Consider the following 114866-nt stretch of genomic DNA (forward strand, 5'->3'; position numbering starts at 1 on the left):
GACTCGTTCGTCGGCCAGTCTTAATGTTCTGGCATCCGTCCCATCGTTTCAATCTTTTTTCTATTCGCCATCAAGCTCCGCTCGATAGCTCCCATTCCGTTTGGGACTGCAAAGGTAGGAAACTTTTCAAAACCTGCAAACTTTTTTTTATTTTTTTTCTGTTTCTTCTTCAAGTTCCAGAAACACCTGCAAATCTGTTTCCCATCATTTCAAAATCAACCTCTCCGTCCTTCCTTCCGTCTTTTCCGTTCTTTCCGAAGCGGGTTGCAAAGGTAGCAATCTTTGTTCAATCTGCAAGAAAAAAAATAACTTTTTTTTCGAGTACCTCCTTCACTTTCCTAACCGCTATTCCTTCAATTCAACCACTTTAATCTCTCTATCTTTTCCCCTTCCTTCCGAAGCGGAGTGCAAAGGTAGGAATTGTTTCCGACCCTGCAATACCACATTCAATAATTATTGAAAAAAGGAACACAAAACACTGGAATACAGGAATAAAAAATCACGAAAAACATCAACCGAAACCCGAGATGGCACAAAACAAGAGAAATGAAGCGCTTTTTGGGACAACCTAAGGGTAGACAATGGGCAATGAGACGACCTAACATCATATTATAAAATAGGACTACAACAATCCTATATTTATATATACTCATATACTATTACATATAACATGGCATGTCGCCATTCATACCTAATTATATTATATATAGTACATGCGGTGAAACTTTCATATTGGAGAATACCGACAATTGACTCGAAATATAAGCAGCACTAAAATGACTTGCCAAACCATTTTCTATTCGGCAATAAAATAATTAGTTCATTATAATATAAAGAAGTGACCCTATTACTATATTATACATACACCAATAACTAGGTTGGCCTTGCCATTTAAACCCGATGGAAATGGAAATACTTTTTGTTTTGCTATACAGAGCATATCCGTATCGCCAAATATGTAAACAAGAGATTCCTCGGAATAACAAAACAAACCCAAACAAAAGGATTGCAATGGACTTTCTATTTTGACGTACCTAATATATATATACATACATCAACAATTAAGCTGACCTCGCCATTTAAACCCGACGGGAATGGAAATACTTTTTGTTTTGATTATATACAGAGCACATCTGTACCGACGGGTAAATAAAAAAGAGATTCCTCCCCGAAGCATCGGGGCAGGCTATTCCTCGGAATGACAGCAAGACAACAAAACAAAAAGATTGTAATGGACTGCGGGGCTAGCTCACATCCATGTGGTACATTTGCTTTTCAAAAAGAATATTCCTGGATGCTTTGTTAAAAATTGTTAAGTATTTTAAAGCTGCGAAGGGTTTAACTAGCTTAGCTCTTATTATTTAATTGACGTTGTCGTATTATTACCTTATCTTTGCAAAATGTTTAAAATTAAACACCTTATTATTTGTGGCATTGCCGTTCTGCTTATGGGCTTGGGGGCATGCAAAAGTCGTTTCGAAAAATTACGTCTGAGTAATGACGTTGCCAAGAAATATCAGGAAGGGATTAGGCTTTATAATAAAAAGGATTATAACAAGGCATTGATTTTATTTGAGGGTCTGGTTCAAAAGTACCGTGGTACGGCTGAAGCGGAAGACTTAAACTATTATTATGCTTATACATTATATCGTTTAAAGGATTACACTACGGCTCGTTATAAATTTAAGGAGTTTGCAGACACTTATCCTGCAAGTAAAAATGCAGAGGAGTGTAGATACATGGGAGCTTATTGCTATTATTTGGATTCTCCTAAATCATCATTAGATCAAGAAAATACTTATAAAGCTATTGATGCGTTACAGTTATTTATTAACCTTTACCCTAAAAGCGACAGGGCTACGCAAGCAGCACAGTATATTGCCAACTTGAGGGACAAATTAGAAACCAAGGCATTTGATAATGCTAAGCTTTACTATGATTTGGGTGGTTATGACATTACCAATTACAAATCGGCCGTGGTAGCGTTAAAAAATGCGCAAATTGAGTTTCCGGATATTAAGTATGCAGAGGAAATGAACTTGCTTATTGTTAAGGCTCAATTTATGTATGCTAAAAATAGTTTCGCCAATAGACAGGAAGAGCGTTTTGGGCAGGCGATTGAGTATTATAACGAGTTTATAGAAGCCTACCCCGAAAGCAAATATGCCAAAGAGGCTAAGCAGTTAAAACAAGATAGCGAAACTGGTATCCTTAACGCCAAGAAACAGCTTGCAGAAGATGCTGCTATGGTAGCTAAATACAAAGCGCTAGAAGAAAGCGATAAAAAGAAAAAAGACACTACTAATAACAAGAATTTAGATAATAAAACACAAAAATAAAATGAGTACTCCAAAACCAGCTATACCAAACACTACGGTTACTAGAAATGTTCATGATTTGGATAGAACAACCGACAATATCTATGAGTCTTTAGTGGTTATTGCTAAGAGAGCTAATCAGATTTCGAACAACATGAAAGAAGAACTTCATGGCAAGTTAGCAGAGTTTGCTTCGTCTAACGATAATTTGGAAGAAGTTTTTGAAAACAGAGAACAGATTGAAATCAGCAAGCACTACGAGCGTTTGCCTAAACCTAGCTTAATTGCTATCGACGAGTTCTTAAATGGTAAGGTTTACCACAGAAACCCTAGCAAAGAGCAAAAATAGTATTATTGCTTAGGCAATATTTATGATAATTGGCCACAGGTGTGCAGATGATCTTAAATCTGCACATCTGTGGCTAAATGCTTTTTAAGCTATTGATTTTCTATCTATATTTGCTTTCAGATGCTGAAAAATAAAAACATTATCCTTGGCGTTTGTGGCAGTATTGCCGCCTACAAATCTGCTTTACTGACTAGACTGCTGGTAAAAACCGGTGCAAATGTTAAGGTAATCTTGACCCAAGATGCGAGTAATTTTATTACTCCGCTTACTTTGGCCACTCTTTCCAAAAACCCTGTTTACACGCAATATTTTGAAGCAGAGACTGGTGTCTGGAGTAACCATGTAGAGCTTGGTCTTTGGGCCGACTATATTTTAATTGCCCCCGCCAGTGCTAACACGCTTGGTAAAATGGCCAATGGTCTTTGCGACAACTTACTTACGGCAGTTTATCTTTCGGCCAAGTGTCCAGTTTTGTTTGCCCCTGCAATGGACTTGGATATGTGGAAACACGAAAGCACCCAAGATAATGTTGCGAAACTGAAACAGATGGGCAATGTAATGATTCCCCCTGGTAAAGGTGAACTGGCAAGTGGTTTATATGGCGAAGGCAGAATGGCAGAACCTGAAGAAATTTTAGCCTTTTTGGAAAGCGAAATTAAAAAAGGTCTTCCTTTATTGGGCAAAAAAGTACTGGTAACGGCAGGCCCAACTTATGAGGCCATCGACCCTGTTCGATTTATTGGCAATCATTCTTCTGGCAAAATGGGTTTTGCTTTGGCCGAAACGCTATATCAGCTTGGTGCCGAAGTAACCTTAATTGCTGGTCCTACTTCCCTAAAGAGTGGCAATGGAATTAAAAGAATTGATGTAACCAGTGCTGCTGAGATGCTTAACGCTTGTATTGCTCAATTTAGTAAAACTGATATTACGGTGATGAGTGCTGCCGTTGCAGATTACACACCTGTTGAAGTGGCCCAACAAAAGATTAAAAAGAAAGAAGACCATTTTAACATCGAGCTTAAAAAAACCACCGATATTTTAGCCACCTTGGGCAAGCAAAAATCTGACAGACAATTGCTGGTAGGTTTTGCCCTTGAAACAACTGATGAAGAGAACTACGCCAAAGAAAAACTGAAAAAGAAAAATCTGGACTTGATTGTGCTTAATTCACTAAATGATAAAGGAGCAGGTTTTAAATCGGAAACGAACAAAATTACTATCTTTAATAAAGCTTTAGAGAAAACTGCCTTCGAAACAAAATCGAAAGCGGAAGTTGCCAAGGATATTTGTGCTGAGATACTAAAGCTGATGAATATTAATAACGCTAATCTCTAAAAATAGATGAAAAAAACCATTGGCATATTCTTTTTAACCTTGGCCAGCTTATTTGCTAATGCACAGGAATTGAATACACGTGTTCAAATTTTGGCCCCAACCGTTAACAATGCCAATAAAAGAAACTTAGATGTTCTGCAGAATACCATCAGGGATTTCATGAACAACAACAAGTGGACTACTGAAACGTATTTGCCACAAGAAAGGATTGAATGTAATTTGGTGATTAATATTACCGCTTGGGATGGCAATTCCAATTACACTGCCGAAGCCCAAATTCAATCGAGTAGACCTGTTTATGGTAGCTCCTACTCTACTACCCTGTTAAACATGAGCGACAAAGATTTTAGCTTTAATTTCACCGAAGGACAGGCTCTTGATTTTTCAGATCAAAACTTTTTGAGCAATTTAAGTTCCCTTTTAGGCTTTTATGCTTATACCATTATTGGGCTAGATAAAGACAGTTTTGTAAAGCAGGGAGGTACTCCCTATTATCAAAAAGCTCTAAATTTAGTCAACGTTGCACAAACTGCTGGCGCAAAAGGCTGGCGACCTGTAGATGGCTTGCGTAACCGATATTGGTTAAACGAAAACCTACTTAGTAATTCATTCAAAGGACTTAGAACTTTTATTTATGAATACCATTTGAATGGGCTTGATAAGCTGCAAGAAAATACCAGTGCGGGCACCAAAAACATCTTGTCGTCTTTATCTGATCTAAAACAAACTGACAAACAGAAGTTAGGTTCTATTTTTCCAAATGTATATTTCGCTGCAAAAGCTGAAGAGATTACTAATGTACTGTCGCTTGCAAATCCTCAAGATAAAATGAAAGCTTACAACCTGCTGATTGAAATTGACCCTCCTAACAGCGGAAAATACGATGGATTAACCAAAAGGAATTAAAAAATTCTACATCCATTTCCATTTAAAATGCATTTTCAGCTAATTAACCAGTACTAGCTGCAACATTTCATATCTCCTTGCGTCTTATTTAAAAATCAAAATCGTTAAAATTTTGTTAAAACATTTTGATTATACGAATTTGTTCGTACATTTGAATACGAAAAAATTCGTACAACAGATGAGCAACACAACTTTGAAGCCTACGGAAGGCGAAATGGAAATTTTACAGGTGCTTTGGGAAAAGGGTAACTGTACGGTTAGGGAAGTACACGAAGCATTGGACAAAAAGGATTCGGGTTATACTACCACACTTAAATTGATGCAGATCATGCATGAAAAAGGTTTGGTAGATAGGGATACGAGTTCAAAAACACACATCTACAAAGCATTGGTGAACAAAGAGACCACCCAACAACATTTGGTCAAAAAAATGATTGACAATGTGTTTAACGGATCGGCAGCGAGATTAGTGATGCAGGCCTTAGGCAACAAAAGTGCAAGCAAGGAGGAGATAGATTTAATTAAAGAATATCTAGACAAACTTGAAAACAAATAATCATGGAAGCCATTATCAACAACCTTATTAAAGCTATTGGATGGAGTATTTTACATTCTTTATGGCAAGGTGCCATTGTTTTTGCGATATTATTTATCGCACTGTCCGTAAGGCCTAAAATGAGTGCCAGGCTGAAGCACAACCTGGCTATGGGTGCGCTTTTTCTTATTTTTATCAGCTTTTGCCTAACCTTTGCCTCATTATTTAACCTACCATCAAAAACAGCCGCCGTTGGTAATACCGAACTTAATGAAACTACACTTCAACAGCTTTATAACCTTACCCACAGCTGGAGTTTTAAAACAGAAAGCTATTTTCCCTATATCGTAAGCTTATATGTTTTAGGGATCAGTTTCCAATTGATAGTGCTCATCTCTGGCTATCTAAGACTTAAACAACTGAAAAACAACAACATTTCCAACTTCCCTTTAGAGTGGCTGACTGTTGCTCAAACCATGTTGCAAAAACTCAACATCAACAAAAAGGTCCAATTTCACTTATCCGAAAAAGTAAATATTCCGTTAACAATAGGCTTTTTAAAACCTGTAGTCCTTTTCCCAGTCGCGCTAGTTGCCCATCTCGACATTAAACAGGTAGAAGCTATATTGATTCACGAACTTTCTCATATCCGTAGAAACGACTATGTGCTAAACCTTATTAAAACTGGCATTGAAACCCTTTTGTTCTTCAATCCATTTGTATGGCTTAGCTCTAGGTTTATTCATATAGAAAGAGAGCATGCTTGTGATGATTTGGTAGTGAAATTTACTGGTGCGCCAGTTGCCTACGCCCACGCGCTGTTAAAGTTGGAACTCATCAAAGACAAAACACAACCTGCCCTTAGCCTAGCTGCTACTGGCAATAACCAACATTTGTATCAACGTATTAAAAGAATTACCGATATGAAAACTAACTATATGAATGCGAAGCAAAAAATATTGGCCCTTTGCTTAACGCTTGCCACCATGGTTTCATTGGCCTGGATCAATCCAGCTAAAAAAGAAGATGCTCCCAAAAAACAGAAAAAATTTGTTTCCGTTAGCACCTTAATTAATACCCCTCCTTCTCAAAATGAGTTAACTTGTTTAAAAGCAGATACAGACACCGTAAAACGTAAAAAGGGTTTCAAAGCTATCATTAAAGATAAAAATGGCAACAACGTAGTTTACCATTCATTAGAAGAAATGCCAGACAGTGTTAGAGCGAAACTAGCAGATCTCGATAAGTACTTTAATTCAAAAGAATGGAAAGACAAGATGGCGAAAATCGAATTCAATAGTAAAGAGTTAGAGAAAAAGTTCGAATCCAAAGAATGGAAAGACAAAATGGCCAAAATTGAATTCAATAGCAAAGAGTTAGAGAAAAAGTTCGAATCCAAAGAGTGGAAAGACAAGATGGCCAAAATTGAGTTTGACAGCAAAGAATTAGATAAAGTGTTTAACTCAAAGGAGTGGAAAGATAAAATAGCTAAAATTGACTTTGATAGCAAAGAGCTAGAGAAAATCTTCAATTCCAAAGAATGGAAAGACAAAATGGCTAAAATTGAATTCAATAGCGTAGAACTTAGCAAAAAATTTGAGTCGGAAGAGTGGAAAAAACATATGGAGGCCATTGAAAAAATGGGTAGAGACATGTCTGAAAAATTCAATTCCCCGGAGTGGAAAAAGAAAATGAAAGAAATGGATGAGCTTAAAAATTCTCCTGAATACAAAAAACTTCGTGAAAAATATGAGAAGGATTTAGAGGAATTGAAAAAGAAAAAAGGCATCAACACGGACAAAGCCTTTTTAATTTATGACGGTTCGAACCCAATGCAAATTGCCTCATTGCCACTTACCGCAATAGAAAATATCCAAAAAGTTTTGATCAGCCCAAAAAACTTGATTAAAATTGAAAAAACTGCCGAACCTATAGCACCAAAATCAGCTAACGAAACGGCTGTAAACTAAACAAACATCGAATGAAACCTTAAAAGGGCAAGATTAAATTCTTGTCCTTTTTTATTTTGCAAGGAACAAACAAAATATCTTAAGTACAAAACTTCCTTTGAAAAAAAGAAAGCAAAACCCATTCGTATTTGTTCTTTGTAAAAAAATCTGCTTACCAAGCTATTTCTCAAATTAAAATTACATTTTTGCAAAAATTTTTGAACAATGCAGAGTTACTCCGAATTTCTTGATCTTAGTGTGGGCTTTCCGCAAGATGGCTTTAGCATCATAGATGATGAGCTATATTTCCATGATCTTAATTTGATGGAAATGATTGAAACGTACGGCACTCCCCTACGCTTTACCTACTTGCCCATGGTTAGCAAGAAAATCCAGCAAGCAAAATTGCTGTTTCAAACCGCTATTTTAAAGAACAACTATCGAGGTGACTATAAATACTGTTATTGTACCAAAAGTTCGCACTTTAAGCACATCGTAGAAGAAGCTTTGAAAAACGATATCCACCTGGAAACCTCTTCGGCATTTGATATGCCTATGATTGATGCCCTAGAAAAAAAGGGGGTTGTTTCCAAAGATATCACAGTAATCTGTAACGGCTTTAAAACCTATCAGTACAAGCAGTACATTATTGACATGCTACATGATGGATTTAAGAACATCATTCCTGTTTTAGATAACAAGGAAGAGTTTAACCTTTACGATGATGAAATTGAAATGGATACCCCTTGCAACCTAGGTATCCGTATCGCAGCAGAGGAGCAACCAGATTCTCAATTTTACACCTCTCGTTTAGGTGTTCGTTTAGAAGATGTTATTGATTTCTACAACAGTAAAATTGCTGCAAACCCAAATTTCAGGGTAAAATTGCTACATTTCTTTATCAATTCGGGTATTTCTGATACACCTTATTATTGGAATGAGCTAGAGAAATATGTAACACTTTATTGCAAGTTCAAAAAAATCAATCCTGATTTAGACACCTTGGATATTGGCGGCGGTATGCCATTTAAAGATAGTTTGGTTTTCGATTTTGACTATGAATACATGGTGAACGAAATTGTAAAACGTATCAAAGAAATTTGCGCCGAACATGATGTAGTTGAACCAGATATCATTACTGAATTTGGTAAATATACCGTTGCAGAAGCTTCAGGCATTTTATATAAAGTGTTAGGCCGTAAGCAACAAAACGACCGTGAAAAATGGTTGATGTTAGATGGTTCGTTCATTACCAACTTACCTGATGTTTGGGCCTTAAACCAAAAGTATATTTTATTGCCTATTAACAACTGGGATGCAGAATATGAACGTGTAAACCTTGGTGGTATTACTTGCGATGGCCAAGATTATTATAACCAAGAAGCGCACATGAACAGTGTATTTATGCCTCGTACCCGTAAAGTTCAGTATCTAGGTTTTTTCCATACCGGAGCATACCAAGAAGTATTAAGTGGCTATGGTGGTATTCATCATTGCTTATTGCCAAGTCCTAAACATGTAATTATCCGCCGCAACAGAGATGAAACTTTCAACTTTGAGGTTTTTGGTGAAGAGCAAAACAGTAAACAAGTACTTAAAATATTAGGTTATACCTAGTATTAAGTCAACTTATAAATGCCAAGTTATATCAATCCTTTCCATTTGGAAGGGATTTTTTGTTTTTAAGCCATTAAGGTTTTACCATCTAAGACATCTCAGAACATTTTAGCTTTTGCCAATAACGACTTAATTATCCTCATTTCTTGATGTTTATTTTTTTGAACCACCTTAGACATCTAAGTACATTTTAGTCTTTTTTTGACAGCTTAGATCTTTTTTCCTTGCTCTTTATTCTTTTTTACCACCTTAGACACCTAAGTGCATTTTAGCCATTTTTGGCAGCTTTGATCTTTGTTCCTTGTTCCTTTTTTTAACCACCTAAGGCACCTTAGAGCATTTTAGTTCAAGGGATGTGAGGGCTGATTAGATGTAGTTCAGGGAAAAACAGTAAATTGGATATCTAAAGTACCCCTATGCTAAAACACCTCAAACTCAATAATATCTTTCTTTTAGATATTGAAACAGTGCCTCAATATGAGAATTTTGATGAATTACCTGGTCATCTCCAAATATTATGGGAACAAAAAAGCCAATATCAGTGTAAGTCTGGGCAGACTGCTGCAGAGTTTTATGAAAGTGCTGGAATTTGGTCTGAGTTTGGTAAAATTGTTTGTATCAGTATCGGTTTTTTCCATCTCGAAGAAAACCATATCCACTTGAGGGTGCGTTCTTTTACGGCGCACGATGAGGAACTACTGTTACTGCAATTCATCAATCTGCTGAACGCCCAATCGAGTAATTTGCAGTTATGTGCACACAATGGAAAAGAATTTGACTTCCCTTATCTGTGTAGAAGAATGCTGATCAACGGACTGCAAATTCCAAAAGTTTTACAATTATCAGGAAAGAAACCTTGGGAGATCAACCATATTGACACCCTCGAATTATGGAAATTTGGTGACCATAAACATTTTACTTCGCTTAACTTATTGGCTGCAATTTTTAATTTGCCCACTCCAAAAAATGATATCGATGGCAGTAAAGTTCGACAAGTTTATTATCAAGAAAAAAATTTAAAGCGAATAGCAAATTATTGTGAAAAAGATGTCATTACTTTAGCCCAAGTTTTATTACGTTTCAAAGGATTACCGATAATTCCGCCAGAAAATATTACTTTAGTAGAGTAATGCTTAACGTAAAAGATCTTGCCGTAAAATTCTACAACCAAGAAGACAAAATCTGGTTGGAAACTGTCCACAAAGTGAGCTTTAATCTTGAAAAAGGAAAAGTACTGGGCATTGTAGGCGAATCTGGGTCGGGAAAATCAGTTACCTCTTTCTCGATTATGCGTTTGCACGATGGTAAAAACACCCAAATTGATGGGGAGATAAAATTAGACACCATCAATCTGCTTCAACTTGATGACAAGGAAATCAGGAAATATCGGGGCAACAGAATTTCGATGATTTTTCAGGAGCCAATGACTTCTCTCAACCCGGTTTTCACCTGTGGCGAACAAGTAAGAGAAGCTATTATGCTCCACCAGCATGTAGATAAAGAAACAGCAAAGGAACAAACTATCAACCTTTTTAAGGAAGTGCAGCTGCCGCGACCGGAAAACATTTTCGAAAGCTATCCTCACCAACTTTCTGGTGGGCAAAAACAGCGGGTAATGATTGCTATGGCTTTAAGCTGCAACCCTGAATTACTGATTGCCGATGAACCTACCACAGCGTTGGATGTAACTGTTCAGAAAACCATTTTGCAGTTATTGCTGCGCTTAAAGACTGAGCGCAACATGGCCATGATTTTCATTTCGCACGACCTTGGCTTAATGAATGAGATAGCCGATGAGCTTTTGGTAATGTACAAAGGCAACATTGTTGAACAGGGCACTGCTAAAACCTTGTTTGAAAACCCTCAGCACCCTTATACTAAAGGCTTGCTAGCTTGTCGTCCCTCTCCCAAAAGATTATTAAAAAAGCTGCCTACCGTTGCCGATTTCCTTAACGAAAACAAAAACGTTGGCTTAAAGCATTTGTTAAACGAGAATGCTTATACAACAGAAGAGATTACCCAAAGAAGGACAAAACTATATCAACAGGAACCGCTTTTAAAAGTACAAGAATTATGTACGTGGTATCCCATCAAAAAAGGCTTATTTGGAAAAACAAAAGACTTTGTAAAAGCTGTTGACCGAGTTTCTTTTGAAGTTTTTCCCGGGGAAACCTTGGGTTTAGTGGGCGAATCTGGCTGTGGCAAAACTACTCTTGGTCGCACCATTTTAAGGTTGGTAGAACCAAGTTCTGGTCAATTGATTTTTGAGGGAAAAGACATTACCCATATTGGCAAAAAAGAATTAAGGAGCCTAAGGAGAGATATACAGATTATTTTTCAAGACCCTTATTCTTCTTTAAATCCAAAAATTACAGTCGGCCAATCCATCATGGAACCCCTGATCGTCCATGGTGTTTTCCGCGATGATGCAGAAAGAAAAGCTCATGTAATACAGCTTCTTGAAAAAGTGAATTTGGGTGCCGAGCATTTTAATCGCTATCCTCATGAATTTTCGGGCGGACAACGCCAAAGAATTGTTATTGCTAGAGCGCTGGCATTGAAACCCAAATTTATCATCTGCGACGAATCGGTGTCAGCACTTGATGTATCGGTGCAAGCTCAGGTTTTAAACCTCCTTAGGGATTTACAAGAGGAATTTGGCTTGACCTATATCTTCATTTCCCATGACTTAGCTGTAGTTAAACATATTTCCGATAGAATGATCATTATGAACAAGGGAAAAATTGAAGAACAAGGTTTTCCTGAAGAAATATATGAGCATCCTAAGGCTGCCTACACCCAAAAACTTATTGAGGCAATACCTGGAAATTTCTAAACAAAAAACATGGGGAATGTGTTACTCAAAAACAAAATAATTCCCCAAATTCAATCCACAGTTCCCCAATCACGACTATACAAAAACCTGCTCCAAGTGCATTTAATGGCTTTTTCTTAAGTTTTTAAGAGTTTGGTACTATTTTTTCATATAGGTTTCCAGATTATATCAATTTAAAACTAAAAAGAAATGTCAAAAAACAAGTACTTATTAGTTGCTTCGCTCTTATTAACTGCAACTATTTACTCTTGTAAAAAAGAAACGCAAGAAGTAGTGTCAGACGAAGATGGAGCATCAAAAATCATCAAAATCAATAGCACCCCTTCAAATCGTGTTGATTTGAGTAATGAAGGTATAACTTTAGATTTTCAAGCAGCAACCGAAAGTAATGGAAAAGTAGCAACAGCTGCTACTACTGCATCTGAATTCCCTTATCAATTGGTTTTCAAAGGAAAAATCAATCCACAAATTGGAGCTAATAACAATGCACTTAGCGCATTAGAAGTTTCTGCTTATGGCAATTATTATGCAATTGCATATCAAACGCCAGGTGCTGCTTATGGTGGCGGTGTGGATGTTATTCAAATCCAATCAGGTGCACCTCAATTAATTTCTTCGGTAAGCACTCCGGAAGCTGATGTAACCTGCATTAATAACGGCGGTGGTCGTCTTTACCTAGGTATGGACCTTAAAACTTTCGAAAGCTTTAAATACCCTGCACCTGCTGTAGTTGGTATCGTTAAAACTAATGGTGGCAGCTTAGAAGATCCTCAAGTAGTAGGCTTAGAAGGTTACTCAACCAAAGACGTTAAATACAATACTCAAAATGGCAAATTATATGCAGCTTCTTCAACTAACGGTGGTGTAAGCATCATTTCATTTGCTGGACAAAAAGCTAGTAGAACTGCATTCCAGTCTTATGGTGGCGCTAGATCTATTACTTTCTCGAACAACGATATCATTGCAACCAACGGTTATAGCTACACTACTTTAGATGCCAATACAGCGGCGCAATCTACCTATCAATGGTGGCCTATCCAAAGCAATGAAGTAAACATCGGTAGCGTTGCTTCTTTAACTAACGGAAACTTCCTTTTTGGAAATAACTACTATCTTATCCACGTTGACAAATCAAGTGGTCAGCTTTTAGATCAAATAGATCTTGGTGGATGGGTAAACTCAATCTCAATTGTTTCCGACAAAATCTATGTTTCTGCCGGAAACAGCTTAGTAGTAGCGCAAATTGAAAACAACAAAATCAAAGTTCTTGCTAAAACACACTTCTCAAGTACTTTTGGTGGCGACTTTAATGTAATCAGCTCTAGAGTTGCAGGCAACTACGTATTTGTAGCTTGTGGCAATAGAGGAACTTATGTGTTCAATCTTAAAAAATCCTAGTTGATATAATTGTTAATTTTTTTGAAAAGGCCCGAGTAATATCGGGCCTTTTTCATTAAGCATCTACCCTAAATCAATTATTATTAGATTTAAAAAACCATTCCTACGGTTACATTTGTTATCTTCGGTACAATTGAAAAACGATTATGGCTAAAAATAAGAATGCTCAATTCAAACTTGTTCTCACTCAGCTAATCAGCGATATTTTTGAAAAAAACAGAAACATTGCTCTTAACCATAAGCAAGTAGCGGCACGTTTAAATCTCAGCGATAAAACATCTATCGACACTATCTTAGAAGTTTTAATTGAACAAACAGAAAAGGGATTATTTGTAAGACCCGAAAGAGGAAAGTTCAAACTTAAAGACCTTAAAACTTTTGTTACGGGAACCGTGGATATGACTGCTGATGGCTCTGCCTTTATTGTACCCGACGATGAGTTTGAAAAAGACATCTTTGTAGCCCCAAGGAAATTGAGAAATGCCCTTCACGGTGACAAGGTTAAAGTATATGTTTTTGCCAAGAAAAGTGGTGGTAGAAGAAATGAAGGTGAAATCATTGAAATCATTAAACGTGCCAAAACCGAATTTATTGGTGTGGCCAAGGTATCAGATCGTTTTGCTTTTGTGATACCCGATGATAGAAAAATGCTCCACGATATTTTTGTCCCATTAGGAGATTTGAATGGCGCCAAAAATGGACAAAAGGTACAAGTAGCCTTGACAGATTGGCCTGAAGGCGCCAAAAATCCAATGGGTAAAATCATCCATATTTTAGGAGATCAAGGTGAGAACAATACCGAGATGAATGCGATCTTGGCTGAATATGGATTTCCGTTAAGCTTTCCTTCCGAAGTAGAGAAAGAAGCAAATGCCATTCCTGAACAAGTTAGCGAAGCCGATGTTAAAGGAAGACGAGATTTCAGAGATACAGTTACTTTTACCATTGACCCCATTGATGCCAAAGATTTTGATGATGCCATTTCTTTCAAAAAGCTTGACAATGGGCATTACGAAATTGGCGTACATATTGCCGATGTTTCTCACTATGTACAACCTAATTCTAATTTAGATAAAGAAGCTTACCACAGAGCTACTTCTGTTTATTTGGTAGACAGGGTAATCCCAATGCTCCCCGAACGGTTGAGTAATGGTGTTTGTTCACTGCGACCTAATGAAGATAAACTTTGCTTTGCCGCTGTGTTTGAGCTTGATGATAAAGCAAATATCCACGACCAGTGGTTTGGCCGCACAGTAATCCATTCAAACAGACGTTTTACTTACGAAGAAGCTCAAGAGGTCATTGAAACTAAACAAGGTGACTATGTAGAAGAAATCCTGAAACTGAATGAATTGGCCTATGTACTTAGAGATGCTAAATTCAAAAATGGCGCCATCAGTTTTGAAAGCACCGAAGTGAAGTTCAAGTTAGATGATTTTGGCAAACCTATTGGTGTCTATGTAAAAGAACGTAAGGATGCCCATAAGCTCATTGAAGATTTTATGTTGCTGGCCAATAAAAAAGTGGCAGAGTTCATTGCTAAAAAAGGAAAAGGAAAGCAAAAATATACTTTCGTTTATCGTACGCACGATTCACCGAATATGGAAAGCTTAACCAATTTCGCTTCCTTTGCTGCTAGGTTCGGCTATAAAATCAACACAAAATCTGATAAGGAAATCGCCAAATCTCTTAACTACCTTATGGAAGATGTAGAGGGTAAAAAGGAACAGAATATTTTAACCTCATTGGCTATCCGATCTATGGCAAAAGCCATTTACACGACCAAAAAAACCAGTCACTATGGTTTAGCTTTTGATTATTATACCCATTTTACCTCTCCTATCCGTAGATACCCCGATGTGATGGTGCACAGATTACTTGCGCTATATCTGGATGGAGGAAAATCGGCCAATGCCGAAGAATACGAAGCTGCTAGCGTGCACTCTTCAGCAATGGAAAAACGTGCGGCAGATGCAGAACGCGCTTCTGTAAAATACAAACAGGCTGAATACCTAGAAAACAACATTGGATCTGTATATACCGGTATTATTTCGGGCGTTACCGAATGGGGAATGTATGTGGAGATTGAAGAAAATAAGTGCGAAGGTATGATCCGATTACGTGATATTAGTGATGATTTTTATGTGCTGGATGAGAAAAACTATTGCATCATAGGGCAGCGCAAAAAACGTAAATATCAACTGGGTGACGAAGTGCAGATTAGGGTGAAAAAAGTAGACCTTTCTAAACGACAAATAGATTTTTCATTGGTACAGGATTAAATCAGAGCTAATTTCATTTCTGCAGTCTGATTTTTTACCTTTGGCCTTTCACACACTTTAATGCGTAGCTGCCTTTTAACTGTTTTTTTATTGTTTGTGGTCGCCACAATCAAAGCCCAAATCATTCAGGGGAAACTGATTGATGAAATAACCGGCGAAGCGATTCCCTTTGTTTCCATTGGCGTGATGGGGACAAATAACACTACCGTAACCAACGATGCTGGAGAGTTTATTCTGAAAGGCATCAGCTTTCCAGTTAAATTAAGATACAGTCACGTGAGCTACTTTATATTGGAGCAGGAACTCAATGGAGCTATAGCCAATCTGGTCGTTAAATTAAAGCCTGCAGCAATTAACTTAAAGCCCGTGGTAGTTGATCCCTATCGTGGATTAAAATTGGTTAAGGCAGCACTGGAAAAAGCCGCCGGATTTAACGCCCAGAATTTTTACGGCAACGCGTTTTATCGTCAATTGACTTCATTAAATGGCAGACCTAGTCAAATTTACGAGCTGTTTTACGACTTAGAATTTAACGTTTCGAAAGTAAAAGGATGGATTGCTAAACAAAGTAGATTTGCCGAAACCAATGACGGTATCGCTTTTTCCATGAGCAACCAATCATATCTTACTTTTTCGTTAGCGGGCTATCTGTTTGAAGAAAAAAAGACCGGAAAAACAGTTACCCTAAAAAGTTTAAATGATTTCGAATTCTCCATAGACAAATACATCGAACAAAAAGACCAAGATGTAGCTGTAGTTTCCTGCAAATACAAGGGCAATAAAAAGCAATTCTACATCAACTCAACTTATTATATCGGCGTAGAAGACCTTAAAATCTATCGATTAGAGAATAGCATTTTTAATCTACCCATTAAACTTAGCGGTTCATCTAGCAAAATACCTCCTATAGCAACCACTATTGCTACTTTTAATGGAGAGAAAACACCCATCCCTGTGATTGAGAATATCTCCACCAAGCTATATCTAAATTTAGTGGCTGGCGGCCGAACACTAACTCCAATTATCAGTTCGATGTTGACCGTATATCAGTTGGACAAAACACTCAACACACAAAAATTTACTGAATTAACCAAAAACGTCAAAGATAAAGCCATCATAGAATCGATTCTTTATAACCCTAATTTTTGGAAAGACAATCCCATTGTGAAACAAACCACTTTAGAGGAATCTTTCATCAAAATGATGGAAAGCAAATCGGCATTTGGCACCATGATAGATCCATAACAATGCACAGTCCTACAGAATTACAAAAAATCATTGAAGACGCGATACTTAAATTAGCCCATCCATCAAAACCGGCAGATTTATATGAGCCTATTAAATACATTATGAGTTTAGGCGGCAAACGCATTAGACCCGTTATTGTATTGATGGCTACAGAGCTGTTTACCGACGACCCGTTAAAGGCAATTGACGTTGCCTTGGCCATTGAAACCTTTCATAATTTTACATTGGTACACGACGATATCATGGACAATGCCCCACTAAGACGAGGCAAACAAACCGTACATGAAAAATGGGGTGTAAACAATGCTATTTTAAGCGGCGATGTCATGATGGTGGAATCCAACAAACACTTATCCAAAGTTGATGTGAACGTGCTTAAACCCGTGCTTGACACCTTTAACCAAACCGCCCAAGGTGTTTGCGAAGGCCAACAGCTGGATATGGAGTTTGAAACCCGTGACAATGTAAGCATTGCAGAGTACATTGAAATGATCAGGTTAAAAACAGCTGTTTTATTAGGTGGAGCAATGAAGCTAGGTGCCATTGTAGGTGGTGCCAATGAAAAAAATTCAGATTTACTGTATCAATTTGGAGAAAACCTAGGTGTAGCCTTCCAATTACAGGATGATATTTTAGATGTTTACGGCGACCCTGAGAAGTTTGGCAAGCAAGTGGGTGGTGATATCATCTCCAACAAGAAAACTTTCCTACATCTCACTGCAAAGGCGCTAGTGAAACCGGATGAGCTCCCTACCCTTTTAGGCAACCATGAAAACACCGAAATTAAAGTGAAAGCGGTTACTCAATTATACAATAACTATAAGGTAAAAGAACAGGCCAATTTAGAAATGGAAAAATATTTGGATAAAGCTTATCAGGCCCTTGATCAAATTACCGTTTCTGAAGATAGAAAAGGCCATTTAAGACAATTGGCAAAGCAAATTATGGAAAGAGAAAGCTAAGTTTGATGATGCTTTAGATATGGCCATAGAAGTACATCAATGGCATTTCGATAAGCTTTCAAGGCTTTCTCGTCTTGATATTGGTCAGTAAGCTCATTATGAGAAAGCCAAAAATCATTAGTAATAAAAAACTGCTTTACTAGGCCCTGTTTATTGGAACTTGGAATATCATCTCTAAAAATGCCTTTAGCGATCAAGTCATCGAACAAGTTTAAAAATTGCTGTTCTCGCTTCCGGGTAAGCTGATCATAAGCTTCTCTTATTTCTGGTATCCATTTTCCTATCTCCACAAAGTTGATGAATATAAACCTATATTTATTGACCAGCTTAAAAGAAGTTTCTGTTAAAAAAGCCATTGCATCCAAATCAAGTAGAGCACTATGTACATCAATCATTAATCCATCATAAGCCAAAGCAAGCTCATTAAACAAAGCCTTTATAATGTCTTCAGTATGCTTAAAGTGGTAATGTAAATTTCCTCCGCTCATCCCAATACTCGCTGCAATATGCCGAGTAGTAATATTCCTTATCCCCTGCTCATTATAAAGCAATAATGCGGCATTCAATATTTTTTCTTTAGCGTTCATACTCAAATTTAGAACAAATGTTCTAAATTTGAAAAAATATAAAAAATAACCATCATGCAAGAAAATAAACAGGACAATTGGCTTCTCAGAAATTTACAGGAAATAAGAAATACTATTTTCCCAGAAGATGCCAACGACACGGTGTTTAAAAAAACGGGAAAAAGAATTGGGTGGTCGATGTTTTTAATGCTTGTTTTATGCGCAGCCATAGGTGTTTTAACTGCAGCGTCTTTCGCTCATTAATTTTCATCATCCTAGACAGGTATTTTGTATTTTATTGTTGTTCTTGGTTATTGATTAGATACACCCGAAAACTACAAATCCCCATTTCTTTTCTTAATAGTTGGCTTACAGATTTTGTTTTTGTACCATTAATTACCCATATTTCATTTGTATTAGGTTCACTAATCTTTATGCCAGATGGAACTTTCAAATATCCACTTTACCAAATTTTAAGCATTTCATTATTCATTTCACTGGTTTTTGAAGGTACATTACCCTACTATACCCACTACAACACTGCAGATTTTTATGACGTATTAGCTTATTTTGCTGGTGGAATGTTTTATTATTTCGTTCATCAAAACCATACTTCCAAGAAAATCAGGAAGGTTTTTGAGAAAGCTATTGCATGATATAAGTTAACCTAAAAGCAAAAAAGCCGAACAATTGATGTTCGGCTTTTCATGTATTTTGTATTACAAATATTATTCAGCAGACTCAGCGGCTGGAGCTTCTTCAGCTTTAGCTGCTTTCTTTGCTGGAGCTTTCTCCGCTTTAGGAGCAGCAGCTTTTTTAGGAGCAGCTGTTTTTTTAGCTTCAGCTTTAGGAGCAGCTTCCTTTTTTGCAACAGGAGCAGCATCCTCAACTTTAGGAACTACTGATACATAAGATTTGTTATCAAATTTCTTTTTGAAAACAACAATACCTGGTACCAAAGCAAATAAAGTATGATCTTTACCAATACCAACACCTTTATCTGGGTGGTGTTTTGTACCACGCTGACGAACGATGATGTTACCAGCGATAGCTTCTTGACCACCGAAAATTTTGATACCTAAACGCTTACTGTGCGATTCACGACCGTTTTTTGAACTACCGGCTCCCTTCTTATGTGCCATTTTTTATCTTTTTTATAATTAGCTAATTAGCCAACTAATGAATTTACAAATAAATTAACTACAGAGTGATGCTCTCAATCTGGATTTTGGTGAATGACTGGCGGTGACCATTTTTCTTTTTGTAACCTTTTCTACGTTTCTTTTTGAAAACGATTACTTTATCACCTTTTAAATGAGACACGATTTTAGCTGAAACCTTAGCTCCTTTAACTGCAGGTGCTCCTACAGAAATTTTCCCACCATTGTCAACCAACAATACATTGTCAAATTCAATACTAGCGCCTTCATCTCCTTGTAAGCGGTGTACAAAGATGTGCTGGTCTTTTACAACTTTAAATTGCTGTCCTGCTATATTTACTATTGCGTACATTGTTAAATAATTATTTTATTTCTATTTATTTTTTAATCGAGGTGCAAATATAGAACAATTCTTTTTCAAACACAAGAGCCGATGGAAAATATTTGTTTATTAGCCGATTGATTCACTGGTTCATTAGTTTATTTCTTGTTAAAAGCCATATTATTTTCTTAAATTACGAAATATTCGTAGATTAACGAATTAGTAATAAAATCTACCAACCTACTTCGAAGCAGTTTGTATACTACAAATAACAGCATTATAAACCTTTAAAACCCATAGGCATGAAAACCACATTAACTATTTTATTTTCCCTAGCAATAAGCACTATGGCTATTGCACAACAGCCAGAAAAGGCACTCATTAGAGTAAAATATGATTTCTCGCACATGACCGACACCAACAAAAGGGAAAACTTCCATAAGGAAACCATGATGTTAATTGCAGGCAAAAACGCATCCGTGTTCTTAAGTTATGACAACCTACTGTACGATTTGCAGGTGATGTCAACCACAGAGCAACAAAATAGAGAACAGGAAGGAGTAGATGTAAAAACCTTCAGAATGCCCCAACGAAACAAGATAACAAGCAGATCGGAGTTTTACTACTACGCTAATGAGCAGAAAACTTTTATCCAGGAACAATTGGGTGCTATTTACCTGATAGAAAGAGAAGCGGATAAAATTGACTGGAAAATAACATCCGAAACTCGAGATATTGAAACTATTTCTTGTAAAAAAGCAACAGCTAATTACAGAGGCAGAAATTGGACAGTCTGGTTCTCCGAAGACATCCCCTTTTCTACCGGGCCATGGATGCTGGTAGGCCTGCCAGGTCTAATTATCCAAGCCAACGACGATAAAAACGAAGTCATATTTGAATTTGCTGGCATAGAGAAAGTGGATAAAAATGAAAAAAAACAAGCAAAAGGTATTACCGATGGAAACTCAATTAGATATTTTGGCAGCACAAAAATCTTTATTGAAGATATTATAGAACTACCAAACAAAGCAATTAAGGCTACACCAAACGAAATCAAACGTTTAAAAGAAGTGATGAAAAATGACCCAGAAGGCTTTATGAAAACACAATTGGCAGCCATGGGGTTAGGCGGTTTGAAGCCTGTTGCTAGGCAGCCCAAATCAAACACACCAACCGTTCCAGCGATGAATAATCCAATAGATAAATCAAAACCATAATTCAACCAATTTGCTAATGCCATGCGTCTATAGTTCTTAAGAAACACGAAAATATCAAGACTTGCTTTTATCTTGATATTTCTAAATAACGCTAAAGTCATCTATCGTTCTTCTTATTACGAACATTTCGTGGTTTTAAGAAAAAAAGGTAGTCATGAAAACGCTAATTTTACTCGCATTTGGCTTTTGTAGCACTACATTGCTTTTTGCACAAACTTCGGAATGGGCCCTAGCCAAAGCAAAATACAACTTTCTCCACATTAGGGACACGAATAATCGCAGCAATCCATATCAAGAAGAAATGATTTTGCTAATTGGTAAAAATTCATCTAGATACACTAGTCATGTAAAGATGAAACAGCGGTTAGAATTTTATCAGCATGTGAATGAACAGATTAAAAATAACGGCGGCACTTTAAACGGTGCACACATTAAATCTAATAGGAAAAGTATGACCATTCCCGAAGACTATTACTTCTTTCACACTGAAAATCAGCTCATCCGATCCGAACACTTAGTTAGCACTTATTTTATTCCCGAAGCCATTCCTCAAATTGATTGGAAAATTACCACAGATACCATCAACCTTTCCGGAGTGAAATGTCAAAAAGCAACGGCATTTTTTAGAGGAAGAAACTGGACTGCCTGGTTTGCCTCTGACATGCCCTTCCAAAGTGGTCCATGGAAATTACATGGTTTACCAGGGCTTATTTTAGAAGCCTATGATTCAAAAAAGGAAATTCAATTCCTTTTTGCGGGGTTTGAGGTTGTAGAAAAAAAGCCAAACATTAGTAAGGAGCCCTTTATAGGTGAAATGGTCAATCTAGATTTAATGGAGAATGAAATCAAGATTCCCAATCAGGCGATAAAGACCAGCAAAGAAGAATTCCTGAAACTAAAAAAGGCCCAAGCCGAAGATCCGGTAGGTTTTGCAAAAACTCAATTAGCAGGAAGTGGTATGGCAGGCTTAGCACAAATGATCAAACAACCTTCTGGAGTAAGACCCCCTGCTAAGGTAAATGCCTACAATAACCCCATAGAATTGCCCTAAAAAACTTGTGCCGTTAAAAAGTGTTAAATTAATTTAATATCTACGATAATTTCGTAGTTTTACGAAAACTTAATTATTAAACAAATGAAAATTTTAAAAGTAACCTTAATTGCTTCGCTTATTGGATCAGCCGCCTTCGCTCAAAGCGCAGATAAAGCATTAGCCAGAGTGAGATATACTTTCTCGCATATGCGAGATACTACCCAAAGAGATAATTTTTATACGGAAAACATGCTATTGGTCATTGGCAAAAACGCCTCTGTTTATACCAGTTATGATAAAATCAACAGAGATGAGGAATTGAAAAAGCAACTTGAGGAGCAGATCAAGAACCAAGCTGGAAGTTCGGGAAGCATCAACATCAACAGAACTTCTTCTAAACCTGTTACTCCTATCGACTACTTCTATTTTGCTAACGAAAACAAATTTTTCACCAAAGAGCGAATCATTACCAGCTATTTAATTGAAGAGAATGCTCCCAAAATCAACTGGAAAATAAGCAAGGATACGGCTAGCTTTTCTGGCGTGAAATGCCAAAAAGCAACTGCCTATTTCAAAGGCCGCAATTGGATCGCTTGGTTTGCTCCCGAATTGCCATTCCAGTCGGGCCCCTGGAAGCTCAATGGTTTACCTGGTTTAATTATTGAAGCTCACGATGAAAAGAACGAAGTAAAATTTCAGTTTGCAGGCATTGATAAAGTAACCGAAACTGTACCAACTAAAGAAACGGAACAAGCGGTTGTAATGGCTAACGGTTCTACAGGTGTCATCAAATTTGCAGGTATGGACGGCTCAGCATCTTACTTGGGCAGCGAAATTAAACTACCTACAGATGCAATAAAAACTACCCAAAAAGAATTAGACAAATTGAAGGAAGCCAGAGATAAAGACCCTCAAGGTTTTCTTAATGCACAATTGGCCAGCAGAAATACAGGTGGCAGTTTTGGGGTTACCAATACTACTACTCGAATATCAGTTCCAGGTGGAGGTAAGAAAACACTCATCAACAACCCGATTGAGCTCCCTGAAAAAAAATAAACCGAACCAACAAACTATTTTATGGTGGCCATTGGCTCTGATGGCCACTCCCTAAACACACAAAACATGAAAAAGGTACTGTTTCTGCTAATTGCTGTTGCATGCATGGCTACTTCAACAGCTTTTGCTCAAAAGCAAATAAAGGGCAATGTGAAAGATGAAAAAGCTAAGCCAATTCCTTCGGTAATGGTCAGTTTAAAGGATAAAGAAGGAAACACCTTTGCTTTTTCCCGGTCCAATGATAAAGGTGATTTTGTAATCAATACAGATCCTGCAGGAACAGACCTTACCTTAGAGTTCAGTGTTTTGGGATTTGAGAAGAAATCCATTGCCATTACAGACTTTAACAAAACTTATCAAGTGGTTTTAGCCGAAAGCGAAATTGCCTTGAAAACAGTGGAGGTAAAAAACCGTCCAAGGTTAAGTTCAAATGGCGACACCTTAAATTACAAGACTTCTGATTTTTCAGACAAACAAGACCGCAGCATTGGCGATGTCCTTAAAAAAATGCCTGGTATTGAAGTAGCCGAAAATGGCAAAATCAGCTACAATGGCAAGAGCATCTCAAATTTATATGTAGATGGCGACAATTTGCTAGAAGACAAATATGGCATAGGTACCAAAAGTATTCCTCATGGTGCAGTTGATAAAGTGCAGGTGATTGAAAATGACCAGCCCGTGAAAATGCTGCGTAAAAACAACACCAGCGAAGATGTAGCACTAAACCTAGTGATTAAAGACGAGGCCAAATTAAAGGTAATGGGCGATATCAAAGCAGGATTGGGAACTCCTGAAAGGTTTGATGGCAATATTAACGCCATGATGTTTAACAAGAAAGTGAAGTTTTTGAACAACTTAAAGGGCAACAACATCGGTATCGACCCTGGAATTGACCTTACTTCGTTTAACCCTCAAGCTACCGACAATAGCAAACCTTCCAATTTGCTTACCGCAGGCGCAGCTGGTGTACCTACCCTACCACAAAGCAGAACCCTGTTCAATAAAGCTGGACAGGCCAACCTCAACAATCTTTTCAAGTTCAACAATGATTTGCAGCTAAGGGCAAATGTTTCCTATTTGTATGATGAGCGCAAGCAAGTATATAACAAATCTTCTGAAACCAGATTGGCTGGTCAAACTATCAGTTATCAGGAAAACCAAGACAATTTCTTAAATCCTCAAAAACTAAGAGGTCAATTCACTTTAAACGGAAATACAGATGGCTACTTTTTTAATAATGCTCTTGTGGTTGAATATAATCCTACTCGTACAAATTCTAATGTTTTTATTAATGGTGTAGGTGCATTCCAGTCGCTTAGTCAGGACATGTTCACTTTATCAAATGATTTAGGTTATCGTAAAAAGCTAAAATCGGGCAATATTTTACATATTTCTTCTAATCTAAGTCGTACTTCACAACCTGAAACGCTTAGTATCAAACCAGGGCTTAATGAAGATATCCTTAATAATGGTATGCCTTACAATAGCCTAAACCAATATTTAGAATTACCAACATGGTATGCTAACAACGCGGTATCTATGGCTTTCCCAAAAGGCAAGTTTGTACAAACTTATCGAGCAGGTTTCTTGCTCCAGCAACAGAACCTGGAAACCAACCTTACCAAAATTCAAAATAACGGCAGTAGCGAATTGGCTATGAATGGTTCTTTGAACGATTTAAACTGGCTACGTTCAAGAGCTTATGTAGAGAACACCTACGAATATACCTCAGACAAAATTACCACCACTGTTCGCATACCGCTAAGTTATAACACCATCAGTTACGATGACGTCAATCATGCAATCGATAAAAAGCTAGAGCGTTTCTTTATCAATCCGTCGGTGTATTTCAAATACCAAACTAGCCCTGAAAATTATGTTAGCGCCAATTATGGCTATAGAAACACCTTAGGTACTATTGATGATGTTTATTATGGTGCTGTTTTGCGCAACTACCGTTCGCTATTTGCCAATAATGCTCCTATTTCAGAAAGCACTACACATACCATTGCTGGTTCATTCAATTTTCGCAAGGCCATACAAATGATATTTGGAAACATTGGGATGGTTTATAGCACCACTAATTTAAATACCATTTCTTCCTTTACCTTGACTAACAACACACAACAACGTATTGTACTTCCCTTGGAAAACCAAATGAAAAGCTTATCACTAAACAGCGGTTTAAGTAAGTATCTATTTGCACTTAGAAGCACTGTAAACGCAGGATTCATCTATAGCCATAACCAATACGAGCAACTACAAAACAATGAATTGTTGCCTTTTAAAAGCGATACCTACACTTACAAAGCTGGTGTCGAAGCAAAGCTTACTAAATTCATGAACTTTAGTTACAATGGCACTTTTTCTAATAACAAAAACAAGACGGCCAGTAATGGTATTTCCACCAATTATCAACAGCTAAGGCAACAAGCAGGTTTAACTGTAACCATGCTTAAATCGGTATTCTTGAATTTTTCGGCAGAACACATCTTCACCCAACAGTCAAGTCAACCAGATTTGAAATATTTGTTTGCTGATTTCAACATTAGATATAAGCTGCTGAAACTTAAAACCGACCTTGAATTTGGCATTACCAATTTGGCCAATGTAAAAAGATTTGAAGCCATCAACGTTTCTGCCAACTCCTTAACTGTGGGCACTTATGAAATCCCAGGAAGAGTAGCCATGTTTAGGGCAACTTTTAATTATTGATTGTAATTAGTTATTCATTAAATGAAAATGTATGGATAACGATGCAATAAAATCTCGATAGGTTAGTTATATACTCGAGAGCGTTAATTTAATAAAGCGGAAGTAGGTTGGATTGACCACTTCCGCTTTTCCTTTACAAGGAACTTCATCCCTCAAAGCCAAAAGAAAGTCTATAAAAACTAAAAATGAGCGACATCAACATTCTATCTACCGAAATCTTAAGCGATAATTGGTATGTTTTAAATAAGGTTACCTATGAAATTACACAGAGCGATGGCTCTAAGCAGGTACAAAATCGAGAAGCTTATGATCGGGGCAATGGTGCGGCCATCCTCCTATATAATGTGGCACAACGAACTATCATTCTGACCAGACAATTTCGTTTACCCACTTTTTTAAACGGTAATCCATCAGGAATGCTGATAGAAGCCTGTGCTGGTCTACTTGATCAAGACAATCCCGAAGATTGTATTAAACGAGAGACCGAGGAAGAAACGGGCTATCAAATTAACGAGGTAACCAAAGTATTTGAAGCCTATATGTCGCCAGGTTCCGTAACAGAGATTATTCATTTCTTTATTGCTGCATATGATAAATCGATGAAGATGCACCATGGCGGTGGATTAGCACATGAAGAAGAACATATTGAGGTGCTAGAATTTCAGTTTGAAACTGCACTGAAAATGGTTGATAGTGGCCAAATCAAAGATGCCAAAACCATCATGCTTATTCAGCACCTGAGGCTAAAAGGCATTCTATAAAAAAAGAGAACCGATTAAAGTTCGGTTCTCTTTTTAGTTTCTATACGGATTTGAGGAGCGGTATCTCCAGCTCCTTTAATGACCTGCACATGCTGAATGTCGTCGCCCTTAAGGTTATTAAAATCTACAGGACGGGATATTTTACCATTAATTACATAATCCACTTTACCGGAAATACCGGCAGTATCTTTTCTGAATGCTCGAACCATTACGATCTTGCCAACATCTTCAAGTGGTAAATCGGCTACTTTACCAGCTTCCTTAAATCTAATAGATACATTTTTAATGCTTGGCATTTTATCCGTTACAGCACTATCTGTTTTCATAAAAAACACCTCTTTGGTTACTTTACCCTGCATCAATTTAGCATTTTCAGGCAAGTTGAACTTAGACTTTAGCATTGCAAATACATCCTCAGGATTAAGCCCCCCCTTAGATGTACTGTCTCTTTTAATAAGGATATTACTCACAAAAACATCCAATTTAGAAATGCTATCTGCCGCTGTTGTCTTTTCCAATCCTTCCTTTTTAACTAAAGGCTTTCGTTGAGCAACTTTCGTATGCACAACCGCTTTAGTTGGTGCTGATACTTCTTCTTCGGCAATAGTTACCATTTTTGAAAGTATCGGCAAATGCTGTTTCAGCTCTTTTTTTGAAATTGTAAATGCCAAAGTGGTCATTAATAAAACAGGAAGTGCAAAAAGATACCTGCTCAGTGTTAGCTTCGATGAACGCTTGGCATTCATCATTTGGATACGTTTTTTTAAATCAGAAAGGTTAAAATTGTTCACAATAGCTGTAGATGGCGTTAACTGTCCTACGCCCAATAAACTATATTGGTAAACTTTTCGGTCCATTCCCTTTTTAAGGATATTCTGGTCGGTAATAAACTCCAGGTTTTCTTTTACAGCTTTTTTCATCAACCACACTCCTGGGTTGAACCAATAAAATACCACACTCAGTTCGGCCAAAATGATATCCAACGAGTGCCACTGTTTTACATGCACCATTTCATGTGCCAAAATAGTATCCAACTCACAATCGCTATGTAAAGTGGGGTTAACATACACCGTTTGCCAGAACGAAAATGGGCTTACACTTTCGTTTAGCAAGCGTACATTATAATTGGCTACAGTACCTGGTTTAGATTTGCGATGAATTTTGTAAAGGGAAAAAAATTGCACCCCCAACCTAATGGTCATTAACAATACGCCTAAGTAAAAAAGTGTGCTTAATATGGGCCAGTTATTAATAAAAAATCCAGTAGGCACGAGTTCAGACGCCGTTTGGTTAAGTTGCGGTAAATAAGTAACTACATTACTCTGTATTTCCTGTCTATGAAAAAACTCCGTTAGATCAATAAATGGATAAGCGGTTGAAAAAACAATACCCAAAACCAAGAAACAACGGTTCAACATGTAGAAAGTTAGCTTCCGTAAAATTAGATAATAGGTAGCCGCAAATAAAAGCAGCACCAAATTTATCTTTAAAAGGATAATGAAAAGATGTGGCATCTCTATTGATTTTCTGGTTTCTCAATCAGGTCAATTATCTCTTTAAGTTCGGCTGCACTAATTTTTTTGTCCTTTGCAAAAAAGGCAACCAGCTCTTTATAGGAGTTCTGAAAATAGTCGTTCACAAAACCATTCATAAAGCGCTTTTTATAGTCGGTTTCCTTCACTTTAGCACTATAGCGTATAGCATTTGCATAACGTTCGCCCTTTAGAAAACCTTTACGCTCCAAATTTTTGATGGTTGAGGCCAACGTTGTATATGGTGCTTTTGGCTCTGGCATCGCATCCATAAAATCTTTAATGAAGCCTGCTCCTACCTGCCAAACGGCAAGCATTGCCTCTTCCTCTTGCTGTGTTAGTTTCTCCATCAGTTAATTACGAAATAATCGTAAATATACGAAAGTAATAAACATAAATGCAAGGGTTTAGGTGTTAATTTGTGTTAAGGTGTTTTAGTTAGGCTAAAGCGTGAATTGTTTTTTTGGAGCGCAGCTTTTGTGCAGAAATTAATGGAAAGTCCCGCCATTCGTTTTACTCATTTGGTAAGCTACGCTTATCAACTCGTGCCCACTACTGTCGGGGCTAAGGGGCAGTTTAAAACAATGTCACCACTTCGTTGTTCTTTTTTGCATCTCGAAAGATTTCTCCGCTACGGTCGAAATGATGTGAAAGATAGCACAAGACACTCCGTCATTTCGAGTAGCCTGCTCCGACTATTCGGAGAGGAATGACGAGATGGACGAGTAGAAATAACGGCTAAGGATATTACTTAAAAATAAAACTTCGATTGTCTTTTTTCCATTCAGGACCAACAGCTGTTTCCAACCAAAAAGGCTTTTTCAGTTCCGTTTTCTTTTGCCAAACCCCATCTGATAATTGCAAATCGTTACCCATTTTCACAAAACCTGTAGCAATATTAGCTCCCTCTACCTGATTGTTTTGCATTTTCAGATTTTTCGGCTCATCTTGGGTAACCAATAAAGTCACTGGATTGATGATATAGTTGTTGCTGATGTTAACTCCATCAGGAGCCAATGTTCTGTCGTTATCCTTGCCCGAACCTAGTACGAAAGCTTCTCTAGCGCCTACAATAACATTGTTTTGGATATCTGCATTTTTAACCTGCCAGTATTCATTTAGTGCTGGTTTTTCGTAGGCATTCATTACAGAAATTGCTGAGCGTAAAGTTCTTCCTGCCACTTTATACAGGTAATTGCCATGCACTTTTTGGTTTTCACCAATAAGGCGTATTCCCCCACTGTTGGTAATATTATTGGCAATAAAGTAGTTATTACTTACTTCAGAATTGTTCCCATGTCTAAAAGTGACCGTACCTACACATTCATAAAATAGGTTATTCATAATTTTATTGAAGCCAGATTTGATAGAGATGATTTCTATCTCGCCATCGCACTTATCAAAAATATTGTACTGCACCGTAGCATAAGAATCGTTCATAGAATAAGTACTTGTTCCTATGCGGATGGTTTCGCCACCATTCGCTCCCAACTCTGGTCTGGGGCCAAAGTAATTATGGTCTATCTGATGATAGTTTGGCTTATCATCCAACCATACGACCAAGGTAGTTCCCTGATGTGTTTTTCCTGTAATAGCGCAATGGTCAACTCGATTATGATACCCATAAAGAGATACCCATTTATAATCTAAGGTTTTATCACTAGGATTATAATTTTCGATGCTGGTATTGGTTAAACGACTGTTAGAAGTTGTTTTAGTAAAAATCACCACATCTTCTTTTAAAGAAAAACCATTTTTAAAAGAAAGTCCGTCTACCACTAACCATTCACCATCAATTTTAAGGTTAGAATTGCCCGATAACACAACGCCTCCCTTAACTTCTGCTACAAGTGTAATCGGTTTTTCTGCCGTTCCCTTTCCTTTAAAATTAATGAATTGACTCTTCCACTCTCCAGATTTCATGATGACCTTATCACCTGGCATCAACTTTAACGCTTCGAGCTCTACTGCACTGCTAATGGTATATGTTTTCTCACTAATGGTTGCTTGTTCTTCTACTTTTTTAGTAAGCGAATCTGCTTCTATTGCTTTTGCGCAACTGCTGTAATGGAGCCCACATAAAAGCACTAAACCAGCATAAAAATTCAATTTCATTTCAAATATTTTTAATATAAATCATCATAAAAAACGAGCGCTTCATCGTAAGTAGTAGCTAATCCGGTTGAGCTTACCGCGGAACTAATACTCACTACACCAGTCCAAGGTGCTGTAGCTCCATAGGCTTCCCAACATCTATAAACCACATGTGTAGATAAGTTCACGTTATTATTTCCACCGTATAAAATCTTAGTACCATCTAAACCTAATTTACTAGACATGATAGCTCTTTTTTCAGCAACTGTCCCACTTCCCAAAGTCGTAGCATCAGCTACACTGATCAAGTGCGTACGACCAGTTGGATTAAAGCCGCTGTGATGAAAAGCCAAAGCATATCTTGTACTTTGGTTCCCTATTGTAGCATAATTAAAATTATTTTTCGTCACCATAAAACTGGTTCCAAAGGTTTCATCTCCCGGATTTACATCATTAAAAACGGGCACTTCCACAAAAATTGGATTTACACCTGTTCCATTTACCATATAGGTTCCTGTTGAATTGAACGTATTACCATAAACTACGCCATGGGTAGAATTATCACCCCTAAACCTAATGAATGAGCCAGAGCAATCTGTAAAGGTATTTTCAAGAATTTTCAATCGTTTAACGCCAAAAGCACCATAAATCATATGTGCTGTGGAGCCTACTCCAATGTTAGAGAATTGGTTTTGTCTGATGATGATATTGTTGGAAGTTGGATAATGTGCTCCAACGGCTCCGTAATACAAATTAGGCATGTTCTCGAAACGGCAATAAGCCACCGTAATATTTGGACTACGTTGTATTACCAAAGCATATTCTGATACGGCACCAGTAAACTTTAATCGATGAATTAAGATGTTTTGGCAGTTGTTTAGCGACATCAATTTGGCGATTGAACCAGTAAGCACCGCAGCACCTACGGTATTTGCTTTTAACTGGAGCCGTTTGGTGGCACTTCCAATGTTAGACAAAGTAATGGTGGAAGCAATATTATACGTTCCATCGGCAAAAACCACATCCACATGGTTAGTTTGTAACATAGTCTGTATGCCCGACCAAAATGAGGCATCGAGTACAGTTGAAGGAGTTACGTTTACCACTGTAGCAGTTGCTTCTGTTTGAGCTTCTTTTTGTATTTCAACTACAATTTTCTCATCTTTTTCTTCTGCTACGACATCTTTCTTACACGAAAAAAGAGACATTAACAACATAAACATTAAAGCATAATTTTTCATTGTATGGAATATTTAAGGTTAACCTATAAACTTGCACCCACACCTCCGGCGGCTTTCGATTTTGAAGAAAGCTCGGACCCGTCCTTCAAATTAAAATTGAAATCTTTGATATTGATAAACTCAGGCTTGATGTCGAAAATATGCTTTCCAAGGGCCTTGTTATAATACGTATCCACTTTTCCTGATTGATAGAAATTGCAATTTTCTACCAAGATATCATCCCAGCGAAACTCTCTAAACTCTACAGACCTACCTCCTTGACCGCTATTCACGAAATTACAATTCAACAACCTTGCGTACTGGGCACCTAGCAAGCGAAGTGCAGAGCCTTGTTCTCTGTTATCCACCTCGTTAATGGTACAGTTCTCAATAGTTACAAATGGCCCCAAGGTACTCTCATCGTTTCCGCCACGATACACATTGATGGCACTTCCTAAAATATTGGTAAATACACAGTTCTTCACTATCGTATATTCCGCTCCATAAATACCTTTATCGTCTCTTTCTTCCGCCAAATTAATTCCCGTTCCCGAAATATTCCTGAACAATGAATTGGTAATGACCAAACTATCTGCCAAGGTTGATTTACTTCCTTTAAATCCTGCAAAAGAGCCTTCGTTATAATCGTAAAACTCACATCTGTCGATAAAAGCTTTGTATGGTTTGTTCATTGGCAGTTCGGTAGAACGAATCCCACAACGTACGTCGCCCCCACTACCATAAGCGCCTTTAAAGGCAAGACCGCTTACTTTTACCATCGCTCCGTGATCAATAGTGATGAAAGCTGGTAGGGTTTTACTGCTTCCGTTCACCAAAACAGGTTTGCTTTTTAGTTCTTTTGCTGCTCTGATAGTGATTGACTTGTCTACAATAATTTCATCGTCAATACTATAAAAACCTGTATCGGTTAGTTCTATGATATCGCCATCGTTTAATTTGGCAATTACTTGCTGGATGCTATTGATTTCTTTGGCGCCCATTTTTACAATTTTAGGTTGTGTATTGATTGTCTTTACTTCTTGTTGATACCAAGATGCGCCTACATCTTTCTTTTGTATAAACTTCATTTTCTTTAGTGGTGCACCATAATCGGCTAAGTAAGGGAACGAGATACCGTTAATGGTTACATTGGTGGTTTTCTTATTTACAAAACCGCTTTGCGATGGCAAATCACCTTGTAGAGCGTTGTCTTTAATGGTAATACCACCATCCTTATTTTCGTCGACATAAAGTGCTTTAACTGGCTGAACCAATAAATTTTTAGAAAAAATTACGTTTTGGGGAGATAAAGTACGCTCGGAATCTTTACCTGTACCAAACAATGATGGTTCGCAATTGATGAAAGTGTTTCGTTCAATTTTGGCATCCACTACCTGATAGTAGCGATTGATGAGCGAATTTGGCACACCGTTCATCACTGCCAATGGCGAACGGAATGCAGTGCCTCTTAAATCTTTAAATACATTATCAAAAACTTGATGTCCCGGATTAATGACCCTTACTCCACCAGTGAAAGGTTTGTTATTTCCTAAGAAAAGATTGCCTTGTACTATATTTTTAGAACCGTGCCTTAATACCAAACTTCCTTCACATTCTACGAATGTATTAAAGCTGATATTGTTTTCTCCTGATTTGATAGAAACGATTTCTACCTCTCCATTACATTTTTCGAAAAGATTATGTACTATTTGGGTTTTGGATGCAGTAAGTGAATATCTTGAAACACCTATACGGATGGTTTCGCCGCCATTAGAACCAAAACGTTGACGGCCATTGAAATAGTTGGAATCGATGCTGTGATAATTTTGTTGGCTACGCTCATCGTTAAGTTCTGCAATGATTACCGGCCCAGCGTTAAGCTTATTAGTAAAAGTACAATGGTCAACGCGGTTGTTTTTACCCCATAAGGTCACCCAAGAGTCACCTTTGAAACGTTCTGGTTGACTAAAGTCTTCGATTGCAAATTGGGTGATTCGACAGTTGTTAGCCAAATTATCATTATCTACCCTAAACGTAACCACATGCTCTTTAGGACTATAGCCACCTTTGAAATGAAAACCTTTGATGATAGTATATTCGCCACCAATTTTAAGGTTAGACTTTCCTGAAATCTGTACTTTATCACCATTTTCTGGCTTTACCCAAATTGGCTTTTCTTTAGTTCCCTTACCTGAAACCACCAATTGCACATCGGTCCAAACTTTATTTTTAAGCAGAATTACATCACCAGGTTTTGCTTTGGCTACCGCTGATTTTAATTCTTGCGGAGTACTTACCAAAACATCGGCTGCTTTCGTAAACGAAGTGATTAGAAAAAGAGCTAAAAAAGAGATACGGAACTTTGTCATGAAGGAAGGTTTAGTTGGTTAGGTTATTTTCCAGCGGATTTCGCTAATTCAATCGCAGATTCAAAGATTGTTTTTTGGGATTTGACCATTGATTATTTTATTCACCCGGTATTTTTGATTAAAATGTTGCCGTTCCAATCGGAGGTTCCGACTGAAACAGCAATCATTTTACATATAAACCAAAAAAGATTTTATTTCTGAATATAGATATCGAATTTTATGGTGGAGTTGCCTATTGGGTTGGCAAAGGCGGCTTCTTTCACATGGATAATTCCATTTTTCACTACCGAAGTGCTAGGATCTGTAATCTTAATGAAAATCACCCTGGCTGTAGTAGCATTGAAAACAGAGGTAGTTGGTGCTGCCACAGCATCAAATCGTGGATTATTAGATGAAGGATTAGAAATACTGTTTGCACTAAAGAAAGTATTACTCAAATCGTCTATTTCTCCATTTTCCAATAAGTCGTAAATGGCCGATTGACCTGTACTTGCACCATCAATAAGTACTCTAAACTTGGTATCGTTAATCACTGAAGTGTTTGCTGGGCTCCAACCTACGTTGTTACATTTTAAGTTTGTTGCTATTGAACCTGTGGCTGCCGTTGCCGGATTAAATAATGTCGGACCAGAGCTTTGTGCACCAAATATCAGATACATATTGGCTTCGTTAGCATTTAGCTCACAGTTTCCAATGGTACTACCGTTTTTCAAGAACCCTGTTTTTGTACCAATTGATTGCGCATTCATCTCCACATCTCTGTAAAGCACACTTTGATAGGTATAGTTTAACGGAATAATCAATTCAGTTTGCAAATCATCATTATCTATGGCAATGATTTTCAAATGTTCAGCACGTTTTTTGAATTGATAGTTCTCGGTATAATTGTAGCTGGTTTGTCCTGCTAAAGTTTTGGTAGAAAGCAATGCATAGCTTCCATTTCGATCATCGTAAAGCTCTACTTTTTTCAATCCAGTGATAGAAGTAATTTGTCCACTTACAGGAGTTACTCCACCGACTATTGGGGTGATGCTTGCTGCAAAACTTTTAAATTGAGGCTTGAATATAGATACATCCACTGGCATATTAATAATTAACTCGTTGGTTTGATTATAAATATCGGTAGCGATGATTTTAATATGCTGCGCTGCTTTACGATAGGTATAAGCATAATTTAAAGCATATTGTTTAGCATTATTGGTATTAGTGATGCTGTTCACCAAAACATAGGTATTTTCTAATTGATAATCATCATAAACATCTACCTGCTTAATTCCATATTCCGATTGTATATTGCCAGCAATTGTAGTTGCACCGCCACTGAGGTCTGCATTGATAGTAGGCGGAAAAGCACTGAATTGAGGTAAAGCCGGGTCAAAGTATTTAATGTTAACAAAACCTTCCAAAGAACTGTTGTTTCCTTGTTTTACCATGATTTTCACCCCTTTTACTTTACTCATGTTATTTACAGGGAAAGCGGTGATAGGGATAGAAAGCTCATAAGTTGGAGTAATGGCTCCTTTATTGTCTGTTACATGGATAAGCGAATCGGTTCCTGTAGTACGCACCAAATAGCAATATACAAATTTTACTCCTTCGGCTGCTGAAATACTGCTCTTTAACTCGTTACCTAAATCGAATGTTTTGGTTGCTCGATTAAAGATATATTCTTTGGCAGTTATCGTGCCATCGCCAACGTCAGAAAAATCATCTTTTTTACAGCCAGCTATTATTGCTAGTGCCAAACAGCAATACAATAATGGGATTAGGATTTTCTTCATTTGTTTAATTTTATTTTTTTTAAAAAAACCACCTTAGACACCTGAGTTCATTTTAGTCATTTTTGGCGGCTTAATCTTTGTTCTTTATTCTCTTTTATTTAACCACCTAAGACACCTTAGAACATTTTAGTATTTTGAAACATTAAGGAGTTAAGGGGCATTAAGTTTTGTATCATTCGGTCTTAATTATCTTAATTCCTTAATGTTTAATTCTTTAAACCTTTATTTATCAGTAACCCGGGTTTTGTGGAATTTTTATATCGGTATTGGTATCTATTTCCCTTTGTGGAATAGGTAACAACAACTTATCGTTATTAATATTTGCTTGTAATGTGGCCAAAGGAATAGTAGGGCTAAACCTGCTGTAGTAGGTACTGTACTCTGCGGCGTAGTGGTTCTGCATGTTAATTACTGCTTGTCCAAAACGCATCAAATCAAACAAACGTTGGTTTTCAAAGGCAAATTCTAAACGCCTTTCTTTCAATAAGGCCGCTTGAAAATCAGCACTGCTGGCAATTGAACTTGTACCCGAAGCTGGATATTTATAAAATGCTGAGGTGAAATTTCCAGTGGTATAGTTACCCGCACCTGCTCTTTCTCTCACTTGGTTAATTAATCCGACTGAACTTCCCGAAGCACCGTCATAACCTTGAGCTTCGGCTTTCATTAATAATACATCTGAAAAGCGAAGCACGGTGAAATCATTTTCAGCATCGCCGGCCACTATTACTTTCGAAAAGAATTTGTTTACGTAAAGTGGCGTAGTACTGTTGGCATAACTTGCAATGGTCACATCTTTACGAGCATCGGAAAAACTGGTGGCACTAGTGGTAAATGCGGTACTGATACTGGTTGTTGGATAATTAAAACCGCCTCCATCACCATTAATTACGGCATCGCCACTACTTGCTGGCGCAAACATATTGGCCATTGGATTACCCAAACCAACCAAGCCTGCTTTGTATCTCACCGCAAATAAAATTTCCTTGTTCATCTCATTGTTGATGGCAAATACGCGAGCAAAGCTATTTTCTAAGCCATATCCACTATTAGCGATGACATCGTTCAATAAAGTTAAGGCATCTGCTGCACGAGGCACTGGCAGGGTTAGGTAAACTTTAGCCAAAAGCGCCTTCGCCGACCATGCGTTTGCTCTTCCCAAATCTGTAGAAGTGATTTGATTATAAGGTTTTGCACTAGATTTTGCGACTGCGGCTTCTAAATCTTTAACTATTAGATTATAGCAATCATTTACCGATGAACGATTAACTTTTCTAGCTTGTGCAGCTTCCAATGGCTCGGTTACAATAAACACTCCCCCGTATAAACGCACTAAGTTGAAATAGTGATAAGCTCTAATGAATAGGGCTTGACCAGCTAATTCATCGCGTTGGGCTTCAGTAATGGTAGCAGTAGGCGTACCAAACACCAACTGACCGTTTTGATAGGTTACGCCTAAACTTCTTAATACGTAATTAACATTACGGATGTTCTTGTACATGGCCAACCAGTAGTTATAAACCTGCTGATGTGATGGTCCTGCAGTGTACAGGTTTAACACATTAAGCTCCATATTAACATTGGTGGTACTGTTTACCGAACGTTGACGGGCATTATCACTCCTCAACTCCGTAAACTGCCACTCGTTAATCAAAGGCTCTTGCATGCCATTATAACATCCCGATAGGGCAACACTAACTTCTTTATAGTTTTTATAATAGTTGTTAACTGCTTCATTGGAGATAGGGTCTACATCGACCACCTTTTTACATGAGGTAACGGCCGATACCAATGATACCACAATGATGAAGCGAGCTGATATTTTTCTGATTTGTTTCATGACGTGTAGGTATTAGAAGTTAAAATCAAGGCCAAATGTATAGGTACGGTTCACCGGGAAACCTCCCCTTTGATAACCCACAATTACTGGAGAAGCATAAGAAGCTGATGTTACCCTAGCTTCTGGGTTAATTCCCCTGTATGAACTTCCCGTAATGAAAAACACATTATCTACCGATGCATACAACCTTAAGCTACTTACCTTTAACTTTTTAGCCGTAGCTGCCGGCAAGGTATAACCTACAATAACGTTTCTTAAATAAGCGTAAGAAGCACTTTCTACACCGTAATCTGTTAACAGTAAATCTGCTGCAATACCATTGGTGAAATAAGGCGTTTTCCCATCACCTGGATTGGCTGGACTTACCCATCTATTTTTAATGTAGTTTTCGTTCTGTCTCTTTGATTCGTTATAATACAAGTCACCATTAATCAATTGACCACCTTGTGAACCTTGCATCAGGATATTTAAATCGAATTTTTTATATCTGAAAGTATTGGTGATCCCCCAAGTAAAGTCAGGAAATGGCGAACCCATGATTACCCTATCGTTTAAATCAATTTTATTATCGCCGTTAATGTCTTTCAACTTCACACCCCCAGCAGCAAAATAACTTTGTAAAACAGAAGTTTGTCCAGCAGCTACAGCAGCATTAGCTTCGTCTTGCGACTTCCAAACACCATCCGTTTTGTAACCGTAGAACTGTACATAAGGTTGACCTACGATAGAAGCATAAATTTCGCTACGCTCACCATAGTTGAATAAATAAGGCTCGTCGCCACCTAGTTTTAATAGTTTGTTTCTGTTGGCTGAAATGTTAACGGAAGTAGTCCAATTGAAGTTTTTGGTTCCGATATTGTTAGAAGTTAACTCCACTTCAATGCCCTGATTTCTGATTTTTCCATTGTTGGTCCAAAAAGAGGCCGAACCTGTAATGGCCTGCTGTGATTGTTGTAATAATAAGTTGTTGGTAATAGAGCGATAGAACTCTAAGCTTAATTGCAATTTGTTCCTAAACAAACCAACATCTAAACCAATATTTGTTGATTTTGTAGTTTCCCAAGTGATATCTCTACCATAGGTTACTACGTTATTAGGCGATTGACCCGCTGCTAATTGACCAGTACCTTCTCCAAATACATAGTTGGATCTGAACAACAAATCCAAATAAGAGAAAGGTGTAATTCGGTTATTACCTGTTTCACCATAACTAGCTCTCAATTTTAAATTTTCCAACCATTTTTTGCTGCCTTTCATGAAAGATTCGCTGGCAATGTTCCAACCTGCTGAAAATGCAGGAAACCAACCTCTTCTATTACCTGGGCCAAAAATCGAACTTTCATCGGTACGTAAACTTGCGGTAGCAATGTATTTTCCTTGGTAATCGTAGTTTACACGACCCAAATAAGAAATTAAGCCTGTTTTTACGTTAACTGGGATATTAGGTGCCTGATCAAAATAAGCCGCTTGGTTAAGCGTGGTAAAATCATCAGACGGGAAATTGTAACCCGTTTGCTCTGTGCCTTTCACCTTATTACTTTGCACAGTAAAACCTAATAATCCTTTAAAGTTATGGTTGCCAAAGCTTTTGGTATAGTTCATGGTATTTTCCCACAAAATATCTACCGTAGTGCCGTTGGTTATGGTCGCCATATTTACATCACCATCTTTACGGGCTTCACTTCTGATCAGCGTTTTATCTTCTCTCGATAGATAATAAGCACCTAAAGAGGTTTTAAATGAAAGACTTTTGCTTGGATTATAGGTTAAATCTGTTCCTCCTTGGAAACGATAACTTTCTGAAAATCTATCTTCTCTTTCTGCATGCGACAATGGGGTATTATTGGTTGACGAGAAAGGAGAAACTGTTCCAGTACTTTGCCAAAAAGAACCATCAGGCATAGTACCTGCATAAGTAAGGTTCGTAAAATGACGAGCTTGCGCCCAGTCACCTGCCCTTAAATTAGCCCATTGTGAGTTTTGATTAACAAATGCCGCCGTAAATGCCGAGTGGTAAACAGGCAAAAAAGATGGGAAACGGTAATAATTGGTAAAATTTTCTGCAGGACGTTGAATTTTGGTATATGTTGGGTTAATATTTACATTTAATGCCAGTTTTGGCGAAAGATTAACATCTAATTTCACACGAATATTTCCGCGGTTATTCTCACTATCTTTCATGATGCCCTGGTCTTGTTGCAAGTTACCAGATACGTAGTATCTTAAGTCTTTTTTACCACCAGCTACATTGAGCTGTAAATTGTAGATACCTGCGTTTCGCAAAGCTTCATCCTGCCAATCGGTAGGTGAACCACTAATTTGATTCTCAATGATATAAGCAGCACGCTCGTTATTGTTGATGATGTTTTTAGCATTAGCGGGCACACTAGGGTCATTTTGCCTTAACGCAGCTTCTGCAAACAACAGTTTTGTATAATCAGTAGTTGATAAAATTGGATATACCTTATAAGCCTCTTTTAAGCCATAGTATGATTTTACGGAGAACTTAGGCTTATCAGCTATCCCTTTTTTGGTGGTTACTAAAATAACTCCGTTAGCACCTCTTGAACCATAAATAGCGGATGAAGCCGCATCTTTCAAAACCTCAATTGACTCTACGTCATAAGGATTGATGAAGGCCAAACCATCTGCAATGGGGTGCCCATCTACTACTACTAAGGGATCGGCGTTGGCGTTAATGGAACTGGCTCCCCTAATTCTTAACGTTGGGTCTGAGCCCACTTCTGAGCTGTTATTTTGTACGGTTAAACCCGCAATTTTACCAATCAAAGCATTATCTAACCTCGAGGTAGGAATTTCATCCAAATTTTTATTTTCGAGCTTACTTACTGCCGAACTAATGGTCGATTTTTTTTGAGTACCGTATCCTACTACCAATACTTCACTCATGGAATTTACATCTTCTGCTAAAGTAACATTAATGGTAGTGCTGTTCGCTACAGCCTGTAAATGTATTTTGTAGCCAAGCGATTTGAATTCGAGGATTTTACCTTTTTGAACGGAGATCTCATATTCTCCTTTTTCATTGGTAGAAACGCCTTTATTAGTATCCTTAATGGTTACCGACACGCCAGGAATGCCTTGTCCGTCTTCAGATTTAACAACGCCTTTGATTTTCACCGTTTGTGCACTTAGCCCCAAGGACAGCAAACACAACAGTAAAAAAATGACGCCGCCAACGCGATTTTTTAATGTCATAGCAAATCAGGTTTTATATATGGTTAGTTTGTGGCGATTCTGTGAAAATTGCCAATTTAAATTGGTTTACCAAAAATTGGTTTACCAAATATATCATTATTATTTATATTCAAAAAAAATACGAGGAAAACTTTTTCAGCTGATTAGCTTTTTCCTCAGAGCGAAGGGAATTTTGATTGATAAATCTATACTTATTCCTACTTTTTGTTGGTTCCTGCAGGCAATAAATAGTTTGTTTGGTTTTTGTTGGTTTGTTATTTGGTTCATTTTAAAAAGGGATGGTCTTTTGCAAACCCAAAAATCCACCCCTTTTTGGAGTATATAAGTTCAGTACCTTAAATATGAACGGAAGTATCTCTTCAATTAAGAAAATGCTAAACCACCGTTGATATCAATGTTGTTTCCTGTAAGGAAGCTCGACTCATCTGAAGCCAAATAAGCTACTAAATCTGCTACTTCCTGAGCATTACCTTCTCTTTTTAAAGCGGTGGCATTGGCTACATTGGTTCTTACTTCGGGTTTGCTAAAGGTATCGTGAAAAGTAGTCGCAATCATTCCTGGTGCCAAAGCATTTACACGGATATTTTTAGGACCAAATTCTTTTGCCAAAGCTCTAGTATAAGTCATTACGGCACCTTTTGAAGTTGCATAAGCACTTGCACCCGGACCACCACCATCTCTAGCTGCTAACGACGAGAAGTTTACAATTGAAGAACCTGCTGGCATGTAAGGTGAAACCGCTTTAACTGCCAAGAAAACAGATTTCAAGTTCACGTTCATTACAAAATCCCAGAAATTTTCGTCCATTTCTGCAGTTGTTTTACGAGCAACCAAGCCCCCAACTACATTTACCAGAACATTGATTTCTTCACCAAAAGCTTCTTTAGCTTTAGCTACCAAAGTGTCAACCTCAGCAGCTTTGGTCATATCCGCTTGTACAATAATGGCTTCACCGCCTAAATCTTGTATCATTTTCAAGGTTTCTTCAGCCAAATCTTTATTGTCAAAGTAATTTACCACCACTTTGGCTCCTTCCTTTGCCAACTGCAAGGAAACTGCTCTACCTATGTCCCTAGAGCCCCCAGAAACTATCGCAACTTTGTTTTTTAAACGCATACTATTATTATTTAATTCTTTATTTTTTTGATGAAATATATTTAATACACAACCATGAAACCGGCACTAATACTGCCGCCAACACGAAGAACGACACATAGCTGGTTTGGGTAATTACCGGAACTGCCCAAGTGGTCAGCAAAGTACCCGCTACTGCTGCTGTACCGCCCATACCCGCTACCGTGCCTACGTTTTTACCATGAAAATAATCACTAGGTAGTGTTTGAATGTTTCCGATGAGATATTGAAAGCCAAACAAGGTAAAACCAATCAGTATCATTGCTAAAGTTGGGGTATCTTTTAAGCTACCTAACTGATAAACGATGATTACCAAAGAAGCCAACATAATGACACTACCTACTGCAATAGCATTTTTACGAGCTTTTTGAGGTTCAGTACCTTTTTTAATTTGAACAGACGCATGATAACCGCCTACCAAACTTCCAATGGCTGCAAATAAATAGGGCACCCAAGTAAATGCTCCAATTTGCTTGATATCGAACATAAATTGTTCTTTAAGGAAAGTTGGCAACCAGGTTACGAACAACCACCAAACAGGATCGATAAAAAACCTCCCTGTGATGATTCCCCAAGTATTTCTGAATTTTAGAAGTTCTTTCCAAGTGAGCACTGGCGCTTCTTGTATTTCTACGGCATCCTTAACCTCTGGCTTTGCCAAAATATAATTGCGTTCTTCTTCGGTAATCCAAGGGTGCTTATCAGGCGTTGCTTTGTTTACATAAAGCCACGGGATGATCCAAATTAACCCTAGTACCGCAATTAATACGAAAGTCATTTTCCAGCCAAAAATCACATATAAAATGGCAATTACTGGAGCAGCAACTACCGAACCTAATGATGCTCCTGCGCCAAAAATCCCTTGTGCAATGCCTCTTTCTCGAGCTGGGAACCATTCCGCATTATTTTTGGTAGCTCCCGGCCAGTTACCCGCTTCGCTAAACCCCAGCATAAATCTAAAGATATTGAAGGAAAGCAACGATTTGGCAAAGGCATGCAACGCGATCGAAATGCTCCATCCCAAGATGGACAATGTCATGCCCATACGGGTACCGATGGCATCCATCATTTTACCTGTAAAGGTTTGACCTAAAGCATAAGCAATCATAAAGAAAGTAGTGATTAATGCTAATGCGCTTTTGTTATCTACATCGGCAATGCCAAATTCTTTATAGATATAAGGCCAAAGAATATTAATCGCGCTTCTATCGATGTAGTTGATTACCGTTGCCAAAGCAATTAGCGAGATAATCCACCATCTTAATCCTTTTACTTTCATCTGTTTCTTTTTTAGTTTTTGATAGCCTTGAATATTAATGGCCCTGGCTTATCTTTTATTTGTTAGTCAGTTGAATATTTGTAATGCCTTTAGCATTAATCACTTTGTTGTCTGCATAAACTTCATTTCCTACTGCTTCTCCTTTTGCACTTTTTAAACGGACGTTGATTCCATAACCATCGGTATTTAAATGGCTGATATTACCTTTAAACTTATTGTAAGAACCCCATCCTTCATAAGCACAATTAACCTGATAACCATCCAGTAAAACCGAAGGCTGAGTATTATATCCTGTATTGCCCTCAATTAAATAATGGTTGCCTTTTACATCAATCCAACTATCCGCACTATTTGCCCCCGTAATTCCTTGGGCTTCAAAAATGTTTCCTCTGATAATTCCCCCTGTTGTGCCTTCTTTAATATCAATGCACTCGGCAGCTACATAAGGACCTAGTTTATTATTCAGCACTTGGTTCGAATCGCATTGATCTGGCTTTCCATCACTATGCTTGGCCCAGTTGCTATAGGCAGAACCAATATAAATGGCTTCACCATAACCAGGACTTTTCTTTCCTGTATGGGTAACTTCTGAGTTTTTAACGATGTTATGTTTGCTAAAGGCACGGAAATGAATTCCTTCTTCACCCAATTGCGTTACCAAAACACCATCAATAATATTATGGCTTGCGCCATCGGTCACAATACCTTTCAATCCATTTTGCAGGGTAAAACCTTTCAGTTTCCAATAGCTAGCTTTGAGATGCAAGATGTAACCTGTTTGATTATTCCCAGCGTCAAGGATAGCATTTCTACTTCCTGTTAGCACAATAGGCTGCTTTAGTGTACCACTGGCCGAGGCTTCAATCACGAACTTGCCTTCATAGATCCCATCTCTTAAAATGATGGAATCTCCAGGTTTTGCAGTAGCTAGTGCTCGTTTAAGTTGGCTGCTGCTTTCCACAATAATTGGTTTAGATATTGTTCGAAAAAAAGGCCGTATTGCATACCCCACCCCACTTACACAAGTCGAGATAGCAATAGCGGCCATAACCAAATATATATTGAAGATCTTTTGCATTGATGCCAGTTTATATTCTATCATTTCGGCGATAGGAAAAATCTTTAGGTGTTGAGATCATCAAATCCAAAGATTTCCATAGTTCGCTTTACTCCAATCGAAATGATGGGATATTTCCGATTATTTATGGATGCCCAACTCTTTTAAGAAATCGATAATTGCTTTATTTACTTCTGAGTTTTTTTCCGCTGGGAATTTTCCGTGTTCGCCACCTTCAACAGTGATGAATTTGTTTTTCACACCCAATTCATCTAACCTCTTTTTCAAGTCTACCGATTGTTGGTAAGGCACTACTGGATCAGCATCGCCATGCACAATAAATACTGGTGGACTGTTTTTCTTAACCTGGTATAAAGGAGAAACTGATTGAACGAAGGCTTGGTCATTCGCTTTATCACCTAACCACTTTTTTGCCGAGCTACTAGGCCAGTTACCTACATGTGTAATGCCATATTTATCGATAATAGCTGCCACTTTCACATCTTTTACTCCTGGGCAGTTACCATCAAATTTGGTATCATTACCTAATAAACCACCCATTAAAGCTAAATGGCCACCTGCTGAACCGCCCATGATCACAATTCGATTAGGATCGATATTCAATGCTTTGGCATTTTTGATCAAATAGATCAAAGCACAACGAGTATCCTCTACCGCAGCAGGAGCTGGTGCTACCTGTACCAAACGATAGGCAATGTTAGCCACGGCATAACCGTTTTTAAAGAAGCTGTTAAAGCCAGTTTGCGACTCTTTATTTCCTTTGTTAAAGCCACCACCATGAATGTTGATGACAATAGGTGTTGGTCCCTTGTCTGCTGGTGGCAAATACAAATCCATTTTACCTTCCCAATCGCCAACTTTGGCATAAACCACATTTAACTGCTCAGAAAAACCTGTTGGATAGGTTACTTTTTTAACTTCTGCGGTTTCTTGTGCTTGTGTAAAACTTGCCGACACTATTAGTAGGCAGCTTATTATTAATTTTTTCATGTTGTTATTTATTTTATTTCCTCCCCCTGCCCCCTCAAAGAGGGGGATAAACAAAATGCCTAGGCGCAATGTATCTCCCTTTGAAGGGAGAATTAAAGAGGGAGAAAAAACCTACTTAATAAAATCTTCTCTATGAGGAGCGAAAACATCAATTAAAATTCCTGGTTCAACACATACACAACCATGTACTGCGTGAGGTGGTACATAATAACCATCGCCTTTTCTGATGATTTTTTTCTCATCGCCAATGGTCATCTCAAAAACGCCACTTTCTACGTAGGTCACCTGTACGTGATAATGCTCGTGCAAGGGACCAATGGCTCCTGCTTCGAATTTAGCTTTCACCAACATGATTTTGTCGTCATAACCGTAGATTTTACGTTGAACGCCGTTCCCTAAATCTTCCCAGTTAGTTTCTGTTTCTATTTGAAATAATTCGCTTTGCATTTTCTAGTTTTTTTGTTTTTTGGATGTTTTGTTGTTTAGAGGAATTACCAATACCTAGCCACTAATCCCTATCCCCTATTTAAAATTTATATAATTCTGTTTCTCTGTATAGTTGATCTGATAGGTATAAGTCTTATCGTTCAATTTAAAGCTGATGATGGTTTGTTGCGCATCTGATTTAACCAACTTCAGTTCACTTACTGATGGCAAAGCCGATGAAACCGTTTCATTGATTGGATCTGTGCCACCATGGGTTTCGGTAATGCTCACAAAGGTTTGGTTTTGGCCACTGCTCGATAACATAAACGCTTTACCATCTACCAAGTTCATTTCTGGATCATTAGCGCCGATAGAAAGCAACTTTACTTCCAGTGGATTATCGGAAACAAAGTGAGTAGTATAGAAACGATTTTTGTTCAATAGACCTACCATTCCAGATTTACCCTCTAATTTATTGCTGGCATTTAGCCAAATGTGCTGATAGCCATTTTTATCTCCAAGTGCGGTCAACTGATTGGCTTTTGCGGTAACAGGAAAAGAAGTATTCACCAATTGTCCTTTGTACCAAAACGGTAAGTCATATTGGTGATTTTTGGCTGATTGTGCCTGCATCACATCAATTAATAAAGGCTTGTCCAATCCCTCCACTTTTACCAAAGCAGCCGTTCTTAGCATGGTTACGCCAGCATAGGCTTTAGCTTCTTTAGCGCTCACTACTTTTAAGGTGGGCTGGTTAGAAAAGTATAGCAAGGTTGGGCTGGCTTTATCTGCTGGACCTAATTTAGCATCGAAATGTGAAGTTTGATCTACCACCAATGCATTATGGGCTACCGTTTGTTTTGCCCAAGTATTATTTTCGGGCAAATAACCGCCGCCGTTTTTAGTATCGATATTTAAAAACCTAGCGGCACCGTAATCAGGGAAAATTTCAGCGGTGTTATCGTAAAATAATAAGTTTAGTCGATCAAAGTGTCCGTGGCCCATTCCTTGTGAAGCCGCTTTTAGCACTACACATTGTTGGTCGGTATTTGGTCCATTGCGCAAAATACCCAAACCACCTTCGTCGCCCTTGCCACCATCTTTGATCCATAATGATTGGTATTTAAAAGGAATTGCTTTTCCTGCAGCCAAATCTGCCGCTACTTTTAAACCAGCATCAGAAACAATCACACGATTTTGCTGCTTGGCAATGTCCAGCAAATCAACTTCTGCCTTAATATCAGCATAAGCCAAATCTACGCCATACACTAGTTCTACCGACTCATAGGTTTTATCCTTAATGGCATCGTTTAACGGAAAAAAGGTTTTATCGGTATAAGAAGTTTGTAATGAGGTATGGATGGCTTTTGAAAGCAATTTATCTCTGTATTCAAAGATCTTACGTGAGGGTTCATAATTGTTGATTGCTTTGGCAAACAATACGAAAGGCAATAGTGCATAACGTTGGTAATATGGTCCCTCCATATAATAACCATCAGGTGAGAACAATTGGTCTATTTGTGCCAAATAGCCTGTTTTACCGTCTTTATTTGAGCCTTTAATTGCCTTTTCTACGTATTCACGCTTATTAAGTACATAACCAGTAATGCCAACCGCTGCCAAATTCCAAGTGCCATGATTATGGATTTTGTTGAAGACATCGTACCTATCTTCAGTAAAAAACTTTAGGATAGGTACGAACAATTTCTCTTCAATGGTCTTCCTGTCAGTTGCAGGAATGCCGTCATAAACCAAATCATATGCTTGTATGGTATATAGCTGCCATACAAAGTCGTTTAAGCTTTGCCAAAAAATACGTCCTCCATCTTCCTCACTTTTTCTCTTTGGATGAAGGGGCCATTTTTCATATTGCGAAGCATAGTTGAGCATTACGTTTTTCACGTAGTCTGCATATTTCTTTTCCCCGGAGATTTGATAAGCCACTCCGCAGTTAAGCATGTTACTGTAATTCTTTTTGTGTTGCTCATGCGTGTAACCACCACCGCCATCCTTAGGTACAGGCACCACAATAGGCTCTGCTAATGCCTTATCAGCTGCATTTTTAACCGTTAGATATGATTGACGTAAAAGTGGATAGGTACCTACTCCTTTTTTCACTGCCGCCACATTTGCCTTGGTTAGCATAATGCTTGGATGTGTTTGTGCCATTAGCGATAGGCTAAAAAAGGCACAAAAAGATACTAATACCACTTTTTTTAAGTAGTTCATACGCTTGAATTTATATTTAATTGATTAAGCTAGGACGGACCTATTTTCTCGAATTATCTCTCTGTTTCGTTGATGATATTTTGTGCAGCAAAACCTGCTTTACTAATTTGCCATATCTCGTCGAGATGACCAGCCATTGCTTCTTCTGCTTTGGTCATATCTTGCGATTCGATAGCGGCATAAATCATTCTGTGTTCTTCAATTGCTGTTTTAGCCCTATTGTCGCCACAGATTTTATTTTCTACAATATTTTTAATCAAGTCGGGCACTAAAATCAAAATCATGGATTCGATGACAGAATTTTTCGTTGCTTTAGCAATTTTGATATGGAAAACCATGTCCTCTTCTACCGCATCGCCACCAATACTCACTTTACTTTCGTAACCTTCCATCGCCAATCTAAGGCTTTCCAAATCTTCCTCGCTTCTACGTTCGGCAGCTAATTTAACCGCATTTAACTCCAAATGATAACGTGCTTCGATTAAAGCATTGAAATCATCTTTGTTAAATTTGATGATATCTGAAATGATATTATCAATCACATTGATGCTCAAACCTGCTACGTAGGTACCGCTTTGAGGATTGGTTTTTAAAAGGCCATAAAACTCTAATTTCAATATCGCTTCGCGGATGTAGCTTCTTCCTAAGCCAAAACGTTCAGAAAGCACTCGTTCTGCTGGCAATCTATCTCCTGGTTTCAACTGGCCTGAGATGATCAACTGCTTTAACTGACCAATGATTTTATCTACTGGCGACTCTACCTGTATAGCGGTAATATTTTCTATCAATGATTTCATTCTTTAGTTTTTCTATTTGGTCGACCAATTAATTGGTTTACCAAAAATAAACATTCAATTGGGTATTCAAAAAGTTATTTCAAATTAAATCATTTTATCTTGGAATTACCTCTAAATCAATTTTCCAATTATTAGCCCAAATGGAACTATATCTTAATCACTTTTTTGGTACTTGTTACTTTTCCGGCATTTTCTATGGATAAAATATAGGTGCCTGCTTGGATATTCTGTACATTAATTTCTTGCAATTGGTTCCCATTTACTTGTTTGGTCAACATTACCTGACCTTGAATATTGATGATTTTAATCACATCTCCATTTACCGTACCTGCAACACTGATATTGTTTTGCGTCACTGGATTTGGATAAACCGCCACGGCATTGCCCAATGTTATTCTTACCGATTTTACCTCACTAGGATGCTCTGTCCCGTCGTGATCAACGCCTACCAAACGGTAATAGTTAATCCCATCGGTTGGATTTAAATGTGTGTAATCGTAATTAAATATTCCAGATTTACTGTTAGCAGCTACCGTATAGATTTTTTCGAAACCATTGGTGCTTCTATGTTGTAAAACATACTCTTTCAAATTCACCTCATCGGTAGTTTGCCAAGCTAGTTTCACACTGTTTAAACTTTCTTTAGCCGTAAAGTTCAACAACCTCAATGGCAGGGTGGTATTCGCTTCTCCCACTATAAAAGGAGAAAATGCACTTGTAGTGATTGTAGCAGTATTGGCCGCTGCATTTCCATTACCCGTAAAAGTTCCGTAAGCACCCGAAGTATAGGCCGCGATACCAATTTGCGCATTACCGAAGCCAGCAAAACTAGTACCTTCTAGCGCATTGTCCCAGCCTAAAGTCATGTCAACATTACCAGTTCCAGAAGTACGGTTGATGTTCCAAACGGCATCTACCATTCTCAGTTTTTGGGCTGCCGTAAGTGCTGTTCCATTAGGTGTAGCATCTGCCGTTGCGCCTTGAAATACATTGATATCAAAGCTTGAGGTCGAAGTTGGGTTTAGGGTTACAGGCGTGTAATAAGTTGTAGTACCTACTGGAATTAAAGTTGACGATGACAAACCATTCACTTTTAAGATACCCAAAGCACTACCACTAATTGCTGTTTGAATATATCTTGATGAACTACCGCCTACAACCGCCACATTCCCATTGCTCAATTCAAAAGTAGTGCTAGAAGGGATTATTAAATTTCCACTTGTTAACGTTAGGGCACCTGCAAGCGTAACATATTTACCTGTAGGCAATGATAAAGATGTAGTCGTAGAAACGATTAAGTTATTGTAGTTGGTTAAAGCATTTGTTCCTGCTATCGATGCAGCGGGCTTAACAAGATTCTGATCACTACCACTATAAACTACTGTACCATTGTTAATAAAATTAACACAATTTATTTCTGGATTGTTATTGGTCAATTCCAAAGTAGCTCCAGCTTGTATCTCAACTGTTTCGCATGCAGCAGCTGAACCTTGTGTAATTACCTGAGTAGATCTTGAGGAAGTAAGTTTTGCACCATTTTGAATCGTGAACACACCAGTTCCACTTGTAGACCCAATAACCAAAGCACCATTATTACTAACAATATTCCCACTGGCAAGGGTTAACCCCCTAAATTTCATCCCGGTATTTAAAGTACCTATTTGTCCAGGGTTTAGTGCGAATATACCATAGCAAACTGTGCCATTTCCATTCCATTCGCCTGCAAGGGTGATATCCCTTGTATCTCCAATAAACTTTAAATAACCAAGTGTACTGGCATTAGTAAATTGGTTCGCATTTGTTGTGGTAGCGCTAGTTTGACCTGAATAAAAAGCTCCATCAGCTCCTAAACCAACTACCGGAGTAGCATGACCGTTATAAACCCTCACTTTTCCGCTAACATTCAAATTACTTGTATTTAATTTTACCGAACCGTAGACTGTTCCCGTAAAACCCCAATGCAAGTCTCTACAATAAACATCCGAAGCATCAATATTAACAACGTGTCCTGTTTGTAAATAAACATTGTTAGTAGATGTAGGCGCTGTTGTAGCTGCTTGCCAAGCCCCGCCTACCCTAGTTTGCCATGTTGTCGGGTTAGTCCAATCTCCTCCCGACACAGAACGATAATCGCCGTCAGTGGCTACCTGAGTAAAACCAGTAATAGCCATGCAGCTTAAAATCATTAAAAGTAAAATTCTTTTCATATGCGTTTAATATTTGGTTATAGGTGAAGGAGAATTGGTTAAACCCTCCCGTTATTTCATTTATAAGCTCCCGTTGATTTCTAGGTTATCTATCCAAGCTTTTGCCATGATATCATTTCCTTTTGGTGTTACGCCATAGAAAACAAAACCATTTAAATTTTTACTAGGTTCCAGACCTCCGCTAGTAAATTCACCAGCTAAACGTTTGCCGTTCACCCAAATGTGATAAGTTCCAGCATTTAGTATTTGCTCACCTTCTTTGGTGTATTTCTTGGCCTCAGCACCATTATTACTATATACTTCAATTAAATAGTCCGTATTTTTTAAGAAAGAAGCCGCTTTTACTGAAGCCCATTTGGCACCGTTACGGATATAAAAATTGATTTCGTTAGCGGCAGACAAATTCCATCTCAGACCTGCAAAAATTTCTGTGGAAGTTTCCTTAATTCCGCCATTACCTTGAAAAAGATCATCAGAATTGTCAGACGCACCATTGGCAAGCACCCATTGTCCCGCATTGGCAGCATCTATTTTTAAATTGAAACTTGTTTTAACAACGCCTTCCAAATTGAGGTTATAGATAGAAAACTTGCTGGTAGAGGTCCCTGCAACTACTTCTAAACCTGCACCTTTAATAAAACCTGCACCACTTTTCACCAAGTTAAAAGCGCCCGTACCATCAGATGCGGTACGCACTCTTACCTTAATAGCTTTGTTTAAAATAATTTTTGGCAAAAAGGAAGTCGAAGAAGCTCCTGGGTTAGGATTGAAAGTGGCTTCTTTATCTCCAAAATCGTAGTTAATTACTGGCGCTTGCGACCAAGCAGTATGCGTTAATGCAGAGAGGGCCATTGTAGAAAGCGCAGTAGCCAAAACCAAAAGTTTCTTCATTATCTTTTTATTTTAAAGGGTTTAGTATTCAGTAATATTAAAATCGTTGAACCAAATAGTTTCGTCACGCAACATATCTGGTTGCAATAGTCTTCTATAAACACCCCACTTAGGGCGACAGCTTGTGGTATTCTTCCGCCACATTTCGATATTGGTGAAGGCTTGTTTCAATAACAGTTTTCCATCGCTAATTCTATTGATCTGTATTTCATATTTACCATCGAAAGAAAACGTAGCTCTTTCCGTTACTTCAACCCATTGTCCTCTAAAATCAGCCAAGGGAACAGTGGCGATATACTTTTGAGAAGTAGCATCGGTATCACCAGTATGAATAACCTGTAGGATATCTCCTCCGGCTTTATATCTTGGCGTTAGCGTAATAATAGGGAGCGTATTATCACCATCAATAGGTTTAAGCTGATGGATATGGGTAAAATCGCTAGAAGGTTTGAAGCCTGCATCCAGTTTAAATTTCCAACGGTATAGTACTTTCTCATCTTTGCTTGCTTTCAAGTTTTCAGGCGACCTGTCATAGGTCTTGATTTCATTACGTTGCCTATCCGAATCTTCGCATTTATCGTTATCAGGCGTAACATGAATTTTAAATGCAAAAACCGTACGTTTCAAATCTTGATCGTAAACTTGCGTAATGTGCTTGCCAAAGGCAACATGGCTACAATCAGGTGCTTCGATCACGTCGCCTGTACCACCAAAAACATTATTGATCAATTGATAGGTATCCACAGCAGCATTAGCTGTCAACGTAGTTCCCTCTGTATTAGCAGTCTGAGTACCGTTACCAGCAATCTCCTTTTTTTCCACTGTAGAGCTTTTTTGTTTACTGCAGGCACAGGAGAAGAAACAAATGGATAATACTAAAAGCAATTTTTGCTTATTCATACACAGGATAAATTTGGTTGACCAATATTTGGTTGACCAAATTTATATAAATAAAGTTATGAAGCAAATTTTTTAGAAAATTTTAACATATGGACTTTAGTAACATTTTCGACGGCAGTAAAACCCTTTAGAACATTACGGAAGAAGTTTTTGAATACAAAAAATATAGGGAGTTTTTTATCTCTTAACTTTCAGTTTTAAAAACTTACGAAGTTGACCACTGCGTAAGAATTAAAGCAAGCTGATTTAAACAAAAATCTCAGACACAAAAAAACCTCGCAGGTTTCAAAATCTACGAGGTTGACATATTTTACTAGGTGCTAAAATAAATGAATGCTACTTTCTAGCGAAACGCCCTTCCGCTTCGTTGATGGTTTGTTGCACCAGTTTTTGTAAAGCACTGGCCTTAGTCCCTATTACAGGATCTTTATCGTAATTAGTGAGATAGATAATATTTTTGGTAGTATCGTCGTAAACAAATTGAAATTCGTAGCGCAATACTTTTGGATCTTTCAAATTGGCGCCTACATTAGCTACCGTATCTGGAATGTGAAGTAGGTCCTGCTCATCAATTTTGCTGTGCAGATAAATTACATTGTTAGTGCGCAATTTAAAATTCTCCTTGATTAGGCGATCGCTTTGATCTAAAAATTGATAATTACCAGTTTTTGAATCATAGCTATTTTGTAGGGTATCTCCCACTCCCCATTTGTAGTTAAGGCTTACAAATGCTACAGCTCTTTTTCCTCCACTTCTCAGTTTCATGATGTAATAACCGCCTACCACCGCGATTATTAATACTAAAGCTATTTTTAAGATAAATTTTTGTTTAGCATTCATTATTTGGCAGCGGTTTCCTTATCTATCAGTGTAAGTTCTATTTCTTTTTGCATTTTTCCTATAGCACTTTTCATACGTTCACTGCCACTAAAGCTTGGCAAGTAAGTTACTTCCTTAGATTTTTTTTGGTAGTTGAACTTAATGAAATAGCGCAATTGCTTAGGATTGTTTACATCTGCTTCGCTATTTGCTATTACACTTGGCAAATTCCAGAACCCTTGAACATCGGCAATACTATCTAAATATTTAATATCTCTCTGGTTAAGCTTAAAATTACTTTTTACCAAAGAATCGTTCTTATTTAAATATTTAAATTCACCGGTAACGGAATTATAACTGTTTTCCAATTGCTTGCCCATTCCCCATTTATACTCTAATGAAACAAAGTATTTTTCTTGAAATGGTGCATTTTTAATCATTGGAGCATAATAAATGACACTATAAATTACAAATGGCACCACTACACTCAGTATTAAAAAAATCTTTTTGGCTCTTGAACTCATAATTATTCTGCAACAAAATTCCTCGATGCCTCGTCATCAAACTCACCCTCCCATTTGGCCACTACTACAGTTGCCAGGCAATTACCAATTACGTTTACCGAGGTTCTCGCCATGTCCATTAATTCATCTATCCCTAAAATGGCAGCGATGATAAACACTGGGAGGCCAAATTGTTCAGCAGTAGCAATAAGCACAATTAACGACGCTCTTGGTACGGCTGCTACACCTTTTGAAGTAATCATTAAAGTAAATGCAATGGCCAATTGTTGTCCTATGCCCAAATGCATACCCGCAGCTTGGGCCACAAAGATAGAAGCTAAAGAGAGATACAAAGAAGTTCCATCTAAATTAAAACTATATCCGGTTGGTATTACGAACGATACAATTTTACGTGGCACGCCAAACTTTTCCATATTGCTCATTGCCTTTGGCAAAGCTGCATCTGAACTGGTGGTCGCAAAAGCAATAGAAACTGGTTCTTTTACGGCTTGTATAAATTTTTTGATCGATATTTTTAAGAAAAGCATGATAGGTACAAATACCACCAATACAAATGCAATTAATGCAATGTATAAGGAACCTAAAAGCATGAACAAATTCTTCAAAATATCTACTCCCAAATGGCCTACGGTATAAGCCATTGCTGCACCTACACCAATCGGGGCAAAGTACATGATGAGATTGGTAAATTTGAACATTACTTCAGACAAGCTCTCGGCAAAATCTACCAAAGGCTTTCGTTTCTTCTCTTCTACCATAGCCAAACCAATACCAAAAATCACCGAGAATACTACAATCTGTAATACTTTGTTTTCATACATCGATTTCACTACGTTTTCAGGAAACAGCTCATAAAAGAAATGAGCGAATTTATACACGCCATGTACATTTCCTGGTAGTGCCTCTAATTCTGTATCAACTATTTTAGCTGTCGGCAATTGTTGCTGGGGCATTTTCTGAATATCTACTCCAACTCCAGCATGCGTAATGTTAATTACTGCTAAACCGATGAAAATAGCACAAGAAGTGGCACAGAAGAAATATAACATTGACTTCCAGGCCATACGTCCCACTTGCTTCAGATCCGAGTGGCCTGCTATACCATATACCAAAGTTCCAAAAAGAATTGGTCCTACAATGGTTTTAACCAACTTGATGAAGCCTTTACTGAGTGGATGTAACGCTGCCGCAAAATTTGGAAAATCGACACCTACAAACACTCCTAAAAGCATACATACTAATATCCATGTGGTCAGATTTTTTTTCACCAAGGCGTAGGCTACCAACACTATCGCTAGGCCCCATCGTACCGACATCATGACTTGATCAGCTATTTTTACGATCTCAAACTCCTTTAGTAAGGTGATGATTAAAGCAATGGTAATACAAATTAAGGTGATGAGACCTATTTTAGTTTTTTTCATTTTTTGTCTTTTAAAATCGAAGAAGTTATTGTTTTGACAACTTCCCGATCTGTTTTCAGTGTCCTTTTATTCAAAAGCCACAAAGCCTATTTGGTTTATTTGGTTATGTATTCACATACCTCACGATCAATAAAAGTTGTACCGTGAATGTGATTAGACCGACAAAAATAAATAAATGCATTAAGCACGCAAACATTTATTAATTTAGCCAGCGTTTATGGTGTAACAATTTAATGTTGCACTGTTCTAATAGACATACAAAAACAGTAAATGGACCGAAAAGATCAGCTTTTTAAGGAAATTTTCGATAAAAATTCAAAGAAGATATTTCACTTGTGCTACGGTTATACTGGAGACAAGGATTCGGCGAATGATCTTTTGCAAGAGACGTTTCTGAAGGTTTGGCAGAACTTGGATAAGTTCAGGAACAAGTCATTAATATCTACCTGGATTTATAGAATTGCGGTGAATACCTGTTTAACTTACCTCCGTTCTGAAAAAAGACAAGCCAAAGACGAGCTTACCGATAATATTATTGAGAATAAGATAGAGGAATACTCTGAAAAAAATGAGCAGGTTGCTTTATTGTATAAGTCGATTTCTCAATTGGAAGAAAATGACCGTTTAATTATTACAATGGTATTAGATGAGCTTCCTTATAACGAAATAGCAGAAATATCGGGCATTAGCGAGGGAAATTTAAGGGTTAAAATCCACCGCATTAAACAGAAACTTACTGAAATATACAATCAACATGCAAGAATTTGATCACATAGAGGCATTATGGGCTAAGCATACCGTTGATGTGAAAATCTCGGCCGACGATATGCTCAAACAGGCTAAGAAAGATGTAAGTAACATGCGTACCAAATCATTATTGAACATTATTGGTATGGCGCTTTCTATTTTTGTCATCGCGGCCATTTGGATTTTTTACGACTTCACCTCTATATCCACGCATTTTGGCATTAGCATTATTGTTTTAGCGATAGCGGTCTATACCATCATTTTATATAGCAACCATCGTGTAATTGCCCGTAACGATTTCACACAAAACCCCCATGTTTTCCTTCAAAAACTAAAAGTATATCAATTGCAAAGGCATCAACTTTATAACCGGTTATATTGGTTCTATGTGATTGCACTTTCTTTGGGCATGGCCTTATATTTTTATGAGGTATTAGCCAATTTCCAGCCGTGGCTACAAATATTATTCTTGTTTTTGAGCTTTGGTTGGATGATATTTTGTTCTACCTTGGTTAGAAAGGCAGTCATTAAAAAAGACAAGGAAAGAATTGCGCTTTTAATTGAGAAATTTGAACGTATTAGCAATCAGTTTAAAGAAACAGAATAAATTGGCACAAGTTTCGTTCTTGTATGGTTAATGAAGCCATTAAAGAATAAAATAACCATGCTGGCGCTTTTTCTGCTGGCCACCGCTTTTGTAGCACCTCATGACCGTATTTATCCAGAAACGCTGGATTGGGACACTCATTTCAGGGGTAAGCCTGATGCCAACTCACAATACGCCGCGGTAACCAATACCATTTGGCAATATGGTTATACGGCCAAAACCAGGGGCAATAACTTGACTATTGATTTCAGTTTTTTAGGTGGTGTTGATGCCGATAAATCTTGGGTTAAAAGAGAACGCATAAGCAATAAAAATACGAGTAGGATTTTGTTAAACCACGAACAGGGACATGTGTACATTAACTTTCTCCTGCTAAAAAATGGCGAGCAAATTTTACGTAACCAGCAATATACCATCCAAAATTACAAGCGTTTGGTTGATAAAACGGCCAAAGAGCTTAGCAAGTTTTACAATAACATGCAGGATCGCTATGATGAAGAAACCAAACACGGCTCCGACTTAGAAGCGCAACAGCGCTGGAATAGCTTTTTTGAAAGCGAATTGAGCAAGTTATAGTACTTCTACAAACCCAATCTTGATTATTTTGAAGCTTCAAAAATACTTTAAGCTTTGGCGGTCGTCACCCTGAATTTATTTCAGGGTCGTTGACAATAAAAGGATGCTGAAATAAATTCAGCATGACGTGGCGCTTAGACTAGCAGCAATCATAGCAATATTTGAAAAACAATAATGCAACTCGCATTAAAAATAAAAAGGACGAGAATAAAAATCCTCGTCCTTGATAATGATATTAATTTGAGTTAGTCTCCCCTGGCTTTACTTCCGAAGAAGAAAAGCTATTGCCAGACAAACGGTATTTCAAGGTCTTTACCAAGGTGCTGGTTTTGCCTCCCTCTGATTGTACAATAGGTACGGAGCGAAATAAATCTCCATTTTTAACAAAGAATTTATCGTCTCCCTGGTAACCTTTCATGGTATTTATTCCCGGAAAACTGATTTTGTTAAAATCATTACCAAATTCGTACACATTGACATCGGTAACGTTTTTACGTACTAGCGACTGTACATAAATTTCTGGATTACCATCATTATCCAAGTCCATATTCCAAGCATCGGTAATGATTCCATTTCGTTCCACAGCAATAGACTTATAGTTATTTTTAGCGGAATCAGACATTAAGATCAAAAATCCACCTACGCTATCCACTCCTTTACCCCAGCTTACTACCTCAAAATAATAGCCTGGTTTTATTTCTATACTTTTATAGAATGGAAATGGGTTGGGGGCCTTGGTTTCTGTTGGAGCCAACTGCGTTTGCACAGTCTTTTCGTTTTCGCTACAGGCCACAAATACCATAGATATTGCAGCTACTATAAATACAGATTTAAAAAAATCTCTTAAAAACATCTTCATCATATTTAAAAAGCCAATTTATGTGTTTTACACGTTTAATGCAAAGGCTATTTAACTTTAACATCTGCTGCACCATTATTCAAAACGGTTTCCATTACTACGCTACGTTTTCCGCTAGGTGTAATTACAATAGTTTTTAATACTTTTTTTGTTCCTTGGGGTACATTAATGTTCAGCGGTTGGGTATATTCTGCTGCATTTTCAGAAGGCCGGTAACCATCTAGCGTATAATAAACCTTAGCTCCCGAAACGGGTGCAGCTAGGGTAATCACATGGTTTTCGCCATTTACGGTCTGAGCTGGCTGGCCTACTGCTGTTGGCACCCAATAATTAGTATCAGTTTGGTCCAATCTTGCCAAATGTAAAGGCAAACGTTCGTCGCTAAAGTTTTTAAGATCCTTTTTGGCTAAGGGTGTCCAAGCTATTTCAGACAGGGCGTAAACCCTTGGAAAAATCATGTATTCTACCTTTGAAGGTGTTTCGATATACTCGGTCCATAAGTTTGCCTGTACGCCTTTTACGTATTTCTTTTGATCTTCGGTAAGTATGTCAGGCACAGGATTGTAGTTATAAACCTTGATAAAATCAGAATAACCTTTGCCTGTTCTACTGATGGTAAGTGGTTCATCTTCGGATAGGGATTGCTTGTGATCGAAGTACAAACCGTTAGATCCTGGGGTCATCAACACATCGTGGTTTTGCTGTGCGGCTTCTATCCCGCCTTTTTCGCCTCTCCAGCTCATCACCGTAGCATTAGGTGCTAAACCTCCTTCTAAAATTTCGTCCCAGCCAATGATTGAACGTCCTTTATCATTCAAATACTTTTCTATACGTTGGATAAAATAGCTTTGAAGTCCGTGCTCATCTTTAAGTCCTTTTTCTTTGATTAATTGTTGGCAAAATGCAGACTCTTTCCAATATTTTTTTGGGGCTTCGTCACCACCAATATGGATGTATTTAGATGGAAAAATGGCAATTACCTCATCCAATACATTTTCCAAAAATTTGAAAGTGTTTTCTGAGGGCACAAAAATATCGTCAAAAACACCCCAAGTTTGTTGTACTTGTTTACCAGTCCTAGGACCCGACCAAGGAGTTTTCTCTCCTATAGGCGTATCTCTTTCAGGAAAACAGCTTAACTCGGGGTAAGCTGCAATAGCTGCGGAACCATGCCCAGGCAATTCAATTTCTGGAATAACGTTAATATATCTGGCGGCAGCATAGGCTACAATTTCTTTAGCTTCGGCTTGGGTGTAATAACCTTTATAAACTTCATTATCGGTTCCTCCACTACCTGGATAATTACCAATAATGGTACCGTTCCTACTGCTACCAATTTCCGTAAGCTTAGGATATTTCTTGATTTCTAATCTCCAACCTTGATCTTCGGTTAGGTGCCAGTGAAAGTTATTCAACTTATACTGGGCCATCACATCAATATATTTTTTAATGAAGGAAAGTGGAAAGAAATGACGACCAACATCCAAATGTAACCCTCTGTAGGCAAAACGTGGATAATCATTAATTTCTACATGCTGAATAGAGTATTCTCCATTTACCTTCTTGCTAGGAAATAACTGCATAAACGACTGCATGGCATAAAACAAACCTGCATCTTTTCCTTCCAACTCTACCCTATTTCCCTTGATTGATATTTTATAGCCCTCATTGTTTACCTGTTGACCAGAAGAACTTTTTAAAACAATCACTTTTTGATTTGCACTTAACGGCATTTTAGCAGATACGATCTTGGTGGTAATACCTTTTGAAAGCAAAAACTCCTTAAGTGTCTGGGCAATTTTCATGTCGGTAGGAAGCGCAGAAATTACCGCATTATTGGTTATGGTAAGATGTCCGGATGCTTTTACCACAGAGACTGGGGCTGGAATAATTCCCATGTTAGCATCGGTTTGTGCCCGTACATTCAGCATAAAAAATGCAGCAACTGCCGTTAAAAATAATTTTTTCATCAGTTTTGGTTGTGATATTTTGGTTTTTAGTTGAGCGCTATAGATTAAGCACTATAATTATTTTACAAGATATAAATTTTTAAAACGCAGTGGAAAAGAAAAAGTTAAAACATAAAAAAAGCTTTCTAAATATCTTAGAAAGCTTTAAAAAATGATGGATATACTAATTATTTAGCATCGCCTTTTGCGGCCAAATATCTCTCGGCATCCAAGGCGGCCATACAGCCCGAACCTGCTGCAGTAATCGCTTGTCTATAATAACTATCTTGTACATCGCCGCAGGCAAAAACACCCTCTACATTTGTTTTAGAAGTGCCTGGAATGGTTTGTAAATAACCCGTTTCGTCCATATCTAACCATCCTTTAAAAATGTCGGTGTTAGGTTTATGTCCAATGGCTACAAAGAAACCTTCGATATCTAAAGTTTTAGCTTCTTCTGTTTTATGGTTGAATACTTTTACACCAGTTACATTTTTACCGTTTCCGATAACTTCTGTAGTTTCTGTGTTATAAAGTACTTCAATATTTTCTGTATTTAACACACGGTGAACCATGGCTTTTGAAGCTCTAAATTCATCTCTACGTACCAGCATGTAAACTTTTTTACAAAGTTTAGCTAAGTAAGTTGCTTCTTCGGCAGCAGTATCTCCTGCTCCTACAATCGCTACATTTTGACCTTTAAAAAAGAAACCATCGCAAACTGCACAAGCTGATACACCAAAGCCATTATATTGTTGCTCACTTGGCAAGCCCAACCATTTTGCTTTTGCTCCAGTGGCAATGATTACAGAATCTGCCAAAATAGTTTTCGTTTCATCAACAGTTACTTTGTGTGGCAATGACGAGAAATCAACCGAACTTACATAACCAAAACGAATTTGTGTACCAAAACGCTCAGCTTGATTTTTAAAGTCCTCCATCATTTCTGGACCCATAATTCCGTTAGGGTATCCCGGGAAGTTATCTACATCAGTGGTTTGGGTAAGCTGTCCGCCCATTTCCATACCTGTGTATAATACGGGTTTCAAATCGGCTCTAGCGGCATAAATAGCTGCGGTGTAGCCTGCAGGCCCCGACCCAATAATGAGGCATTCTACGTGTTCTAATTCTTCTTGTTGAGACATTGTGTGTAATTTGTGATGCAAATTTAATCTTTAAGCCCTAAAGCGCAATATTTGTGGAGAAAGATGAAATTGTGGAGATAATTCGTTTAGTGGTTAGGGATTAGTAACTAGGGATTAGTAGCTAGGAGTTAGTATTTAAAAAGTCAGGAAGTTAGCAGATCGAAAGTCGGAAAGTAATTAGTTCATTAAAAAGTCGGAAAGTTGATAGACCAAAAGTCAGAAAATAATTAATTGAAAAAGTCGGAAAGTTTAAAGTTGGACGTTCGAGGATATATACTTTTAACCTTTCGGATTTTCCGACTTTAAACTTTGCGACTCTATACTTTCAACTTACTAAACTACTTCCCTTTATTGGCTTTCAGCAAGCGTACAAAGTTGCCTCCTAATATTTTATAGATATCGGCTTCACTATAACCTCTTTTTAAAAGAGCTGTAGTTATCTTTGGAAAATCAGCCACACTATCAATTCCCTGCGGGAAGGATTCAGCACCGTCGAAATCAGCACCAATTCCTACGTGGTCTACTCCAATCAATTTCACAATATGGTCGATATGGTCTACTACCTTTTCAATGCTTGGCCGTATTTGATCTGCTTCTATTTTACGTAGGCTAATGAGCGTATCAATAGCTTTTGATCTTCCGTATTTGTCGCTAAGGGTTTTAAGTTCGTCCTTATACTTTGTTAAAAAAGCTTGTTGTTTTTTCGAATAGGTTGAATCTAAAAATCCACTGTAGAAATTCAAGGAGATTACACCTCCGTTTTTTCCTACGGCCTTGATCTGGTCGTCTTTTAGGTTTCTCGGGATGGGATTAATAGCATACACACAACTATGAGATACCAAAATAGGTTTCTTAGATGCACTGATGGCGTCGTAAAATGTTTGCTCACCTACGTGAGACAAATCGACCAATACACCAAGGTCATTCAGTTTTTTCACTACTGATTTCCCAAAATCGTTTAAGCCTGGTTTTTCGACCTTGCCTTTGCTTTCCTCGGCCGCAGAGCTTGCCCAAGGAGTGCTATTATTCCAAGTAAGAGTAAGGTAAATCATCCCTCTTTTAGCCAAAGCTTCGAGCTTGCCTAGGTCGCTTTCAATCATATGCCCCCCTTCTACTCCTATTAATGCCGCTAGCTTGTTTTGCTTCACCGCATTTTCCAGTTCTTGAGCATTGGTCGCTAATGCGATTTTGTTGGGATATCTTTTGATCAGGCTATATAAGGAATCAATTTGTCTGTTAGCCAAGTCAAAACCACCTTTTTCATCGCACCAGATAGAAAAAACCTGTACATCTAGCCCACCTTGTTTGGCCCTTACCAAATCAAAATTACCGGAAGACTGCAATTGCCCAACATCTATGCCCGATTGTATCTGGTTAAAAAGAATATCGCCATGGGTATCAACCATTATCGCTTTTCGGTGTATTTCGCTTGCATTTTGTGCATAAGTACCGATCGTTAACATTGTGGCGGCCAATAGGGCTAGTTGTTTCTTCATGTTATTCTATTGCTTGTATTTCTTCGCGGGTGAGTCTACTTGTGCTGATGAGTTTATCGCTTTCAAAAACTTCCTTTGTTCTCTTTTTCAAATTATACCAGGTACCATCTTTAAGTCCATTCTTGAAATGTCCATATATTTCTCTTCTACCTTTATAGGTAAAAACAGCAATATCTCCATTTAATTTACCATTTAAATAGGTACGATAACCTAATACCTTACCATCTGGAAAATAATCGGTCCATTTTCCTTCTTCCAAGCCATCTACATACGAACCTTCCTGCGAAATATATCTATCTGTTTTTGAATTCTTAAAATTGGTAAAATTTTCGTCGTTATAATCAAAGATGCTTCCGTAGAAAATGAACTTGCCATGCGGGATGGTAAGCTGTTCATTTTTATAAGTTCCGGAAAGCATTAGATTATCGTACAAGTCGTAACGCTTCAAAACCCATAAATCCTCTCCACTTAACTTTCCGTAAACACCATAAGAAGTTGCCCTTTCGGCATCGGGAGTAACCCGGTTTCCATTAAAATAAATAGGTTTGGCTTGCGAGAAAGCTTGTAAAAAAGTACAAAAGCATAAAAATATCAGCAGTTTATATTTCATGATCGATCAAGTTTGAATTACCCCTACATTAAAACTTTTTCTAATAGGCGATTGGTTGGCGGCTTCAATCCCCATGGAAATAACATTTCGGGTTTCCAAGGGATCTATTACGCCATCTACCCATAAACGTGATGCGGCGTAATATGGTGTGGTTTGAGCATTATATTTATTGGTAATATCGTCTAACAATTGATTCTTTTTATCATCAGCAAGCACTTCTCCTTTGGCTTTCATGGCACTTTCCTGAATTTGCAATAATACTTTGGCTGCCTGTGCCCCACCCATTACGGCTATTTTTGCACTCGGCCAAGCATAGATCAACCTAGGATCATAGGCTTTACCACACATGGCATAGTTGCCTGCGCCGTAGGAATTGCCCAGTACCACGGTAAATTTTGGCACTACCGAATTGGCTACGGTGTTCACCATTTTGGCGCCATCTTTAATAATCCCCCCCTGCTCTGACCTGCTGCCCACCATAAAGCCTGTTACGTCATGTAAAAACACCAAGGGAATTTTCTTTTGATTACAGTTCATGATAAAACGACTGGCCTTGTCGGCACTGTCCGAATAAATTACTCCCCCAAATTGCATTTCGCCTTTCTTTGACTTTACCACTTTACGTTGGTTGGCCACAATGCCTACTGCCCAACCGTCTATACGCCCCAAGCCACAAATGATCGATTGTCCGTATAGTTCTTTATATTCTTCAAATTCAGAGTGATCTACCAAGCGCAAAATAATCTCCTTCATATCATAAGGTTTCTCGCGGTTATCAGGCAATATACCATAAATATCCTCTTGCTTTAATTTTGGCAAAGCCGATTTTATACGGTCAAAGCCAGCATTTTCTGGAGCTCCCAGCATACTCATCACGTTCCTGATGCTGTCTAAACAGGCTTGGTCATTAGGGTGCTTGTAATCGGTAACGCCCGAAATTTCGCAATGCGTAGTTGCCCCGCCCAGTGTTTCATTATCTATATCTTCGCCTATGGCAGATTTCACCAAGTATGAGCCCGCCAAAAAAACTGAGCCCGTACCATCAACAATCATCGCTTCGTCGCTCATGATCGGCAAATAAGCACCACCGGCCACACATGAGCCCATAATGGCCGCAATTTGTACAATTCCTTCTGATGACATGATGGCGTTGTTCCTAAATATACGTCCAAAATGCTCTTTATCGGGAAAAATTTCATCCTGCATAGGCAAATAAACCCCTGCGCTGTCTACCAAGTAAATAATTGGCAAACGGTTTTCCATAGCTATTTCCTGTGCACGTAGGTTTTTCTTAGCCGTCATGGGGAACCAAGCTCCGGCCTTCACCGTAGCGTCATTGGCCACCACTACGCACTGTCGTCCCGATACGTAGCCTATTTTAACCACTACCCCTGCACTTGGACAACCGCCTTCTGCTTCGTACATCCCTTCTGCCGCAAAAGCCCCCACTTCAATAGCGGGTTTATCTTTGTCCAGCAAATAAGCAATACGCTCTCTTGCTAGGAGCTTTCCTTTTTCTTTTTGTTTCGCTGCACTTTTCTCTCCGCCTCCTAGGTAAACTTTTTTCAGTTTTTCTTTTAATTGGTAGACTAACTGTTTATTATAGTCCTCATTCATGTTAAATGACAAATCCATACCGGTTTTAATTTTGGTTTTTGGTATTAGCCGCACAGTTTCACAGCCAATGATGCTAAAATAGCATTTTAGGCGTTGTAATAGCATGAAATGGCCGATATTTTTTACGTTATTGCTAGCGGGAAACCTAGCTTTTGCCCAAAAGTTCAGCTTCCCAAAACTGTTAGCACAAAGTGATAAAATCAACAATCTGGTTCCCAAAAACTGGAAGATATTGGATTCTGCCTATGGCGATCTGAACCATGATCAACAACGAGATCTGGTATTGATTTTAGAGTACCACCAAGCGGTTGATGAGGACAGAGCGTATGGCAACTATGAAATAGAATTAATTAGGGAAACGCAAAAGCCCAGAATGTTGGCCGTATATTTTAAAACAGGGAGCAGATATCGCCTGGCGTTACAGAATAACGATTTCATTTTGCGATCCGAAGAGGGTGGAAAAATGGGCGAGCCTTTAAGGGGGCTTAGGGTTGAAGAGAATAAACTGAACTTATCTTTTGAAGGCGGTAATGAATGGCGCTGGAAGCTCAATTACCAATTTGAGTATCTGCAAAAACAATGGAACTTGGTTACCGCCAACAATGTGTATTACCATAAGGATACCGGCGAAATGGTTGACAAACAATATGATTTTGTTGACCGCACGATAAAAACCGTAGTAGGCAGTATTTTTAAACGTAATATTTCTAACGAAACGGAGGAAGATATCCTAGTCTTTTCACAACCTAGAACGTTAAGTGATTTTAAAAAACCATGGACCTGGGAAGTGACCAAGGATAATTATTTGTAAAGAATCAGAAAATGGGTTTTATTATTCTATTGCCATTAACTCATCATAACTTTTAACGTAGCGGCAGTCTTTGGGAAGTTTAAAAAATTCGTCTTTAATATTATAGACCTTAGTAACCGTTGAGAAAATCTCTGTTCTTCTATAAAACCTTATAGCTTTTTCATTCTCATTACTAGCATCATACTCAGGATGACATTTAACGTATTTTAATATGATTCCAGTAATCTTATCAGAAGTAAATGTAAAAGGAGTAACCGTCGTTAACGATTTTGCCACATACAGATTCGTAAAAATAGTATCATGAGAAATAATATTTTTTTGATCATCTTCAAAAGAAGAGACATAATTAATCATTATCCTTTTACAAAGCATATCGTTTATTACGGTATCCTTATTAACAAAGATAGTGTCTATCTTCCAAAATAGATTTTGTTCCTTAAACAATTCAGAGCCAACATATTCCGATATCTTTATTTTGGTGGCGGCATAAGAATTGTCACGGTTCTTAACAAAACAATAAATATTTGTATCGCCTTTTGCTTTGATAACACCATCAAAAAAGCCTTTTAGCTTGAAACTATCGTTACCTACAGTAAGCCTCACACCTCCAACTTCTCCACTAGTATAATCGACTTCGTAATAGGACTGACCATAAGAATTTGTTATTTTAACAAATAGTAAAAGTAATAGTATATATCTCATATTAGTTCTTTTAAAAATTCGTATTTATCATTGTATTGTGCCAAGAGCCTGTAAGGCAATAACTATTTAGGCATTAACGGATTTCCAAAGTTTTTTGCTCACAGGCCATTAATATGCACAAAAGCATAAAAACAAATACATTTCTCATTACAAGTACTCCATTAAGTTAATTAATACTCCAACTTTCTGTAGTAATACTCCATCTATTATCTATTTTTTTTAGATGAAATTCATAGTTTTCTCTTACTCCAAGATTATATAATACTATATGTGCCGTATCAAAAGATAATTTAAATTCAGTTATTTCATAGCGTTCTCTTTTGTCTATGCTTTTTCCTGGAAAGTTTAATCGTCTATTTTCGGGAGTGTCATCGATATAAAATATAGTGAAATATTCTGATGCTGTTGGAAAGCCTTTATTATAAAATTTCGATTTTAGAAAATATAAACTATCGGAATAAGTTATATTTCCTTTTAAAAATGACTTCCCTTTTAATGCGGTTAACAAAACATTTACAGAATCCACCTTGTTTTGTCCATATTTGTCATTAACGTGACAAGAATACAAAAAGACTATTAATAGCAATAATATCTGTTTCATCAGTCTATTTCTTTTATGCTTTTATGTACTTTTGTGGCAATACAGCAAAGCTTTCCATGAAAATTCTATCTGGGAGTAAAACTTTGTTAATCTTATTTTTCCTTTCTATACCAGCGCCTGTAATCTTTATATGCCACATTCGCGATAGAATCTAAGAAATTACCTCGAGTAATTTTTTCTAATTCAAAAATTAAAAACGTCTTTGGGCTTTCCCCTGGATTAAAGATTATCCTTTCTGCCTTTTCTATACAGCGCTTCGCGATAGAATCTGGGTGCCTTAAATATTTTGAAGGCAGATTACCTCCATCTCCTTTATAAGACATATCATTAAGGTCATCCATAATTTTAACGATTTCCTTATTAGTAGCATACCGCATATAGGATAGAAAAAAAGATCGTCTATATTCCTCTATAAATTCTTTTTTTGAAACCTTATCTTCTAAAAAGGTATTCCGTTTTATCCCACAAGAAGCAAAGAACAATAAACCTAAAACTATAACAAGGATACCTCTTTTCATATCAATTTTTACCTGTAACCGAATTATATCTAAATCATCTTTATTTCGGCTCTGGAGGTGTAAACATTGACTTTGGGGGTTTTATTTCCTTTTTGAGCTCCTTATACCATTTTTCATTTTCAAATTCAAAATTTTCTACCTTAACGCCACTAGAAGCACTTTGCTTCAAAACTACCCAAGCCTTACTTAAATATAAGTTCGGTTTCATAAAACAAATGTCCCCCATGTTCATAAATGCCTACTTTTATTGTGTCATTTATATATTCAAATTTAAAAAGACTTAGTCTTTCCCTACTATCGTAAGGAAAACCAGGGCCAAGATTAGTCATTCTGTTCCGTGAATTATCTTCTAAAGAAGATATTTTGAATTGACTTGTAGCCTTAAGGCCAACTCTCGTTAAAAAACTTGTTTTTCAAAAAAAACACTGTATCAAGATCAGGATTCTCTTTCAAAAATTCCTTGCCATTCAATATGCAGCTAATAATTTTTACAGTATCATCGGGTTTTAGTTTATTGTTTTTTCTATCTATCGATTGACAAGCGAAAAGCAGAATCGTATAACATATGAAAATTATTTTTCTCATAGATTCATCTTGAATTTGAGAACGTTACAATTGGTCCATTTACCATTTTCTTTAGTTTTTCTTTTGAAGATCATTGATGGTTGGCCGATTAGGCAACCGCTTATTGTTATAATAATCTTTATAAGTAGATTTTTGATAAACCCCATTTTTAAAATACATTGTACACACTGTTGAGTCAATATTTTCAACGTTGTTATAAACTTCCGTTACGATAATTCTATCTTTTAAAATTCTCTTTTTTGCGACCATCACCACCGAATCGTTTTTCAGCCCCTTAAGAGTTATACCAAATGTGTTTTTATTATTATAATAATATTGTTCTGAAACATACCAAACTCCATAATCTCCATAATCTTTATGAATTTTTGTTTTATAAGATATACCATATAACTTTACGTTTTTCTGGGAAAAACATGAACTACTTATTATTATAAGTAATAACATTGAAAATGTAAACTTCATCATTAATTCTCCTTTACCAAATTTCTATATAACTCAAACCGCCTTTGGGATCTATTTCATAACCATTAATTACCAAACCATTAACTATTAAGTCTACATGGCCAGAATAGCCTGCTGTACTTGCATTCTTATTTATGGCAATGTAGATACCACTTCTACCTCCATTTTCTTTTAACCAATCCATAATCTGTTGTTTTGTCGTTGTAGAGGAAACATTTAATCTTGCCTTTGGCCCCTCAAAGTGATTATTCACGTAATTTCTAAAATCGACAGCACGAAGTATAAAATTTTTATTGTTAGCTCCTTTTTCTGTACCTGATATTTGCGGTATTGGATAACCACTATTGTTTAGGCAAACAGAGCCCCTTATGGCACAAGCATTTCTGTAATCCGTTAATCCATATTTAGCTCCCAATTGCCCCCCTACCAAGTCATATACATATTTTGCCGTAGATATAGCAAATCCAGTCCCAGCTTCTTCAGTATAAGGCCAATTCACCTTAATTGTAGCAAATGTTGGCATAGGTTGCTTCTGTTGCGGCAGGGTATAACTATCCCAGTCCAAAGTAGGAGTACCAAGGTCGCTTCCTTCTTTAAAAGTAAGCAATTCAGCTTCCCTATTCACATCAAACCCCACTACATTTTTATTTACCGTCAAATAGGCTACTACCCATCTAATGAAATTGCCCGTGTCTATTGAATTCCCGTTCGCATTGAGATAATTGTTTAGTAATGTAACCAAGCTAGCATTACCATCTAGGAAAGTAATTTGCCTTATATCCGTAATATCTAACTGAGTTGCCAATTGCTGAGCTGGAGTTGACCCACCACCAGGTGCCGTACATTTGATCTCTCCACTGGCGCAAGGATCATAACCATCTGGTGGAGTGGGCGTAGTTCCGCCACCACCATTGGGTGGAGTACTTCCTGAACCATCTCCAGGATTACTGCTGCCTCCGCCAGTGGTGGTACAGTCGGTATTGTCGTGGAATCCTATCCTTAGGTATGCGGCATCATCACTTCCAGCATAAACACAACCAGGCTCACCGGGGGCATGTATATTGTCCACACACATCTGCTCATAGGTGTAATAATATCTTGTGGTAAGACATATGGTGCCTGACGACATCACGGCCCGGCTTCCTTCTACCCGACCTGCACTATATTTTTGGGCAAGGGTTTTCGGGTCTAGATACACGATTTCAATCTTCCCTTCAAATTCGGCATTTTTTCCCTTGATCCAGTTGTTCACCCACTTTTCGGTTGGGGTGTAGGTATTGATGAATACCAGCGTACGATCTGATCGGCGGTCGACGGTAAGGTTTTGGAAAGAAAGGGACGTTGGCGAAAGGGGTTTTAGGGGAAAGACATAGCTTACACCCTCGGGCGACCTGATCACCCGTACCTTTCCGGAAAACTCCAGATCAAGAGAACTCCCTTCGAGCTGGATGGCGGCATTGGCCTTGCCCGATTTGTTGGACAAGATGGCGTTTCTTAGTTGGGACAGGGAATCTATCTTAAACTCGCGGCCAAAGGTTTCTAGGGTAATGGTCTCTATTTCTACTTTGGTCTGTCCCGATTTTTCCTTTATGGCAATTTCCTGGGTAGCAATGGAATCTTTTTTACAGGAATTGAATAGGAAAATGAACAGCGTAGATAGTACGAGAAATTTTACGGCTGCAGATAGCCTTGCAGCTTTCATTGGTAGCATAGTTTTCATAGATCATTTGGTTAGTTGTAATGCAAGATAAATAACTTTATTAAATTGAAAACTATTAAAACAAAAAAACTTACAAACTTTGCGTAAACGCTCAATCTGTAAGTTTTAATGGTGCAAATTTCAGCACCAATAGTTATTTACTTAAATTCTACCCCTTTATGGCATTGATAATATCGTATTGGGTAATGATGTCGAACCTACCGTCTTCCAGTTCTACCAAAACGGCGCTATTATCCTTATTAATTAGTGACGATAGTCTATCGATAGAAGTATTTAGATCTACAAATGGAAAAGTTGGGCCCATGACGGTTTCTACCGTGGCCGATTTTACACTTGGATTTTCCAGCAGGGCACTTAGGATATCGCTTTCTTCCAATTTACCAACCAACATTCCTTTTTGGGTTACTGGTATTTGAGAAATGTTCATGGTGCTCATGGTATTAAATGCTTCCGAAACACTTTTCTCGCAATCGATGGTTACAATTTCTCCTGTTTGCTTTTTAGCCAAGATGGTTCTGGCCGTTAGTTTCTCATCTTTTAGGAAACCACGTTCGCGCAACCAATCTTCGTTGTACATTTTGCCCATGTAACGGCTGCCGTGATCATGGAAAATAACCACCACTACATCATCTGGTTTTAATTGGTCCTTTAACTGCAATAAACCTGCTACGGCTGCTCCGGCAGAGTTCCCTACAAAAATACCTTCCTGACGGCAAACTTCTCTGGTCATTAGGGCCGCTTCTTTATCGGTGACTTTTTCGAAAAGGTCAATTATTTCAAAGTTTACGTTGGCTGGCAAAAAGTCTTCGCCAATGCCTTCGGTGATATAGGGGTAGATTTCGTTCTTATCAAAAATTCCGGTTTCCTTATATTTTTTAAAAACGGAACCGTAGGTATCAATCCCCCAAACTTTAATGTTTGGATTTTTTTCTTTTAGGTATTTTCCCGTGCCGGAAATGGTACCGCCCGTACCTACGCCCACTACCAGATGCGTAATCCTGCCCTCGGTCTGTTCCCATATTTCGGGACCTGTTTGCTCATAGTGCGCTTGGCTATTACTTAAGTTATCGTACTGATTGGGCTTCCAAGAGTTGGGCACTTCGCGTTCTAAACGGGAAGATACCGAGTAGTAAGAACGTGGATCTTCTGGCTCAACGTTGGTAGGACAAACAATTACCTCAGCCCCGAAGGCACGCAGAGCGTCTACTTTTTCCTTAGACTGTTTATCGGTAGTGGTAAAAATACATTTATATCCTTTAATGATTGCCGCCATGGCCAAGCCCATCCCGGTATTGCCCGAGGTTCCTTCAATAATGGTTCCTCCCGGTTTTAGCTTACCGCTTTTTTCGGCATCTTCAATCATTTTTACAGCCATACGGTCTTTAATAGAGTTCCCCGGGTTGGTTGTTTCTATTTTAGCCAATACTGTGGCTGGAATATCTTTTACGATGTTGTTCAATTTTACCAATGGCGTATTACCAATGGTTTCTAATATATTGTTATACCACATGCTACAAAAATACAGAACAGCAACAAGTATTTTAGGCCATATCGCTTATTTAAAATTTAATTTTAAAAAGATGAGATAAACCAAATTTAGTTATTTAAACTACAAAAATGATATACTATATATACTATAAATTTGGCAAACCTCATTAGCTAGATTTTCTTTCAAGAGTAATTCCATGCCTCATAGCGACAAATGACATGAAATATTATGGAACCAATTTGAATAACTTTCCAGGTAAAGCAACAATAATTCCTTTCATTTCTAAAGTAAGCAGTATAACCGCGAGCTTGCTTTGGGCAATATTTGTTTTTAAGGCCAGCTCATCAACTGGTAATGCGGTTGGTAATAATGCTTCGCAGACTATTCTTTCCTCTCGGTTTAAGTCTAACGGTAACTGTACCTGAACTGGAGGCTTGGCTTGAGTGGCTTGGCCATCCCATCCTAAATAATAAATTAGATCTTGTGGACTGTTAATGAGCCCTGCCCGATTTGTTTTGATCAGAAAGTTACAGCCTTCGGAAAATTCGTCGTTTACCCGACCTGGGAAAGCATAAACGTCTCTATTATAGGAATTAGCAATTTCGGCCGTAATTAAAGCACCTCCTTTGCTTGAAGCCTCCACTACTATGGTTACATCGGCCATGCCTGCAATAATACGGTTACGTTTGGGAAAATTTTCTCTATCGGGTTTAGTTCCTGGGAGGAACTCGGTGAGCAGTCCGCCACATTTTAGCATATTGGCGGCCAGTTCCCTATGTGTAGCGGGGTAGATCCGGTCAAGTCCATGTCCCAAAATGCCAATGGTTGGCACTGCCTGCAATACGCTTTCCTTATGCGCTGCAGCGTCTATGCCATAAGCCAAGCCGCTTACTATTAATACCTGATAGGGTTTCAATACTTCTATCAATTGTTTGCAGAGCATTTTACCATATGGGGTAGCGTTTCTGGTGCCTACAATACTTACTACTTTAGATGCATTAAGATTTGTCGTTCCCTTATAATACAATAACAATGGGGAATCATAACAGTTTTTCAGCCTTTTGGGATAATCCTCATCCTCATAAAAAAGCACCTTTATTTGATGTCTGTTGATGAACTCTAGTTCTTTCTCGGCCAATTCAAGAGCATTGGTCTGCAAAATGGTTTCAGCTGTTTTTTTACCAATTCCTTCTATTTCTTGCAATTGCTTCTGGTTAGCGGTAAATACATCCGCCGCACTCCCAAAATACTGGAGAAGTTTTTTGGCAATTAAAGGCCCCACCCCTTCTATAAGGGTAAGGGCAATTTGATGTTGTTTGCTCATAGGTAAATTTATATCGCTGTATCACAACAGCTTAGCAATAAAACTATAAAAATAGTTTGTAAACTATTTTTATAGTTTTAACTTTATATTATTAAGCAAGATAATTCATTATGAGAGAATTAACAAAAGCAGAAGAGCAAATTATGCTTATTCTTTGGGAACTTAAAGAGGCTATTGTAAAAGATGTTATTGACCGCATGGAAGCTCCAAAACCTGCCTACAACACGGTTTCTACCGTAATTAGGGTATTGGAGGGAAAAGGTTTTATTGACCATAAGGCCATTGGCAACACGCACATTTATTTTCCTATTATTACGGAAGAACAGTATAAACACTTTGCCTTTGACAAGGTATTGAACAACTATTTTGAGAATAGTTATGAAAGCTTGGTTTCTTTTCTGGTAAAGGAAAAGAATATGGATGTTTCACAACTGGATGAAATTATTGCACTTGCTGAACAACTTAAAAACAAGAAATCATGAACTGGCTGTATTATTTGTTAGAGGCTAACCTGTATTTGGCCGCCTTCTATTTTCTGTATAAGTTGTTATTGCAAAATACCACTTTCTATCATGCCAATAGATATTTTTTGGTATTGAGCATTATAGCGGCATTTACCATTCCTTTTATACAATTAGGTTTTTTAAAGCCAGTACTAGCGGCTACTACAGCAATACAAATTGATGAGAACCCGCAACAATTTATAAAAGTAACGATGGTAGACCAGCCTACGGGACGGTCCGTCAACGACTACCTTTTATATGGATACCTGGCCTTGGTTATTGGTTTGGCTGCCAAGTTTCTTTTTTCAATTGCAAAAATCATTCGCCTATACTTTAACCATCAGAAACGTGAACTGGGCAAATATACCTTGGTAGAGCTAACCGCCGAACATACTGCTTTTTCGTTCTTTAATGTGCTTTTTATTCACCCCAGTATGGCCAAGAACAATGCTGTGCTGACCCATGAAATGATACACATTAAACAAAGGCATAGTTTAGACATTATTCTACTGGAGCTTTTGAAAATCATCTGCTGGTTTAATCCGGTAGTATATTTCATGAAAAGGGACCTAACGCTTTTGCATGAATATATTGCCGACGAAAGTACTACGGCCAAGGGTATTTCCAAACATGAATATGCGATGTTTTTAATCGAAAATTCAATGGCTTCATTTTCCCCTTCTCTTGTCAATCAATTTTTCAATCAATCAATATTAAAAAGTAGAATCAACATGTTAAACAAAGAAAAAACAGCAAATTGGGCTAGGCTCAAGTATTTGCTGGCCGTACCGCTAGGCGTGGGCCTATTATGTGCATCGACACTTAGTTTTAGCAAAAGCTATGGGTATGTAGAGATTATCCCTAGGCAAGAGCAGCCCAAAGAACGAGCGGCAAAGCGTCAAAACGAAAAGAAGACCTATTATCCAGATTTTAAATATGATGAGCATAACAACTTTATATCTCTGGAAAAGAGAGTTATTGTTATCAATGGAAAAGTTGTTTCAGATAGAAACAAATATTATGGCTCTGCTAAAGCTGAAAAGATTATTTTTTTATCAAGTGAAGCAGCCGTTAACAAATATGGAAATGAAGGAAAATATGGTGCCGTTGAAATTATAGGCAAAGATGTTGCAATGACTCCCCCCCCACCAGTAATGCCACAAGAAAATAAAATTAAGAAAGACCAAGCTAAACTCCCTCCTCCTGCCATAGAAGCTCCTCCTAAGGGCAAAAAGCTCAAAAAATTCCCACCTCCAATTGTTAAAGCTGATGAGGTCAAAAAAACAACTGGCGTAAAGGAAGTTAGGGTAAAAGAAATAAAAGAGAAAAGAACGACATCTAACGATGGAGAGTTGGTTTCCTTACCGATGAGGTATGAGAAATACCCTCAAAAAAAGATAGAAGGAATCCTGCTACAGGAAATAAAAGCTGACCAACCTATAAAAAAAATAGAAGGAATCAAATTGGAGGAAGCAAAAGACAATAAACCCAAAGAAATTAAGTCTATTAAAATTGAAGCTACCGAAGCTCCAACCAAAAAAGTACAGGGCGTAAAAATTGGAAAAGCAAAATCGCCCACCACCACCACTACTAAAATAGCCCTTTCGCAGCAGCTAAAGACTGGCTATAATGGCAAGCCCTGGCTTTTATACAAACCTCAACCTGCAGAAGACAAAAATGACCGTTGCTAGTTGATCCGACTACTGCGGAATATAGACCACATATTTGGTATCGAAGAAATCTTCTTCAAAATAAGCTGAAAGCGGATATAGTTCTGCTTTCAGTTTTGATTCTTTAATCTCTTCGGTTAAATCGCCACCTTTTAGGTAAAGAATGCCGTTCCTTAGGGCATTGATATTTTCCTTAGAGAATTTCCCTCTAACCCAAGGATAAAAGTCGGCTAAACGCGTTACCGCCCGCGATACCACAAAGTTATATTTATCGGCAATCTGCTCGGCCCTACTGTGCGACCCTTTTACATTTTTCAGCCCCAAAGCGGTTGCTACTTCGTTAACCACTTTGATTTTTTTCCCAATAGAATCTACCAGATGGAACTGTGTTTCAGGAAATAAAATTGCCAAAGGAATACCTGGGAAACCACCACCCGTGCCTACATCCAATACTTTTTCGCCTGGTTTAAAGGCGCAAAACTTTGCAATGCCCAACGAATGTAAAATGTGGCGCTCGTATAGTTCGTCAATATCTTTTCGGGAAATTACATTGATTTGGCTATTCCAAAAACTGTAAAGCTCATACAGTTTTCCAAATTGCTCAATTTGCTGCTGAGTTAGCTCAGGAAAGTATTTGAAAATGATATCGGGTTTTACCATTGGGCAAAGTTATAAGTTAAAGTGGAAAGTTAAAAAAGTGGTTGGGGATTAGGGACTAGTAATTAGTGGCTAGGAATTAGAGATTAGTGGCAAGTGGTTAGTAAATTGTTGAGCAGATTTAAGTATAGATGGCAGCCCATCCTTAGTCTTTGTTTTTTGCTCTTTATTCCTTGATCTTCTCTCTTTGTTCTTTTATCTTTACGCTCTTCTCTACTTCCACTGTACTTTTTTCACAAATACAGATAAGATGGCATTAAATACCAAGAAGGCCATTAGTACAACGTCCAAAATTGGGAACCACCATCTTAACTCACCATAATTTAACCTTTTTAGTAGTTTAGGGTAAACAAAGCATCTAATGATCAAACTCAACAGGAAAATTCCTGCGGCTACAAAGCGTGTAGCAGGGATAATAGCCAAGGCAATTACCAGTGCATAAAAGCAAAACTGTATGGCAATTTGCGCTGAAAGAATAAATTTATGTTTGGGTTTATAGAACTTTCCGGCACCAATGTGTCTTTTCTTTTGGCGTAGATAGGCAAAAAATGAAGTTTTAGGTTCACTCCATACGTGCGCTTCTCTATGAATCTGGATGATGGTGTTTTCAGGTCGTGCGTTGGCATTCACAAATAGGTCATCATCACCGGAAGGAATGTGCATGTGCGCAGCAAAACCTTTGTTTTTAAAGAAAAGTGATTTTTTGTAGGCCATGTTTCTGCCCACTCCCATGTAGGGCATGCCTTTTAGTGCGAACGACAGGTAGTTAACGGCAGTAAAAAACGTTTCGAAACGGATCAATACGTTCAATAAAGATTTTCTTTTAAAATAGGGAGAATAACCTAACACAATCTCTATTTTGTCGTCTTCGGGTTGTTGCATTCCCTTTAGCCAGTTATTGGTTGCAGGTTCGCAATCTGCATCCGTAAACACCAACCACTCGTGGCTAGCGGCTTTTATGCCCATGGTTACGGCAAATTTCTTACCGGCAATGAACTTATTCCCTTCGGCTACGTGCACGACTTTTAAATTGCTGTATTTTTTCTCGAGTTCTTCTAAAAAATCGACTGTACCATCCCAGGACCTATCGTTAACCACTACTACTTCAAACTGGGGGTAATCTTGTTCAAATAGGCTGGGCAGATACTTTTCAAGGTTTTGGATTTCATTGCGTGCGCAAACAATTATACTAATAGGTTTACGATTTGCAGTAGGCAAGTCGCCAATACGATATTGCGCTAGTTTTAAATGTACGCCCAAAACATAGTAAAGATGTATGAGGAAACAGATGATCAGAGCGCTTAGCAAGCAGATTTCGAGTATGTTAAATTCCACGATGGTATTCTAAAGCTAGCAAAGGTCTGTTTTTTAATTCAATTTGTGGGTATTGTTGAAAAAATTGGGATTAGTAGTTAGGAACTAGTGACTAGGGATTACGGTCTTTTCTTTCATATATCGCAGATTTACCACAGATTTTTTGTTATTCCAAACCTCATAGGTTTTTGAAACCTATGAGGTCTATTTGGCTACTGCTACAAAAAGTATTCCCTGCCTACCGCAGGCAGGCGCTGCAATTAGGTTTAACACACCTTGATCTGTGCACAGAAATTGCAAAATAAACCCGATTGTAGCGGGCACGATCCCGATTTAACATGGGGAGAGTAAAGCGAAAAGCGGGACTAACGTAGATAGTAGCAGAAATTTTGCTTTTCAAATTAATGAGCTAATGAAACTATAAAAACAACATTGCATAAGTAATCTAATTCGATTTAGGGCACAATTTGACAATTAATCTTTACTTTTGTCGGATTTTTGAAGAGGAAAGCAAAGCATGAAATTTAACTTACAGGCAAAGGACCCAAATTCTAAGGCAAGAGCAGGTGTAATTACCACTGCTCATGGCGATATACAAACCCCTATTTTTATGCCTGTAGGCACCGCGGGAACTGTAAAAGCGGTACACCAAAAAGAATTAAAGGAAGATGTTAAGGCCCAGATCATATTGGGCAATACCTACCATTTGTACTTACGTCCGGGATTGGATGTTTTGGAGCCTGCTGGTGGTCTACATAAATTTATTGGATGGGACAAACCTATTTTAACGGATAGTGGCGGCTATCAGGTTTATTCGCTAAGTCAAGTGCGAAAAATAAAGGAAGAAGGGGTTACTTTCCGCTCGCATATTGATGGTTCTAAACATTTATTTACTCCCGAATATGCCATGGACATTCAGCGCACTATTGGTGCGGATATCATTATGGCCTTTGACGAGTGCACGCCTTATCCCTGCGACTATAAATATGCCGCAAACTCTATTAACATGACCCATCGCTGGTTGAAGAGATGCTGTGAGCGTTTTGATACTACGGAACCTAAATATGGTTACGACCAAACCCTGTTCCCTATTGTACAGGGCTCTGTTTATAAAGACCTAAGGGTAAAATCGGCAGAGTTCATTGCTTCCATGGGTCGTGAGGGCAATGCCATTGGCGGCCTTTCCGTGGGCGAACCTGCCGAAGAAATGTATGCCATGACCGAAGTGGTTTGTGATATTTTACCTTATGAAAAACCTCGCTACTTAATGGGTGTGGGCACTCCAATCAATATTTTAGAGAATATTGCGTTAGGAGTAGATATGTTTGATTGTGTAATGCCTACCAGAAATGCCAGAAACGGCATGTTGTTTACCAGAAACGGTATCATTAACATTGGTAATAAGAAATGGGCCAGCGATTTTTCGCCAATTGATGCGGAAAGCGATTTATTGGCAGACCAAGTATATTCCAAAGCTTATTTAAGACACTTAATGCACAGCAAAGAGATATTAGGATCACAAATTGCTACGCTACATAACTTACATTTTTATTTATGGCTAGTAAATGAAGCCCGAGAAAAAATTATTAGTGGCGAGTTTTATGAGTGGAAAAACAAAATGGTTACTATCTTAGGAACAAAACTCTAAATGAAATTTCTTTTCCGACGTTCAAAGCTCATAGACGCCTATATTATTGGCAAATACCTAGGTACTTTTGTGTACACCTTAGCGGTATTTGTGGTGGTTATCGTGATTTTTGACCTTTCGGAGAAGCTAGATGACTTTTTGGAAAACGACATGACGATATGGGAGATCTTCTCTCAATATTATGCGGGCTCTATCCCGTTTTATGTCAACATGCTCTCGCCTTTGATGAACTTTATTGCGGTAATTTTCTTTACTGCAAAAATGGCCGACCAGACCGAAATTGTACCTATTTTAAGCGGTGGCGTAAGTTTTAACCGCTTTTTAAGACCTTACTTCATTTCGGCGTTTATCATTTTTGCCCTAAACTTAGGAGCCAACCTTTTCATGCTGCCCTACACCAACAAAATCAAGAACAGCTTTGAAAATCAAGTAATCAAGAAAAACGACCCCTATACGAAGTCGAACATCCACATGAGAATAGATGAACATACGTACATCTTTATCGACAATTTCGACAACCGAAGTAATATTGGCTACAGGTTTACGCTAGACCGTTTTAAAGGCGATGTGCTGGAAAAAAAGCTGATGGCGGAACAAATCAGTTACGACTCGGTTAAAAGGGTTTGGAAACTGAGCAATTACACCATACGTAATATTGATGGCCTAAAAGAAAGCATGGTATATGCCAATAACAAGACCAAGGATACCGTTTTGGACATGAAGCCAGACGATTTCTCGGTGTACGACAACGTGGTGGAAAGTATGACCAGTAGAGAGCTATCCGACAAGATCAAAAAGGAAAAAATCAGGGGCTCCGGAGTGATGAACGATTTACTTTTTGAACAATACAAGCGTTTTATACAGCCTTTATCGGCTTTTGTTTTAACCCTTATTGGTGTAGCACTATCTTCCAGAAAAGTACGCGGGGGCGTGGGCCTTCCTTTAGGAATTGGCATTGTTTTAAGTTTCTTGTTTATTGTACTTAACCAGTTTGCCAAAATGTTCTCTACCAAGGGCGGTTTACCTCCACTGGTTGCCAATTTATTGCCCGTCATGATATTTGCCGTCCTTGGCTTATATTTGTTGCGAAGAGCGCCGAAATAACTATTCAAAAGGAGATAAGATATTAATTTCCTTGCGAGCCACATCACATTAATGCCATTAACTTTTCTATGTGCCTATATGGTTCATTTCAGCTATCTTCCTGCTTTAGATATGCCAAATCTGAAAAGGGCTATTAAAGAGAACATTAAACACATAGGGCATTATTTCACCTAGGTTAAGGTATAATTTTTTAAAGGCCAAACAGTGTCGATTTTCCGTAAAACGAAAAGGAATTACTTAGATTTGAGACATGTTCAAAGGCTGTAAAATGCCTACCTAAACCTATATACCTAATAACTATGCCAGTAATTGAACTCATCACTAAAATAAACGCCCCTATAGAGATTTGTTTTGATTTGGCGAGAAGTATCGATTTACATCGGATTTCTACTTCCCACACCTCAGAAGAAGCCATTTCAGGCGTTACCAGTGGACTTATTGGACCAAATGAATATGTGACCTGGAGAGCCACCCATTTCGGCATTAAACAAACACTTACTTCAAAGATTACCAGCTTTGAACGGCCTTATTATTTCGTAGATGAGCAAGTGCAAGGTGCCTTCAAGTCTATTTACCATGTACACAAATTTGAAGCGGAAAATGGGCAAGTGACCATGATAGACCACTTCGAATACACCTCTCCCTTTGGGATATTTGGGGAGCTTTTCAACCAGCTTATCCTTACTTCATACCTACGAAAACTGCTGCTTAAAAGAAACGAAATCATTAAGTTTTATGCCGAAACAGACCAATGGAAATTGGTATTGGACGAGCACAACTACCTATAAAAAACAAACTAAACCGGGCTCGCTTTCAAGCTTTACGCACCTCCTTTTTTTAGCCCAAAAAGCCCTAAAAAAGCAGGGGTAAATTATCCTAGAAAAAGCCTCTGTCTCTCCATCAATTTCACCTCAGAATTTGACCTCAAAAGCCGGGCAAAACAAAAGGATTTTCCAGACAAAATACACTCGTAAAAAAGGTCCTCAAAACAAGATTTTTGAGTTGTTAAAACAAGCTAAAAAACATCCCTAAACCGACTAAAAAAATCTAGAAAAAGAACCACCATCCTCCCCTCAAAAGTTCACAAAACAAGACTATATTTTCAAGCAAACAGAAGTATTAGAATCACTATATCACTTTCAAAAAAAAGAAGAAAAGCTGCTTCACCTAACCGACATCCCCCTTAAAAATCGTTGACAAACCACACTTCCAAAACCCTACATCTAAACTAATTTTCACCTGAAAAATGAAACCAGTTAAATATCAAACTTAGCTCAACGCCAACAAAAAATCATAAAATATAAAAATTAAAAAAATACACTATCTAGCTTAATAAAGCAGACAATAGAATAGTAACAAAACCATCAACCCTCCGAAAGAGACAGCCCTAAAACGACGCTCAAATTTCGGCAACCCACAATAAATCCTCCAGTTTTTACGCTTAATTTTTAAGTAGCAACAGGATCTAGCGTCGCAAATTTTCTATACATTTTAAAAAATCAACCGAATTTAATTTCAAAAAAACAAGCACTAATAGTGTACAAGTTATATCAATAAAATAGCTTATCTTAGAAATCGGAAAAGAGGGCAAAAACCTCAAAAAACACTAACACAAAAGACAAAAACAACATTAAAAACACAGTTAATTAAAAAAATTTAATTAACTAACAATCAATAAAATTAATTCATTTATATCAACAATAAATAAAGCAAAAGCAAACCTAAAAAAGAAAATAAAAACTAATATTTTTAGCAAACATTTTATACCGCTCATATTTAAAATAAAAATCAATTGAAATTCAGAATATTACTCATATTATTATTAAGTTTTTGTTCACTAAAGGTTTTTTCGCAGTTTTTTGATGAAAGTCAAACGCCGCTTAGTGTAAAATGGAGGCAAATTGAGCATAGGGGCTTTAAAATCATCTATCCCCACACACTAGAAAAAGAAGCACAAAGAATGGCCAATACGCTAGCCTACATCTACCCTACCGTGGGCAAGAGCTTGGGAGAAAACAGAACCGTTATTCCAGTCATCCTGCAAAACCAAGGAACTACCTCAAATGGCTTTGTTCAACTAGCCCCAAAAAAATCACAATTCTACACTATGCCATCTCAGCAGTTCGACAGTCAGGACTGGCTAAACAACCTTGCCGTTCACGAACTGAGGCACGTGGCACAGTTCAATAAAATCACTGGAAAGCGCGGCTTCCCCTTTCCCGAAGAGCTGTACTTTGGCTACATTGGCGTGAGCACTCCGCTCTGGTTTTTGGAGGGTGATGCGGTGAGCACCGAGACCTCGCTCACCTACTCAGGAAGAGGTCGCCAACCCAACTGGATCATGCCATTTAGAACCTCCATTTTAGAGGGCAAAAACTTCAGTTATTCCAAGGCCTATTTTGGCTCCGAAAAAGATGTTACACCAGGCTATTATCAGCTCGGTTATTTAATCAATTCCAACCTCCAAAAAAACTACGGAAACAACATCGGAAACGAGCTACTTTCCGACCTCAATAAACGACCTTTAAGACCCTACCCTTTTTCGCAAAGCCTTAAAAAATTTACGGGTAAAAACACCAAGCAGTATTACCTCAAAACACTCGAAGATTTAAGGTTGGCTTGGACCAAACAAAATGACCAAAATCAATCCATCAACTATAAGAGCTTAAATCCAAAAAGCACCTATGCCACCAACTATCATTTACCCACTCAACTGCCCAATCAAAATCTTTTAGCCATTAAACAAAGCAAGCGCGAAACTCCAGGTTTTGTTAGCCTCTCTCCAGACGGAAAAGAAAAGACTTTATTGAGGATTGGTTACCAAGAGCAGCCTTGGTACAGTTATGGAAATGGCAAAATAGCTTGGGACGAACGCAGGGAAGACCCGAGGTACAAGCAACGAAGCTATAATGTGGTTTGTATTTACGATTTGCAAAGCGGGAAAAAACAACAACTCACCCATCAAACTCGTTTATTTGCGCCAAGCATTTCTGGAGACGGTCAAAAACTCATTGCCGTAAAAGTAGATCTCGGTAACCAAAACACTTTAGTGACTTTGGATATGGTCACCGGAAAAATCATCGACAGCCTACCCAATCCAGAAAATTACCAAATACAAACTCCTACCCTTAACCATGACGGGAGCAAAATGGCTTGGATTACCGTTACCGAAAAAGGAAAATCACTTTGGTTAAAGGAAGGCCAAAATTTAAGCCAATTAATCAGTGACAGCAGACAGCAACTGAGCAGACCTGTATTTTTTGGCGATAAAATCGCATTTAATGCTCATTTTAGCGGCGTAGACAATATTTATGAAATAGACCCCGCATCAAAAAAGATAAGCGCGCTCACGGCTTCTAAATACGGCGCCTTTAATGCGAGTTTTTCTACCGATAGCAAAACCCTTTTGTTTAACAACTACCAGTTGATGGGTTACGAAATTGCCAAAACTGAAATTAATCCTACCCCTATACCAGAAGACCACTTTGTATACTTTGGCCAGCCAATCAAAGCTGAGGATTACGTATTTGCCCATGTTCCCGATAGCACTTTTAGCTCCAAAAGCTATAGTCCGTTGAAACACATGTTCAATTTTCATAGCATTAGCCCTACTTCCGACGATAATGTGGAGCGTGTGGGTTTACAGCTCAAATCCGACGACCTGTTGAATACCACCAGTGTTTACGCGGGCGTTATCTACGAAAGTTCGCTACGCCGTTTTGAGTACAATGCGGGGTTTAAGTACAAGGCACTTTATCCTGTCATTAACATCAACTATCGCAACAGGCCGCGATTGGCCAATTACCGCTTCCAAAATACCATCCATCAGGCCAAATGGCGTGAAGATTATATCGGGCTTACCGCTTCCCTACCTTTAAGCTTCAATTCCTTTAACCACTTGTTCAGCTTTATTGGTGAGGCTGGAACCTATTACGTAAACCGGCATTTTGATCCTGTTGACGACAAACGATTGGTAAACACCATCGAATTCCCCATGACTTACAGAATAGGCTTTAACCATCAGGTACGAAGTGCCGAGCGGGATATTGCACCCAAATGGGCACAGCTTATCGAGCTTAAATACCAAAACCTACCATTTGACCGCAGCCTAACTGGGCGCCTTTTCGCCTTCGAAAGTTTCTTCTATTTCCCTGGCTTAGCTAAAAACCACACCCTATTGGCCAGCTTTAGCTACCAACAAAACAGCGGCACTTTCAGAACGGTTAACGATATTCCTACTGTTTACGGCTATAACCAGATCAGGGCAAAAAGCCTCCTAAAAAACACTTTGCTGTTCAATTACCGCTTTCCTTTCCTGTTTCCCGATCTAGAAATTGGTCCTTTCGCCTACATCAGGAACGTGAGGGCAAACTTTTTCAGCCACTACGAAAACATTGGCAAAGAAACCAACCTAGCGCAACCCAAAACCTTTGGCATCGAATTGCGTAGCGACATGAACCTTTTACGCTATCAACCGGTAGCCGATGTGGGTGCGCGCTTAATTTTTGTTAACAACATCTACAATCAAAATCCTATATTCGAAGTGTTATTCAACTATTATTTCTGAAAACATGAAAGGCAAAACCATATCCATCATTGTCATTACCGCATTATTGACCTTGTTTTTAGTGGCCAACAACGATGCTGTTGAGTTCAATTTCCTACTTGGAAAACCTGTAGAAGTATCGAAATTGATTGTTATTGGCATTTGTATACTTATTGGCTTCATTTTGGGCTTTATTGCTGGACGTCCCCGCAAAACCTATAGCAGCTACAACGAGGAAGTAGAGAAAAACTATGCTAACGAGCAGAAAAATACTTTAAGCGACGAGGATAGAGACTACATTAGTTAGTTTTTTTTGAAAAAGAGCGCCGAGAAGCTTTTGGGAAAATATAGTCCTGCTTTTCGGCTTTAGTCCCTTGCTATGCTTCGGGCGCTGTCGCCTACAATCAGGTTTAATTGGCAAAGGCTATGGTTAATGTCTAATTGTGAATGGTTAATGAACATCAAATAAATTAGCGGGTATCGTATTTAGAGATTCCTCGCTACGCTCTGAATGACAGCCAAACCAAAAGGGAGAGTGGGGCCCTATTAACCACATTAACTATAAAATGCCTTAGGATTCTTCACTATGTTCTGAATGACAAATAGCATATTATCCAGCGCTATTATTCTCTAGAAAACAAAAAAAGGCCAGCATTGCTGCCGACCTTTTCACTATATAACTAACTCTAAAAATTATTCGTATCTGTAAACTACTGTTTTGCTTGAAGTAGCTAAACTTGCTACCACATAAAGCAAGCCATTTGGAGCAGCCTGTATGTCGAATGCATTGATCTTTTCATTAATAATCTTACGTTCGGTATTCCAGTTATTGGTGATTTTGTTTAAAGTTTTCACCACTAACGATGTTGCATTAGCATAAGCAAAATACAGATTGTCTTCCTTGTCAACCACTAGCGCAAAAGTATCTGAAACCGCACCGCTCAACACGCCATTGCCTATTTCCTGCCATGTATTGGTACCAGCATTGTATTTCATTACATGGTTCATTCTATTAGCTCCAGAGCCTACCTGGAAGGCCAAATAAGCCTGTCCCGTTTTATCGACTGCTGCTGCTACCGATTGGAAACCCACTAAACCGTCAGGTGCAGAAAAAGAGGTTGGCCCTACAGCAGTCCACACATTATTGGCAAATTTGTAAAGTGATGGTCTATTAGCGCCCGTGGTTCTTTCCATAAGCCCTAGGTAAATGTTGCCATCCAATCCTCTAATTAAATTGTTCTGGAACATTGTTTTTCCGGTCAAGGCACCTGTTGCATCGCCCCAAGCGCTGTTTTTGTAACTGGTTACATAAACTCCCCTTTGCGGAATACTAGGATATTCTGTGGCATTGCTTTGTTTAGTCATGGAAATCATCGGCACATCGCTTGCATCCATTGCCATTGTCAGGTAATCTACCTTCATTGGGGTAAACCTGCTATTCCCAATAGCCGACCAAACTCCACCTGTATATTTTTTAACGGTACCTCTTTGTTCCGCACCAAAATAATCCTTATAAGCAACATACAGCTCCCCAGTGCTATTAAAAGCAATCGTCTGTGCATCGGCTCTAAAATCAGAAATGCCCAATTTATCGCCAAGGTTTTGCCATTGACCACCTACATATCCCATTACTGCTACTTTTCTGTTATCTGTGGCAATGGTTAAACCATCTTCTCCTTTGCCTGTACGTTGGTAAATGAAATAAGGCATACTGTTGATCGGGTTGATTGCCATTTTTGGAGATGCCGCCGTTGGCACCGTTAAATTATCTCCAAACAGCTCCCACTGTTTGCCCAAAAACACCACATTTACCTTGTACTCAAACGGCGTAGTTAATGACGGCTCGTTAAAGGTATAGGTAACTTGACTATCGAAATTATTTGCAGTTACTTTACTTTGTTGATCAACGGCTCCCACCTTTAAACTGGCACCAGTTGTTGTTGTAAATCTTGCTTTAAGCCCTAAAAAAGAAACTGTTTCAGGAATTGCAACTTCTACCTCAAACCCTCTAATTATCCCCACATAATCAGCAGGCAAGCTTGGATTATCTTCCTTATAGAAGCCATAGCTGGTCAAGGCAATTTTCTTGTTTACGGTTACCGTATAACTTCTGGTACTTTTGTCTTCTGCTTTTACCCTATAGCTTTTTGCAGTAGTAAAATCTTGTATGGTAATGCCCGATTCCTGCACTTCGTTACCCACTTGTACAATCGTCCTCGGGTTATCTGTTTTAAAAATGGCCTTTAACTCGGTGACATCCACCTCTGTTGGCAAAACAATTTCGATATTGCCATCAGTAATTACCCCTTGGTATTCCTTTTCTACATTCTGGGCATCTTTTATCTTAAAAGAAAATGATTCGATACCCTTGGCGTACATTACTGGATCTTTTTTACAACCAGCCATTACCGCTATTAAAAGCAGCAACGAAACACCCAGTTTGTTAAAAATAGTCTTCATGTTATTTGTTTAAAGTCTTAAAGTTTTCTGGCATTAGTATGGCTTTAATACCAGGTTGGTTGATGATATATTTTTTTGCGTACTCGGCAATTTGTGCAGGAGTAATACTGTTTACCATTTCTTCATATTTGGTGAAATAGCTAAAATCTTTGAAACCAAAATAAAACTGATTTCTCAATGCCGTACTCCAAAACAAGTTCTTATTCGATTGTTTTTTGTAGCCGTCAATCTGCTGTATTTTGATATTTTTCAGGTCTTCCGCAAAATAATCCGGCTGGCTGGCTACTTTTTCCAATTCCAGCTGCGCCTGTTTTACCAAAAAGTTTGCTGCTTCCGGCGCACAGCTAAACGATACACGTGAGCGAATTAATGGATTAGGAATACTGGTAGAGGAAACCGATACACCTACCCCATAAACCCCCGAATTTTCTTCGCGAAGGTTCAAACGCATTTTCACTTTCAGCACTTCCTGTAATAGTGTTTGCACCAAAATATCTGGATAGTCATATTTTACGTCATTACTTTGGTAAAAAAGGTTCACCGTACTTTTAGGTGCTTTTCCGGCATACATTAAAATATTTTTTGCCTTGCTACCTCCCGTTGGGCCTTTGTACTTGGAATCTTTGGTATAATTGCCCGATGGCAGACCTCCAATGTACTGTTCTACCATTGGCTTAATACTGTCGAGGTTAAAATCGCCGACAATTACAAACTGGAAATCTTTGGCCGAACCAAACCTGCTTTTAAATACAGGAATGATGTTTTCGAACTTCACTTCTTTGTTGATACGCTCCACAGTAATGTCCGAAGCAAAATCTTCATCACCTTTAAGCAATTCAGAAATGGCTTGGTTGTACTCATAATTTGGAGATAATTTGGCATTTTCCAATCCTTCCAGTGCTTTACGCTTCGCTTGGTCAAAAGTTACCTGATCTGCATTTGGATACATCCATTTCAGGTACATCAATTGGAACATGGTTTTGGCATCTTTCCAATCGGCATTGGTGACCACACCTTCTCTATTTCCAGATAGAATAAGCACCGCTGAGGCTGAATTTCCGGTTAGAAATTGGGTCAATGCCTTTCTTCCAAACTTGCCTGCGCCACTTAATCCAGTAACCGATTTTACAAATTGTGCCGTAACATACTGACTGGAATCAAGCGCATACATTCCGCCTTCTCTAAAGCCTGAAATGGTTAAATAATCTTTCTTTTCCTTAGTTTGCTTAATGTAAACCGTTGTTCCGTTAGATAATGACCACTTGGTTACGCCAATTTCAGACAACTGTTCTTCTTTGGTTACCTTGCCTGCTATTGGCTGTTTCTCCAATAATTGTTTAGGTATCTCCACTTCATCTTTCCAAGGAGACACTTTTTGCTTAAGTGCGTTAGCCATTAAAGTTTTTAATTGTGCTTGACTTGGCAATAGGCCTTTATCTTTTTCAGGTGCCGTAAGCAATACCACCATATTATTCGGGGTAAGCTTGGTTTTTAAAAAGTTAAGTAAGCTTAATGAGTCTATTTTTTGGGCATATTTAAGCGCAAGCGCAGTACGTTGAGGCTTATCCATCATTACACTACCTACATAAAAATCCTCATGCATCTCGTTCAAATAGGTTTCGGCCTGGCTTTTTTCTTCTTTTGCTCCCCTCCTAATAGCAGCCATATACTCTTCGCAATATTTTTCGATTTCTTCCGACGTGAAACCGTATCTCAGGATGCGCTGTAGTTCTAACAGATAGTTTTCAATACCACTTTTCACTTGATCGCGATATAGCGAAACACCACCAGCAACCACGCCATTCTTTAACACTATATTGCTAATGGAAAAGCTGCCATCCTTAAAATTGTCGCTCAGCTGCGAAACTCTGCTAAACCTGTTTTTTGCCAAAGCATTAAAAAAGCTTCGAGTTTGCTGTTGCTGATAATCTTGTTCGGTTTTGATAGCGCCCGATGATTTAATTTTATGGAAAAAGCTTAAATCAATAGCTCTGGCTTCCTTATCAGTAACGATAGAGAACAGGGTGTCTTTATGGCTCGGTAGCTCATAATATACCCGTGGATCCTTGCTTATGGCTTTATACTGCGTAAACTCGGCTTTAATATATTGTTCTACCTTTTTAGGGTCAATATCCGTTACAATAGCGATAGCCATTAAATCTGGACGGTACCATTTCTGATAAAAATCGACAATGGTTTGGCGTTTAAAGTTCTTCAGGATATCAACCTTACCAATTGGCAATCTTTCGGCATACCTTGATTTATTGAATAGAACTGGTAGATATTGATCTCTCAGTCTGTTTTCAGCACCTTGCTTGCTTCGCCATTCTTCAATCACCACCCCTCTTTCCTTATCAATTTCTCCGGCATCGAAAGTTACGCCAAAGGCCCAGTCGGCCATAATGTCGATAGATTTCTCCAGATTTTTCTCTTCTTCTGTGTTGATGCTGATTTTGTATACGGTTTCATCGAAACTGGTATGCGCATTTAAATCGGCTCCGAATTTCACCCCTTTCGATTCTAAGAAGGTAATTACATCATTCTTAGAGTAGTGCTTAGTTCCGTTAAAAGCCATATGTTCCACAAAATGGGCTAAACCAAGTTGTTTTTCGTTTTCCTGCAGGGAACCAGCATTTACAAATAAGCGCAGCGTTGAAGTTCCAGGTTCTTTATCACTTTTGTAGATGTAATAGGTAAAGCCATTAGCTAGTTTCCCTTTTACCAGATTTGGATCTTGCTTAAGGTTTTGGGCAAAGCCTACTGCAACAAGTGCTATTAAAGTAAGGAGCGCTGTTATTTTCTTTAAATTCATTGCGCTGCCTATTTTTTAGTGATGATTAATTCTTTCTGCAATTGATCAGGTCCTGGCAATCCAATCGTATAGTTTTTGCTATTGCTCAATAAACGAATGGTAATAGTATTGTTTTTTGCAGGATCTACTGGCCCGGCAATCCATTTAATGGTTACAGGACGCTCAAAAATACCATTGGGGAAGTTTAAGGTATTGCCTTGGGTAATCAGTTCAAAATCGCGACCAGCCAATAAGCCATCCCCTACAATCACTTCATATTTAAGGTCAACAGGTTCAAATTGGAGTTTGGTACTGAAGTAAACTTTATAATCTATTTGGTCATTTCTATCTATAGCCACTTCAACCGTTGATCGATTCGCTACATGAATATGAAAAAATGGATGATCATAAGGCTCAAATTCATCTTTACATGATGAAAGTATCGTTATGCTTAGCAATAACGACAATATATATATGTATTTAATCTTTTTCATCTAACTTCTAGTTATATCCAGGATTTTGTTTCATCCCTTTATTGGCATCTAATTCTTTGGTGGTGATAGGCAATACGAATTTGTCGTTAGGATAGGTTAATGTACAAACGGTAGAATTACAATCTACTCCACGTACTAAATTTTCCTTTCTTCTCACAATATCATATAAACGATGTCCTTCAAAGCATAATTCTCGATTCCTTTCATCTGCAATTAGTTTATACAAATCATCGGCAGATGGATTACCGATATTAATAATTCGATTAGGGTGGGCTCTTTGAGAGATTATACGTAAATCTTCTTTGGCTTCATCATAGTTTTTTAAATTCCAATTAGCCTCGGCCCTATTCAGGTATAACTCCGACAGTCTTATCACTTTTATGGTATATCCTCCTGGAGTATATTTAGAGGTATATGCGTTCTTACCGCCAGTATAGAAATTTAATTTTCTGACATCATCAGCGTCAAACGTATTTAATAATTTTAAAGATGCACCGTATTGAGTTAAAAACATACTGATTAGCTCTGTATTGCTAACTTTTTCAAGGCTAATGCCAGATAATTGAAATAATATCTCTGATTTTATTGAAGATGTATTTGCATTAGGCGTATAAACAGAAAACAGCGAATTATATTCAGTGGCTGTAGCTAGCTTATACCTAGTGTCTGCAATCACTGAGTTTGAAGTGTTCAAACAATTTTGCCAGTCACCCTTGTATAGATATACCCTGGACAGTAATCCAAGTGCGGCCTGATAATTTACCAATGCCTGATTGGTGAAATTATTATATTTATTTAACAGAGGCAAAGCATTTGACAGGTCCAGTATGATCTGATCATAAGTTTGCTTCATTGTCCTTCTAACTATACTTTCTCCAGGGGATGGCGTTTTGGTCAGCACGGGTACACCAAGATGAGAAGCATCTGCCGTAAAATTATAAGGCTGAGCGTAAACTTTGCTCAAATCAAGATGACATAATGCCCTTAATACCAACGCCTGTCCTTCTATGGTTTCAATTTGGCTTAATTGATTTGGGAATTTTTCCTTTAATGCGGGCAAAGCGTTAAGCACATTATTGATATTGTTCAGTGCTTCAAAAATACTAAGCCAAATATGACCAGTCACCAAGGCATCATCTTCCGGCGTACTACTGAAATTAAACGACTGTGTCATAAATTGGGGCAGAGAAGTTGGAGTGTAAACCATGTTATCCGAAGCTACATCTCCGTGCATTCCAAATTCATTTCTATGATAATCTAAAACCAATCTGTATGCTCCCACCAAGCCCAATTGGGCACCATTAACATCCTCGAACAGTACTTGTTTACCAATTCTGCCAATCGGTTCCTTTTCTAGAAATTTCTTACATGAGGCTAAACTGAATATCAGCGTTGCCAATAAGATTATTTTATATATTAACTTATTCATATTAATCAATTTTAAAAACCTACGTTCAAACCAAAAGACAATATCAGTGGTTGTGGATACGGGTTAAATGAATTCCTATATCCGTTGTAATTCTTTTTAACCTTATACGGTGTCCAAAAAGCTACATTGTCTGCCTGAACATAAACATTAGCTCGTCTTAAGCTTATCTTACTTACCAGTTTAACAGGGAAATTATAATTCAGGCTTACATTGGTAAGTCTAAAAGCGGTACGATTATGTAAAAAACGAGTAGAGTTTCTGGCATTATCTGCATTTTCTGTTAAAACCGTCTTAGGCACCAAGGTCAAGTCTCCTGGTTCTCTCCAGCGATCTAATTGGTTTCTTGATTGATTATCATCAGCCAAGTTTCTACCATCTGATTCTGCTTCTCGTTGTAAATTACTGAACAGGTAGCCTCCTACCGTGTATTGCAATAATGCTTTTAAAGAGAAGGATTTATAATCGAAAGTATTGGTCATCCCACCAAAAAATGTAGGATCTTGTGTTCCTGCCAATACGCGGTTGTTCAGATCAAAAACTTTGGTAATATTACCGTTTGCATCATACCATAGCGGCCCGCCATCTCTAGGATCAACACCTGCCCAACGAATCAGATAATTTGTTTTGATGGGTTCTCCAACTTTTCTGATCGTACTACCAAATATCTTCTCATTATCATTATAAAGCTGGAGAATAGTATTTTTATTTAATGAGAAATTAAGACTGGTTTTCCATTCAAAATCCTTACGCATAATGTTTTGGGTGTTCAAGGTAATCTCCACACCTCTGTTTCTGATTTTGCCTACATTTTGAAGGATACCTGTAAAACCAGTAGTTCTGGTAACATCTACATCATCAAGTGCATTTTTGGTTGTATTTTGATAAATCTCAACATCAAGCGCTATTCTTTTAAACAAGCCCAAACTAATACCTCCATTTATAGCAGTTGTTGTTTCCCAAGACAAAACAGGGTTTTCGCCGCTAGTCATGGAAGCACCCAGCAATTCGTTATAAATATTATTGGTTACATCAAAGCTATATATGCCTTTAGATTTGTAGGCCCCTATCCTAGAGTTTCCGTTGGTACCATAGCTGAATTTAATTTTGGCAAAATCTATCTGCTTAACCTTCCAAAAATCTTCATTACTAATATTCCATGACGCACCGATAGACTGGAAAGTCGCCCATTTAACATCAGAGCCAAAATCAGAATTGGCATCTCTCCTAAAACTACCAACTACATTATATTTCTTATCAAATGAATAAGTGAATTGTCCATAATATGAAAGTTCGCTCTGTTCTGATGCCGAACTGTTTCCATATCTAGTTTTTGCGTAGGTTACTTCCCTAATTTTATCGTTTGCAAAGCCCCATCCATACGCTGTGGCCGATCTTCTGCCACTTTCCGCCGCTTCCGCACCAAGTAAACCACTAATGCTATGCTTATTAATTATCTTATCAAAATTTAACCTATGTTGCGAGTTCCATTTTAAATTAGTGCTTTGTCCCTTGCTAGCGTCGCCATTATCTAAACTACCAGCAAAGGTGTACATAGATGCATAACTACTTTCGCTAAGGGAGGTATAATCTATCCCGTTGATAGTTGTATACTTCAACCAATTGGTAATTCCGATCGAACCACCAACGTTAGCATACATGGCCATTGTTTTTTGGTCATTATCATTGAGTTTGGCTTCCGCTAACCTATTATAGAACTTCTTAACATAAGAGCCATCTGGATTAAAGGGTCCGTCTATAGGCTTGTTGGTGTAATAGGTATCTCCAGCATTAAACATATTGTTAATTACATAGGAAGCTCCCATCTTAAAGAACAAATCAATTGATTTACTGATATTTTGATCAATATTTATCCTGCTAGAAAAACGCTGGGTCTGATTATCAATCATGATCGGTTTTTCGTTGAAATAAGCACCAGAGATATAATATTTTGTTTTTTCTGTCCCTCCTCTAAAAGATATATCATGCTGCATGGTTATCCCATTCCTGAAATAAACATCATACCAGTCCGTATCATTTCCTAAATCAACTACCGGATTTGCTGCTAAGCTAGAATTCGCAAATGACTCCGCTAAAAGTTCACGATATTCACTTGCCGACAATACATGAAAACGATTATTATTTAAAAGGTTTACTCCCGTCCTAAAAGAGTAATTAACATTGTTCTGTCCAGCAATACCTTTCTTTGTGGTAATTAAAACTACTCCATTAGAGCCATTTGCTCCGTAAATAGAAGTAGCTGTCGCATCTTTAAGGATGGTAATTGTTTCGATATCATTTGGGTTAATGTAGGTCAATGGACTGATACTGGTATTTGCTCCGGGTATCATATTCGTTTCATCGCCCGTATACATTGGCACCCCGTCAATTACCCAAAGCGGGTCTCCAGATGCCTGAAATGAGCCTTCGCCTCGTATCCTTGTTTGAAACCTAGGACGTGCACTTGAGGTCGTTTGGTCCTGCATTTCTACCATTACTCCCGGCACCACACCATCCAACAATTGATCTATACGATTTAAAGGTCTCATCTCTAAATCTCTTCGAGTTAATTGAACGGCACTGCCTACTTGGCTTTCCTTGGTTTCTTTGGTACCGTAGGCTGTAACAATCACTTCTTGAAGGTTACTAGCGGTTTCCTTTAAAATTACATCAATACTAGTTTTACCCGATACGGGGATTTCCTCAGTACCATAGCCTATCACTGAAAAAACTAATGTTCCATTTGAAGGTACCTTAATGGTATAAACACCATTTGCATTCGTGTTAATAGCTCTTTCCGATCCTTTTACGCGTACTACTGCTCCTGGCAATGGCTGCGGTTCTTTACCCGCGCCTTCATATGATCTTACCAAACCCCTCACCGTAATTTCCTCTTGCAAAGCGTTTGTCTTTGATTCGGTTAGGATTACTGTTTTATCAATAATCTTGTAATTCACGTTGAGTTGTTTGCTGATTTGGGCTAAAACATCCTTAAGATCTTCATTTTTAACGTCAAGATTAATAGTTCCTTTTTGACCTGCCTGTTTAGCATCATATAAAAGGAAATAGCCAGTTTGTTTTTTAATACTTTCCCATACTTGCTCCAAGCGCTGGTTTTTGGCGTTGATGCTTACCTTCTGGGCATAGCCCGAAGCTTTTACACCAAATGAAGCAAGTACAATTAGGTATACGGTTAGTTTCATCATTAATAGTATTTTTCTATTAAATAGTTTGCTTGTTCCCGACCGCTTGCCGAGAAGAAATTGTTTCATATTTTTGTTATGTATTGGTTTTAAAATTTGATTGGATTCGAAACTCATCAATTTGATAATGACCATACTTTTTGTCCGGAAGCATTGGCGTGCTTTCGGATTTTTTTATGAAGGCCATTATGGAGGCTCTGTATTTTTATGTCATATTTAAGGGTTAAAGTTTACGGTTACTGTTCTATCTGTTAGGTTAAATTTTGCGTTGGTTAAGGCGCTAAGCATTTCCAGCACTTGATTGAGGGTGGCTTGTCGACGGATATTCCCTGTAATGGCCTGTTGGCTCGGCTTACCTTGATATATTACCTGCACGTCGTACCACCTTGAAATCTGGTCGAGAATTTCTTTGATATTGTCTTCCTTGAAATAGAAAACACCTTCTTTCCAAGCAATGGATTTATATACTTCTGTTTTCTGCACCGAGATTTCGCCCTGCTCAATCAAAGCTTCCTGCCCTGGCTTTAACAAGGTTTGATGTTCACCTTCACTAATGCTTACAGAACCTTCCAATAAGGTAGTTTTACTGGTATTGCCATAAGTACTGATGTTAAAATGTGTACCCAGTACTTTTACTTCCGTGTCGTTAAAACTTACTATAAAAGGTTTTGAGGGTTGATGGGCTACTTCAAAATAAGCTTCTCCTTTTAACTGAACCCTACGCTCGTTTCCATCAAAATTTTGAGGAAAACTTAAATAGGAAGAAGCATTTAACCAAACCTTTGTTCCATCTGGTAACACCACTTTATATTCTCCAGCTCTTGGTGTACGCAAAGCGTGGCGGTTGGTTTGACCGCTTTTGGTATGATTTGCCGTAAAATACAAGGTTCCTTCTTTTACATCGAAGCCCTGATCTTGGTCATGATCTGAATGTTTTTGATAGCGGCCCAAGTTTACCACTGCACCATCCGCAAGTTGTAAAATTGCTCTTTCGCTTCCCGGATTTACATCATAAGCTAAAGCTGTTTCTGGACTAACCGATTGATGTTGGGCATAGTAGAAATAAGCTGTGATTGACGAAGCAACTAGCAAAACCGCGGCTACACGTGGCCACCACTTGCCCAAACGTAATTTCTTAGATTGGCTATGGCCGATATTGGCATTAAACCTTTCCCATTGAGCGTTAACATCCACACTTCTTAGTTGATCTATATCTTGTTCTACTTTGGCAGTTTGCCGAAATGATTCTAAGAGCGCTTTATTTTGTGGGCTTTCCTCAAGCCATTGGTTAAGGATTTGCTGTTCCTTATCTGTAATTTCATTTTTCAGATATTTTAGGATCAGCGACGATAGGTATTCAAAATCTCTATGAGGTGTCATATACCTATAGAAACCTGAAACTGAAAAAGGGGTGAAAGACTTAAGTGTTTTTTTTAAAAAAAATATATTATTTCAGCAGGAATAATATGGCAATGGCAAAAAAATCGGGATTTAGCCTTACTTTTAACAATTGAAGCCCGCGTTTCTTTTGGGTTTTAACAGTATTAATACTGATTCCCAAGGTGTCGGCAATCTCATGGTTTTTGAGGCCTTCCAAGTAACCCATCCTAAATATTTGCTGACAGCTGGCAGGTAGTGTTTCCAACACTTTATTAATCTCCGCAAGAACTTCTGATTTAATCATCAGATTAAGTGCTACGGCATCTTCTACGGGCTCGACTTCCTGCTGATTAAGATATGAATGTTCTAATTTTTGCCTACGTAGACGGTTTAAACAGGCATTTTTAACGCTTTGATACAAAAACCCTTTGATAGAACCAATGCCATTTCTTTCCTTTTCATTAAGGTTCCAAAATGTCATAAATGTTTCTTGCACCACATCATTGGCAGCTTCCGAATCGTTCAATAACTGTCTGGCAAAAAAGCATAGCTTTGCATAGTTGTCTTTAAACAACTGCTCAAAAGTATCGGTATTTTCTGCTGATGTGCCCAAACGAATTAGCTCTACTATGGAGATGAATTACCAAATTTAGTTGTAATCTATCAGTAAAGCAAGCCAGTAACACTGAAAAGATTAGACATCAATTATTTACCTGGGCATTTCTGGCAATATTTCAATTGTTAAAAAATCTATTTATCTGATATTGGTAATAACACCATACTAAAATGATTAATATAAGGGCAAGAGCCAGCAACCACATAAATAGTCTGTCGTTTTTTTTCTTGCCCATATAAATTAACGTTTTAACACTTTTAGTACAGTTGTTTCATTCCCCAACAATTCCACCAAGTATAAACCGGAAGAGAATTTAGACAGGTTAAATGAAATAGAAAGATGATCCGGAAGTATTGTTTTAGTTTCCAGCTGTTGCCCTGCAATATTCAATAGTTTTGCTTCTTTGTAGGTTTTGCCTGCCAAGTCGATGTTAATGATATTTTGGGTAGGATTTGGATATGCGGATAGTTGAGCAACCTGAAAATCGAGTATTCCCATAGCTATGTTTTTTGGCATACCATTGTGATCTACCTGCTGCAATTGATAGTAGTTTTTCCCTATTTGAGGAGTGTTGTCATACCATGAATAGTTACCTGGCCCTTTAGCCATAACTTTGGTCATAAATTTAAAATCAACACCATCCGTAGCTCTTAACACCACAAATTCCTTATGATTGATTTCTGATTCCGTTTTCCAGGTTAACAAAGCTCCATTTAACTGTCGGGCTACCTTAAAGTCGACCAAGGTAACTGGCAGGACTGTTTGATATTCAGCGGCCCCAATATCAATCTGAGTTCCATCCAAACGAGGATTTCCATAAATATCTTTATCTAAATTCACGTTTCCTATATATAGCGCATTATCTCCAGCGTTTACCGCAATACTACTGGATGAGGGTGTAAAATTGTTGCCCCCGGCAAATAAAGGATTTTGGGAAAAAACATTGGCCGACGAGGTTAAGGCAAGAGCAGGCGAAGCATTGAGAATACTGTTTTTTATTACAGCACTTTGCGGTTGGTTGTCTGAAAGCAAAACGGCTGGGGTATTGGCCGCATCGTTCCACGCAATGCTATTGTGAAATTCAAAAGAGGTAGCCATCGACAATGAAACCAGTGCATTAGCTGAGTGGTGCAAAGTTGAATTGACGAGTTTTAAATTAGCCTCTCTGTTAAAAACAGAAGCTTTATTATTGTTATAAAATAGAGAATTATAAATGATCACATTGGCCTTTTTTACTGAAGCTATCGCACTCCCATTGCCATAAGTAGCATAATTATGTCCCGTAGAAGTAATGGCCGTAGTATTATCGTTAAAAGTACTGTTCCTTATCGTTAGGTTCCCCTTTCCCAAAGCACAGATGGCGCCACCAGAGCTTTCGGCCCCACGTGATTGCGAGTTGTTATTCACACTATTGTTTTTAAATGTACAATCGGCCACATCTACATTATAATAGTGTTGCGCTGTGTTACCAGCTTCTAAAGATGCTTCATCATAAAAAAACATTAAAGCTCCTCCTATCCAACTAGATGAATTACCTTCGAAATGGCATTGCTTAATTAGCAATTGCTCTGAAGTACTTAAAAGTCCATCAAAATAGATAGCCGCCCCTCCTTCAAATGCCGAATTATTCAGAAATTTACAATTGATAATTACGGGATAACTTTTTTGGCTATAATCTTGAATCGTGATAAATAGGGCAGCTCCCATATATAAAGGTAGTTCCTGATTAATTACAGCTCCCGAATTGGCGTTAGCTTCTTTGAAAACGATGCCATCTATTATTGTTTGATTGCTGATGATGGCATCAGTTTTTGGCCAAATCACCAGTAAATGATGGCTGTTATCTGTATTACTGGCAGCATTGCCAATATTTCCACTAAGGGTGGTAATATTTGTTGTTAAATCTCTGTCGGTAATTAGGCTCTCATTACCATTAAACCCTCCGTAAACTTTAATATTACGTGTAATTTCCAAATATTTTTGCCTATCTGTATCCGTAGTTGGATAGTAAGTCCCAGATTTTATCCAGAGTTGCTGAATGGCCGTGTTGGTCTTAGCTGCAATAAACGATGGCCTAATTTGGGCGGCATTGGCCCATGAATCTCCAGATTTATTCCCAGAACCTTGTTCATCTATATAAACAATACCATTGGCATTTGGCGTGATGGTTTGTGCATGTAGCAGCCCCAAACCAAATAACATAAAAAGAAGAGTTATTTTTGTTTTCATCTTATTTCCTCATGAAGTATTTATAACTCCACAAAGATTCGGGCATAACAAGAATTAAACAAAATTTCAAGGCGGACAAAAAGCGGACAATTACCCAGTCAAGAGTCTTATCTTCAACAAACTACACTAAGGAAAGAATATAAGTTTCGAGAGTTTGGTTCTCAACCAATGGCAAACGCAGTTTCAAACGGCGCTTACTCCTAGCTACACTATCTGCACTGATACCTAAAGTATTGGCAATTTCTTTATTGCTCATTTGTAGAAAAACCAGGCTAGCTAAACGTTCTTCGGCAGAGGTTAAATCAGATAGGACAGCATGTATACGAGGATAAAACAAAGGATAAACCTTATTGAAATCATCCTTAAATCGTTGCCATTCGTCGTCAGTTACCAATACATATTCTAAGAGGTTCTTACTGATCAGTTTTTCGTCGAAATTATTTTGAAGTTCATTTTTCTTGAGCGAATGGCTTAAATTCTCAATCAATTTATCTTTTTCCAACATTTGCGTCCTAAACTGCTGCAAACTTTTCTTTGCTTTTTCTACTTCACTACGTGCCTGTATACCTTCAAAAATGATTTGTTGCTTTTCTAACTTTATTTTTAGCGCCTGTCTGTTATAAAGTAACCAACCTATGACCATGAGCAGCACGATAGCACCAATAATGATATTCCTGGTTTGTCGTAATACTGAAATATTTTCATTAGCTTTTTCCAGGCTCCTTTGACTATTATCAAAAAGTATTCTAGCGTTCATGGTAGATAACTTGCCGTTATTAATGACCTCATCCTGCTCTTGCTGGCAACGTCCGTAGCTATGCTGGTAATGTACAGCACTATCTGTTTGCCCTAAATAAGTATAAGTAATGGCAATGCCCTTGGTGGCTTTTACTTTATCATTCAGCTTCCTACTTGTAATGGCTGCTTGTAATGCTTCTTTAAAAGCAATTAATGCCTCTCCATACCGCTTTTGGCTTAAAAATATTTCACCTCTGGCGTTTTGAGCTATAGCCACATTGTTAAATTGCTTGTATTTAATTCCTACTTGCAGTTGTTGATTAATTAATGGCAACGCCTTGGCACTATTCCCCTGGTAAAAATAACACCTACCAATGTTTCCTTTTGCTATTGCTACCCAAAGTTCGGCTGCTTCAGGATGTAATGTTTTTTTCTGGATGGTATCTATAATTTGTTGATAGTAGTTGCTGGCCTGCTTATATTCTCCCAGCGCTAAATGTGATGCGCCCAACATATCCAGTTGGAAAATATAGACCATAGGATCCCATTCATAAAGTTTAACCTTCTTAAAGGTCAAACATTTTTCTCCGTATTTGATGCTCTCCCGAAAGTCTTTGGTTCTGTAAAGCGCCAGACTTACTGCAAAAAACCGATTCTGCACATAAGAAAAATATTGATAGCCAATACTTCCCTGAAGCTCTATAGCTTTTAAATTATAAAGCAGGTAGCCACCTTCGTAGTCTATTTCGGCCGCCAATGCATAAACTTCTGCCAACAATTGGTCATCTTTCAGATTATTCGCCAGTTTAATGGCTTCAGCAATCTTTAAACTATCTTGACGGGTTAATTTAATACCGAACTGTCTCCTACCCAGTACGTCGAATATACAATACCGTGCTCTTAACCTCTTACTAGAATTTTCTTGAAGATATTTTTCGAATTGGGCAGTTAATTTTAAAAAGCTTTCTGCATTAAATTCTTTTCTTAAGGTCGTAAAGGTGGCCTCGGCGCTATCCGTTTGCGCTGTGCCTGTTACCGACCAAGATGCAGTAAATGCTTTTACATATTTTTCCTGCGCAAAACAAGAATAGCTTAAGACAAACAACAAGAATAAAAGAAAGGCTGATCGGAACATAAAGGTATCTTAAATCAAAGATAGTATTCCTAGTTATTTAAACCTGCAAAATACAAAAGCTAATCTTCATAATCTTAGTATCTTTGCAAGCTAATTAAGTAAAATGATCGCAATAGGCAAATATAATAAACTACGCATAGCCGCAAAAAACAATCAGGGTTTAAGCTTAACCGATGGTACCGAAGAAGTGCTTTTACCATTTACAGAAGTACCAAATGGTATAAATTTGGGCGATGATGTAGAAGCTTTTATTTATCTCAATAAAGATGGCAGTACTGTTGCTACTTTAAAAGAAGTATTGGCAACAGCCGATGAGTTTGCACTTTTAACGGTAGTTAGTGTAAATGATGATGGTGCTTTTTTAGATATTGGCATTGACAAAGATATTTTTGTACCCAAAAGGGAGCAAAAAAAACCGATGGAACTTGGTGAGAGCTATGTAGTGTTTGTTTACGTTGATGAATTCTCGAATAAGTTATTGGCCTCCTCTAAGGTAGATCAGTTTGTGGAACTACACAATTTTGATTTTGAAGAAGGCGATGCCGTTGACCTTTTGATTGTAGACAAATCAGATTTAGGTTACAATGCCATTATCAATAATGAATTTATCGGCTTATTATATCATAATGAAGTTTTCTCAGTAATAGAACCTGGCCAAAGAACTACCGGATGGATCAAGAAAATTAGGATGGAAGGCAAAATAGACCTGACCTTACAACCTTCGGGCTTTGGACATATTTTAGAAACGAAGGATTATATTTTGGAAGAGCTTCGCATTGTTGGCGAAATTAACTTAGGAGATAAAAGTACACCTGAGGAGATTTACAATAGGTTTCAGGTAAGTAAAAGTGCATTTAAAAAAGCAATTGGTGGTTTGTATAAAGAACGCCTGATTACACTTTCGGACCATCAAATTAAGTTGGTTTAAACAACACAATATTTTCTACGTTTTTACAATAAGACTTACGAAGTTTTAAAAACTTCGTAAGTCTAGAAATATCTCGAACGAGTTTACGAAGAGAAATCTAACAACATAACAGTCGTTAGATTTCTCCATTTCGCTACGCTTCAGTCGAAATGACGTGGTGATAAAAAACAAAAGGGATCGAAATTCGATCCCTTTTGTTGTCCTATTAGACTTACGAAGTTTCTAAAACTTTGTAAGTCTGAAATAACAATAGCATTACGCCAAAGCCTGCTCTATATCTTTCAAAATATCATCAATATGTTCTAAACCTATTGATAAACGGATAGAGCCTTGCTCAATACCAACAATATTACGTTCCTCTTCGCTCAATTTACTATGTGTACTGGTCGCAGGATGCGTTGCAATTGACCTCGTATCAGCCAAATTTGCGGAGATGGAGAACATTTTCAATCCATCCATAAATTTACGGGCAGCTTCTATACCTCCGTTAACTACAATCGTTACAATGCCTCCGCCTTGTTTCATTTGTTTTTTGGCAATACCATACTGAGGATGCGACTCCAAGAAAGGATATTTTACCAATTTAATTTTCGGATGTTTCTCCAAATATTGCGCTACTTTCAAAGCATTTTCACAATGGCGGTCCATACGAACAGCCAAAGTTTCTAAACTTTTCGACAAAATCCACGCATTGAAAGGTGACAATGAAGGCCCACTATGACGAGCAAAAGCAACCACTTCGGCAATTAAAGCCTTGCTTCCCAAAATAATTCCACCCAAGGCACGTCCTTGTCCATCAATATATTTGGTAGCAGAGTGAATGGAAATATGCGCTCCCAATTTTAGAGGTTGTTGTAAATATGGTGTAGCAAAACAATTATCTACCGCTAATAAAACATTATGCTTTTTAGCTAACCCACCTAAAAACTCTAGATCAATAATATCAATACCAGGATTTGATGGCGTTTCCACAAAAATCATTTTGGTATTTGGCTTGATCAAGCCTTCCCAATCTTCCGGCTTATCTAAATCAGCATAGTCAAAAGTTACCCCCCATTTTGAAAATATATTGGTCAGCAACTGGTGTGTTGAACCAAATACCGAGCGGCTTGAAACGATATGATCACCATTTTTAAGGAAAGCCGCAAAAGTGGTGAAAATAGCAGCCATGCCTGTTGCGGTTGCAAATCCATCTTCAGCGCCTTCCAACAACACCATTTTTTCAATAAACTCTGAAGTATTTGGATTGGAATAACGGCTATAAACGTTCCCTTCTTTTTCGTTAGCAAACAAGGCACGCATTTCTTCGGCATCGTCAAACTTGTAACTAGAAGTAAGGTAAATAGGTGCCGAATGTTCTTTGTGCGAACTTCTTTCGGTTTGAGTACGTATGGCTATGGTTTCGAAATTATCAGACATGATAGTATTTAGTATTTAGATGTGAGTATTTAGATATTGCGTAATAACCTTACGCCTTAAACCTTTAACCTCACACCTTATTAATCGAGTATGTAAAATTTATAGTTGCCGATCTGCCTAAGATGTTTGAAACAGAGCAGTATTTATCAAAAGTCATTTGTAGGGCACGTTCCACTTTCTGAACGCTTAAATCTCCGTATAGGTTGAAATGAATATCAATCACATCAAATATAGGAGGCATTTCTTCGTCCTTACGGGTAGCTTTAATATTGATTTTGATATCGTTTAACGGCTCTTTTTGTTTAGTGAGTACATTTACCATATCAATACCGCTGCAGCCGCCTAAACCCACCAGCAACATCTCCATCGGGCGAAAGCCTTTTCCTTCTCCTCCAATAGCAGGCTTAGCATCTAAATCTACGGTAAAACCATTATCGTTTTCTGCCTCAAAATTAAATTTTCCGCTTTTGCGGATCAGGTTGATTTCCATCTTTCTTTGCTATTTGTCGTCATGCTGCATTCATTTCAGCATCAGCTTTAAAAAAATCCTGAAATAAATTCAGGATGACGAACAGTACTAAACATCGTAAAAAACTAAATTCTCTCTCTCCAGATCAGGCAGTTTTACTTCATTTTCAAAAATTGCGAATACCGAAGAACCACTACCGCTCATGAGTGCAAATTTAGCCCCCGCCTGGTAAAGCTTTGTTTTTATTTCGTCAATTTGTGGATATTTTGCAAAAACAGAAGGCTCAAAATCGTTCAAAATATGAGCTTGCCAATCTTGTAGCGGCAAATGTATCAAATCTTTTAAAGAAGTGGAAGGCCATTTTACGTTTATATTGCTGTAAGCCTGCGCTGTGGAAACATGCACAGGAGGCTTAACCAATACCAAATAATACTTAGACAGGTCTACCGACAATTCTTCAAATTCATCACCTTTGGCAAAAGCATAGGTAGGCTTATTTTTAATGAAGAATGCGCAATCTGCCCCTAGGGGCCTGGCATAGCTCTCCATCTGTTCATCCGTTAAATCCAATTCGAACTTTTGGTTTGCCAACTTAATCAAAAAAGCTGCATCGGCACTGCCACCGCCTAAGCCCGCACCTACCGGAATATTTTTGAGCAATACAATCTGCTGATTAGGCAAACTGAAATCCTGTTGTAAAGTTTTAAATGCCTTTAAACAGATATTATCATTGGTATTTCCTGGAATATCAATCCCTTTGATTAGCATCGATGTTTCATCGGCATCTACCAGCTCTACTACATCATGTATTTTGATGGGATAGAAAACGGTTTGCAGGTTATGGTAACCATCCGTCCGCTTTTCGGTAAGGAACAAACCTAAATTTATTTTAGCATTGGCAAATGTTAACATCCTCAGATTTTAGATTGACGAATTACGATTATTCAAAGAATAAAGAGCAAAGATAAAAGAGCAAAGTCTATAAAAGACAACTTAAAACCAAAAACCTACAACTTATAACTATAATGCCCGATAATTTTCCAAGCAAACAATACATCTTCTATCACCTGCCCTGCGCCTATATTATGTACAATTAAATACCGTTTGCCATCTCCTGATTTACGATTAACGACCAAACCGATATGCGTTTGTCTACCGTTTAAATCCCAACATACAATATCTCCAGGCAAATAGTCTTCTGGCTTTTTAGTCATTGGCTTTTTCACTCCTTTTCGACCAAAGAAAACCATTAAATTGGGCACACGACGATGATCAATATTCCTATCAGTGGTTTTCATGCCCCAGTTTTTTGGATACAGCCTGAAATTCGCTTTCATATCCTCGTGAACCTCTTTCTGCAAATCTGTACCCAGTTTGCGATAGGCCCTGATGACTACATCGGTACAAACACCCTTTCCTACAGGGACATCACCATTGGGATAGGCAATCCTAAAATAAGCAGGATCATAAACCACTTTGTCCTTAGTAAGTTCAAGAGCTGCGTTTGACAACTTTTGAGCTTGCTGGCTTTGCGCAAAGCTATGGATACCAAACCAACAGGCAATCACAAGTGATAAGATAATTTTTCTGAACATCATGATGAACAAATCTAATGCATTTACGGCATATTAAGGCACTTCTCGAAGTGGAAATCAATAAAAAATCATCTTGTGGAAAAACGGTGGGACGTTCCTTCCCATTTAATCTTTAGATTTGTATTTTACAATTTTAGTAGCAGCAATTAATGTAAGCTGTCATTCAGAGTGTAGCGAAGAATCTATTCCATTTTATATAAGATTCCTCCTATCGTCGGAATGACAAAGCGTAGAGGTTATGAAACAATATTTAGATTTGATGCAGCATGTGCTGGATAACGGCACACAGAAACACGACAGAACCGGAACAGGCACCATTAGCGTATTTGGCTATCAGATGCGTTTTAATTTGCAGGAAGGTTTTCCAATGGTCACTACCAAAAAACTGCATTTAAAATCTATCATCCATGAGCTGATCTGGTTTTTGCAGGGCGATACCAATATTAAATATTTAAAAGATAACGGCGTACGTATTTGGGATGAATGGGCTGATGCAAATGGCAATTTAGGTCCAGTTTACGGTTCACAATGGCGCAGTTGGCCAGCTCCTAACGGTGGTCATATTGATCAGATTACCCAAATCATCAACACCATTAAAAACAATCCCGATTCAAGACGTATTATTGTATCGGCTTGGAACGTTGCCGAGATTGAAAATATGGCCTTGCCTCCTTGCCACGCTTTTTTTCAATTCTATGTAGCAGATGGAAAATTAAGCTGCCAATTGTACCAACGTAGCGCCGATATTTTCTTAGGTGTGCCTTTTAATATTGCTTCTTATGCTTTGTTAACCATGATGGTGGCGCAAGTTTGCGGTTTAGAGGCTGGTGATTTCATCCATACCTTTGGTGACGCCCATATTTACAATAACCACTTGGAGCAGGTTAAACTGCAACTGAGCAGAGATCCAAAGCCGCTGCCAACCATGAAAATCAACCCAGAAGTAAAAGATATCTTTGATTTCAAGTTTGAGGATTTTGAATTGGTAAATTACGAAGCACATCCTCATATTAAGGGGATAGTAGCGGTATAGTAGCTTCTCTTTTTTGTCATTCCGAGGAACGAGGAATCTCTTTTGAGATTCTTCACTGCGTTCAGAATGACAAAGTATGCAAAACCTTGAAAGAAATGAACCAAATATCCATCGTAGTAGCCATATCAGAAAATAATGCCATTGGCAAAGACAACCAATTACTTTGGCACTTACCTGCCGATTTAAAGCATTTTAAAAATATCACCACCGGACATACCATTATTATGGGGCGCAAAACCTATGATTCCATTGGCAAACCCCTTCCCAACAGAAGAAACATCATTATTACACGTCAAAATGGGTTAAGCATCGAAGGCGTAGAAGTGGTGAATTCTTTAGACGAAGCTTTAGCTCTTTGCAAAACCGAAGCCGAAGTTTTTGTGATTGGCGGGGCCGAAATTTATAAACAAGCCATTGCCGTTTCTCATCGCATTTACCTTACAAGGGTACATCAGGAATTTGAAGCCGATGCTTTTTTCCCTGAACTTGACAATGAGATATGGAAAGAGATTGAAAAAGTAGACCATTTACCAGACGAAAAGAACAAATTCGCCTATACTTTTTCTACCTTAGAGCGACGCTAATACAAAATCAAGTCTTTTAAGCACTTGTCCTAACAAAATTACAAATAGGAGTTCTATTATTTAAAAAAATAATTAGATTTGCCGACTTGTTAAAAAACAGCTTATTATAAAATAGATTAAACAAACAATGCAAGGTAAAGGTTTTATAAAATTCATGGCGATACTTTTAGGTATTGTCTGTCTGTATTCACTTTCTTTCAACATCATTACTTACAACGTAGAGAAAAAGGCTAAGGAATTTGCAAAAGGCGATGAAGCTAAAGAAAAAGCATACTTAGACTCAATGGCTACCGAAAAGGTATATCCAGTACTGGGCCTTACCTATCAGCAAGTAAAAAGCAAAGAAATCAACTTAGGTCTAGACTTAAAAGGTGGTATGAATGTTACCATGGAAATTTCTTTGGCAGAGTTGACCAAATCATTGGCAGGTAACACTTCTGATGAGAACTTTAACAAGGCACTATCTAACGCTCAAACTCAGATGAACGCCGGAGGCAAAGATTTCATTGCATTGTTTGTAAGCGAATATGAAAAATTAGTGCCTAACGGAAAATTAGCAGATTTCTTTGCTAACCAAGACAACTCGGCACAGCTAAAAGCTACTGCGAGCAATTCTGATGTTAAAAGCTATTTGAGCAAAGAAGCTACTAGCGCTATCGACCGCTCATTTATCATTTTACGTAGCCGTATTGATGGTTTTGGTGTAGTGAGTCCTAACATGCAGAAACAAGAAGGTTCAAACAGAATCTTCATTGAGATGCCAGGTATCCAAGACAAAGAACGTGTTCGTAAATTATTACAAGGTTCTGCCGAGCTTCAATTCTGGCAAGTATACCAGTCGCAAGAGGTGTATCCTATTTTAGAGAACATCAACAAAACCCTTGCTGCTACTTTAAAAGATACGGTAGCTAAAGCAGCCGTTACTGATACTACTTCAAAAGGTGGTAAACTAGCTGGCTTAACTAAAGGAACTAATGCTCCTGCAGCTAAAGACACTAGCGCAAGTGCTAAAACTGCTGAACTTGCAAAAGCAAGCCCGCTAATTAATACCGTATTACAATTACCTATCTATCAAGGTGAAAATGGCCAACCTCAATTAATGCCAGGTGCAGTAGTTGGTTACGCTTTGCAAAAAGATACCGCTAAAGTAAATGCTTACCTAGCAAGACCAGAAATCAAATCTTTAGTTCCAACAACCATGAAATTCATGTGGGGATTAAAACCTAGAACTGGAACAAAAGCATTTGAACTTTATGCCATTAAAGTAACTTCATTAGATGGTCGTCCTGATTTAAGTGGTGATGCTGTAGCGAATGCTCGTGACGGTTATGACCAAAACAACAATCCTGACGTAACCATGTTCATGACCAGCGAAGGTGCTGCGAAATGGAAAAAAATGACTGCTGAAGCTGCTGCTGACCCTAACAACAAAAAAGCAATTGCGATTGTGTTAGACAACACGGTTTACTCAGCTCCTACTGTACAAAACGAAATTCCTAACGGTGTTTCTTCAATCACTGGAAGTTTCACTAAAGAAGATACTAAAGACTTAGCTAACGTATTAAAAGCCGGTAAGTTACCTGCTCCTGCTAAAATCGTTTCCGATTTCGTAGTAGGTCCATCATTGGGTCAACAAGCTATCGATAGCGGTTTATTATCTTTCGTATTAGCTTTCGTGGTAATTCTTGCTTTCATGGCATTCTATTACAACAAAGCAGGTTGGGTTGCAAACATTGCCTTGGTGATCAACGTATTCTTTATCATGGGTGTTTTAGCGGCATTTGGTGCAGTGTTAACACTTCCTGGTATCGCAGGTATCGTATTAACCATCGGTTTATCGGTAGATGCTAACATCCTGATCTTCGAGCGTGTTCGTGAAGAGCTGGCACAAGGTAAATCTACCAACGTAGCCATCAGAGAAGGTTTTAAACATGCAATGTCGTCAATCCTAGACTCAAACATTACCGTATTTATCCTAGGTGTGATCCTGTTTGTTTTCGGTTCTGGACCAGTACAAGGTTTCGCTACTACCTTATGTGTGGGTATTGCTACCTCATTGTTTGCAGCGGTATTAATTTCTCGTTTAATCTTCGAATCGATGATGAACAAGAAAGCAAATATCACTTTCGACAACAACATGACTCGTAATGCTTTCAAAAACTTAGCCTTCAATTTCGTAGGCCGCAGAAAGCTTTACTATATCATCTCTGCCGTAATCATCATTTTAGGTGTTGTATTCTACGTTAAAAATGGCGGCTTACACCTAGGTGTTGACTTTAAAGGTGGTAGAACTTACATGGTGAAGTTCGACAAGCAATTAAATACCGAAGAAGTTTCTAAGACCTTATCAGCAAACTTTGAAGGTGAAGAAGCTTTGGTTAAAACCATTGGTACCGATAATTCATTAAAAATTACTACACCTTACCACATTACCGACCAAGATCCTAATGCAGACAAAATTGTTGAAACTGCATTGAGAAAAGGCTTGGATGGTTTAGGTGCAAAATATACTATTGAAAGTTCACAAAAAGTAACGCCTACCATTGCTAGCGATATCATTACTAGTGCAGTTTATGCAGTATTGTTCTCATGTTTAGTAATGTTCATCTACATCTTGGTACGTTTCAAAAAATGGCAATATGGTTTAGGTGCGGTAATCGCTCTATTCCACGACGTTTTATTGGTACTTTCATTCTACACTATTTTAGATGGCGTGTTGCCTTTCCCTCTAGAAATTGGTCAAGACTTTATTGCTGCTATTTTAACGGTAATGGGTTACACCATGACAGAAACGGTAATTGTATTTGACCGTATCCGTGAGCGTTTGGCAGAAAGCGGCAAAACAGACGTACAAGGCGAAGAGCGCAACAAGTTGATCAACTTTGCTTTGAACAGTACCTTAAGCCGTACCATCTTAACCTCATTATCGGTGTTCTTCGTATTGATCGTGATCTTCATTTTCGGTGGCGATAGCATCCGTGGTTTCATCTTTGCCTTATTGATTGGCCGTATCATCGGTACATACTCATCATTATGTATCTCTACGCCTATCGTAATCGACTTGTCAAAAGACGATAAGAAATAAATAGCATAACTAAACCAAATTATAAATCACTAGGGTCCTGAAAATTTCGGGACCCTTTTTTGTTTTGGTGCTTTGCGTTCTTTGCGAAAACTTATTACTCCTTTGCGGTAAATTTAAATACAGTAAAAAGATTCTAACCGCTAAGAAACATGAAGAGTTACGCTAAGAACGCAAAGAGTCAACGAGCTATGTGAGTTTACGAGCCAATTTTAGCTACGCAATTTCCAAACAAACAAATAGCTCAAACAACTATATAATCCCTTAATAGTTAAATAAAACTAAATTGTTAATAGAAAAGCAAATCACTGAACTCAAACAACGCTCAGTCCCGCCGATCGCTCATACTGCACGAGGCCTTAATCACAAGGCCGGTATCCGCTCATGTCGGGTTTAGAGAGCAAGTATAGTGCACAGGTTTGAGTTAAATAAACCCAATTGATGCGCCTGCCTGCAGTAGGCAGGGAAATACTTTTTGCAGCAGTAGCCAAAACCTCGTAGGTTTTTGAAACCTACGAGGTTTCGAGCACTGGCAATGACAAAAGATTGCAGCGAAAGCGGACTACCGCAGCCCACGAAACACCAGGTAACCTTTACAAACCACCCTTTGTCAAAGCAATTCAACAATCCAAACAACTGACCAACCAAGCAACCAACAAACTATATAATTCCTATATTTACCACAAACCAAATGGCATTTTACATGTTGCTATTTAAGTGAAGGGATATACTTTTTAACTTTACACTTTTGACTTTCAACTTAGTTTGATATGGAACAAAGAAAAAAAATCGTGATTATTGGCGGTGGTTTTGGTGGCATTGAACTTGCTAAAAAACTAAAAAGTCAAAACGTCGACATTGTCATTTTAGATAAACATAATTACCATACCTTTCAGCCCTTACTCTATCAGGTAGCTACAGGCGGACTTGAAGCCGATTCGATTGCATTTCCAATCCGAAAAATTTTTAAGGGTCAAAAGAACCTAAAGTTCCGAGTGACAGAGGTGAAAAAGGTAGTTCCAGAAGAAAACAAGCTAGAAACCACCATTGGCGATTACCATTACGACTATCTTGTGATTGCTACGGGCTCAACCAGTAATTTCTTTGGTCAAACGGAAATTTCCCAAAATGCCATGCCCATGAAATCCATTCCCGAGGCACTTAATCTCCGCAGTTTGATCTTACAGAATCTCGAAGCGGCCATTATTGCTAAGGATCCTGAAAGAGAACACGAACTACTCAACTTTGTAGTGGTTGGCGGTGGACCAACAGGTGTAGAAACGGCAGGTGCTATTGCCGAACTCAAAAAGCACGTACTCAAAAACGACTATCCAGAACTTGACCTTAACAAGGTAAATATTTACCTGATTGAAGGTTCTCCCGAACTGTTGGGCGCCATGTCGGTACAAGCGCAACAAAAATCGAAAGCCTTTTTAGAAGAGCTTGGCGTAACCGTTTACACTGAAACCCGTGTACAAGGCTACGATGGCAAAACACTTTCCTTAGTAGATGGCAGGAATATCGGCTCCGCCACTGTAATTTGGAGTGCGGGCGTTAAAGGAGTAGTTTTAGATGGCTTAAATACTGAAGTGGTAGTACGCGGAAATCGTTTAAAGGTAAACGAAATTAACCTAGTAGATGGCTACCAGAATATTTTCGCCATAGGTGATGTAGCGGCCATGATTACGGATGAAACCCCAAATGGACATCCAGGCGTGGCTCCCGCAGCTATACAGCAAGGTAAACAACTCGCTAAAAACTTGGTCAACATTATTGAAAATAAACCTACCACTCCTTTTAAATACTTTGATAAAGGCGCTATGGCTACCGTGGGTAGAAACAGGGCAGTAGTAGATATCAATAAAATAAGATTTCAGGGAATATTTGCTTGGTTTACTTGGATGTTCGTACATTTAATGACCTTAGTGGGCTTTAGGAACAAACTGGTGGTATTTGTGAATTGGGTATGGAGTTACTTTAGCTATGATAGAGGTACCCGATTGATCATTAGACCATTTAAACCTTATAAAGAGTACAAACAAACGCATGACCCAGAAAAAACTTGAAGCCAATAAAACCATTGCCCTTGTAGCACACGACCACCGTAAAGACGATTTGATAAAATGGGCCGCTACCAATAAAGAAGCACTAGCTCAACATAATTTAATGGCTACAGGAACGACCGGTAGACTCATAGAAGAACAGCTTAACTTACCCGTAAGGAAATTATTGAGCGGTCCGCTAGGAGGCGACCAACAAATTGGGGCGCTGATTGCGCAAGGTGAAATTGATGTTCTGATCTTTTTTTGGGATCCTATGGAGGCCCAACCTCATGACCCTGATGTGAAAGCTTTACTACGTGTGGGCATTGTTTGGAACATCCCAATGGCCTGCGATGTGGCTACTGCCGATTTTCTCATTTCCTCGCCGTACATGAACGGCATCTATACCGCCGCACTTACCGACTATGACGAATATAAAAACCGAAAGCTCTAAACCGAACGTTAAATTGGTAGAATGCCCTCGCGATGCCATGCAGGGCCTACATGATTTTGTACCTACCGAAATCAAGGTAAAGTACTTAAACCTTTTGCTAAAAGTAGGATTCGATACTTTAGATTTTGGCAGTTTTGTCTCTCCAAAAGCTATTCCCCAGATGCGGGATACTGAAGAAGTGCTAGCTCAATTAGATTTGCCGAGTAAAACTAAACTACTGGCCATTGTGGCCAATTTAAAAGGAGTAGAAAATGCGGTTAAGCATCCAAAAATTAGCTATTTAGGCTTTCCTTTTTCTATTTCCGAAACTTTCCAGCAACGTAATACCAACTCAAGCATTGCACAGTCTTTACATACGGTGGAGGAAATGCTTGAACTTTGTAGCAAGCATAACAAAGAAGCGGTTGTATATCTTTCCATGGGCTTTGGCAATCCCTATGGTGATGAATGGAACACCGATATTATAACACACTGGGCCAATGAACTCGTGGAAAAGGGCGTAAAAATTATTTCAGTGGCCGATACCGTTGGCGTTTCCACCCCCGAAAAAATAAAAACCATCCTCCCTCCTTTGGTACAACAATTTCCTACCATTGAGTTTGGCCTACATTTGCACAGTACGCCACAACAACGCTTAGAAAAAATTGAAGCGGCTTTTAGCGCTGGCTGTACCCGTATGGATAGCGCTTTAAAAGGTTTTGGTGGCTGCCCAATGGCGGCTGATGAGCTAACGGGCAATATTGCTACCGAAGATGTGATTCATTATTTAAATGAACAAGGTACAAAATTAGGCTTGGACATGGATAAATGGCAGGAAGCGATGTTGTTTTCTAGCAATATCTTTCACTAGTCTTTTTCCGTTGTATCTACTTGATTAGTATTGGTTAATGATAAGATTTTGTTATTGCCATATTTCCCCAAAATATGAATAGTTACGGGTTTCAAAACCTTTTCTGTTATAACAGGATGCTCGCCTTTTGAGGTAAAAAACTCTACTTTATTGTTAATTTTCGAATACCAAACCCTGGTTAGGGAATTAAAGGTCATAGTATCCGGCAAGGTGATTTTCTTAAAATGATCCAACTTATGTTGATTCAATGCCAAAATTTGGGTGTTTGGAATTTGAGCATCACAATCTACAGCCTTGTATTCGGTACCTGTCCAATACATGCATCCATCTGGAGGTATTCCTTTCCAGTAACCAACGCCCATAACAAGCCCCAGCGTGGCAACAATCCCCGTGCGTTGAAGGAAATTGAGTTTTTTTATTCTATTTTCTGGTTCACTAATTAATCTTGTGGGTATATTTTCTTGAGTAACAGCCCTTTCTCCAAGACTGCCAATAAATGAAGGCACTTCTATTTCTTTTGTATTATCAGCAGTACCATCTCCTTCCTCATTAACTTTCACGTCATCCAATCCACTTCTTTCAGTATTTCTCCAGTTTTCAAATGGCCTTGGTTGAAAATTTATAAACCATGCAACAAATTCTACCACTCTAATTGTAGGTTCATTTGTTTTTCCAATTAAGAAGTTCTGCACTGGCCTGAACTTGTCTATGTCTAACTTTCCATTTTGCTCTCCGTTGCCGGAAAAAAAACGGAGTAATTCAGCTCCTTCTCTACCATTTTTCTGAAACGTTAAAGCTTCATCTCTTAAACTAGATGGCGTCGGATTAGCCAAAACAATACTAGTTCCTTTCAATTTCAAATACTCGGCATAAACCTCAGCCTGATACTTTTCAAACATTTTAACAGAATTTTCAATCAAAAATAAACCGGAATTTCAGGAATTTTTACGGTTTTCCGGAATTCCATATCTCACAATCAGAATGAGCGGAATTCCTTATTATTAAGCACCTTACAAGCTACATCTTTGCTTCAGAAACAAGTCGCACATCGATTAGCTATCGAGTAAATGTACAAAACTAGTTTCAAAAAACGAGCGAATATCGCGGTAGTGAAAAACCGGTTTGGGAAGCAGTTATAAGCTCCCGCGATTGAAACTCACCACTTCCCAAAAATTTCAGAAGGCCTTCTGAATAAACCGCAGCAAACCTAGCGCATGGTGCGCTAGGAACTGCAATTATTCTAAAACTTTTAAAAATTGAGGGAAACATCATGTATTTACCCATTTTTATTGCCATTCTTTTAGGTTTAATGGCACCAAACAGCAATAATTCTACTAACATCAGAGGCAGTGTTCACATC

At 38.2% G+C, this 114866-nt stretch carries 92 protein-coding genes; 39 read left to right on the forward strand and 53 right to left on the reverse strand.

Annotation, left to right across the window (positions count from 1 at the left end):
• The 14 genes from ABDV71_RS18305 to ABDV71_RS18370 all read left to right on the forward strand — a co-directional run.
• Window positions 1-371 (forward strand): hypothetical protein (locus tag ABDV71_RS18305; protein ID WP_343535144.1); only part of this gene is annotated, 371 nt, incomplete at its 5' end.
• A 1029-nt stretch (window positions 372-1400) separates the two neighbouring features.
• Entirely contained in the window at window positions 1401-2339 is a 939-nt protein-coding gene (gene bamD / locus ABDV71_RS18310) for an outer membrane protein assembly factor BamD (RefSeq protein WP_343535146.1), read from the forward strand.
• A gap of 1 nt (window position 2340) precedes the next feature.
• Window positions 2341-2667, forward strand: coding sequence for a DNA-directed RNA polymerase subunit omega (locus ABDV71_RS18315; RefSeq protein ID WP_343535148.1), 327 nt, complete (start codon window positions 2341-2343; stop codon window positions 2665-2667).
• A gap of 120 nt (window positions 2668-2787) precedes the next feature.
• Window positions 2788-4002: a bifunctional phosphopantothenoylcysteine decarboxylase/phosphopantothenate--cysteine ligase CoaBC gene (gene coaBC / locus ABDV71_RS18320; protein ID WP_343535150.1), complete on the forward strand. Its 1215-nt coding sequence runs from the start codon at window positions 2788-2790 to the stop codon at window positions 4000-4002.
• Window positions 4003-4008: 6 nt separating this feature from the next.
• On the forward strand, window positions 4009-4908 hold the full coding sequence (locus tag ABDV71_RS18325; protein ID WP_343535152.1) for a DUF4835 family protein: 900 nt from the start codon (window positions 4009-4011) through the stop codon (window positions 4906-4908).
• A 178-nt stretch (window positions 4909-5086) separates the two neighbouring features.
• Entirely contained in the window at window positions 5087-5464 is a 378-nt protein-coding gene (locus ABDV71_RS18330; RefSeq protein ID WP_113648829.1) for a BlaI/MecI/CopY family transcriptional regulator, read from the forward strand.
• Between the two features lie 2 nt (window positions 5465-5466).
• A complete protein-coding gene (locus ABDV71_RS18335) occupies window positions 5467-7413 on the forward strand; it encodes a M56 family metallopeptidase (protein ID WP_343535157.1) in 1947 nt (648 codons plus the stop codon).
• Between the two features lie 204 nt (window positions 7414-7617).
• Entirely contained in the window at window positions 7618-9009 is a 1392-nt protein-coding gene (locus ABDV71_RS18340) for an arginine decarboxylase (protein WP_343535159.1), read from the forward strand.
• Between the two features lie 416 nt (window positions 9010-9425).
• Window positions 9426-10139 (forward strand): 3'-5' exonuclease, encoded by a 714-nt coding sequence (locus tag ABDV71_RS18345; protein WP_343535161.1) that lies wholly within the window; start codon window positions 9426-9428, stop codon window positions 10137-10139.
• Window positions 10139-11845, forward strand: coding sequence for an ABC transporter ATP-binding protein (locus tag ABDV71_RS18350; protein WP_343535163.1), 1707 nt, complete (start codon window positions 10139-10141; stop codon window positions 11843-11845). Before ABDV71_RS18345 ends, ABDV71_RS18350 begins: the two co-directional genes overlap by 1 nt.
• Before the next feature lie 189 nt (window positions 11846-12034).
• Window positions 12035-13243, forward strand: a complete 1209-nt coding sequence (locus ABDV71_RS18355) for a hypothetical protein (protein ID WP_343535165.1) — start codon at window positions 12035-12037, stop codon at window positions 13241-13243.
• Between the two features lie 146 nt (window positions 13244-13389).
• On the forward strand, window positions 13390-15525 hold the full coding sequence (rnr, locus tag ABDV71_RS18360; RefSeq protein ID WP_343535166.1) for a ribonuclease R: 2136 nt from the start codon (window positions 13390-13392) through the stop codon (window positions 15523-15525).
• A gap of 60 nt (window positions 15526-15585) precedes the next feature.
• Window positions 15586-16770 (forward strand): carboxypeptidase-like regulatory domain-containing protein, encoded by a 1185-nt coding sequence (locus tag ABDV71_RS18365; protein WP_343535171.1) that lies wholly within the window; start codon window positions 15586-15588, stop codon window positions 16768-16770.
• A gap of 2 nt (window positions 16771-16772) precedes the next feature.
• Window positions 16773-17735, forward strand: coding sequence for a polyprenyl synthetase family protein (locus tag ABDV71_RS18370; RefSeq protein WP_343535173.1), 963 nt, complete (start codon window positions 16773-16775; stop codon window positions 17733-17735).
• Here the strand turns inward: ABDV71_RS18370 and ABDV71_RS18375 are convergent.
• A complete protein-coding gene (locus tag ABDV71_RS18375; protein WP_343535175.1) occupies window positions 17732-18322 on the reverse strand; it encodes a TetR/AcrR family transcriptional regulator in 591 nt (196 codons plus the stop codon). The two genes, ABDV71_RS18370 and ABDV71_RS18375, sit on opposite strands and share 4 nt — an antisense overlap.
• A 54-nt stretch (window positions 18323-18376) precedes the next feature.
• Here ABDV71_RS18375 and ABDV71_RS18380 point away from each other — a divergent pair, with 54 nt between their 5' ends.
• Both ABDV71_RS18380 and ABDV71_RS18385 read left to right on the forward strand, forming a co-directional pair.
• Window positions 18377-18565: a hypothetical protein gene (locus ABDV71_RS18380; RefSeq protein ID WP_343535177.1), complete on the forward strand. Its 189-nt coding sequence runs from the start codon at window positions 18377-18379 to the stop codon at window positions 18563-18565.
• A 50-nt stretch (window positions 18566-18615) separates the two neighbouring features.
• Window positions 18616-18957, forward strand: coding sequence for a hypothetical protein (locus tag ABDV71_RS18385; RefSeq protein WP_343535179.1), 342 nt, complete (start codon window positions 18616-18618; stop codon window positions 18955-18957).
• Window positions 18958-19029: 72 nt separating this feature from the next.
• Here ABDV71_RS18385 and rpmA read toward each other — a convergent pair whose 3' ends face one another.
• The gene (gene rpmA / locus ABDV71_RS18390) at window positions 19030-19443 is read right to left on the reverse strand and encodes a 50S ribosomal protein L27 (protein WP_113664298.1); all 414 of its coding nucleotides are present in this window, start codon (window positions 19441-19443) and stop codon (window positions 19030-19032) included.
• 58 nt (window positions 19444-19501) lie between these two features.
• Entirely contained in the window at window positions 19502-19813 is a 312-nt protein-coding gene (gene rplU, locus ABDV71_RS18395; RefSeq protein ID WP_113648560.1) for a 50S ribosomal protein L21, read from the reverse strand.
• Window positions 19814-20085: 272 nt separating this feature from the next.
• Between rplU and ABDV71_RS18400 the strand changes: the two genes are divergently transcribed.
• The 5 genes from ABDV71_RS18400 to nudK all read left to right on the forward strand — a co-directional run bounded on the left by ABDV71_RS18400 (window position 20086) and on the right by nudK (window position 26565).
• Window positions 20086-21000, forward strand: a complete 915-nt coding sequence (locus ABDV71_RS18400; RefSeq protein ID WP_343535183.1) for a GLPGLI family protein — start codon at window positions 20086-20088, stop codon at window positions 20998-21000.
• Window positions 21001-21154: 154 nt separating this feature from the next.
• A complete protein-coding gene (locus ABDV71_RS18405) occupies window positions 21155-22051 on the forward strand; it encodes a GLPGLI family protein (RefSeq protein ID WP_343535185.1) in 897 nt (298 codons plus the stop codon).
• Window positions 22052-22135: 84 nt separating this feature from the next.
• Window positions 22136-23089, forward strand: coding sequence for a GLPGLI family protein (locus tag ABDV71_RS18410; protein WP_343535187.1), 954 nt, complete (start codon window positions 22136-22138; stop codon window positions 23087-23089).
• 66 nt (window positions 23090-23155) lie between these two features.
• Entirely contained in the window at window positions 23156-25804 is a 2649-nt protein-coding gene (locus ABDV71_RS18415; protein WP_343535189.1) for a TonB-dependent receptor, read from the forward strand.
• Window positions 25805-25989: 185 nt separating this feature from the next.
• Entirely contained in the window at window positions 25990-26565 is a 576-nt protein-coding gene (gene nudK, locus ABDV71_RS18420; RefSeq protein WP_343535191.1) for a GDP-mannose pyrophosphatase NudK, read from the forward strand.
• A 14-nt stretch (window positions 26566-26579) separates the two neighbouring features.
• Here the strand turns inward: nudK and ABDV71_RS18425 are convergent, their stop codons facing one another.
• The 21 genes from ABDV71_RS18425 to ABDV71_RS18525 all read right to left on the reverse strand — a co-directional run bounded on the left by ABDV71_RS18425 (window position 26580) and on the right by ABDV71_RS18525 (window position 55318).
• Window positions 26580-28079 carry a M56 family metallopeptidase gene (locus ABDV71_RS18425; protein WP_343535193.1) on the reverse strand — a complete coding sequence of 500 codons (1500 nt, stop codon included), beginning with the start codon at window positions 28077-28079 and terminating at the stop codon, window positions 26580-26582.
• 2 nt (window positions 28080-28081) lie between these two features.
• Entirely contained in the window at window positions 28082-28447 is a 366-nt protein-coding gene (locus ABDV71_RS18430) for a BlaI/MecI/CopY family transcriptional regulator (RefSeq protein WP_343535195.1), read from the reverse strand.
• Between the two features lie 397 nt (window positions 28448-28844).
• Entirely contained in the window at window positions 28845-30212 is a 1368-nt protein-coding gene (locus ABDV71_RS18435) for a polysaccharide lyase 6 family protein (RefSeq protein WP_343535197.1), read from the reverse strand.
• Window positions 30213-30223: 11 nt separating this feature from the next.
• The gene (locus ABDV71_RS18440; protein WP_343535199.1) at window positions 30224-31432 is read right to left on the reverse strand and encodes a hypothetical protein; all 1209 of its coding nucleotides are present in this window, start codon (window positions 31430-31432) and stop codon (window positions 30224-30226) included.
• Between the two features lie 23 nt (window positions 31433-31455).
• Window positions 31456-33780 carry a chondroitinase-B domain-containing protein gene (locus tag ABDV71_RS18445; protein WP_343535201.1) on the reverse strand — a complete coding sequence of 775 codons (2325 nt, stop codon included), beginning with the start codon at window positions 33778-33780 and terminating at the stop codon, window positions 31456-31458.
• Between the two features lie 191 nt (window positions 33781-33971).
• On the reverse strand, window positions 33972-35561 hold the full coding sequence (locus tag ABDV71_RS18450; protein WP_343535203.1) for a hypothetical protein: 1590 nt from the start codon (window positions 35559-35561) through the stop codon (window positions 33972-33974).
• Window positions 35562-35790: 229 nt separating this feature from the next.
• Window positions 35791-37401 carry a RagB/SusD family nutrient uptake outer membrane protein gene (locus ABDV71_RS18455; RefSeq protein ID WP_343535204.1) on the reverse strand — a complete coding sequence of 537 codons (1611 nt, stop codon included), beginning with the start codon at window positions 37399-37401 and terminating at the stop codon, window positions 35791-35793.
• 12 nt (window positions 37402-37413) lie between these two features.
• Complete coding sequence (locus tag ABDV71_RS18460) at window positions 37414-40620, reverse strand: TonB-dependent receptor (RefSeq protein WP_343535205.1); 3207 nt, start codon at window positions 40618-40620, stop codon at window positions 37414-37416.
• A 363-nt stretch (window positions 40621-40983) separates the two neighbouring features.
• Complete coding sequence (locus ABDV71_RS18465) at window positions 40984-41736, reverse strand: SDR family oxidoreductase (RefSeq protein WP_343535206.1); 753 nt, start codon at window positions 41734-41736, stop codon at window positions 40984-40986.
• 19 nt (window positions 41737-41755) lie between these two features.
• On the reverse strand, window positions 41756-43033 hold the full coding sequence (locus tag ABDV71_RS18470; protein ID WP_343535207.1) for an MFS transporter: 1278 nt from the start codon (window positions 43031-43033) through the stop codon (window positions 41756-41758).
• 55 nt (window positions 43034-43088) lie between these two features.
• Entirely contained in the window at window positions 43089-43994 is a 906-nt protein-coding gene (locus tag ABDV71_RS18475) for a chondroitinase-B domain-containing protein (protein WP_343535208.1), read from the reverse strand.
• 237 nt (window positions 43995-44231) lie between these two features.
• Entirely contained in the window at window positions 44232-45101 is an 870-nt protein-coding gene (locus tag ABDV71_RS18480; protein ID WP_343535209.1) for an alpha/beta hydrolase, read from the reverse strand.
• A 111-nt stretch (window positions 45102-45212) separates the two neighbouring features.
• Window positions 45213-45548 carry a cupin domain-containing protein gene (locus ABDV71_RS18485; RefSeq protein ID WP_343535210.1) on the reverse strand — a complete coding sequence of 112 codons (336 nt, stop codon included), beginning with the start codon at window positions 45546-45548 and terminating at the stop codon, window positions 45213-45215.
• 75 nt (window positions 45549-45623) lie between these two features.
• Window positions 45624-47756 carry a heparinase II/III family protein gene (locus ABDV71_RS18490; RefSeq protein ID WP_343535211.1) on the reverse strand — a complete coding sequence of 711 codons (2133 nt, stop codon included), beginning with the start codon at window positions 47754-47756 and terminating at the stop codon, window positions 45624-45626.
• Window positions 47757-47809: 53 nt separating this feature from the next.
• The gene (locus tag ABDV71_RS18495) at window positions 47810-48553 is read right to left on the reverse strand and encodes a FadR/GntR family transcriptional regulator (protein ID WP_343535212.1); all 744 of its coding nucleotides are present in this window, start codon (window positions 48551-48553) and stop codon (window positions 47810-47812) included.
• Between the two features lie 146 nt (window positions 48554-48699).
• Window positions 48700-50760 carry a T9SS type A sorting domain-containing protein gene (locus ABDV71_RS18500; protein ID WP_343535213.1) on the reverse strand — a complete coding sequence of 687 codons (2061 nt, stop codon included), beginning with the start codon at window positions 50758-50760 and terminating at the stop codon, window positions 48700-48702.
• A 60-nt stretch (window positions 50761-50820) separates the two neighbouring features.
• The gene (locus ABDV71_RS18505; RefSeq protein WP_343535214.1) at window positions 50821-51651 is read right to left on the reverse strand and encodes a hypothetical protein; all 831 of its coding nucleotides are present in this window, start codon (window positions 51649-51651) and stop codon (window positions 50821-50823) included.
• A gap of 21 nt (window positions 51652-51672) precedes the next feature.
• Window positions 51673-52551 carry a heparin lyase I family protein gene (locus ABDV71_RS18510; RefSeq protein WP_343535215.1) on the reverse strand — a complete coding sequence of 293 codons (879 nt, stop codon included), beginning with the start codon at window positions 52549-52551 and terminating at the stop codon, window positions 51673-51675.
• A gap of 336 nt (window positions 52552-52887) precedes the next feature.
• Window positions 52888-53391 (reverse strand): hypothetical protein, encoded by a 504-nt coding sequence (locus ABDV71_RS18515; protein WP_343535216.1) that lies wholly within the window; start codon window positions 53389-53391, stop codon window positions 52888-52890.
• A complete protein-coding gene (locus tag ABDV71_RS18520) occupies window positions 53391-53894 on the reverse strand; it encodes a hypothetical protein (RefSeq protein ID WP_343535217.1) in 504 nt (167 codons plus the stop codon). Before ABDV71_RS18520 ends, ABDV71_RS18515 begins: the two co-directional genes overlap by 1 nt.
• A 2-nt stretch (window positions 53895-53896) precedes the next feature.
• On the reverse strand, window positions 53897-55318 hold the full coding sequence (locus tag ABDV71_RS18525; protein WP_343535218.1) for a cation:dicarboxylase symporter family transporter: 1422 nt from the start codon (window positions 55316-55318) through the stop codon (window positions 53897-53899).
• A 270-nt stretch (window positions 55319-55588) separates the two neighbouring features.
• Here ABDV71_RS18525 and ABDV71_RS18530 point away from each other — a divergent pair, with 270 nt between their 5' ends.
• The 3 genes from ABDV71_RS18530 to ABDV71_RS18540 are packed head-to-tail and all read left to right on the forward strand — an operon-like array spanning window position 55589 to window position 57248.
• On the forward strand, window positions 55589-56086 hold the full coding sequence (locus ABDV71_RS18530; RefSeq protein ID WP_343535219.1) for an RNA polymerase sigma factor: 498 nt from the start codon (window positions 55589-55591) through the stop codon (window positions 56084-56086).
• Window positions 56073-56672, forward strand: a complete 600-nt coding sequence (locus tag ABDV71_RS18535; RefSeq protein ID WP_343535220.1) for a hypothetical protein — start codon at window positions 56073-56075, stop codon at window positions 56670-56672. The genes ABDV71_RS18530 and ABDV71_RS18535 overlap by 14 nt, the downstream gene beginning before the upstream one ends.
• A gap of 30 nt (window positions 56673-56702) precedes the next feature.
• Window positions 56703-57248: a hypothetical protein gene (locus ABDV71_RS18540; RefSeq protein WP_343535221.1), complete on the forward strand. Its 546-nt coding sequence runs from the start codon at window positions 56703-56705 to the stop codon at window positions 57246-57248.
• A gap of 235 nt (window positions 57249-57483) precedes the next feature.
• On the opposite strand, the gene ABDV71_RS18545 is transcribed toward ABDV71_RS18540, so the two are convergent.
• From ABDV71_RS18545 to ABDV71_RS18570, 6 genes are all read right to left on the reverse strand, one after another.
• A complete protein-coding gene (locus tag ABDV71_RS18545; protein ID WP_343535222.1) occupies window positions 57484-58110 on the reverse strand; it encodes a hypothetical protein in 627 nt (208 codons plus the stop codon).
• Window positions 58111-58154: 44 nt separating this feature from the next.
• Window positions 58155-60077, reverse strand: a complete 1923-nt coding sequence (locus tag ABDV71_RS18550; protein ID WP_343535223.1) for a family 20 glycosylhydrolase — start codon at window positions 60075-60077, stop codon at window positions 58155-58157.
• Window positions 60078-60244: 167 nt separating this feature from the next.
• Window positions 60245-61201: a thioredoxin-disulfide reductase gene (gene trxB / locus ABDV71_RS18555; protein ID WP_343535224.1), complete on the reverse strand. Its 957-nt coding sequence runs from the start codon at window positions 61199-61201 to the stop codon at window positions 60245-60247.
• A 338-nt stretch (window positions 61202-61539) separates the two neighbouring features.
• Window positions 61540-62697 carry a dipeptidase gene (locus ABDV71_RS18560; RefSeq protein ID WP_343535225.1) on the reverse strand — a complete coding sequence of 386 codons (1158 nt, stop codon included), beginning with the start codon at window positions 62695-62697 and terminating at the stop codon, window positions 61540-61542.
• A 1-nt stretch (window position 62698) separates the two neighbouring features.
• Window positions 62699-63307, reverse strand: a complete 609-nt coding sequence (locus ABDV71_RS18565) for a hypothetical protein (RefSeq protein WP_343535226.1) — start codon at window positions 63305-63307, stop codon at window positions 62699-62701.
• 6 nt (window positions 63308-63313) lie between these two features.
• The gene (locus ABDV71_RS18570; RefSeq protein ID WP_343535227.1) at window positions 63314-64942 is read right to left on the reverse strand and encodes an acyl-CoA carboxylase subunit beta; all 1629 of its coding nucleotides are present in this window, start codon (window positions 64940-64942) and stop codon (window positions 63314-63316) included.
• A gap of 85 nt (window positions 64943-65027) precedes the next feature.
• On the opposite strand from ABDV71_RS18570, the gene ABDV71_RS18575 reads away from it, so the two are divergent.
• Window positions 65028-65735 (forward strand): hypothetical protein, encoded by a 708-nt coding sequence (locus tag ABDV71_RS18575; RefSeq protein ID WP_343535228.1) that lies wholly within the window; start codon window positions 65028-65030, stop codon window positions 65733-65735.
• 21 nt (window positions 65736-65756) lie between these two features.
• Here ABDV71_RS18575 and ABDV71_RS18580 read toward each other — a convergent pair whose 3' ends face one another.
• From ABDV71_RS18580 to dprA, 7 genes are all read right to left on the reverse strand, one after another.
• Window positions 65757-66437 carry a hypothetical protein gene (locus tag ABDV71_RS18580; RefSeq protein ID WP_343535230.1) on the reverse strand — a complete coding sequence of 227 codons (681 nt, stop codon included), beginning with the start codon at window positions 66435-66437 and terminating at the stop codon, window positions 65757-65759.
• Window positions 66438-66603: 166 nt separating this feature from the next.
• Window positions 66604-67038 (reverse strand): hypothetical protein, encoded by a 435-nt coding sequence (locus ABDV71_RS18585; RefSeq protein WP_343535232.1) that lies wholly within the window; start codon window positions 67036-67038, stop codon window positions 66604-66606.
• Window positions 67039-67130: 92 nt separating this feature from the next.
• Window positions 67131-67556 carry a hypothetical protein gene (locus ABDV71_RS18590; RefSeq protein WP_343535234.1) on the reverse strand — a complete coding sequence of 142 codons (426 nt, stop codon included), beginning with the start codon at window positions 67554-67556 and terminating at the stop codon, window positions 67131-67133.
• A gap of 636 nt (window positions 67557-68192) precedes the next feature.
• Entirely contained in the window at window positions 68193-68606 is a 414-nt protein-coding gene (locus ABDV71_RS18595) for a hypothetical protein (protein WP_343535236.1), read from the reverse strand.
• A gap of 10 nt (window positions 68607-68616) precedes the next feature.
• Window positions 68617-70323 carry a T6SS effector amidase Tae4 family protein gene (locus ABDV71_RS18600; protein WP_343535238.1) on the reverse strand — a complete coding sequence of 569 codons (1707 nt, stop codon included), beginning with the start codon at window positions 70321-70323 and terminating at the stop codon, window positions 68617-68619.
• 148 nt (window positions 70324-70471) lie between these two features.
• Window positions 70472-71833 (reverse strand): pyridoxal-phosphate dependent enzyme, encoded by a 1362-nt coding sequence (locus tag ABDV71_RS18605; RefSeq protein ID WP_343535240.1) that lies wholly within the window; start codon window positions 71831-71833, stop codon window positions 70472-70474.
• Window positions 71834-72038: 205 nt separating this feature from the next.
• Window positions 72039-73136: a DNA-processing protein DprA gene (gene dprA, locus ABDV71_RS18610; protein WP_343535242.1), complete on the reverse strand. Its 1098-nt coding sequence runs from the start codon at window positions 73134-73136 to the stop codon at window positions 72039-72041.
• 110 nt (window positions 73137-73246) lie between these two features.
• On the opposite strand from dprA, the gene ABDV71_RS18615 reads away from it, so the two are divergent.
• Together ABDV71_RS18615 and ABDV71_RS18620 are read left to right on the forward strand one after the other, a co-directional pair.
• Window positions 73247-73618: a BlaI/MecI/CopY family transcriptional regulator gene (locus ABDV71_RS18615; protein ID WP_343535244.1), complete on the forward strand. Its 372-nt coding sequence runs from the start codon at window positions 73247-73249 to the stop codon at window positions 73616-73618.
• The gene (locus ABDV71_RS18620; protein WP_343535246.1) at window positions 73615-75330 is read left to right on the forward strand and encodes a M56 family metallopeptidase; all 1716 of its coding nucleotides are present in this window, start codon (window positions 73615-73617) and stop codon (window positions 75328-75330) included. The genes ABDV71_RS18615 and ABDV71_RS18620 overlap by 4 nt, the downstream gene beginning before the upstream one ends.
• 9 nt (window positions 75331-75339) lie before the next feature.
• Here ABDV71_RS18620 and rsmG read toward each other — a convergent pair whose 3' ends face one another.
• Together rsmG and ABDV71_RS18630 are read right to left on the reverse strand one after the other, a co-directional pair.
• Window positions 75340-75969, reverse strand: a complete 630-nt coding sequence (rsmG, locus tag ABDV71_RS18625; protein ID WP_343535248.1) for a 16S rRNA (guanine(527)-N(7))-methyltransferase RsmG — start codon at window positions 75967-75969, stop codon at window positions 75340-75342.
• A gap of 210 nt (window positions 75970-76179) precedes the next feature.
• The gene (locus tag ABDV71_RS18630; protein WP_343535250.1) at window positions 76180-77301 is read right to left on the reverse strand and encodes a glycosyltransferase; all 1122 of its coding nucleotides are present in this window, start codon (window positions 77299-77301) and stop codon (window positions 76180-76182) included.
• A gap of 496 nt (window positions 77302-77797) precedes the next feature.
• Between ABDV71_RS18630 and tgt the strand changes: the two genes are divergently transcribed.
• The 5 genes from tgt to ABDV71_RS18655 all read left to right on the forward strand — a co-directional run bounded on the left by tgt (window position 77798) and on the right by ABDV71_RS18655 (window position 84885).
• Window positions 77798-78928: a tRNA guanosine(34) transglycosylase Tgt gene (gene tgt, locus ABDV71_RS18635; RefSeq protein ID WP_343535252.1), complete on the forward strand. Its 1131-nt coding sequence runs from the start codon at window positions 77798-77800 to the stop codon at window positions 78926-78928.
• Window positions 78929-80032: an LptF/LptG family permease gene (locus tag ABDV71_RS18640; RefSeq protein ID WP_343535254.1), complete on the forward strand. Its 1104-nt coding sequence runs from the start codon at window positions 78929-78931 to the stop codon at window positions 80030-80032.
• Window positions 80033-80331: 299 nt separating this feature from the next.
• Window positions 80332-80820, forward strand: a complete 489-nt coding sequence (locus tag ABDV71_RS18645) for an SRPBCC family protein (protein ID WP_343535256.1) — start codon at window positions 80332-80334, stop codon at window positions 80818-80820.
• 1004 nt (window positions 80821-81824) lie between these two features.
• A complete protein-coding gene (locus ABDV71_RS18650; RefSeq protein WP_343535258.1) occupies window positions 81825-84599 on the forward strand; it encodes a hypothetical protein in 2775 nt (924 codons plus the stop codon).
• 4 nt (window positions 84600-84603) lie between these two features.
• Complete coding sequence (locus ABDV71_RS18655; RefSeq protein ID WP_343535260.1) at window positions 84604-84885, forward strand: LapA family protein; 282 nt, start codon at window positions 84604-84606, stop codon at window positions 84883-84885.
• A gap of 386 nt (window positions 84886-85271) precedes the next feature.
• Here ABDV71_RS18655 and ABDV71_RS18660 read toward each other — a convergent pair whose 3' ends face one another.
• From ABDV71_RS18660 to ABDV71_RS18700, 9 genes are all read right to left on the reverse strand, one after another.
• Window positions 85272-87038 carry a hypothetical protein gene (locus ABDV71_RS18660; RefSeq protein ID WP_343535262.1) on the reverse strand — a complete coding sequence of 589 codons (1767 nt, stop codon included), beginning with the start codon at window positions 87036-87038 and terminating at the stop codon, window positions 85272-85274.
• Between the two features lies 1 nt (window position 87039).
• A complete protein-coding gene (locus tag ABDV71_RS18665) occupies window positions 87040-89850 on the reverse strand; it encodes an insulinase family protein (protein WP_343535264.1) in 2811 nt (936 codons plus the stop codon).
• An 8-nt stretch (window positions 89851-89858) separates the two neighbouring features.
• Entirely contained in the window at window positions 89859-90323 is a 465-nt protein-coding gene (locus tag ABDV71_RS18670; protein ID WP_343535266.1) for a hypothetical protein, read from the reverse strand.
• A gap of 7 nt (window positions 90324-90330) precedes the next feature.
• Entirely contained in the window at window positions 90331-91752 is a 1422-nt protein-coding gene (locus ABDV71_RS18675) for a RagB/SusD family nutrient uptake outer membrane protein (protein ID WP_343535268.1), read from the reverse strand.
• Window positions 91753-91763: 11 nt separating this feature from the next.
• A complete protein-coding gene (locus ABDV71_RS18680; RefSeq protein WP_343535270.1) occupies window positions 91764-94955 on the reverse strand; it encodes a SusC/RagA family TonB-linked outer membrane protein in 3192 nt (1063 codons plus the stop codon).
• Between the two features lie 213 nt (window positions 94956-95168).
• On the reverse strand, window positions 95169-96332 hold the full coding sequence (locus ABDV71_RS18685; RefSeq protein ID WP_343535272.1) for a FecR domain-containing protein: 1164 nt from the start codon (window positions 96330-96332) through the stop codon (window positions 95169-95171).
• Window positions 96333-96399: 67 nt separating this feature from the next.
• Entirely contained in the window at window positions 96400-96945 is a 546-nt protein-coding gene (locus tag ABDV71_RS18690; RefSeq protein WP_343535274.1) for an RNA polymerase sigma-70 factor, read from the reverse strand.
• 243 nt (window positions 96946-97188) lie between these two features.
• Complete coding sequence (locus ABDV71_RS18695; RefSeq protein ID WP_343535276.1) at window positions 97189-99177, reverse strand: T9SS type A sorting domain-containing protein; 1989 nt, start codon at window positions 99175-99177, stop codon at window positions 97189-97191.
• A 121-nt stretch (window positions 99178-99298) separates the two neighbouring features.
• A complete protein-coding gene (locus ABDV71_RS18700; protein WP_343535278.1) occupies window positions 99299-101050 on the reverse strand; it encodes a tetratricopeptide repeat protein in 1752 nt (583 codons plus the stop codon).
• A gap of 103 nt (window positions 101051-101153) precedes the next feature.
• On the opposite strand from ABDV71_RS18700, the gene ABDV71_RS18705 reads away from it, so the two are divergent.
• Window positions 101154-101978, forward strand: coding sequence for a S1-like domain-containing RNA-binding protein (locus tag ABDV71_RS18705; RefSeq protein ID WP_343535280.1), 825 nt, complete (start codon window positions 101154-101156; stop codon window positions 101976-101978).
• Between the two features lie 255 nt (window positions 101979-102233).
• Here the strand turns inward: ABDV71_RS18705 and ABDV71_RS18710 are convergent, their stop codons facing one another.
• From ABDV71_RS18710 to ABDV71_RS18725, 4 genes are all read right to left on the reverse strand, one after another.
• Window positions 102234-103397, reverse strand: a complete 1164-nt coding sequence (locus tag ABDV71_RS18710) for an aminotransferase class I/II-fold pyridoxal phosphate-dependent enzyme (protein ID WP_343535282.1) — start codon at window positions 103395-103397, stop codon at window positions 102234-102236.
• A gap of 70 nt (window positions 103398-103467) precedes the next feature.
• Window positions 103468-103887, reverse strand: a complete 420-nt coding sequence (locus ABDV71_RS18715; RefSeq protein WP_343535284.1) for an OsmC family protein — start codon at window positions 103885-103887, stop codon at window positions 103468-103470.
• Window positions 103888-103974: 87 nt separating this feature from the next.
• Window positions 103975-104778 carry a 4-(cytidine 5'-diphospho)-2-C-methyl-D-erythritol kinase gene (gene ispE / locus ABDV71_RS18720; RefSeq protein ID WP_343535286.1) on the reverse strand — a complete coding sequence of 268 codons (804 nt, stop codon included), beginning with the start codon at window positions 104776-104778 and terminating at the stop codon, window positions 103975-103977.
• A 95-nt stretch (window positions 104779-104873) separates the two neighbouring features.
• Window positions 104874-105464 carry a DUF1287 domain-containing protein gene (locus ABDV71_RS18725; RefSeq protein ID WP_343535288.1) on the reverse strand — a complete coding sequence of 197 codons (591 nt, stop codon included), beginning with the start codon at window positions 105462-105464 and terminating at the stop codon, window positions 104874-104876.
• A 235-nt stretch (window positions 105465-105699) separates the two neighbouring features.
• Between ABDV71_RS18725 and ABDV71_RS18730 the strand changes: the two genes are divergently transcribed.
• The 6 genes from ABDV71_RS18730 to ABDV71_RS18755 all read left to right on the forward strand — a co-directional run bounded on the left by ABDV71_RS18730 (window position 105700) and on the right by ABDV71_RS18755 (window position 113506).
• Window positions 105700-106494, forward strand: a complete 795-nt coding sequence (locus ABDV71_RS18730) for a thymidylate synthase (protein ID WP_343535290.1) — start codon at window positions 105700-105702, stop codon at window positions 106492-106494.
• 95 nt (window positions 106495-106589) lie between these two features.
• Window positions 106590-107078, forward strand: a complete 489-nt coding sequence (locus ABDV71_RS18735; protein ID WP_343535292.1) for a dihydrofolate reductase — start codon at window positions 106590-106592, stop codon at window positions 107076-107078.
• Between the two features lie 127 nt (window positions 107079-107205).
• Window positions 107206-110163, forward strand: a complete 2958-nt coding sequence (gene secDF / locus ABDV71_RS18740; protein WP_343535294.1) for a protein translocase subunit SecDF — start codon at window positions 107206-107208, stop codon at window positions 110161-110163.
• Between the two features lie 767 nt (window positions 110164-110930).
• Complete coding sequence (locus tag ABDV71_RS18745; RefSeq protein WP_343535296.1) at window positions 110931-112226, forward strand: NAD(P)/FAD-dependent oxidoreductase; 1296 nt, start codon at window positions 110931-110933, stop codon at window positions 112224-112226.
• Complete coding sequence (locus ABDV71_RS18750) at window positions 112207-112656, forward strand: methylglyoxal synthase (protein ID WP_343535298.1); 450 nt, start codon at window positions 112207-112209, stop codon at window positions 112654-112656. Before ABDV71_RS18745 ends, ABDV71_RS18750 begins: the two co-directional genes overlap by 20 nt.
• Window positions 112628-113506 carry a hydroxymethylglutaryl-CoA lyase gene (locus tag ABDV71_RS18755; RefSeq protein WP_343535300.1) on the forward strand — a complete coding sequence of 293 codons (879 nt, stop codon included), beginning with the start codon at window positions 112628-112630 and terminating at the stop codon, window positions 113504-113506. Before ABDV71_RS18750 ends, ABDV71_RS18755 begins: the two co-directional genes overlap by 29 nt.
• Here the strand turns inward: ABDV71_RS18755 and ABDV71_RS18760 are convergent.
• Window positions 113503-114405 carry a hypothetical protein gene (locus ABDV71_RS18760; protein WP_343535301.1) on the reverse strand — a complete coding sequence of 301 codons (903 nt, stop codon included), beginning with the start codon at window positions 114403-114405 and terminating at the stop codon, window positions 113503-113505. The genes ABDV71_RS18755 and ABDV71_RS18760 overlap by 4 nt on opposite strands.
• Window positions 114406-114866 lie beyond the last annotated feature (461 nt).

This window comes from Pedobacter sp., from assembly GCF_039594775.1.
Taxonomy (GTDB): domain Bacteria; phylum Bacteroidota; class Bacteroidia; order Sphingobacteriales; family Sphingobacteriaceae; genus Pedobacter.

What these genes read in the sequence shown, in the direction of transcription:
- ABDV71_RS18435 (WP_343535197.1), bottom strand. Translation starts at nt 30,212, where the DNA reads ATGAAATTGAATTTTTATGCTGGTTTAGTGCTTTTATGTGGGCTCCAT.
- ABDV71_RS18685 (WP_343535272.1), bottom strand. Translation starts at nt 96,332, where the DNA reads ATGACACCTCATAGAGATTTTGAATACCTATCGTCGCTGATCCTAAAA.
- tgt (WP_343535252.1), top strand. Translation starts at nt 77,798, where the DNA reads ATGAAATTTAACTTACAGGCAAAGGACCCAAATTCTAAGGCAAGAGCA.
- ABDV71_RS18570 (WP_343535227.1), bottom strand. Translation starts at nt 64,942, where the DNA reads ATGGATTTGTCATTTAACATGAATGAGGACTATAATAAACAGTTAGTC.
- rplU (WP_113648560.1), bottom strand. Translation starts at nt 19,813, where the DNA reads ATGTACGCAATAGTAAATATAGCAGGACAGCAATTTAAAGTTGTAAAA.
- ABDV71_RS18315 (WP_343535148.1), top strand. Translation starts at nt 2,341, where the DNA reads ATGAGTACTCCAAAACCAGCTATACCAAACACTACGGTTACTAGAAAT.
- ABDV71_RS18450 (WP_343535203.1), bottom strand. Translation starts at nt 35,561, where the DNA reads ATGAAGAAAATCCTAATCCCATTATTGTATTGCTGTTTGGCACTAGCA.
- ABDV71_RS18745 (WP_343535296.1), top strand. Translation starts at nt 110,931, where the DNA reads ATGGAACAAAGAAAAAAAATCGTGATTATTGGCGGTGGTTTTGGTGGC.
- ABDV71_RS18605 (WP_343535240.1), bottom strand. Translation starts at nt 71,833, where the DNA reads ATGTGGTATAACAATATATTAGAAACCATTGGTAATACGCCATTGGTA.
- coaBC (WP_343535150.1), top strand. Translation starts at nt 2,788, where the DNA reads ATGCTGAAAAATAAAAACATTATCCTTGGCGTTTGTGGCAGTATTGCC.
- ABDV71_RS18560 (WP_343535225.1), bottom strand. Translation starts at nt 62,697, where the DNA reads ATGAAGAAACAACTAGCCCTATTGGCCGCCACAATGTTAACGATCGGT.
- ABDV71_RS18520 (WP_343535217.1), bottom strand. Translation starts at nt 53,894, where the DNA reads ATGAGTTCAAGAGCCAAAAAGATTTTTTTAATACTGAGTGTAGTGGTG.
- ABDV71_RS18535 (WP_343535220.1), top strand. Translation starts at nt 56,073, where the DNA reads ATGCAAGAATTTGATCACATAGAGGCATTATGGGCTAAGCATACCGTT.
- ABDV71_RS18735 (WP_343535292.1), top strand. Translation starts at nt 106,590, where the DNA reads ATGAACCAAATATCCATCGTAGTAGCCATATCAGAAAATAATGCCATT.
- ABDV71_RS18350 (WP_343535163.1), top strand. Translation starts at nt 10,139, where the DNA reads ATGCTTAACGTAAAAGATCTTGCCGTAAAATTCTACAACCAAGAAGAC.
- ABDV71_RS18380 (WP_343535177.1), top strand. Translation starts at nt 18,377, where the DNA reads ATGCAAGAAAATAAACAGGACAATTGGCTTCTCAGAAATTTACAGGAA.
- ABDV71_RS18365 (WP_343535171.1), top strand. Translation starts at nt 15,586, where the DNA reads ATGCGTAGCTGCCTTTTAACTGTTTTTTTATTGTTTGTGGTCGCCACA.
- ABDV71_RS18340 (WP_343535159.1), top strand. Translation starts at nt 7,618, where the DNA reads ATGCAGAGTTACTCCGAATTTCTTGATCTTAGTGTGGGCTTTCCGCAA.
- ABDV71_RS18330 (WP_113648829.1), top strand. Translation starts at nt 5,087, where the DNA reads ATGAGCAACACAACTTTGAAGCCTACGGAAGGCGAAATGGAAATTTTA.
- ABDV71_RS18680 (WP_343535270.1), bottom strand. Translation starts at nt 94,955, where the DNA reads ATGATGAAACTAACCGTATACCTAATTGTACTTGCTTCATTTGGTGTA.
- trxB (WP_343535224.1), bottom strand. Translation starts at nt 61,201, where the DNA reads ATGTCTCAACAAGAAGAATTAGAACACGTAGAATGCCTCATTATTGGG.
- ABDV71_RS18335 (WP_343535157.1), top strand. Translation starts at nt 5,467, where the DNA reads ATGGAAGCCATTATCAACAACCTTATTAAAGCTATTGGATGGAGTATT.
- ABDV71_RS18525 (WP_343535218.1), bottom strand. Translation starts at nt 55,318, where the DNA reads ATGAAAAAAACTAAAATAGGTCTCATCACCTTAATTTGTATTACCATT.
- ABDV71_RS18500 (WP_343535213.1), bottom strand. Translation starts at nt 50,760, where the DNA reads ATGAAAAGAATTTTACTTTTAATGATTTTAAGCTGCATGGCTATTACT.
- ABDV71_RS18645 (WP_343535256.1), top strand. Translation starts at nt 80,332, where the DNA reads ATGCCAGTAATTGAACTCATCACTAAAATAAACGCCCCTATAGAGATT.
- ABDV71_RS18545 (WP_343535222.1), bottom strand. Translation starts at nt 58,110, where the DNA reads ATGATGAAGATGTTTTTAAGAGATTTTTTTAAATCTGTATTTATAGTA.
- ABDV71_RS18415 (WP_343535189.1), top strand. Translation starts at nt 23,156, where the DNA reads ATGAAAAAGGTACTGTTTCTGCTAATTGCTGTTGCATGCATGGCTACT.
- ABDV71_RS18485 (WP_343535210.1), bottom strand. Translation starts at nt 45,548, where the DNA reads ATGCAAAGCGAATTATTTCAAATAGAAACAGAAACTAACTGGGAAGAT.
- ABDV71_RS18440 (WP_343535199.1), bottom strand. Translation starts at nt 31,432, where the DNA reads ATGAAAAATTATGCTTTAATGTTTATGTTGTTAATGTCTCTTTTTTCG.
- ABDV71_RS18675 (WP_343535268.1), bottom strand. Translation starts at nt 91,752, where the DNA reads ATGAATAAGTTAATATATAAAATAATCTTATTGGCAACGCTGATATTC.
- ABDV71_RS18470 (WP_343535207.1), bottom strand. Translation starts at nt 43,033, where the DNA reads ATGAAAGTAAAAGGATTAAGATGGTGGATTATCTCGCTAATTGCTTTG.
- ABDV71_RS18620 (WP_343535246.1), top strand. Translation starts at nt 73,615, where the DNA reads ATGAACTGGCTGTATTATTTGTTAGAGGCTAACCTGTATTTGGCCGCC.
- ABDV71_RS18575 (WP_343535228.1), top strand. Translation starts at nt 65,028, where the DNA reads ATGAAATGGCCGATATTTTTTACGTTATTGCTAGCGGGAAACCTAGCT.
- ABDV71_RS18530 (WP_343535219.1), top strand. Translation starts at nt 55,589, where the DNA reads ATGGACCGAAAAGATCAGCTTTTTAAGGAAATTTTCGATAAAAATTCA.
- ABDV71_RS18665 (WP_343535264.1), bottom strand. Translation starts at nt 89,850, where the DNA reads ATGAATTTAAAGAAAATAACAGCGCTCCTTACTTTAATAGCACTTGTT.
- rpmA (WP_113664298.1), bottom strand. Translation starts at nt 19,443, where the DNA reads ATGGCACATAAGAAGGGAGCCGGTAGTTCAAAAAACGGTCGTGAATCG.
- ABDV71_RS18595 (WP_343535236.1), bottom strand. Translation starts at nt 68,606, where the DNA reads ATGATGAAGTTTACATTTTCAATGTTATTACTTATAATAATAAGTAGT.
- ABDV71_RS18505 (WP_343535214.1), bottom strand. Translation starts at nt 51,651, where the DNA reads ATGAAGAAACTTTTGGTTTTGGCTACTGCGCTTTCTACAATGGCCCTC.
- ABDV71_RS18465 (WP_343535206.1), bottom strand. Translation starts at nt 41,736, where the DNA reads ATGCGTTTAAAAAACAAAGTTGCGATAGTTTCTGGGGGCTCTAGGGAC.
- ABDV71_RS18670 (WP_343535266.1), bottom strand. Translation starts at nt 90,323, where the DNA reads ATGAAAAAGATTAAATACATATATATATTGTCGTTATTGCTAAGCATA.
- ABDV71_RS18510 (WP_343535215.1), bottom strand. Translation starts at nt 52,551, where the DNA reads ATGAATAAGCAAAAATTGCTTTTAGTATTATCCATTTGTTTCTTCTCC.
- ABDV71_RS18480 (WP_343535209.1), bottom strand. Translation starts at nt 45,101, where the DNA reads ATGAAAAAATTAATAATAAGCTGCCTACTAATAGTGTCGGCAAGTTTT.
- ABDV71_RS18660 (WP_343535262.1), bottom strand. Translation starts at nt 87,038, where the DNA reads ATGAAGACTATTTTTAACAAACTGGGTGTTTCGTTGCTGCTTTTAATA.
- ABDV71_RS18615 (WP_343535244.1), top strand. Translation starts at nt 73,247, where the DNA reads ATGAGAGAATTAACAAAAGCAGAAGAGCAAATTATGCTTATTCTTTGG.
- ABDV71_RS18355 (WP_343535165.1), top strand. Translation starts at nt 12,035, where the DNA reads ATGTCAAAAAACAAGTACTTATTAGTTGCTTCGCTCTTATTAACTGCA.
- ABDV71_RS18410 (WP_343535187.1), top strand. Translation starts at nt 22,136, where the DNA reads ATGAAAATTTTAAAAGTAACCTTAATTGCTTCGCTTATTGGATCAGCC.
- secDF (WP_343535294.1), top strand. Translation starts at nt 107,206, where the DNA reads ATGCAAGGTAAAGGTTTTATAAAATTCATGGCGATACTTTTAGGTATT.
- ABDV71_RS18585 (WP_343535232.1), bottom strand. Translation starts at nt 67,038, where the DNA reads ATGAAACAGATATTATTGCTATTAATAGTCTTTTTGTATTCTTGTCAC.
- ABDV71_RS18375 (WP_343535175.1), bottom strand. Translation starts at nt 18,322, where the DNA reads ATGAACGCTAAAGAAAAAATATTGAATGCCGCATTATTGCTTTATAAT.
- ABDV71_RS18715 (WP_343535284.1), bottom strand. Translation starts at nt 103,887, where the DNA reads ATGGAAATCAACCTGATCCGCAAAAGCGGAAAATTTAATTTTGAGGCA.
- ABDV71_RS18705 (WP_343535280.1), top strand. Translation starts at nt 101,154, where the DNA reads ATGATCGCAATAGGCAAATATAATAAACTACGCATAGCCGCAAAAAAC.
- ABDV71_RS18455 (WP_343535204.1), bottom strand. Translation starts at nt 37,401, where the DNA reads ATGAAACAAATCAGAAAAATATCAGCTCGCTTCATCATTGTGGTATCA.
- ABDV71_RS18580 (WP_343535230.1), bottom strand. Translation starts at nt 66,437, where the DNA reads ATGAGATATATACTATTACTTTTACTATTTGTTAAAATAACAAATTCT.
- ABDV71_RS18755 (WP_343535300.1), top strand. Translation starts at nt 112,628, where the DNA reads ATGACGAATATAAAAACCGAAAGCTCTAAACCGAACGTTAAATTGGTA.
- ABDV71_RS18405 (WP_343535185.1), top strand. Translation starts at nt 21,155, where the DNA reads ATGAAAACGCTAATTTTACTCGCATTTGGCTTTTGTAGCACTACATTG.
- nudK (WP_343535191.1), top strand. Translation starts at nt 25,990, where the DNA reads ATGAGCGACATCAACATTCTATCTACCGAAATCTTAAGCGATAATTGG.
- ABDV71_RS18565 (WP_343535226.1), bottom strand. Translation starts at nt 63,307, where the DNA reads ATGAAATATAAACTGCTGATATTTTTATGCTTTTGTACTTTTTTACAA.
- ABDV71_RS18725 (WP_343535288.1), bottom strand. Translation starts at nt 105,464, where the DNA reads ATGATGTTCAGAAAAATTATCTTATCACTTGTGATTGCCTGTTGGTTT.
- ABDV71_RS18550 (WP_343535223.1), bottom strand. Translation starts at nt 60,077, where the DNA reads ATGAAAAAATTATTTTTAACGGCAGTTGCTGCATTTTTTATGCTGAAT.
- ABDV71_RS18430 (WP_343535195.1), bottom strand. Translation starts at nt 28,447, where the DNA reads ATGGAGAAACTAACACAGCAAGAGGAAGAGGCAATGCTTGCCGTTTGG.
- ABDV71_RS18515 (WP_343535216.1), bottom strand. Translation starts at nt 53,391, where the DNA reads ATGAATGCTAAACAAAAATTTATCTTAAAAATAGCTTTAGTATTAATA.
- ABDV71_RS18730 (WP_343535290.1), top strand. Translation starts at nt 105,700, where the DNA reads ATGAAACAATATTTAGATTTGATGCAGCATGTGCTGGATAACGGCACA.
- ABDV71_RS18400 (WP_343535183.1), top strand. Translation starts at nt 20,086, where the DNA reads ATGAAAACCACATTAACTATTTTATTTTCCCTAGCAATAAGCACTATG.
- ABDV71_RS18760 (WP_343535301.1), bottom strand. Translation starts at nt 114,405, where the DNA reads ATGTTTGAAAAGTATCAGGCTGAGGTTTATGCCGAGTATTTGAAATTG.
- ABDV71_RS18425 (WP_343535193.1), bottom strand. Translation starts at nt 28,079, where the DNA reads ATGCCACATCTTTTCATTATCCTTTTAAAGATAAATTTGGTGCTGCTT.
- dprA (WP_343535242.1), bottom strand. Translation starts at nt 73,136, where the DNA reads ATGAGCAAACAACATCAAATTGCCCTTACCCTTATAGAAGGGGTGGGG.
- bamD (WP_343535146.1), top strand. Translation starts at nt 1,401, where the DNA reads ATGTTTAAAATTAAACACCTTATTATTTGTGGCATTGCCGTTCTGCTT.
- ABDV71_RS18700 (WP_343535278.1), bottom strand. Translation starts at nt 101,050, where the DNA reads ATGTTCCGATCAGCCTTTCTTTTATTCTTGTTGTTTGTCTTAAGCTAT.
- ABDV71_RS18370 (WP_343535173.1), top strand. Translation starts at nt 16,773, where the DNA reads ATGCACAGTCCTACAGAATTACAAAAAATCATTGAAGACGCGATACTT.
- ABDV71_RS18325 (WP_343535152.1), top strand. Translation starts at nt 4,009, where the DNA reads ATGAAAAAAACCATTGGCATATTCTTTTTAACCTTGGCCAGCTTATTT.
- ABDV71_RS18445 (WP_343535201.1), bottom strand. Translation starts at nt 33,780, where the DNA reads ATGACAAAGTTCCGTATCTCTTTTTTAGCTCTTTTTCTAATCACTTCG.
- ispE (WP_343535286.1), bottom strand. Translation starts at nt 104,778, where the DNA reads ATGTTAACATTTGCCAATGCTAAAATAAATTTAGGTTTGTTCCTTACC.
- ABDV71_RS18695 (WP_343535276.1), bottom strand. Translation starts at nt 99,177, where the DNA reads ATGAAAACAAAAATAACTCTTCTTTTTATGTTATTTGGTTTGGGGCTG.
- ABDV71_RS18640 (WP_343535254.1), top strand. Translation starts at nt 78,929, where the DNA reads ATGAAATTTCTTTTCCGACGTTCAAAGCTCATAGACGCCTATATTATT.
- ABDV71_RS18655 (WP_343535260.1), top strand. Translation starts at nt 84,604, where the DNA reads ATGAAAGGCAAAACCATATCCATCATTGTCATTACCGCATTATTGACC.
- ABDV71_RS18540 (WP_343535221.1), top strand. Translation starts at nt 56,703, where the DNA reads ATGAAGCCATTAAAGAATAAAATAACCATGCTGGCGCTTTTTCTGCTG.
- ABDV71_RS18600 (WP_343535238.1), bottom strand. Translation starts at nt 70,323, where the DNA reads ATGAAAACTATGCTACCAATGAAAGCTGCAAGGCTATCTGCAGCCGTA.
- ABDV71_RS18590 (WP_343535234.1), bottom strand. Translation starts at nt 67,556, where the DNA reads ATGAAAAGAGGTATCCTTGTTATAGTTTTAGGTTTATTGTTCTTTGCT.
- ABDV71_RS18710 (WP_343535282.1), bottom strand. Translation starts at nt 103,397, where the DNA reads ATGTCTGATAATTTCGAAACCATAGCCATACGTACTCAAACCGAAAGA.
- ABDV71_RS18460 (WP_343535205.1), bottom strand. Translation starts at nt 40,620, where the DNA reads ATGACATTAAAAAATCGCGTTGGCGGCGTCATTTTTTTACTGTTGTGT.
- ABDV71_RS18345 (WP_343535161.1), top strand. Translation starts at nt 9,426, where the DNA reads ATGCTAAAACACCTCAAACTCAATAATATCTTTCTTTTAGATATTGAA.
- rsmG (WP_343535248.1), bottom strand. Translation starts at nt 75,969, where the DNA reads ATGGTAAAACCCGATATCATTTTCAAATACTTTCCTGAGCTAACTCAG.
- rnr (WP_343535166.1), top strand. Translation starts at nt 13,390, where the DNA reads ATGGCTAAAAATAAGAATGCTCAATTCAAACTTGTTCTCACTCAGCTA.
- ABDV71_RS18495 (WP_343535212.1), bottom strand. Translation starts at nt 48,553, where the DNA reads ATGAAATCATTGATAGAAAATATTACCGCTATACAGGTAGAGTCGCCA.
- ABDV71_RS18490 (WP_343535211.1), bottom strand. Translation starts at nt 47,756, where the DNA reads ATGAACTACTTAAAAAAAGTGGTATTAGTATCTTTTTGTGCCTTTTTT.
- ABDV71_RS18750 (WP_343535298.1), top strand. Translation starts at nt 112,207, where the DNA reads ATGACCCAGAAAAAACTTGAAGCCAATAAAACCATTGCCCTTGTAGCA.